Source organism: Pseudomonas cannabina, from assembly GCF_900100365.1.
GTDB lineage: Bacteria > Pseudomonadota > Gammaproteobacteria > Pseudomonadales > Pseudomonadaceae > Aquipseudomonas > Aquipseudomonas cannabina.
In genome coordinates, this window is record NZ_FNKU01000001.1 from 398,582 (window position 1) to 513,924 (window position 115,343).

General features: G+C 59.0%; 93 protein-coding genes and 4 pseudogenes (2 of these 97 running past the window's edge). 70 read left to right on the forward strand and 27 right to left on the reverse strand.

Translation table 11 applies throughout. The features are described 5' to 3' along the window. The 14 genes from iscX to BLT55_RS31450 form a co-directional block, all read left to right on the forward strand. Positions 1-148, forward strand: partial view of a Fe-S cluster assembly protein IscX gene (iscX, locus tag BLT55_RS01920; protein WP_055000640.1) — the 3' portion only. It extends 53 nt beyond the left edge of the window; 148 of the gene's 201 nt are visible here — the last part of the coding sequence; the start codon falls outside the window, past its left edge; it ends in the stop codon at positions 146-148. Between the two features lie 96 nt (positions 149-244). Continuing rightward, positions 245-670, forward strand: a complete 426-nt coding sequence (ndk, locus tag BLT55_RS01925; RefSeq protein ID WP_002552482.1) for a nucleoside-diphosphate kinase — start codon at positions 245-247, stop codon at positions 668-670. 32 nt (positions 671-702) lie between these two features. Next, a complete protein-coding gene (gene rlmN, locus BLT55_RS01930) occupies positions 703-1,851 on the forward strand; it encodes a dual-specificity RNA methyltransferase RlmN (protein WP_055000641.1) in 1,149 nt (382 codons plus the stop codon). Between the two features lie 14 nt (positions 1,852-1,865). Further along, the gene (gene pilW / locus BLT55_RS01935; RefSeq protein WP_055000642.1) at positions 1,866-2,624 is read left to right on the forward strand and encodes a type IV pilus biogenesis/stability protein PilW; all 759 of its coding nucleotides are present in this window, start codon (positions 1,866-1,868) and stop codon (positions 2,622-2,624) included. Continuing rightward, entirely contained in the window at positions 2,624-3,622 is a 999-nt protein-coding gene (locus BLT55_RS01940) for a RodZ domain-containing protein (protein ID WP_055000643.1), read from the forward strand. The genes pilW and BLT55_RS01940 overlap by 1 nt, the downstream gene beginning before the upstream one ends. A 3-nt stretch (positions 3,623-3,625) precedes the next feature. After that, entirely contained in the window at positions 3,626-4,735 is a 1,110-nt protein-coding gene (ispG, locus tag BLT55_RS01945; protein ID WP_007248523.1) for a flavodoxin-dependent (E)-4-hydroxy-3-methylbut-2-enyl-diphosphate synthase, read from the forward strand. Between the two features lie 22 nt (positions 4,736-4,757). Next, positions 4,758-6,047: a histidine--tRNA ligase gene (gene hisS / locus BLT55_RS01950; RefSeq protein ID WP_055000644.1), complete on the forward strand. Its 1,290-nt coding sequence runs from the start codon at positions 4,758-4,760 to the stop codon at positions 6,045-6,047. Between the two features lie 38 nt (positions 6,048-6,085). Continuing rightward, entirely contained in the window at positions 6,086-6,727 is a 642-nt protein-coding gene (locus BLT55_RS01955; protein WP_054079509.1) for a YfgM family protein, read from the forward strand. Beyond that, positions 6,720-7,874 carry an outer membrane protein assembly factor BamB gene (gene bamB, locus BLT55_RS01960; protein ID WP_055000645.1) on the forward strand — a complete coding sequence of 385 codons (1,155 nt, stop codon included), beginning with the start codon at positions 6,720-6,722 and terminating at the stop codon, positions 7,872-7,874. Before BLT55_RS01955 ends, bamB begins: the two co-directional genes overlap by 8 nt. Before the next feature lie 137 nt (positions 7,875-8,011). Next, on the forward strand, positions 8,012-9,481 hold the full coding sequence (der, locus tag BLT55_RS01965; protein WP_055000646.1) for a ribosome biogenesis GTPase Der: 1,470 nt from the start codon (positions 8,012-8,014) through the stop codon (positions 9,479-9,481). A gap of 106 nt (positions 9,482-9,587) precedes the next feature. Then, on the forward strand, positions 9,588-11,012 hold the full coding sequence (locus BLT55_RS01970; protein ID WP_055001182.1) for an IS1182-like element ISPsy6 family transposase: 1,425 nt from the start codon (positions 9,588-9,590) through the stop codon (positions 11,010-11,012). A gap of 187 nt (positions 11,013-11,199) precedes the next feature. Then, positions 11,200-12,348, forward strand: a complete 1,149-nt coding sequence (locus BLT55_RS01975; protein WP_055001805.1) for a pyridoxal phosphate-dependent aminotransferase — start codon at positions 11,200-11,202, stop codon at positions 12,346-12,348. Next, positions 12,336-13,127 carry an amidohydrolase gene (locus BLT55_RS01980; protein ID WP_055001804.1) on the forward strand — a complete coding sequence of 264 codons (792 nt, stop codon included), beginning with the start codon at positions 12,336-12,338 and terminating at the stop codon, positions 13,125-13,127. Before BLT55_RS01975 ends, BLT55_RS01980 begins: the two co-directional genes overlap by 13 nt. 58 nt (positions 13,128-13,185) lie before the next feature. Next, positions 13,186-13,629, forward strand: a complete 444-nt coding sequence (locus tag BLT55_RS31450) for a FlxA-like family protein (RefSeq protein WP_055001803.1) — start codon at positions 13,186-13,188, stop codon at positions 13,627-13,629. Between the two features lie 206 nt (positions 13,630-13,835). On the opposite strand, the gene BLT55_RS01990 is transcribed toward BLT55_RS31450, so the two are convergent. Then, positions 13,836-14,705 (reverse strand): isocitrate lyase/PEP mutase family protein, encoded by an 870-nt coding sequence (locus BLT55_RS01990; RefSeq protein ID WP_007248531.1) that lies wholly within the window; start codon positions 14,703-14,705, stop codon positions 13,836-13,838. A gap of 364 nt (positions 14,706-15,069) precedes the next feature. Continuing rightward, the gene (gene leuA / locus BLT55_RS01995) at positions 15,070-16,740 is read right to left on the reverse strand and encodes a 2-isopropylmalate synthase (protein WP_055001802.1); all 1,671 of its coding nucleotides are present in this window, start codon (positions 16,738-16,740) and stop codon (positions 15,070-15,072) included. Positions 16,741-17,106: 366 nt separating this feature from the next. Here leuA and BLT55_RS02000 point away from each other — a divergent pair, with 366 nt between their 5' ends. Continuing rightward, positions 17,107-17,433, forward strand: a complete 327-nt coding sequence (locus tag BLT55_RS02000) for a hypothetical protein (protein WP_139206370.1) — start codon at positions 17,107-17,109, stop codon at positions 17,431-17,433. Between the two features lie 107 nt (positions 17,434-17,540). Here the strand turns inward: BLT55_RS02000 and BLT55_RS02005 are convergent, their stop codons facing one another. Then, the gene (locus tag BLT55_RS02005) at positions 17,541-18,365 is read right to left on the reverse strand and encodes a peptidoglycan DD-metalloendopeptidase family protein (protein ID WP_055001800.1); all 825 of its coding nucleotides are present in this window, start codon (positions 18,363-18,365) and stop codon (positions 17,541-17,543) included. 7 nt (positions 18,366-18,372) lie between these two features. Then, complete coding sequence (gene xseA, locus BLT55_RS02010) at positions 18,373-19,752, reverse strand: exodeoxyribonuclease VII large subunit (RefSeq protein ID WP_007248535.1); 1,380 nt, start codon at positions 19,750-19,752, stop codon at positions 18,373-18,375. A gap of 129 nt (positions 19,753-19,881) precedes the next feature. On the opposite strand from xseA, the gene BLT55_RS02015 reads away from it, so the two are divergent. From BLT55_RS02015 to BLT55_RS02030, 4 genes are all read left to right on the forward strand, one after another. After that, positions 19,882-20,430: a hypothetical protein gene (locus BLT55_RS02015; protein WP_055001799.1), complete on the forward strand. Its 549-nt coding sequence runs from the start codon at positions 19,882-19,884 to the stop codon at positions 20,428-20,430. Between the two features lie 94 nt (positions 20,431-20,524). Next, positions 20,525-21,994, forward strand: a complete 1,470-nt coding sequence (gene guaB, locus BLT55_RS02020) for an IMP dehydrogenase (RefSeq protein WP_055001798.1) — start codon at positions 20,525-20,527, stop codon at positions 21,992-21,994. A gap of 122 nt (positions 21,995-22,116) precedes the next feature. Beyond that, positions 22,117-23,694, forward strand: a complete 1,578-nt coding sequence (gene guaA, locus BLT55_RS02025; RefSeq protein WP_074799899.1) for a glutamine-hydrolyzing GMP synthase — start codon at positions 22,117-22,119, stop codon at positions 23,692-23,694. Between the two features lie 308 nt (positions 23,695-24,002). Next, complete coding sequence (locus BLT55_RS02030) at positions 24,003-25,223, forward strand: tyrosine-type recombinase/integrase (RefSeq protein ID WP_031597370.1); 1,221 nt, start codon at positions 24,003-24,005, stop codon at positions 25,221-25,223. 18 nt (positions 25,224-25,241) lie between these two features. On the opposite strand, the gene BLT55_RS02035 is transcribed toward BLT55_RS02030, so the two are convergent. Next, positions 25,242-26,102, reverse strand: coding sequence for a helix-turn-helix domain-containing protein (locus tag BLT55_RS02035; protein WP_223862807.1), 861 nt, complete (start codon positions 26,100-26,102; stop codon positions 25,242-25,244). Positions 26,103-26,181: 79 nt separating this feature from the next. Between BLT55_RS02035 and BLT55_RS02040 the strand changes: the two genes are divergently transcribed. The 3 genes from BLT55_RS02040 to BLT55_RS02050 all read left to right on the forward strand — a co-directional run bounded on the left by BLT55_RS02040 (position 26,182) and on the right by BLT55_RS02050 (position 28,858). Then, positions 26,182-26,406, forward strand: a complete 225-nt coding sequence (locus BLT55_RS02040; RefSeq protein WP_031597374.1) for a helix-turn-helix transcriptional regulator — start codon at positions 26,182-26,184, stop codon at positions 26,404-26,406. Between the two features lie 30 nt (positions 26,407-26,436). After that, positions 26,437-27,813, forward strand: a complete 1,377-nt coding sequence (locus BLT55_RS02045; RefSeq protein WP_083379482.1) for a helix-turn-helix domain-containing protein — start codon at positions 26,437-26,439, stop codon at positions 27,811-27,813. A 67-nt stretch (positions 27,814-27,880) separates the two neighbouring features. Continuing rightward, positions 27,881-28,858, forward strand: a complete 978-nt coding sequence (locus BLT55_RS02050; protein ID WP_007247761.1) for an IS5 family transposase — start codon at positions 27,881-27,883, stop codon at positions 28,856-28,858. Positions 28,859-29,593: 735 nt separating this feature from the next. Here the strand turns inward: BLT55_RS02050 and BLT55_RS02055 are convergent. Next, a complete protein-coding gene (locus BLT55_RS02055) occupies positions 29,594-30,571 on the reverse strand; it encodes an IS5 family transposase (RefSeq protein ID WP_007247761.1) in 978 nt (325 codons plus the stop codon). 29 nt (positions 30,572-30,600) lie between these two features. On the opposite strand from BLT55_RS02055, the gene BLT55_RS02060 reads away from it, so the two are divergent. Continuing rightward, positions 30,601-32,106 (forward strand): 3'-5' exonuclease, encoded by a 1,506-nt coding sequence (locus tag BLT55_RS02060; RefSeq protein WP_223862786.1) that lies wholly within the window; start codon positions 30,601-30,603, stop codon positions 32,104-32,106. Between the two features lie 1,477 nt (positions 32,107-33,583). Here the strand turns inward: BLT55_RS02060 and BLT55_RS02075 are convergent. Then, on the reverse strand, positions 33,584-34,285 hold the full coding sequence (locus BLT55_RS02075) for a glutathione S-transferase (protein ID WP_055000980.1): 702 nt from the start codon (positions 34,283-34,285) through the stop codon (positions 33,584-33,586). A 146-nt stretch (positions 34,286-34,431) separates the two neighbouring features. On the opposite strand from BLT55_RS02075, the gene BLT55_RS02080 reads away from it, so the two are divergent. The 3 genes from BLT55_RS02080 (at position 34,432) to tadA (ending at position 37,046) form a co-directional block, all read left to right on the forward strand. Continuing rightward, positions 34,432-35,004: a TetR/AcrR family transcriptional regulator gene (locus BLT55_RS02080; protein WP_104442786.1), complete on the forward strand. Its 573-nt coding sequence runs from the start codon at positions 34,432-34,434 to the stop codon at positions 35,002-35,004. 159 nt (positions 35,005-35,163) lie between these two features. Next, positions 35,164-36,537, forward strand: a complete 1,374-nt coding sequence (locus tag BLT55_RS02085; RefSeq protein WP_055000978.1) for a multicopper oxidase family protein — start codon at positions 35,164-35,166, stop codon at positions 36,535-36,537. Further along, positions 36,537-37,046, forward strand: a complete 510-nt coding sequence (gene tadA / locus BLT55_RS02090) for a tRNA adenosine(34) deaminase TadA (RefSeq protein WP_055000977.1) — start codon at positions 36,537-36,539, stop codon at positions 37,044-37,046. Before BLT55_RS02085 ends, tadA begins: the two co-directional genes overlap by 1 nt. On the opposite strand, the gene mltF is transcribed toward tadA, so the two are convergent. Further along, entirely contained in the window at positions 37,043-38,533 is a 1,491-nt protein-coding gene (gene mltF, locus BLT55_RS02095) for a membrane-bound lytic murein transglycosylase MltF (RefSeq protein WP_074799908.1), read from the reverse strand. The two genes, tadA and mltF, sit on opposite strands and share 4 nt — an antisense overlap. 212 nt (positions 38,534-38,745) lie before the next feature. Here mltF and purL point away from each other — a divergent pair, with 212 nt between their 5' ends. Beyond that, complete coding sequence (gene purL / locus BLT55_RS02100; RefSeq protein ID WP_007250079.1) at positions 38,746-42,642, forward strand: phosphoribosylformylglycinamidine synthase; 3,897 nt, start codon at positions 38,746-38,748, stop codon at positions 42,640-42,642. A 5-nt stretch (positions 42,643-42,647) separates the two neighbouring features. Beyond that, complete coding sequence (cutA, locus tag BLT55_RS02105) at positions 42,648-42,959, forward strand: divalent cation tolerance protein CutA (protein ID WP_055000975.1); 312 nt, start codon at positions 42,648-42,650, stop codon at positions 42,957-42,959. A 157-nt stretch (positions 42,960-43,116) separates the two neighbouring features. On the opposite strand, the pseudogene BLT55_RS02110 reads toward cutA, so the two are convergent. After that, positions 43,117-43,539, reverse strand: a pseudogene (locus tag BLT55_RS02110) (L,D-transpeptidase family protein); the annotation flags it as partial. A 201-nt stretch (positions 43,540-43,740) separates the two neighbouring features. Further along, positions 43,741-44,292: an NUDIX hydrolase gene (locus BLT55_RS02115; protein WP_055000973.1), complete on the reverse strand. Its 552-nt coding sequence runs from the start codon at positions 44,290-44,292 to the stop codon at positions 43,741-43,743. A 152-nt stretch (positions 44,293-44,444) separates the two neighbouring features. Here BLT55_RS02115 and BLT55_RS02120 point away from each other — a divergent pair, with 152 nt between their 5' ends. From BLT55_RS02120 to purT, 5 genes are all read left to right on the forward strand, one after another. Further along, on the forward strand, positions 44,445-45,056 hold the full coding sequence (locus BLT55_RS02120; protein WP_007250083.1) for a CoA pyrophosphatase: 612 nt from the start codon (positions 44,445-44,447) through the stop codon (positions 45,054-45,056). 40 nt (positions 45,057-45,096) lie between these two features. Further along, positions 45,097-45,621: a gamma carbonic anhydrase family protein gene (locus BLT55_RS02125; RefSeq protein ID WP_055000972.1), complete on the forward strand. Its 525-nt coding sequence runs from the start codon at positions 45,097-45,099 to the stop codon at positions 45,619-45,621. Then, entirely contained in the window at positions 45,621-45,839 is a 219-nt protein-coding gene (locus BLT55_RS02130; protein ID WP_055000971.1) for a DUF1289 domain-containing protein, read from the forward strand. Before BLT55_RS02125 ends, BLT55_RS02130 begins: the two co-directional genes overlap by 1 nt. 283 nt (positions 45,840-46,122) lie before the next feature. Continuing rightward, positions 46,123-46,590, forward strand: coding sequence for a VUT family protein (locus BLT55_RS02140; protein ID WP_054080051.1), 468 nt, complete (start codon positions 46,123-46,125; stop codon positions 46,588-46,590). 102 nt (positions 46,591-46,692) lie between these two features. Further along, positions 46,693-47,874, forward strand: a complete 1,182-nt coding sequence (gene purT / locus BLT55_RS02145) for a formate-dependent phosphoribosylglycinamide formyltransferase (RefSeq protein ID WP_055001989.1) — start codon at positions 46,693-46,695, stop codon at positions 47,872-47,874. A gap of 95 nt (positions 47,875-47,969) precedes the next feature. On the opposite strand, the gene BLT55_RS02150 is transcribed toward purT, so the two are convergent. The 3 genes and pseudogenes from BLT55_RS02150 to BLT55_RS02160 form a co-directional block, all read right to left on the reverse strand. Continuing rightward, positions 47,970-49,280: an MFS transporter gene (locus BLT55_RS02150; protein ID WP_055001990.1), complete on the reverse strand. Its 1,311-nt coding sequence runs from the start codon at positions 49,278-49,280 to the stop codon at positions 47,970-47,972. Between the two features lie 135 nt (positions 49,281-49,415). Then, a pseudogene (locus BLT55_RS02155) lies at positions 49,416-50,663 on the reverse strand (transporter associated domain-containing protein). 12 nt (positions 50,664-50,675) lie between these two features. Then, positions 50,676-51,488 carry a cytochrome C assembly family protein gene (locus tag BLT55_RS02160; RefSeq protein WP_054087263.1) on the reverse strand — a complete coding sequence of 271 codons (813 nt, stop codon included), beginning with the start codon at positions 51,486-51,488 and terminating at the stop codon, positions 50,676-50,678. 213 nt (positions 51,489-51,701) lie between these two features. Here BLT55_RS02160 and ffh point away from each other — a divergent pair, with 213 nt between their 5' ends. The 5 genes from ffh (at position 51,702) to rplS (ending at position 55,281) form a co-directional block, all read left to right on the forward strand. Beyond that, the gene (gene ffh / locus BLT55_RS02165) at positions 51,702-53,078 is read left to right on the forward strand and encodes a signal recognition particle protein (protein ID WP_055001991.1); all 1,377 of its coding nucleotides are present in this window, start codon (positions 51,702-51,704) and stop codon (positions 53,076-53,078) included. 247 nt (positions 53,079-53,325) lie between these two features. Further along, the gene (gene rpsP / locus BLT55_RS02170) at positions 53,326-53,583 is read left to right on the forward strand and encodes a 30S ribosomal protein S16 (protein ID WP_002552521.1); all 258 of its coding nucleotides are present in this window, start codon (positions 53,326-53,328) and stop codon (positions 53,581-53,583) included. A 5-nt stretch (positions 53,584-53,588) separates the two neighbouring features. Then, entirely contained in the window at positions 53,589-54,128 is a 540-nt protein-coding gene (gene rimM / locus BLT55_RS02175) for a ribosome maturation factor RimM (RefSeq protein ID WP_055001992.1), read from the forward strand. Between the two features lie 5 nt (positions 54,129-54,133). Next, complete coding sequence (trmD, locus tag BLT55_RS02180) at positions 54,134-54,886, forward strand: tRNA (guanosine(37)-N1)-methyltransferase TrmD (protein ID WP_002552523.1); 753 nt, start codon at positions 54,134-54,136, stop codon at positions 54,884-54,886. Between the two features lie 44 nt (positions 54,887-54,930). Continuing rightward, on the forward strand, positions 54,931-55,281 hold the full coding sequence (gene rplS / locus BLT55_RS02185; RefSeq protein ID WP_002552524.1) for a 50S ribosomal protein L19: 351 nt from the start codon (positions 54,931-54,933) through the stop codon (positions 55,279-55,281). A 133-nt stretch (positions 55,282-55,414) separates the two neighbouring features. On the opposite strand, the gene BLT55_RS02190 is transcribed toward rplS, so the two are convergent. Then, on the reverse strand, positions 55,415-56,839 hold the full coding sequence (locus BLT55_RS02190) for an IS1182-like element ISPsy6 family transposase (protein WP_055001182.1): 1,425 nt from the start codon (positions 56,837-56,839) through the stop codon (positions 55,415-55,417). Between the two features lie 152 nt (positions 56,840-56,991). Here BLT55_RS02190 and xerD point away from each other — a divergent pair, with 152 nt between their 5' ends. From xerD to BLT55_RS02235, 8 genes are all read left to right on the forward strand, one after another. Continuing rightward, complete coding sequence (gene xerD / locus BLT55_RS02195) at positions 56,992-57,888, forward strand: site-specific tyrosine recombinase XerD (RefSeq protein WP_055000538.1); 897 nt, start codon at positions 56,992-56,994, stop codon at positions 57,886-57,888. Positions 57,889-58,036: 148 nt separating this feature from the next. Continuing rightward, on the forward strand, positions 58,037-58,777 hold the full coding sequence (locus BLT55_RS02200) for a hypothetical protein (RefSeq protein WP_104442758.1): 741 nt from the start codon (positions 58,037-58,039) through the stop codon (positions 58,775-58,777). Between the two features lie 260 nt (positions 58,778-59,037). Then, positions 59,038-59,778: a bifunctional protein-disulfide isomerase/oxidoreductase DsbC gene (gene dsbC / locus BLT55_RS02210; protein ID WP_007250094.1), complete on the forward strand. Its 741-nt coding sequence runs from the start codon at positions 59,038-59,040 to the stop codon at positions 59,776-59,778. Positions 59,779-59,914: 136 nt separating this feature from the next. Next, positions 59,915-61,219: a homoserine dehydrogenase gene (locus BLT55_RS02215; RefSeq protein WP_055000441.1), complete on the forward strand. Its 1,305-nt coding sequence runs from the start codon at positions 59,915-59,917 to the stop codon at positions 61,217-61,219. 119 nt (positions 61,220-61,338) lie between these two features. Then, on the forward strand, positions 61,339-62,748 hold the full coding sequence (thrC, locus tag BLT55_RS02220) for a threonine synthase (RefSeq protein WP_055000440.1): 1,410 nt from the start codon (positions 61,339-61,341) through the stop codon (positions 62,746-62,748). Positions 62,749-62,922: 174 nt separating this feature from the next. Next, complete coding sequence (locus BLT55_RS02225) at positions 62,923-66,498, forward strand: ATP-binding protein (protein ID WP_055000439.1); 3,576 nt, start codon at positions 62,923-62,925, stop codon at positions 66,496-66,498. 124 nt (positions 66,499-66,622) lie between these two features. Beyond that, positions 66,623-67,906, forward strand: coding sequence for an EAL domain-containing response regulator (locus BLT55_RS02230; RefSeq protein ID WP_074801261.1), 1,284 nt, complete (start codon positions 66,623-66,625; stop codon positions 67,904-67,906). A gap of 186 nt (positions 67,907-68,092) precedes the next feature. Beyond that, positions 68,093-68,389, forward strand: a complete 297-nt coding sequence (locus tag BLT55_RS02235) for a DUF3509 domain-containing protein (protein WP_055000437.1) — start codon at positions 68,093-68,095, stop codon at positions 68,387-68,389. 125 nt (positions 68,390-68,514) lie between these two features. Here BLT55_RS02235 and BLT55_RS02240 read toward each other — a convergent pair whose 3' ends face one another. Continuing rightward, positions 68,515-69,354 carry a TIGR02285 family protein gene (locus BLT55_RS02240; RefSeq protein WP_375233518.1) on the reverse strand — a complete coding sequence of 280 codons (840 nt, stop codon included), beginning with the start codon at positions 69,352-69,354 and terminating at the stop codon, positions 68,515-68,517. Between the two features lie 349 nt (positions 69,355-69,703). On the opposite strand from BLT55_RS02240, the gene BLT55_RS02245 reads away from it, so the two are divergent. The 3 genes from BLT55_RS02245 (at position 69,704) to BLT55_RS02255 (ending at position 73,241) form a co-directional block, all read left to right on the forward strand. Next, positions 69,704-70,246, forward strand: coding sequence for a YaeQ family protein (locus tag BLT55_RS02245; RefSeq protein ID WP_007250100.1), 543 nt, complete (start codon positions 69,704-69,706; stop codon positions 70,244-70,246). A 58-nt stretch (positions 70,247-70,304) separates the two neighbouring features. Continuing rightward, on the forward strand, positions 70,305-72,020 hold the full coding sequence (gene recJ / locus BLT55_RS02250; RefSeq protein WP_055000435.1) for a single-stranded-DNA-specific exonuclease RecJ: 1,716 nt from the start codon (positions 70,305-70,307) through the stop codon (positions 72,018-72,020). Positions 72,021-72,134: 114 nt separating this feature from the next. After that, complete coding sequence (locus BLT55_RS02255; protein WP_055000434.1) at positions 72,135-73,241, forward strand: NADH:flavin oxidoreductase/NADH oxidase; 1,107 nt, start codon at positions 72,135-72,137, stop codon at positions 73,239-73,241. Positions 73,242-73,301: 60 nt separating this feature from the next. Here the strand turns inward: BLT55_RS02255 and BLT55_RS02260 are convergent, their stop codons facing one another. Continuing rightward, the gene (locus BLT55_RS02260; protein WP_055000443.1) at positions 73,302-75,389 is read right to left on the reverse strand and encodes a hybrid sensor histidine kinase/response regulator; all 2,088 of its coding nucleotides are present in this window, start codon (positions 75,387-75,389) and stop codon (positions 73,302-73,304) included. Between the two features lie 296 nt (positions 75,390-75,685). Here BLT55_RS02260 and BLT55_RS02265 point away from each other — a divergent pair, with 296 nt between their 5' ends. Beyond that, positions 75,686-76,426: a tellurite resistance TerB family protein gene (locus tag BLT55_RS02265; RefSeq protein WP_055000433.1), complete on the forward strand. Its 741-nt coding sequence runs from the start codon at positions 75,686-75,688 to the stop codon at positions 76,424-76,426. 53 nt (positions 76,427-76,479) lie between these two features. On the opposite strand, the gene BLT55_RS02270 is transcribed toward BLT55_RS02265, so the two are convergent. Then, entirely contained in the window at positions 76,480-82,440 is a 5,961-nt protein-coding gene (locus tag BLT55_RS02270) for an NEL domain-containing protein (protein WP_055000432.1), read from the reverse strand. A gap of 284 nt (positions 82,441-82,724) precedes the next feature. On the opposite strand from BLT55_RS02270, the gene BLT55_RS02275 reads away from it, so the two are divergent. The 13 genes from BLT55_RS02275 to BLT55_RS02345 all read left to right on the forward strand — a co-directional run bounded on the left by BLT55_RS02275 (position 82,725) and on the right by BLT55_RS02345 (position 98,402). Then, positions 82,725-84,347: a methyl-accepting chemotaxis protein gene (locus BLT55_RS02275; protein ID WP_055000442.1), complete on the forward strand. Its 1,623-nt coding sequence runs from the start codon at positions 82,725-82,727 to the stop codon at positions 84,345-84,347. Positions 84,348-84,356: 9 nt separating this feature from the next. Continuing rightward, complete coding sequence (locus tag BLT55_RS02280) at positions 84,357-84,893, forward strand: chemotaxis protein CheW (RefSeq protein ID WP_055000431.1); 537 nt, start codon at positions 84,357-84,359, stop codon at positions 84,891-84,893. Continuing rightward, complete coding sequence (locus tag BLT55_RS02285) at positions 84,890-86,161, forward strand: CheR family methyltransferase (RefSeq protein ID WP_055000430.1); 1,272 nt, start codon at positions 84,890-84,892, stop codon at positions 86,159-86,161. The genes BLT55_RS02280 and BLT55_RS02285 overlap by 4 nt, the downstream gene beginning before the upstream one ends. Next, positions 86,161-86,850: a chemotaxis protein CheW gene (locus tag BLT55_RS02290; RefSeq protein WP_055000429.1), complete on the forward strand. Its 690-nt coding sequence runs from the start codon at positions 86,161-86,163 to the stop codon at positions 86,848-86,850. Before BLT55_RS02285 ends, BLT55_RS02290 begins: the two co-directional genes overlap by 1 nt. Beyond that, positions 86,847-89,195, forward strand: coding sequence for a hybrid sensor histidine kinase/response regulator (locus BLT55_RS02295; protein WP_055000428.1), 2,349 nt, complete (start codon positions 86,847-86,849; stop codon positions 89,193-89,195). Before BLT55_RS02290 ends, BLT55_RS02295 begins: the two co-directional genes overlap by 4 nt. Further along, a complete protein-coding gene (gene cheB, locus BLT55_RS02300) occupies positions 89,192-90,202 on the forward strand; it encodes a chemotaxis response regulator protein-glutamate methylesterase (RefSeq protein WP_007250112.1) in 1,011 nt (336 codons plus the stop codon). The genes BLT55_RS02295 and cheB overlap by 4 nt, the downstream gene beginning before the upstream one ends. Positions 90,203-90,247: 45 nt before the next feature. After that, positions 90,248-91,252: a response regulator gene (locus tag BLT55_RS02305; RefSeq protein ID WP_055000427.1), complete on the forward strand. Its 1,005-nt coding sequence runs from the start codon at positions 90,248-90,250 to the stop codon at positions 91,250-91,252. 117 nt (positions 91,253-91,369) lie between these two features. Further along, positions 91,370-92,465, forward strand: a protein-coding gene (gene prfB / locus BLT55_RS02310) for a peptide chain release factor 2 (protein WP_096059895.1) whose coding sequence is annotated in 2 segments (ribosomal slippage) — positions 91,370-91,441 and positions 91,443-92,465 — 1,095 coding nt in all. Because the reading frame shifts where the segments join, the coding sequence is not laid out codon by codon here. A gap of 69 nt (positions 92,466-92,534) precedes the next feature. After that, a complete protein-coding gene (lysS, locus tag BLT55_RS02315; protein ID WP_007250114.1) occupies positions 92,535-94,037 on the forward strand; it encodes a lysine--tRNA ligase in 1,503 nt (500 codons plus the stop codon). A gap of 77 nt (positions 94,038-94,114) precedes the next feature. Beyond that, entirely contained in the window at positions 94,115-94,840 is a 726-nt protein-coding gene (locus tag BLT55_RS02320) for a TetR/AcrR family transcriptional regulator (RefSeq protein WP_007250115.1), read from the forward strand. A 225-nt stretch (positions 94,841-95,065) separates the two neighbouring features. Then, positions 95,066-96,343 (forward strand): flavohemoglobin expression-modulating QEGLA motif protein, encoded by a 1,278-nt coding sequence (locus BLT55_RS02325; RefSeq protein WP_055000426.1) that lies wholly within the window; start codon positions 95,066-95,068, stop codon positions 96,341-96,343. 845 nt (positions 96,344-97,188) lie between these two features. After that, positions 97,189-98,085 carry an alpha/beta hydrolase gene (locus tag BLT55_RS02340; RefSeq protein ID WP_054998772.1) on the forward strand — a complete coding sequence of 299 codons (897 nt, stop codon included), beginning with the start codon at positions 97,189-97,191 and terminating at the stop codon, positions 98,083-98,085. Then, a complete protein-coding gene (locus BLT55_RS02345) occupies positions 98,082-98,402 on the forward strand; it encodes a PA3694 family proteiin (protein ID WP_054998771.1) in 321 nt (106 codons plus the stop codon). Before BLT55_RS02340 ends, BLT55_RS02345 begins: the two co-directional genes overlap by 4 nt. A gap of 78 nt (positions 98,403-98,480) precedes the next feature. Here BLT55_RS02345 and lptF read toward each other — a convergent pair whose 3' ends face one another. Then, positions 98,481-99,263 carry a lipotoxin F family OmpA-related lipoprotein LptF gene (lptF, locus tag BLT55_RS02350; protein WP_007250119.1) on the reverse strand — a complete coding sequence of 261 codons (783 nt, stop codon included), beginning with the start codon at positions 99,261-99,263 and terminating at the stop codon, positions 98,481-98,483. A 58-nt stretch (positions 99,264-99,321) separates the two neighbouring features. Next, the gene (locus BLT55_RS02355) at positions 99,322-99,735 is read right to left on the reverse strand and encodes a DUF4398 domain-containing protein (protein ID WP_007250120.1); all 414 of its coding nucleotides are present in this window, start codon (positions 99,733-99,735) and stop codon (positions 99,322-99,324) included. Between the two features lie 377 nt (positions 99,736-100,112). Between BLT55_RS02355 and ppc the strand changes: the two genes are divergently transcribed. The 6 genes from ppc (at position 100,113) to BLT55_RS02390 (ending at position 106,603) form a co-directional block, all read left to right on the forward strand. Beyond that, positions 100,113-102,749 (forward strand): phosphoenolpyruvate carboxylase, encoded by a 2,637-nt coding sequence (ppc, locus tag BLT55_RS02360; RefSeq protein WP_054998770.1) that lies wholly within the window; start codon positions 100,113-100,115, stop codon positions 102,747-102,749. Between the two features lie 281 nt (positions 102,750-103,030). Beyond that, a complete protein-coding gene (adk, locus tag BLT55_RS02370; RefSeq protein WP_007250122.1) occupies positions 103,031-103,678 on the forward strand; it encodes an adenylate kinase in 648 nt (215 codons plus the stop codon). 87 nt (positions 103,679-103,765) lie between these two features. Next, entirely contained in the window at positions 103,766-104,440 is a 675-nt protein-coding gene (gene tsaB / locus BLT55_RS02375; RefSeq protein WP_054998769.1) for a tRNA (adenosine(37)-N6)-threonylcarbamoyltransferase complex dimerization subunit type 1 TsaB, read from the forward strand. A gap of 247 nt (positions 104,441-104,687) precedes the next feature. Next, positions 104,688-104,999: a hypothetical protein gene (locus BLT55_RS02380; protein ID WP_054998768.1), complete on the forward strand. Its 312-nt coding sequence runs from the start codon at positions 104,688-104,690 to the stop codon at positions 104,997-104,999. A 2-nt stretch (positions 105,000-105,001) separates the two neighbouring features. Next, a complete protein-coding gene (locus BLT55_RS02385; protein WP_054998767.1) occupies positions 105,002-105,865 on the forward strand; it encodes a DUF72 domain-containing protein in 864 nt (287 codons plus the stop codon). A gap of 48 nt (positions 105,866-105,913) precedes the next feature. Beyond that, positions 105,914-106,603 carry an extensin-like domain-containing protein gene (locus tag BLT55_RS02390; protein ID WP_054998766.1) on the forward strand — a complete coding sequence of 230 codons (690 nt, stop codon included), beginning with the start codon at positions 105,914-105,916 and terminating at the stop codon, positions 106,601-106,603. Positions 106,604-106,662: 59 nt separating this feature from the next. Here the strand turns inward: BLT55_RS02390 and BLT55_RS02395 are convergent. Continuing rightward, positions 106,663-107,285: pseudogene (locus BLT55_RS02395) on the reverse strand (energy transducer TonB). Positions 107,286-107,423: 138 nt separating this feature from the next. Between BLT55_RS02395 and BLT55_RS02400 the strand changes: the two are divergent. After that, complete coding sequence (locus BLT55_RS02400; protein ID WP_375233504.1) at positions 107,424-108,191, forward strand: class I SAM-dependent methyltransferase; 768 nt, start codon at positions 107,424-107,426, stop codon at positions 108,189-108,191. Positions 108,192-108,556: 365 nt separating this feature from the next. On the opposite strand, the gene BLT55_RS02410 is transcribed toward BLT55_RS02400, so the two are convergent. The 7 genes and pseudogenes from BLT55_RS02410 to BLT55_RS02440 form a co-directional block, all read right to left on the reverse strand. After that, complete coding sequence (locus tag BLT55_RS02410; RefSeq protein ID WP_055001795.1) at positions 108,557-109,246, reverse strand: DUF4197 domain-containing protein; 690 nt, start codon at positions 109,244-109,246, stop codon at positions 108,557-108,559. A 203-nt stretch (positions 109,247-109,449) separates the two neighbouring features. Continuing rightward, a complete protein-coding gene (locus tag BLT55_RS02415; RefSeq protein WP_055001794.1) occupies positions 109,450-109,800 on the reverse strand; it encodes a YbaY family lipoprotein in 351 nt (116 codons plus the stop codon). Positions 109,801-109,911: 111 nt separating this feature from the next. Then, positions 109,912-112,413: a glycerol-3-phosphate 1-O-acyltransferase PlsB gene (gene plsB / locus BLT55_RS02420; protein ID WP_055001793.1), complete on the reverse strand. Its 2,502-nt coding sequence runs from the start codon at positions 112,411-112,413 to the stop codon at positions 109,912-109,914. A gap of 166 nt (positions 112,414-112,579) precedes the next feature. Next, positions 112,580-112,957, reverse strand: coding sequence for a hypothetical protein (locus tag BLT55_RS02425; protein ID WP_007250132.1), 378 nt, complete (start codon positions 112,955-112,957; stop codon positions 112,580-112,582). A gap of 19 nt (positions 112,958-112,976) precedes the next feature. Further along, positions 112,977-113,786, reverse strand: coding sequence for a putative RNA methyltransferase (locus BLT55_RS02430; protein WP_055001792.1), 810 nt, complete (start codon positions 113,784-113,786; stop codon positions 112,977-112,979). Next, entirely contained in the window at positions 113,786-114,937 is a 1,152-nt protein-coding gene (dapE, locus tag BLT55_RS02435) for a succinyl-diaminopimelate desuccinylase (protein ID WP_007250134.1), read from the reverse strand. The genes BLT55_RS02430 and dapE overlap by 1 nt, the downstream gene beginning before the upstream one ends. Before the next feature lie 99 nt (positions 114,938-115,036). After that, positions 115,037-115,343: pseudogene (locus BLT55_RS02440) on the reverse strand (glycosyltransferase); its annotated part runs 1,712 nt beyond the window's last position; the annotation flags it as partial.

Below are 115,343 nucleotides of genomic sequence, written 5' to 3' on the forward strand. Positions count from 1 at the left end.
CCATCCGGATGTCGATCCGCTCACGGTAAGTTTCCCCAGGCTGCGCAAGCTGGTGATGGACTTGCCGGAATTCGACGACGACCCGGCCCGTAGTGGCGAAAAGGTCCTCGAAGCGATCCAGGCCCTGTGGATCGAAGAGGCGGATTGACGTTCAGTAACGTACGCCGTTAGGCAATACACCAGAACCCGCGTATAATTCGCGGGTTTAATTTTTCGCTTAAATCACTGTTTCTGGAGTTTCACCATGGCTGTTCAACGTACTTTCTCCATCATCAAGCCTGACGCCGTTGCAAAGAACGTAATCGGCGAGATCACCACTCGTTTCGAAAAAGCCGGTCTGCGCGTTGTCGCTTCCAAGCTGAAGCAACTGTCCAAGGCCGAAGCTGAAGGTTTCTACGCTGAGCACAGCGCTCGTGGTTTCTTCGGTGACCTGGTTGCATTCATGATCTCCGGCCCGGTTGTCGTTCAGGTTCTGGAAGGCGAAAACGCTATCGCTCTGAACCGCGAACTGATGGGCGCTACCAACCCTAAAGAAGCCGCTGCCGGCACCATCCGTGCTGACTTCGCTGATTCCATCGACGCCAACGCGGTTCACGGTTCCGATTCCGAAGCAGCCGCTGCTCGCGAAATCTCGTACTTCTTCGCAGCTACCGAAGTAACCGCTCGCTAAGTCATTCTGACTGACGAGTGAAGGGTGAATTCATGATTGCATCGACTGGTAAAACCAACCTGCTGGGTCTGACTCAGCCGGAAATGGAGAAATTCTTCGACTCTATCGGGGAGAAGCGCTTCCGTGCCGGTCAGGTCATGAAGTGGATTCACCACTTTGGCGTCGATGATTTCGACGCCATGACGAATGTCAGCAAGGCCTTGCGTGAAAAGCTCAAGGCCTGTGCCGAAGTTCGTGGTCCTGAAGTGGTCAGCGAGGACATTTCCAGCGACGGCACCCGTAAGTGGGTGGTGCGCGTGGAGTCCGGCAGCTGCGTCGAGACCGTCTATATTCCGCAGGGCAAGCGCGGCACCTTGTGTGTTTCGTCCCAGGCGGGCTGTGCCCTGGATTGCAGTTTCTGCTCCACCGGCAAGCAAGGCTTCAACAGCAACCTCACCGCCGCCGAAGTCATTGGCCAGGTGTGGATTGCCAACAAATCCTTTGGCAGCGTCCCGGCGACCGTCGACCGTGCCATCACCAACGTGGTGATGATGGGAATGGGTGAGCCGCTGCTGAATTTCGACAATGTCATTGCTGCCATGCATCTGATGATGGATGACCTGGGGTATGGCATTTCCAAGCGTCGGGTGACGTTGTCCACCTCCGGCGTGGTGCCGATGATCGACGAGCTGTCCAAGCACATCGACGTGTCGCTGGCCTTGTCGCTGCACGCGCCGAATGACGCGCTGCGCAACCAGTTGGTGCCGATCAACAAGAAATACCCGTTGCAGATGCTTCTTGAGTCCTGCCGCCGCTACATGTCCAGTCTGGGCGAGAAGCGCGTGCTGACCATCGAGTACACGATGCTCAAGGACATCAATGACCAGGTCGAGCACGCCGTCGAAATGATCGAGCTTCTCAAGGACACGCCGTGCAAGATCAACCTGATCCCGTTCAACCCGTTCCCGCACTCCGGCTACGAGCGTCCCAGCAATAACGCAATTCGTCGTTTTCAGGACTTGTTGCACCAGGCTGGTTATAACGTCACTGTGCGTACCACGCGTGGCGAAGATATCGATGCTGCATGCGGCCAGCTGGTCGGGCAGGTGATGGATCGCACGCGTCGTAGTGAACGCTATATCGCTGTGCGTGAGCTGAGTTCCGAGGCTGATGCGGCTCCGGTTGCGGCGACCAGAACCTGACCGGGAAGGACTCCATGTCTGTGCGTGCCTTGTGTTTACTGTATGTGGTCATGCTGCTGACGGCCTGTGTGTCTACGGGCAATGTCAATCCGCTCACCACTAAGCAGGGGCGCGACGAGGCACGCAGGGCCTACGTGCAACTCGGCCTGGGTTACCTTCAGGAAGGGCAGACCGAGCGGGCCAAGATTCCCTTGAAACGAGCGCTTGAGCTCGACAGTTCCGATCCGCAGGCCAACGCCGCACTGGCGCTGGTGTTTCAAACCGAAATGGAACCTGAGCTCGCCGAGCAGTATTTTCACGAGGCGCTGTCCGCCAGCAACAATGAAACCCGCATCGTCAATAATTACGGCAGTTTTCTTTACGAACAGAAGCGTTACAAGGAAGCCTACGAGCGTTTCGAACAGGCCGCGGCCGATAATCTGTATCCTGAGCGGTCACGGGTCTTCGAAAGTCTGGGCATGACCTCATTGCAGTTGGGCAATCGCGAACAGGCCCGCGAGCAGTTTACCAAGGCACTGCGCCTTGACCGCCGACTGTCGCGATCCTTGCTGGAAATGGCTCTGATGTCCTATGAGGACAAGCAATATGTGCCAGCGCGAGATTATTACGACCGTTTTAGCCAGCTCAGCGAGCAAAATGCACGTAGTCTATTGCTCGGTGCGCGCCTGGCGAAGATCTATGATGATCGTAACAAGGCGGCCAGTCTTGGTCTGCTATTGAAAAGACTCTATCCCGGTACGCCGGAATATCAGCAATACCTGTCGGAGCAATGATGAAAGCGGCGCATCCCGAAGTTGTAGCAACCACCCGCGTGAATCCTGGAGAAACCCTGCGCCAGGTCCGCGAGAGCAGGAGCTGGTCGCTGCCAGATGTGGCTTTGAGGCTAAACCTTACCGTGTCCTCCCTGAGCAACCTGGAGAACGGCAATTTTGAAAAGCTGCCTGGGCATACATTTGCTCGGGGGTATGTGCGTGCCTATGCCAAACTGCTTGATCTGGATCAGGCGGTACTGGTCGAACAGTTCGACCAATACACCGGAACCGACGGCAAAGGCAGTCCGGTGCATGCGTTGGGGCGTATCGAAGAGCCCGTCAGGCTTTCCCACAATATTTTGCGCATTGTCAGCCTGTTGTTGCTGGTCGTGTTGGTCGGCGGCGGTTTCTTCTGGTGGCAGGATCAGGCGTCCTTGCGTGGCAAGGACCAGTCCGGGCTGAACATGGAACACGTCGAGGTCGAAAGCGCCGACGGCACTACCCAGATTCACCCGCTGGACGAACCGGAAGAAGCGCCGGTGGCCGAAGTGCCACCTGCCGGGCAGACCTCGTTGCCGTTGAACACCGGCGCACCTGCCAGTGAAGCGCCGAGCGTGGCACCTTCCACACCTGCTGCTACTCATTCCACTGCGCAGCCACAAACGCCTGCGGCTGCAACCCCGCCTGCAGCGAACATGGCACAAGCACCCGTTGCCTCGCCGAATGTGCCGTCCATGCCGACGACACCTGCCGAGCAGCCCGCAGCCGTTGTGGCCGGTGCGGGCCAGGTGACCGTGCAGTTCGTCGCCGATTGCTGGACTCAGGTGACTGACGGCAACGGCAAAGTGCTGGTCAGCGGTCTGAAGCGCAAGGGCGAGAACCTCGATGTCAGCGGCAAGCCGCCGTTAACCCTGCGTCTGGGCTACGCGCGCGGTGCGCAGGTCAGCTATAACGGTCAGGCGGTTGACGTCACACCTTTCACCAGTGGCGAAACTGCTCGCCTGAAACTGGGGCAATAATTCATGCACGGCGAATCTCCGATCAAGCGGCGTGTTTCCCGCAAAATATGGGTGGGTTCTGTACCGGTCGGCGGCGATGCGCCGATTGCCGTACAGAGCATGACCAACAGCGACACCAATGATGTTGCCGCTACCGTTGCACAGATTAATCGTCTAGAAGCGGCAGGCGTTGATATCGTGCGGGTTTCCGTCCCGGACATGGATGCTGCCGAAGCATTCGGCCGCATCAAGCAGTTGGTCAAAGTACCATTGGTCGCGGATATTCATTTCGACCACCGGATCGCTCTGCGTGTGGCCGAACTGGGCGTCGATTGCCTGCGTATCAACCCTGGCAACATCGGTCGTGAAGACCGTGTGCGCGCGGTCGTCGATGCAGCGCGTGATCGCGGCATTCCGATCCGCATCGGCGTCAATGCCGGATCGCTGGAAAAAGACCTGCAAAAAAAGTACGGCGAGCCTACGCCGGAAGCGTTGGTCGAATCGGCGTTGCGTCATGTCGAGCATCTGGAACGCCTGAATTTTCAGGACTTCAAGGTCAGCGTGAAAGCCTCCGACGTGTTCATGGCCGTCGCAGCATATCGCCTGCTGGCCAAAGAGATTGTCCAGCCGCTGCATTTGGGTATTACTGAAGCGGGCGGCCTGCGCTCGGGTACAGTAAAATCGGCTGTCGGCCTCGGTATGCTGCTTGCCGAGGGGATTGGCGATACTATCCGCATCTCGTTGGCCGCTGATCCGGTCGAAGAGGTGAAAGTCGGGTACGACATTCTCAAATCGTTGCGCCTTCGTTCCCGTGGGATCAACTTCATCGCCTGCCCGAGCTGCTCGCGGCAGAATTTCGATGTGGTCAAGACCATGAACGAGCTTGAAGGTCGTCTAGAAGATTTGTTGGTGCCGCTTGATGTTGCGGTCATCGGTTGTGTGGTCAACGGTCCCGGCGAAGCCAAGGAGGCGCATATCGGCCTCACGGGTGGTACGCCGAACCTGATCTACATCGATGGCAAGCCGGCACAGAAACTGACCAACGACAATCTCGTGGACGAGCTTGAACGCTTGATTCGCGAGAAAGCGGCCGAAAAGACCGCAGCCGACGCCTCGGTCATCGTGCGCGGCTAACCAGGATTGCTAAGGATTTTCTGTGAGTAAGTCTCTACAAGCCATTCGTGGCATGAACGACATCCTGCCCGAGCAGACGCCGCTGTGGCGCCACTTCGAGGGCACTGTCTCGCGTCTGCTGGATAACTACGGTTACCGGCAGATTCGTATGCCTATCGTCGAATTTACCGACCTGTTCAAACGCTCGATCGGCGAAGTGACCGATATCGTCGAGAAAGAGATGTACACCTTTGCCGACCGCAACGGTGATTCTCTGACCTTGCGCCCGGAAGGCACGGCTGCCTGCGTACGCGCGGTCCTTGAGCATGGCATTACCGGCGGCGGTCAGGTTCAGAAACTGTGGTACATCGGGCCGATGTTCCGCCATGAGCGTCCGCAAAAAGGTCGTTATCGCCAGTTTCACCAGATCGGCGTTGAAGTGTTCAATCTCGACGGCCCGGACATCGATGCCGAACTGATCGTCATGACCTGGCGCCTGTGGTGCCTATTGGGCATTCGTGACGCGGTCAAGCTCGAGCTGAACAGCCTGGGCACCAGCGAAGCGCGTGCCCGTTATCGCGATGCGCTGGTCGAGTTCCTCTCGGCGCACCTCGATCAACTGGACGAAGACAGCCAACGTCGCCTGAAGACCAACCCTTTGCGCGTGCTGGACACCAAACATCCAGAAACCCAGGCGGTGCTGGTTAATGCGCCGAAGCTGGCGGACTATCTGGACGACGAGTCACGTGTCCATTTCGAAGGCCTCAAGGCGCGTCTGGATGCGGTCGGCATTCCTTATGTCATCAACCCGAAGCTGGTCCGCGGGCTGGATTATTACAGCAAGACCGTGTTCGAGTGGGTCACCGATCAATTGGGCGCTCAGGGCACTGTCTGCGCGGGCGGTCGTTATGACGGGCTGGTCGAACAGATGGGCGGCAAGCCGACGGCTGGCGTAGGCTTCGCAATGGGCATCGAACGTCTGGTGCTGCTGCTTGAAACGCTGGAGCAGGTGCCGGAAGAAATCGCCCGCCAGGTCGACGTTTATCTGTGTGCCTTCGGCGACGCTGCCGAACTGGCCGGGCTGACGCTGGCCGAGAAGGTCCGCGATCAGTTGCCGAACCTGCGTTTGCAGGTCAACGCCGGCGCCGGCAGTTTCAAGAGTCAGTTCAAGAAAGCCGACAAGAGCGGCGCACTGTATGCCTTGATCCTCGGTGAAGAGGAATTGGCGGCAAAGGTCATCGGCGTCAAACCCCTGCGTGGTCAGGGTGAACAACAAAATATTGCCTGGGACGCTCTTTCAGAGCACCTGGCCTCCTGCGTCGTGCAGGGTTGAAGCTGATTAACAGCCGTTTAGCGAATAGGAGTATTGGGGTGTCGGGTACCGAAGATGAAGAGCTGGCGGTAATGAAGGACTGGTGGCAGCGCAACGGCAAGCCTTTGCTGACCGGTGGGTTGCTGGCGCTGGTCGTGGTCTTGGGCTGGCAGTTCTGGCACAGGCATCAGGCCAGCCAGTCGCAGGGCGCCTCGATGCTTTATCAGCAGTTGCTGGAAACCGCTCTGACGCCAAGTGGTCAGGCTGATACCGCACGCGTTGCCGAGTTGTCCGGCAAGCTGAAAAGCGAATTCGGTGGCACTACCTATGCTCAGTTCGGTAGCCTGTTCGTCGCCAAGGTGGCGGTCGACGCGGGCAAGCTGGATGACGCAGCGGCTGAACTGAAAACCGTGACTGACAAACCGGCCAACGACACGCTGGCCGAGATTGCCCGTCAGCGTCTGGCACGCGTGCTGGCTGCGCAGAACAAGACTGACGACGCGCTGAAGCTGCTCGACGGCGATGCCGACAAGGCATTCCTCGCCAGCCGTGAAGAACTCAAGGGTGACCTGCTGGTACAGCTGGGTCGTACCGACGAGGCACATGCTGCATACCAAAAGGCCAAATCTGCTCTGTCCGAAGAGGCAGCAGTCGGTGGCCTGCAAATGAAGCTCGACGATCTGGCGAAAGGGGATGCGTGACGTGATTCGTTGGAAACATGCAGCATTGCTGGCTCTGGCCATTCTGGCCGCGGGTTGCAGCAGCAACAGCAAGAAGGAATTGCCGCCGGCCGAGCTGACCGACTTCAAAGAAGAAGTGGTTCTGCACAAGCAGTGGAGTCGCTCGATCGGCGACGGTCAGGGCAAGATCTACAACATGCTGGTTCCGGCCATCGACGGTGATCGCATCTATGCGTCCGACGTCACTGGCGAAGTGTTCTCGCTGGATCGTCTGACCGGCGACGTGATCTGGAAGAAGGATCTCGATCTTCCGGTTTCCGGCGCTGTCGGCGTGGGTTACGGCCTGGTGATGATTGGCACCCTCAAAGGTGAAGTCGTGGCCATGGACGCGGCGACCGGTGAAGAAAAGTGGCGCGCTCGCGTGACCAGCGAAGTGCTGGCTCCGCCTGCTACCAATGGCAGCGTTGTGGTCGTTCAGACTCAGGATGACCGCATCGTCGGTTTCGACGCTTCCACCGGCTCGCAACTTTGGATCTACGAAAGCACGCCAGCGGTACTGACCCTGCGTGGTACGGGCGCTCCGCTCGCTACCAACCGTCTGGCCGTTGCCGGGCTGTCGACGGGTAAAGTCGTCGCGCTGGACATTTCCAACGGCGTGCCGGTCTGGGAACAGCGCGTTGCCGTACCGCAAGGTCGCTCGGAACTGGACCGTGTAGTTGATATCGACGGCGGGCTGCTGCTCTCCGGCGGTACACTGTACGTCGCGACCTATCAGGGCCGCGTTGCCGGTCTGGATCTGGAAAGCGGTCGTGTACTCTGGCAGCGTGATGCTTCCAGCTACTCGGGCGTTGCCCAGGGCTTCGGCAGCGTCTATGCCACCTTGGCCTCCGGCACCGTCGAAGGTATCGACGAGCGTTCGTCCTCCGCCCTGTGGAGCAACGAGTCGCTGGCTCGCCGCCAATTGGGCGCGCCGGAAGTGTATTCCAGTTACGTCGCGGTCGGTGACATGGAAGGCTACCTGCACCTGTTAAGCCAGGTGGATGGTCGTTTTGTCGGTCGCGAACGTATCGACAGCGACGGCCTGCGTGCCCGTCCGCTGGTGGTCGGCGACATGATTTACGTGTATGGCAACAGCGGCAAACTGGAAGCCCTGACCATCAAGCAATAAGTGTCCAGGCCCGGGGCTTCAAGCTCCGGGCAACCTTGCTTCGGCAAGGCTGCAGCGTCTTCGGGCGCTGCTCCGAACTCCGGCCGCTGCCTTGCAGCGGCTTTTGTATTTTCTGAAATAACGAAGTGGAGAGCCGCATGGTTCCCGTAATCGCCCTGGTGGGTCGACCGAACGTCGGCAAGTCCACCATGTTCAACCGCCTGACCAGGACTCGTGACGCCATCGTCGGCGATCTGTCCGGTCTTACCCGTGATCGCCAATACGGAGAGGCGAAGTGGCAAGGGCGCTCCTATATTCTGATCGACACCGGTGGTATCTCCGGTGACGAGCATGGCATGGACGAAAAAATGGCCGAGCAGTCGCTGCTGGCCATTGAAGAAGCCGATGTGGTGCTTTTCTTGGTGGATGCCCGTGCGGGTTATACCGCCGCTGATCAGATGATTGGCGAGCACCTGCGCAAGCGCAACAAGCGTTCCTATGTGGTTGCCAACAAAATCGACAACATCGACGAGAACCTGGCGCGTGCCGAGTTCAGCCCGATGGGTCTGGGTGACGCCATTCCGGTGGCCGGTGCCCACGGTCGCGGCATCTCGCAGATGCTCGAAATCGCCCTGAGCGAATTCCCCAAGGATGAGGACGAACTTGAAGAAGGTGAAGTCGAGGAAGTCGCCGAAGGTCAGGAAGCCAAGCGCATTCCCGGCCCGAGCGAAAAAGACGGCATCAAGATCGCGATCATCGGTCGTCCCAACGTTGGCAAGTCGACGCTGGTCAACCGCATGCTGGGTGAAGACCGGGTTATCGTATATGACGAGCCCGGCACCACCCGCGACAGCATCTACATTCCCTTCGAGCGTAACGAAGAGAAGTACACGCTGATCGACACCGCCGGTGTGCGCAAGCGCGGCAAGATCCACGAAGAAGTCGAAAAGTTCTCCGTGGTCAAGACGCTGCAGGCCATCAAGGACGCCAACGTGGTGATCTTTGTGATGGACGCTCGCGAAGGTGTGGTCGATCACGACCTGAACCTGCTGGGCTTCGCCCTTGAAGCCGGCCGTGCACTGGTCATCGCGCTGAACAAGTGGGATGGCATGACGCCGGGCGAACGTGACTTCGTGAAGATCGAACTGGAACGCCGCTTGTTCTTCGTCGACTTCGCCGACATTCATTTCATCTCGGCCTTGCATGGCACGGGCGTGGGTAACCTGTATCAGTCGGTGCAGAACTCGTTCAAGTCGGCGGTCACACGCTGGCCGACCAGCCGTCTGACCCAGATTCTGGAAGACGCAGTCAGCGAGCATGCGCCTCCGATGGTCGGCAGCCGCCGTATCAAGCTGCGCTACGCTCACCTGGGTGGTGCCAACCCGCCGTTGATCGTGATCCACGGCAACCAAGTCGAGAAAGTACCGAAATCCTACGTTCGTTACCTGGAAAACACTTATCGCCGCGTGCTCAAACTGGTCGGTACGCCGATCCGTATCGAGTTCAAGGGTGGCGAGAACCCGTATGAAGGCAACAAGAACACGCTGACTGACCGTCAGGTCAACAAGAAGCGTCGGATGATGTCGCACCACAAAAAAGCCGACAAGAAGCGCCGCGACAAGCGCTGATTCGGTACTTGGAAAAAGGCGCTTCGCAGACTGTGTGAAAACCTAGCAATCTGCGCAGCGCTCAAAGAAAATGCTCCGTATCGAAAGATACAGAGCATTTTTCGTTATGGCCTACATCCAAGGTGAGTCCCGCAGCCAGACCAGCCTATTCCCGGTCTCGCTGGAAGAGTTGATCCCCGAGGATCACCTCGTTCGTGTCATTGACCTGTACGTTGCCAGGCTCGATCTGGTGCAACTGGGCTTCGATAAAGCGATTCCAAAAAGCACGGGGCGCCCTGCTTATGATCCCGCCGATCAGCTAAAACTCTACCTCTACGGCTATTTTCAGCGGATTCGCTCATCGCGACGTCTTGAAGCCGAGTGTCAGCGCAACATCGAAGTGATGTGGCTGATCAACCGGCTCAAGCCCGACTTCAAGACCATCGCCGATTTTCGCAAGAACAATAAACCCGCCTTCATCGCGACCTGCCGTGCTTTCGTTCGGTTTTGTCGCACGGCAGGCTTGATCGCCGGTGAGTTGGTGGCCATCGACGGCAGCAAGTTTCAGGCGGTCGCATCCTCACGGCGTCATGTGAATTTGAAGCAGCTCAAGCGCCAGGAAGAAAAACTGGATAAGCGCATCGCTCAGTATCTGGCCGAGCTGGATGAGGCCGACAAGGCTGAAACCACAGATTCAATTGATCGCAGCGCAATCAAGGTAGCCCTGGCACAGCTTGAGGCTCGACAACAGGATAATCAGAGTTGCCAGGCACTGATGCGTTCGATGGGCATCGAGCAGTTCAACACCCATGAAAGCGATGCCCGAATGATGCGCACGGCCAAAGGGCCACGTGTGGCCTACAACGTGCAAACCGTCGTGGACGCCGAGCATTGCCTGATTTTGCATCATGAGGTCACCCAAGATGGCGATGACCGAAAGCAACTGGAGCCGATGGCCAAGGCCGCCAAAGCAGAGTTACAGCAAGATGATCTGACGGTCACTGCCGATGCCGGCTACTCCAATGGCAAGCAGTTTCAGGCCTGCGAGGATGCTTCGATTACGGCCTATGTACCGCCCAATCGTTCGAAAAACCCTGGCAGTCAGGAAGAGCAGCTCTTTGAGCGAAAAGACTTTATCTATGAGACCGGACACGATCGTTTCCAGTGTCCGGCAGGCAAATGGTTAACGCTAAAACAGCACAACAAAGGTGATCGGATCTATCAGGCTGAGGTCGATGACTGCGCCAACTGCGCGCTGAAAACGCAATGCACTCGAGCCCGGCGCCGTTATGTCTCACGACATGCCCATGAAGAGGCTTTCGAGCGGATGGAGCAAAGAATGCAGGCGCATCCTGAGATGATGGCCAACCGAAGATCCATCGTTGAGCACCCCTTCGGCAACCTCAAGCAATGGCTATTTGGTAATGGCCGTTTCTTGCTGCGACAACTGGAGGGTACAAAAGCTGAAATGGCCTTGGCGGTGAATGCCTATAACCTGAAACGAGCGATTAAAGTGCTCGGTGTGCGCCATCTGATGGCTTTGATGGGCTGAGCGGACATTTTTTTCGTCTGCTGCCAATACAAAAAAAACGCCCCGAACAAGTCGGGGCGTTTGCTTGGGCCTTCATCAGTGTGTTTTCACACAGTCTGTTCGGCGCCTTTTTTTGTATTTGTTTTATGCGCTATTCTGCGTGGCCCGGGCCGTTTCGGTTGCGGAGAGATTGCAGGGAAAGGGTTCCATGATCGACAGCAAGTTGCCCAGCGTGGGCACCACTATCTTCACCGTCATGTCGCAGCTGGCCGCCGAAACCGGCGCTATCAACCTGTCCCAGGGTTTTCCCGACTTCGACGGGCCGCAGGCACTGCGCGACGCGGTCTGCCGCCACGTCACTCAGGGCCATAACCAGTATTCACCGATGACCGGATTGCCAGCGCTTCGTCAGCAGGTCGCGGCCAAGATCGCCCGCAGCTATGGGCGTGCGGTCAACCCGGACAGCGAAATCACCATCACGCCTGGCGCGACTCAGGCGATTTTCTGTGCGATCCATTCGGTCATTCGCCCCGGCGACGAAGTGATCATTTTCGATCCGTGTTACGACAGTTACGAGCCTGCCGTCGAGCTGGCGGGTGGACGTTGTGTGCACGTGCAGTTGGGGCTGGATGATTTCTCTATCGACTGGCAACAGCTGACCGACGCGCTGAGCCCGCGCACACGCATGATCGTCATCAACAGCCCGCATAACCCGAGCGGTGCGCTGATCAGCCGCGCCGAGCTGGATCGCCTGGCTGCGCTGATTGCCGATCGCGATATCTACCTGCTCAGCGATGAGGTGTACGAGCATCTGGTGTTTGACGGCCTTAGTCATGTCAGCGTGCTTGATCACGAGGAGCTGTATCAGCGTGCGTTCGTGGTCAGTTCTTTCGGCAAGACGTATCACGTCACTGGCTGGAAAACTGGCTACGTGGTCGCGCCGCCAGCGCTGACTGCCGAACTGCGCAAGGTGCATCAGTACGTGAGCTTCTGTGGCGTAACGCCGTTGCAGTATGCACTGGCCGATTTCATGGCTGAACATCCTGAGCATGTCGGTGAGTTGCCCGGCTTTTATCAGGCCAAACGGGATTTCTTCTGTAGCCAGTTGGCCGCATCACGTTTCAGCTTCAAGCCTGTGGGCGGCACGTATTTCCAATTAGTGGATTATTCGCAGATCAGGCCCGATCTCAATGACGTCGACATGGCGCTGTGGATGACCCGTGAGCATGGTGTAGCGAGCATTCCGATCTCCGTGTTCTATCAGAGCCCGCCAGCAGGGCAGCGCCTGATTCGGCTCTGCTTCGCCAAGCAGGAAGAAACATTGCGTCAGGCAGCGGAGAAACTATGCGCGATATGAGCGAGTTGCCAGACCTGAAGGTTGCCTTGGTGCAGACCACGCAGGCCTGGCATGACCGCGAGGCCAATCTCGAGCATTTCGGGCAGCTGCTGGATCAGGCTCACGAGGCTGATCTGGTGATCCTGCCGGAAATGTTCACCACGGGATTTTCCATGGAGTCCGAGAAACTGGCCGAGCCGGAAGCCGGGCCTGCATCGGTCTGGCTGCTGGAGCAGGCCAGACGGCTCGACGCGGTGGTGACCGGCAGTGTCATTATTCGCGCCGCTGACGGCAGCCATCGTAATCGCCTGCTGTGGGCGCGCCCGGATGGCGAGTTGCTGCATTACGACAAGCGACATCTGTTCCGCATGGCGGGCGAGCATGAGCATTACACGCCGGGTGAACGTCAGGTGATGTTCGAGCTCAATGGCTGGCGTATTCGTCCGTTGATCTGCTACGACCTGCGATTTCCGGTCTGGAGCCGCGACGCTCAAGACACCGACCTGCTGCTGTACACCGCCAACTGGCCGGGCGCGCGGCGTATGCACTGGAACCGCTTGCTGCCTGCCCGGGCAATTGAAAACCTCTGTTACGTGGCGGCGGTCAATCGTGTCGGTTCGGACGGAAAGGGCCTGACGTATACCGGTGACAGTCAGGTGCTGGATTTTCAGGGCGAGAGCCTGTTGAGTCCCGGCGAAGCCGACGGTGTGTTCATGGCGACGCTGAGCGCGGCGGACCTACAGGCCTACCGCACACGGTTCCCGGCCGGGCTCGACGCGGATTCGTTCGATATTCAATAAATTACTTCAGAATTTTTCAAGTCGGCCGATAGCGTGTCCAGACTTCCAGGAGACCGCCATGACCACTATCAATACCTCTTCGCTGAACAGCAATCCGAGTCCGTTTACGTTTGTCGTCAAAAAGCCGGAGGCCGATGCAGTAAAGGCCAGCACCACCAGCGCTACGGATGCAGAGAAAGCCACGGATGAATCGACCACGGTATCGACCGAGGTCAAGACCGGTGCAGCGTCTGGTGGCGGCAGTGTTGGCGGATCCAGCCCGTCTGCATTCGATGAAACCATCGAGAAGATAAAACAGCAGATCAAGGACGCTCAAAAGCAACTGGCGCAACTGCAGGCGCAACTGGCCTCGGCTCAAAGCGGCAAAAGCACGCCGGAAGAAAAAGCTCAGAAAGCCATGGCGATCCAGGCGCAAATCTCGGCCACCAGCGCTAACTTGCAGACCTTGCAAGGTGTGTTGCTGCAATTGCAGACCGAAGGCGGCGTAAAAACCACCGCTTGATGCCCCAGCGCTGATGGCCGCTCCCACGAGGTATAGCGAGGACTGTGTGGGGGCGGACCTGCCCCATCGCGGACAACCGAAGCGTCGCCCGGTCCGCTTCCACAATTTGTAGCGCGGACTGTTGTGGGAGCGGACTTGTCCGCGAATAGGCAGAACGCTCTTCAGAATACTGCGCGGAGCATCCCGCGCACGAACGCCCCTACCTCTTACTCATTCACGTTCATGAACTTGCGGGCCCACTCTACGTAGTCTTCAGGCTGGGTATAGGTATGGGTCAGTCCGGTAGCGCTCATGTTCGACTCGCTGCCGAGTATCTGTCGCTGCTCGCGCAGGCAGTCATAAGTCGCCTTGATCGCGGCGAAGTAGGCGGCGTGTCCATGCACGCAGACTCGTACGCCCATCTCCGCCAGACGCGCGTTGTCGTGCAGCTCCGGGTTGCCGTAAGTCACCAGCATCAGTGGCACGGTCAGGCCTTCTGAAATCTGCGCCAAGTGATCGAAGTCCCGAATCCCGACGATGGTAATGCCGTCAGCCCCGGCAGCCTGATACTGCTGAACCCGGCTGATGGCTTCTTGAACAGGAATGATCGCCGCGTTGGTACGGGCGAAGATCGACATCTCCGGATCAACGCGTGCTTCCAGGGCTGCGCGGATTTTGCCGACGCCTTCAGCCGTGGAAATCAGGTCGGTGGATTTGCGCCCGAACTGCGCAGGCAGCAGGGTATCTTCGATGGTCAGCGCAGAGATGCCAGCGCGTTCCAGTTCGACAACGGTGCGCATGACGTTAAGGGCATTGCCATAACCATGGTCTGCGTCCGCGATCACCGGCAGTTGGGCAACGCGACCGATGCGCGTCGCCTGTTCGACGAATTCACTGAGGGTAATCAACGCGAAGTCAGGCGCTGCCAGCACTTGCAGGGAGGCAACGGAGCCGCCGAGGATGCCTACTTCAAAGCCCAGGTCCGCTGCGATGCGCGCTGACATAGGGTCGAACACCGAGGCCGTGTGATAGCAGGCGTTCGACGAGGTGAGGGCGCGAAAACTGCGGCGCAGATCTTGATGGGAAGCCTTGGGCATAATCGCTCCAAATATGATTGGATCAGCTCAGCATTACCGAGGCCGATAGTAATTTCAATGCACGAGGAGTCTGCCCGAGCATTCTTTTCGTCCGGAAATCAATGCAATAGTCGTCTTGGTTTTATTAGGAAAGATAAAGCGGGCAGGGCATTCCGGCCTGGCATCGTCAGCATATGATTTGCTGTTGGATTTCGACCAGTCTGGACTAAAGGCAGCATGCTACCACAGCATAAATGAAAAAGATTATGCCGAAACAGGCAGGGTCATGCACAGACTGCAAGAGGCCTGCGAGCGCGTGACGGGTAAGGGAATCGGGTTAACGAGGCAGGATGACGAACGTGCGTCCGCCATCCTGTTTGATGACTCAGGCCGCTTTGGCCTGGGCCTGGCTCAGCGAACGATTCAGTGCGCTGAACAGAGCACGGAAGCTTGCCGTCGTGATGTTTTCATCGATGCCCACACCGTGCACGGCACGTTCGCCGTTCACCCGCAGTTCGATGTACGCCGCAGCCTTGGCGGTGGTGCCGGAGCCGATGGCGTGCTCGTTGTAGTCCATGATCTCCACAGCCAACGGCAGGCCGGCGACCAGCGCTTCCAGAGCGCCTTTGCCCTTGCCACGCCAGTGCTGGGTTTCGCCATCCACGTGCACTTCGGCATCCACGGCGCTATTGCCGTTTTCTTCCTGCAACCGGTGGCTGATCAGCGCATAAGGCGTGTTGGCCTGCAAGTATTCGCGACGCAGCAACGAGTAGATCTGTTCAGCCGTCATCTCCAGGCCGAGGCGATCGGTTTCACCCTGAACCACCTGGCTGAACTCGATCTGCATGCGGCGCGGCAGGGAAATGCCGTATTCCTGTTCCAGCAAATAGGTAATGCCGCCTTTGCCCGACTGGCTGTTGACGCGAATCACTGCTTCGTAGCTGCGACCGATGTCGGCCGGATCGATTGGCAGGTAAGGCACTTCCCACAGCTCGCCCTCTTTTTGCTGCGTGAATCCCTTGCGAATGGCGTCCTGGTGCGAGCCGGAGAACGCAGTGTGAACCAGATCGCCAACATAGGGATGACGAGGGTGAACCGGAATCTGGTTGCACTCTTCTACGACTTTGCGCACACCGTCGATGTCCGAGAAATCCAGCCCCGGATTGATGCCCTGGGTATAGAGGTTCAGCGCAACAGTGACCAGGTCGACGTTGCCGGTGCGCTCGCCGTTGCCGAACAGGCAGCCTTCAACGCGATCCGCGCCGGCCATCAAGCCCAGCTCGGTGGCTGCGACGCCGGTGCCCCGGTCGTTGTGGGTGTGCAGGCTGATCAGCACGCTGTCGCGGCGCGTGATGTGGCGGCCGAACCATTCGATCTGATCGGCGTAGATATTGGGTGTAGCGACTTCAACGGTGGCCGGCAGGTTGAGGATCACCTTGTTGTCCGGGGTCGGGTTCCACACGTCGATCACCGCATCGCAGACTTCCTTGGCGAATTCCAGCTCGGTCGCACTGAAGGTTTCCGGCGAGTACTCGAACGTCCACTGGGTTTCAGGCTGCTGTGCTGCATATTTGACGAACAGCTTGGCCGCGTTGACCGCGATTTCCTTCACGCCTGCCTTGTCCTGATTGAAGACAATGCGCCGGAATGAAGGGCAGGTCGCGTTATACAGATGAACGATGGCCTTTTTGGCGCCACGCAGCGATTCGAACGTGCGAGCGATCAAGTCTTCGCGAGCCTGGGTCAGCACCTGAATGGTGGTGTCGTCCGGGATGTGGCCGTCTTCGATCAAGGTCCGAACGAAATCGAAGTCGGTTTGCGAAGCTGCCGGGAACGACGCTTCGATTTCCTTGACGCCGACGCTGACCAGGGTTTTCCAGAAGCGCAGTTTCTTGACCGAATCCATCGGCTCGATCAAAGACTGATTGCCGTCGCGCAGGTCGGAGCTGCACCAGATCGGCGCCGTATCGATGGTTTTCGAAGGCCAGGTGCGGTCAGCCAGGTCGATGGTCGGAAACGCGCGGTACTTTTTCGAGGGATCAGTGAGCATGGTCATCTGGAAATCCTTTTGGAGTGAACGGGCCGGGTTGGCCGCGGCCTGTCGTTCTGAAATAGGGGGGTAGCGAGCAAGCGTGAGGCACCGCAATCTAGCCAGGCAGTCGGGCACTGACCAGGCTAAGGCACCGATGTTGGCGCAACAGAATAAGGGTTTGAGCGTTTTTCATGAGGCCAACCGTACCCACTGGCATGAGCAATGGCAAGCACTTGGAAAAAATTGGGATAAATTCTCGTAATAGATGTTTTTGCAGGATTTTATAGCGAGTTTATTTGATTTGATTGGCGGTTGTTGTCGGGGGAGAGCGAAGCGCGCAAAAATAGCCCGAGTGCGAATTCCGAACGAGCCACTGTTGAGGATGAGGCTGTGAAAGAGCAAGACTGGAAGCATTTAAGTGCAGTGAGAGAAGTCGCAGTCGAGCGACTTTACGAGCGGGTTTTTCAAGACTTGCAGGTGGCGGTTGGTGCCGAGGGGAAGTCTCGCCGGGAGTTGGTGCACGGCGCCAAGGGTGTCATAGACCATGGCCTGAAAGAGGTCAGAGACGTTTTCGATTCAGTCAGGTTTTCTCGTTCCAACGCGAAAATCATTCTGATAGCCATGATCAACTCAGGCCTGCTCGACGAGCAGGACGTTGCTGGTTTCAGTGACGAGGTGCAGGCATACCTTGCAAGATGGCGCGACGTTTCACTTTAGAATCGAGGCGCCAAAGAGTGTTTTCAGCGCACAGGACATGCTGCTCCCGCCAGGTGCAATAATTGCGGGGGCGAGCCGGGCGACGCTTCGCATGCTCGCCCATGATCTCAGGGCTGAAACGCGCCAATGAAGATCGCCGGATCTACCCGCGCATCATTCAGGCTGACATTCCAGTGCATATGCGGGCCGGTGGCCCGTCCGGTCGCGCCGACTTTGCCGACTACGCCGCCGCGCGGGACCTGATCACCGACCTTCACGTCGATCTTCGACATATGGCAAAACATGCTGATAAAGCCTTGCCCATGGTCAACGAACACGGTGTTGCCGTTGAAGAAGTAGTTGCCGGTCAGAATGACCTTGCCGGCCGCCGGAGATTTGATTGGCGTCCCGGCCGGGACCGCGAAGTCCAGTCCTGAGTGCGGGTTGCGCTCTTCACCATTAAAGAAGCGGCGCACGCCGAACTTGCTCGACAGCGGGCCGTTGACCGGTTTGTCGAGAATCAGATTGCTCGGCGTGCCGGGGCTGAAGCTGCGATAGGCGCGCAGCTGTTCGGCCAGTTCGCCCTCGATGCGTTTGTTGTCTTCAGGGTTGGGATTGACCTGACGCTTGTTCTTGAGGGTGATGTGCTGTTCCGGGTATTTCTTGCTGCCGACCGTGAAGTTGAGTGTGCGCCCGCCAGACGTCACCTGCTGGATGCCCGGTTTGACGGTCAGCGGAATGCCGACAATCGCCAGCCAGCGCGTGCCTTGTTCCTTGACGACCAGCACCGGCTTGCCTTGATAGGTGGCAGTCGGTGCCTGGGCGCCGCTGCCCAGATCGATGACGGCCACGCCGCCGGGCACCGGCTTGTCGAGCGCGCGAGTGATAAAGCTGTCAGCGTGCGCGGGCAGGCAGAGCAGCAAGGCGAACAGCGGGGCGATAAAACGTAGCATCAGGCAGTCAGTCCAGAAGGGAGAGGGTCACAGGCGTGAGGTGATTGTCTTCGACGCGTACTTGCAGTTCGCCTTCACCCAGCCGGGCGGTCAGTCGCTGGCCTGTCCGGGTCTGTGCGGCGGTGCGTATGGCGTGTCCTCGTTCGTCGAGCAGGATGCTGTAGCCGCGCCCCAGTGTCGCGAGCGGGCTGACCACGTTAAGGGTCTGCATCTGGCTTTGCAGTTGCAGCTTGCGCGCCTTGATTTGCTCGCGCATCGCCCTCGGCAGGCGCTCTGCCAGCACGTCCAGCCGTTGACGCAGGAAGGCCAGCGTGCGGCCCGGGTGCTGCGCAGTCAGGCGGCTTTCCATGTGCGCAAGACGCACCTGCCTTTTATGCATGTTCTGCTCGAAAGCACGACGCAGGCGCATGTCCAGATCATCCAGACGCTGGGACTGCTGGCGTAATCGCTCGCCGGGATGGCGCAATCGTCGAGAAATACCTTCAAGACGCAGCCGCTCGCGCATCAGTCGGTCCTGCATGCGGCTGACCAGCCGACGGTGCAGGTTATCGACGCGGCGGTGCAGGTCGCTGGAATCCGGGGCCAGCAGCTCGGCGGCAGCGGAGGGCGTCGGGGCCCGAACGTCGGCCACGAAATCGCTGATGGAAACGTCGGTTTCATGGCCGACCGCGCTGACAATCGGCGTGACACACGCATCGATGGCACGGGCCACGGCTTCTTCGTTGAAGCACCAGAGGTCTTCCAGCGATCCGCCGCCACGAGCAAGAATCAAGGCGTCGAAGCCTCGGGCATCGGCCAGTTTCAGCGCGCGGACAATCTGATTGATCGCCTCGCGGCCCTGAACGGCGGTAGGGATCAGCGTCAGTTCGACTCGTGGTGCGCGACGGCGGAATACGCTGATGATGTCGCGAATCACCGCGCCGGTCGGCGAACTGATGATCCCGATGCGTTGCGGGTGCAGCGGCAACGCGACCTTGCGCTCGGCGCTGAACAGGCCTTCATCGCTGAGCTTGGCTTTCAAGGCGTCGAACGCCAGTCGCAATGCGCCGTCACCGGCCGGTTCGACGGTGTCGAGGATCAACTGATAGTCGCCACGGCCTTCGAACAGCGAAACCTTGCCACGCACCTTGACCTGCAAGCCGTCCTTGAGCGCCTGACGCACACGCGCCGCGCTTTGCCGGAACAGCGCGCAACGCACCTGCGCGCCGGAATCCTTCAGCGTGAAGTACACATGCCCCGAGGCCGGGCGCGACAGATTGGAAATCTCGCCTTCGACCCAGATGCTGCTGAACACGTCTTCCAGCAACACGCGCGCGCGGCCGTTGAGCTGGCTGACAGTAAGGACTTCCCGGTCGAGGCCGAGTCTTGCGAAAGGGTCTTTGATCATGTCGGGCATCATAATGGCAATGCCTGCGCAGCGCACGGGTCTGTAACGTTGCCTGTGGGGATTTGACCTTGACCTGAAACGCTAGCCTATTAAGCTGCGGCCTCGAACAGCTTCGAGCGACGCTTCACCATGAACACCCAAAGCATCATCGTCCCTCAAATTTCCACGTTTCCCGGTCACGAAACCCGTGCGCGGCTGATCCTGCGCTGGCTGGTGAAACTCAATGTGGTCGAGCCGGAACTCACCACTTGCGGGCGCGCCTACAACAAAATGGCCTACGCGGTGGCTCCCGGTGCCCGCGCCGTCGTGAAAAAGCCTGCGGCCTTGCCGTTCGGGCAGCCGGTCAACGGGCTGGAGATCGTCACCAAACGTTGCATTTTCACGCCGCTGAACAACTTCGCCGAAGAGGCCGGGTGCCCGGAATGTCGTCGCGAAGTGGGTGAGGCGCTGTTCGACAGCCTGGAAGACTGGATGCCCGGGCATACCGATAACTTCACCTGCCCGGAATGCCGTCATGAAGACGATATCAACGGCTTTCTGTTTCTGGACGCCTGCGGGTTTTCCAACCTCGGTTTCATCTTCAATAACTGGCTGGATGCCGGGTTTACCCAGAGCTTTCTGGATGACTTCGCCGAACGTCTGGATCGCCCGGTGTCCTGTGTGCAAGTGCGCTTATAAACAGCTTCGATAATAGGCTGAGGTTTACATTGAGCCGGGCAGGGTGTGTGGGTATAATGGCGCGCTTCCAATTTCCCGCCCGGGAGCCCCCGCGATGCTGCGTATCAGTCAAGAAGCCCTTACATTCGACGACATTCTCCTTGTGCCCGGTTATTCCGAGGTACTTCCTAACGAAGTCAGTCTGAAAACCCGTTTGACCCGTGGCATCGAGCTGAATATTCCTTTGGTCTCTGCTGCAATGGATACAGTCACCGAGGCCCGTCTGGCAATTGCCATGGCCCAGGAAGGCGGTATCGGTATCATCCACAAGAACATGACCATCGAGCAACAGGCCGCCGAAGTGCGCAAGGTCAAGAAGTTCGAGGCCGGTGTCGTCAAGGACCCGATCACGATCGAAGCCGACGCCACTGTTCGCGATCTGTTCGAACTCACCCGCATGCACAATATTTCCGGTGTACCGGTGCTGCACAATGGCGACTTGGTCGGCATCGTGACGTCCCGCGACGTTCGCTTCGAAAACCGTCTTGATGTGCCTGTCCGCGAAGTGATGACGCCTAAAGAGCGCCTGGTCACCGTGCGCGAAGGCGCTGACAAGAACGAAGTGCGCGAATTGCTGCACAAGCACCGTCTTGAAAAAGTCCTGATCGTCGACGCCAACTTCGCGCTCAAAGGCATGATGACCGTCAAGGACATCGAAAAAGCCAAGGCATACCCGCTGGCCAGCAAGGACGATCAGGCTCGCTTGCGCGTCGGCGCGGCAGTCGGCACCGGCAAGGACACGGGCGATCGTGTTACCGCGCTGGTTGCCGCCGGGGTTGACGTGGTGGTGGTCGATACCGCTCACGGCCATTCCAAAGGCGTGATCGACCGCGTTCGCTGGGTCAAGGAGCACTTCCCGCAAGTGCAGGTCATCGGCGGCAACATTGCCACTGGCGAAGCTGCCCTGGCGCTGGTCGCTGCGGGCGCCGACGCAGTGAAGGTCGGTATCGGCCCAGGCTCGATCTGCACCACGCGTATCGTAGCCGGCGTCGGTGTGCCGCAGATCAGCGCCATCGCCAACGTTTCCGCTGCCCTTGAAGGCACAGGCGTGCCGATGATCGCCGACGGCGGTATCCGTTTCTCCGGTGACCTGTCCAAAGCCATCGTGGCCGGTGCGTCCTGCGTGATGATGGGCTCGATGTTCGCCGGTACTGAAGAAGCGCCAGGCGAGATCGAACTGTTCCAGGGCCGTTCCTACAAGGCCTATCGCGGCATGGGTTCGCTGGGTGCAATGTCCCAGGCGCAAGGTTCGTCGGATCGCTACTTCCAGGATTCGTCCGCCGGTGCCGAGAAGCTGGTGCCGGAAGGCATTGAAGGCCGTGTTGCCTATAAAGGTCCGTTGTCGGCCATCATCCATCAGTTGATGGGCGGCCTGCGTTCCTCCATGGGTTACACCGGCAGTGCCGACATCGAGCAGATGCGCACCAAGCCCGAGTTTGTTCGCATTACCGGCGCAGGCATGGCTGAGTCTCACGTCCATGACGTGCAGATCACCAAGGAAGCGCCGAACTATCGCGTCGGCTAAAGCCTCCCGCTTCAAGCCCCAAGCAATCAGCTACAAGCGGTGGTTACGCAAATGTAACTACCGCATTATTCCGACAACTTGCCGCTTGCAGCTTATAGCTTGCAGCTGCTCAGAGAGTTTCCATGGCCCTCGACATTCACGCCCACCGTATCCTGATCCTCGACTTCGGTTCCCAGTACACCCAGCTGATCGCCCGCCGCGTGCGTGAAATCGGCGTGTACTGCGAACTGCATCCGTTCGACATGGACGACGAAGCGATTCGCGAATTCGCCCCGCGCGGGGTCATCCTCGCCGGTGGCCCGGAGTCCGTGCACGAAGCCAACAGCCCGCGCTGCCCGCAGGCGGTATTTGACCTGGGTGTGCCGGTTTTCGGTATCTGCTACGGCATGCAGACCATGGCCGAGCAGTTGGGCGGCAAGGTTGCGGGTTCCGAGCTGCGCGAGTTCGGCTACGCTCGGGTTGACGTAGTCGGCAAAAGCCGTCTGCTCGATGGTATCGAAGACCATATCGACGCCGACGGCCTGTTTGGCCTCGACGTATGGATGAGTCACGGTGACAAGGTCACCAAACTGCCGGAAGACTTCCACATTCTGGCCAGCACCCCGAGCTGCCCGATTGCCGGTATGGCTGACGACGCTCGCGGTTACTACGGCGTGCAATTCCACCCGGAAGTGACCCACACCAAGCAGGGCGGGCGCATCCTGTCGCGCTTCATCCTCGATATCTGCGGCTGCGAAGCACTGTGGACCCCTTCGAAGATTGCTGAAGACGCTATCGCTCAGGTTCGCGCTCAGGTGGGTACTGATAACGTGTTGCTGGGCCTGTCCGGCGGCGTTGACTCTTCCGTGGTCGCAGCGCTGCTGCACAAAGCAATCGGCGACCAACTGACCTGCGTGTTCGTCGATAACGGCCTGCTGCGCCTGCACGAAGGCGAGCAAGTGATGGCCATGTTCGCCGAGAACATGGGCGTCAAAGTCATTCGCGCCAACGCCGAAGAACAATTCCTGAACAACCTGGAAGGCGAAAGCGATCCAGAGAAAAAGCGCAAGATCATCGGCCGCACTTTCATCGACGTGTTCGATGCCGAATCCTGCAAGCTGGACAACATCAAGTACCTGGCGCAAGGCACCATCTACCCGGACGTGATCGAGTCGGCTGGCGCAAAAAGCGGCAAGGCACACGTCATCAAGTCGCACCACAACGTGGGCGGCCTGCCGGAAGAAATGAACCTCAAGCTGGTCGAACCCCTGCGCGAGCTGTTCAAGGACGAAGTCCGCCGCCTCGGCCTCGAACTCGGCCTGCCTTACGACATGGTCTACCGCCACCCATTCCCCGGCCCAGGCCTGGGCGTGCGCATCCTCGGTGAAGTGAAGAAGGAATACGCGGACATCCTGCGTCGCGCCGACCACATCTTTATCGAAGAACTGCGCAAGGCCGACTGGTATCACAAAGTCAGCCAGGCGTTCGTCGTGTTCCAGCCAGTCAAATCGGTTGGCGTGGTTGGCGACGGCCGCCGCTACGCGTGGGTCGTGGCACTGCGTGCAGTGGAAACCATCGACTTCATGACCGCTCGCTGGGCGCACCTGCCTTATGAGTTGCTGGAGACGGTGAGTGGCCGGATCATCAACGAAATCGAAGGGATTTCGCGGGTGACTTATGACGTGTCGAGCAAGCCGCCGGCGACGATTGAGTGGGAATGATTGGACGTCCGGCATTGTCCGGCACCAACTAGCAAGAAATGCTCTGGAGCCCGCGTAATTGCGGGCTTTTGGCTTTTTGGGTCTGGCAAATTCTGGCAGCTTTGTGCATCGCCAAGCACCGTGTTTGTATGGCATGGTACGGGGCATTGACTGAGCCAAATGCCATGTTCGGTGCTCGATACCATGTCGCCCTAGTAGGGCAGGGCATGGTATCAAATCTCATCATCAGCCCGGTTTCATTGGGTTTTATCGTGGTGCATGAGTGCTTTTCTGAGCATGGTATTTTTTCAATGGAATCTGTAACTGCCATGCTGACCGATACCAAGCTGCGTAACCTCAAACCGCAAGAAAAACTCTACAAGGTGAACGACCGTGACGGGCTGTACGTGGCCGTCACTGCTGCCGGTTCCATCTCCTTTCGTTACAACTACTCAATCAATGGCCGTCAGGAGACCATCACGTTCGGTCGTTATGGCGTGGGTGGCATCACACTTGCGGAAGCCAGAGAGCGCTTGGGCGAGGCTAAAAAGATGGTTTCGGCGGGTAAGTCACCTGCCAAAGAGAAAGCCCGTGCCAAGGCACGCATCAAAGGGGCAGAGACGTTTGATGCCTGGGCGGAGAAATGGCTGCGTGGGTATCAGATGGCTGACTCGACGCGTGACATGCGCCGATCGGTTTACGAGCGCGAGCTAAAGCCGCACTTCGGTAATCAGAAACTGGTGGAAATCAATCATGAGGATCTGCGTACCCTGACAGATGCAATTGTGGAGCGTGGAGCTCCAGCCACGGCCGTGCACTCCCGCGAGATTGTGATGCAGGTGTTCCGATGGGCGATAGAGCGTGGCCAGAAGGTTGAGAATCCGGCCGATCTGGTGCGTCCTGCAAGCATCGCTAAATTCGAGCCACGCGATCGCGCTCTAGGGCCTGACGAAATCGCGTTGATGTATCAGTACCTGGACCGCATAGGCACTGCCTCATCCGTGAGAGTCGCCGCTAAGCTGCTGTTGCTGACCATGGTTCGCAAAAGTGAATTGACCAACGCTACCTGGAACGAAATCAATTTCAGCGAAGCCCTGTGGACTATTCCGAAAGAGCGGATGAAGCGGCGCAATCCCCATTTGGTGTTCTTATCTCAGCAGGCGCTGGATTTCTTCATTGCTCTGAAGACGTTTGCCGGTGGTTCGGATTATGTCTTTCCCTCTCGGTACGATTCTGATTTGCCGATGAGTACCGCGACGATCAATCAGGTGCTGACGCTGACCTACCGGCTTGCGCAGAAAGAAGGGCAGCCGTTGAGCAAGTTCGGACCGCATGATTTGAGGCGCACAGCGAGCACGCTGCTGCATGAGGCGGGTTACAACTCAGATTGGATTGAGAAGTGCCTTGCGCACGAGCAGAAGGGCGTACGGGCCGTTTACAACAAGGCTGAATACCGCGATCAGCGTCGGGCGATGTTGCAGGATTGGGCGGATATGATTGACGAGTGGACGCTCAAACGACCACGTCCAAGCAATGGCGGAAAAAAATGAAACTAGAGCTTTGAGCTTTCATGGTGATGTCTGCTTTCCAGACCGTCGCTTGATGGCCGCAGAAACAGCTTGGCGTGATACGCCAAGCTGCCGGGCGATTTCAGCCTGACTTGTAATTCCTTGCATCAACAGATCATCTATCGTGCTAGTTGGTGACTTCAGTGCTTGGAGAAGGCGGTATGCCTCTTTTCTGACCTCGGCATGGGTCTCGATATCCCAGCTTGGAAGGAAAGCAGCTTCTTGAGACCAGATTTTTGCAATCAAATCCTCATAATCCAGCACGAACCTCCTATCGCGTTGGTAAGCGCGGCGTGCCTCATCGCTACGTCGCGGATTGTGGGCCTCACAATAGAGTTTGCTCGGTTTAGCTGACCGCTCTGGTTGGCCGGGTAGGGCCGCAGGCCTTAGTAATTCACCGTGTTGCGCCCAAGTAGAAACGAGCATTCGGCGCTCCACGTGCTCACGAAATGCTGCTATCGAAAAGTCCCCGCGCAATTCCTGAATGTCACAGTACTTCGACAACATTCGAGGGGGCTCATACCTGCCGAACTCCCCATTCAATGCCCGTTCGTATCGATCCACCAAGGCATCGGCTTTTTTCTGAGCTTCGGTGCGAACAGACTCCGTTAATGGAACTGCTTTGATGTTCCCGCGCTTTAGGCGCTTGAAGACTTTCGGCGCCGCGATGCTGATCACATATTCGGTGGAGCGCCAACATAGCTCGCAGAAGCACCACTCGTATTGGTTACTCAACTTGGCCCGGATGCGACCCGACGATGTGTCGCTCTCTCTAACCAGCATTTGCAAAAGCGGGTCGTAGGTGCTCGACGTTTTTAAGTGTTTTCCCATTTTCCGATGATAGCTCTGATTGACAACCAAATTCTAACTTTTTTGCGCCCTGGTTCTGGCGCTCGAAGGCATTGTCAAGCATCTGACAACTTCGAAGGAAAGCGACCCCATGGAGACCAAACCAAAGAGCAAGACACTCATCAACCGTAAGAAATTGCATGCGATGATCCCGCTAGCAGAGCGCACGATCTACAACATGGAGCAGCGGGGCGAATTCCCGCGCCGTATTGCGTTAACCAGTCGAAATGTCGCTTGGGATTTGGCTGAAGTCGAAGAATGGATTGATGCGTGCAAGGCTTCTGGCCCAGCTCCCAGACCCGGAATTGGAGCCTGAATAGTGTGGGTCGGGCCCGACTCAGGGCCCATGCCGCAGCCGCATGTGCGAACTTCCCGCGCTCAACTTCAACGTTCACAGCTTGCGCTGTTCAGCTCTCAGGACGAGGCGCAGATGTACCATGACAGCAACAGGAGCGGGTTCTTCTCGCTACTGGTTGACGTTCGTGGCGAAAAGCGTCAATCGTCCCACCGGCTAGCGGCTATGCCCACCATACTCAATCTGGTTGACAAAACTCGCGACACTTGGATGGCTCAGGCCGAGTTCATCCGACCTAACCGGCGCGTCGTGAACCTGTCCCGGATTGGCCTGTTGTTCGCAGACCTCGACACCTACCGTATCCCCGCATTAGCTGGCCGCGACCCTGAAAAATTGGCTGCGTCCGTCTTGTATTTCTGCAACGAGGCAGGCGTGCCTGCGCCGTCTCTGCTGATCTACAGCGGTCGAGGCATACAGGCCAAGTGGCTACTAGAGGGCACGATTCCGCGCCAAGCGCTTCCCCGCTGGAATGCGTGCCAGCGTTACCTAGTGGATCGCCTCGCGCACATCGGAGCCGATCCGATGGCGAAGGACGCAAGCCGGGTTTTGCGTACAGTGGAGACGGTCAATAGCAAGAGTGGCGAAGTCTGCCGCGTGGTGCATGTCCAGAGCGACAAAAACGGCCAGCCGGTCCGGTACAACTTCGAGCATATGGCCGAGGCCCTGCTACCGACTGCCCGCTGGACTATCGAGCAGCAGCGGCAGGAGCAGAGCCAGCGGCGCGCCACGAAAAAGCTTTTCCTTTTGGTGCCCGGCGGCAAAGCCGACAATTTGCGCGGTTTCTCAGGTCGCCAGCTTGCTTGGGATCGCCTCGAAGACCTGCGCAGGCTCGCCGAGCTGCGCGGCGATGTCGTGGAAGGCCAGCGGATGCAGCATCTGTTTTGGCGGTTGAATTTCCTGTTACTTTCCGGGGCAACCAATAGCAAGCAGATGTACCACGAAGCTGCTGCGCTTGCCCGCGAATTAGATCCGCAGTGGAATAGCTGCTCCAAAGAGCTGATGACGCTGTTCAGCAAGGCAAAAGCCTACGAGGCCGGGGAGAAAGTCACCTTTGGCGGCAAGGAACACCCGCCGCTTTACACGCCCAGGAACGATACCCTTATCAACCTGTTTAGGATCACCCCCGAGGAACAGCAGCAGCTCAAGACTATCGTTAGCCACGCCGAGGCCGCAGGGCGCCACAGGAGGCGCGAGGAAGGTCGCAGACGCGCTGCTGGTGCCGTGGACCGGGAAACTTACCTCGAAACGGCTAACGGCAAGCTAGCAAAGGCTCAAGCGCTTCGGGCGGAAGGCTTAAGCGTGCGAGCCATAGCAAAGCGTATGGGCGTATCAGTTATGGCTGTGTCTAGGGAGGCGCTGCAAAAATAGCCAACTGTCCCCACCCTTGGCACACTAAGTTCCTTCAACAGCCTCCCTCTCCGTGAGCGTTACGCGCGTGCAGAAGACCTTCTCCGAACTCGAATATACCGGCAAGAAAAAGCAGACTCGCCGAGATCGCTTCCTGGCTGACCTTGAACAGTTGGTGCCTTGGGCCCTGCTGGAGGCGCAAGTGGCGCCGTTTTATAGCAACACCGCAGGCAAGCGCGGACGCCCTGCGATAGGGGTGTCGCGCATGTTGCGCATGTACGTCGTGCAGCAGTGTTTCGGTTTCTCCGATGAAGGTTGCGAAGATGCCGTCTACGACAGCCAGGCCATCCGCGGTTTTATGGGTATCGACCTGGGTCGCGAGTCTGCACCGGATGCCACCACCTTGCTGCGTTTTCGCCGCTTGCTGGAAGTCCATCAGCTAACCCGGCTGCTGTTTGAAACGATTAACCAGCATCTGGCCAGCCGGGGGCTGCTGCTCAAGGAAGGCACTATCGTCGACGCTACTCTGATCGCCGCGCCGCCCTCGGTCAAGAACCGAGAAGGCAAGCGTGATCCTGAGATGCATCAGGCCAGGAAAGGCAATCAATGGCACTTTGGGATGAAGGCCCACATTGGTGTAGACGCCACGTCGGGGCTGGTGCACAGCGTAGTAGGGACGGCCGCTAACGTGGCGGATGTCACCCAGGTTGGCCAGTTGCTTCACGGTGACGAAACCTATGTTTCGGGTGACGCTGGATACACCGGTGCGGCCAAGCGACCGGAGCATGCTGAACGGGACGTTATCTGGTCGATTGCAGAACGGCCAAGCAGTTACAAGCAGCACGGCGAAGGCAGCGTGCTGTATCGGGTCAAGCGCAAAATTGAATATGCCAAGGCGCAACTGCGTGCCAAGGTCGAGCACCCCTTCCAGGTAATCAAGGTGCGCTTCAATCATCGCAAGGTTCGCTACCGTGGGCTGGAAAAGAATACAGCGCAGTTGTTCAGTTTGTTTGGGTTGGCCAATCTGATGCTGGCCAAGCGGTATTTACAACAGACGGCAGGATAAATCCGTCTGAAAGGCGGGACTGGCCCGCCTTTCAGCAAAATGAGGGCAGAAATCTGCTCGAGAAACGTAAAATAAGGCCGGCAGGTTGAAAAAAACCGGCTTGGAAATGGGGACGGTGCGAACGGGTTAATTGTTCAGCGTCTCCCTAAAGCTATACCCATACCATAATCTTCGACAATGGTTGCAAGGATCTGCCCCCCCCCCCCATTCGTCCACGTTTAGGCCGCAAAGCGATTGGCTATGGTCGTAGGGGTCCTAGAGGAAAGCGGTAACAAGCGTAACTCGGGCCGCGTTTCTGCTTGAGTGGCTGAGTCCAAAGGTTAGCGCGAACAGGTAAAAAGAGGATTTTTTGTAGGGCAGACTGTCCGCTTCTGGCCGGTTCCTATCGCTCGACTCCATCCAGCTTGCCGGTCAGATTCGATGCAAGCGACAGAACAGTAGCAATGCGTAAAGAAGGTCGGGAGGGAAGCAATGACCCAACCTCATATGGGGCTGCGAAAAACAGACCGCCATCCAATTGCCCGGAGGCTTCGCCATTAGTAATACGCACGGACTTGGTACACTGATTTATGGAGCGTTTATGTACCTAGGGAGACGCTGAACAATTAACCCGTTCGCACCGTCCCCATTTCCAAGCCGGTTTTTTTCAACCTGCCGGCCTTATTTTACGTTTCTCGAGCAGATTTCTGCCCTCATTTTGCTGAAAGGCGGGCCAGTCCCGCCTTTCAGACGGATTTATCCTGCCGTCTGTTGTAAATACCGCTTGGCCAGCATCAGATTGGCCAACCCAAACAAACTGAACAACTGCGCTGTATTCTTTTCCAGCCCACGGTAGCGAACCTTGCGATGATTGAAGCGCACCTTGATTACCTGGAAGGGGTGCTCGACCTTGGCACGCAGTTGCGCCTTGGCATATTCAATTTTGCGCTTGACCCGATACAGCACGCTGCCTTCGCCGTGCTGCTTGTAACTGCTTGGCCGTTCTGCAATCGACCAGATAACGTCCCGTTCAGCATGCTCCGGTCGCTTGGCCGCACCGGTGTATCCAGCGTCACCCGAAACATAGGTTTCGTCACCGTGAAGCAACTGGCCAACCTGGGTGACATCCGCCACGTTAGCGGCCGTCCCTACTACGCTGTGCACCAGCCCCGACGTGGCGTCTACACCAATGTGGGCCTTCATCCCAAAGTGCCATTGATTGCCTTTCCTGGCCTGATGCATCTCAGGATCACGCTTGCCTTCTCGGTTCTTGACCGAGGGCGGCGCGGCGATCAGAGTAGCGTCGACGATAGTGCCTTCCTTGAGCAGCAGCCCCCGGCTGGCCAGATGCTGGTTAATCGTTTCAAACAGCAGCCGGGTTAGCTGATGGACTTCCAGCAAGCGGCGAAAACGCAGCAAGGTGGTGGCATCCGGTGCAGACTCGCGACCCAGGTCGATACCCATAAAACCGCGGATGGCCTGGCTGTCGTAGACGGCATCTTCGCAACCTTCATCGGAGAAACCGAAACACTGCTGCACGACGTACATGCGCAACATGCGCGACACCCCTATCGCAGGGCGTCCGCGCTTGCCTGCGGTGTTGCTATAAAACGGCGCCACTTGCGCCTCCAGCAGGGCCCAAGGCACCAACTGTTCAAGGTCAGCCAGGAAGCGATCTCGGCGAGTCTGCTTTTTCTTGCCGGTATATTCGAGTTCGGAGAAGGTCTTCTGCACGCGCGTAACGCTCACGGAGAGGGAGGCTGTTGAAGGAACTTAGTGTGCCAAGGGTGGGGACAGTTGGCTATTTTTGCAGCGCCTCCTTAGGTCTTCCCGATCCAATTACTATTTCGACAACCGATCATTGTCAACAGGTGTTCGCGAGGGTCAGGAACCGTCTATTCGGTGAAACCAGCACCTACAAAAAAATGGACATGGATAAATACCGACGCGTACATTTTGATCGGACAGCACCAGCCTGGCGAGAGTTTGCTGAGCTTGCTGCCTTGGCCGAGGCCTACGAAGAGGCGTTGCACCATGAAGGTTTCGTCGACTTTGAGGATCTAGTCATCTACGGGGAACGGCTAGTAGCTGAGCATGACTGGGTCTTGCCGCTCGTAAGCGCGCGGTTCCCAATGCTAGCTGTTGATGAGTATCAGGATCTGGGTATAGGCCTGCACCGCATCGTAAAGCGACTCGTGTTTGACGGAGGAGTTCGTTTGTTTGCAGTGGGGGATGCTGACCAGTCAGTGTATGGCTTCAATGGTGCTGACTCTAGCCTGCTACATGAGCTGGCTGAGCGACCGGATGTCGAATGTGTGAAATTGGAAGTTAACTACCGTTGCGCTGAAACCATTGTACGGGTATCTGAACGAGCCTTGGGCGAGTTGAGAGGCTATCGGTCTTTCGATCCGGATAGGCAAGCGCATATTGATATAGTCGAGTGCCCTGATGGGCTGACACAACAGGCAAGGCGTGCGATCGAGGAAATTATTCCTGTTGCCTTGGCGGGCAAGCCGGGGCGACAAGTTGGTGACATAGCTATTCTCTACAGGAATGCGAGCATTGGGGATGTAGTCGCAAGTGCCGCTGCCGAAGCAGGATTGAGTTTTATCCGAATCGACACTTCAGCACCTTACCGAAAATGCGCTATTACGAGCTGGATTGAGGATTGTTCAGCGTGGTGTGCAGGAGGGTGGCGTGAGACGACGCCCCTATTACAAGGGTTGATAGATCGGTGGTTGGCATTTCATCGCCTGCGCTTGTCAGACAACAACGCTCGAGTCGAACGGAAGAAGCTAACTCAATTCCTGTGGGCTCATAGACGAAACCAATCTGCTATCTACTTTGTGAGAACCATACGTGAAGAGCTTCTTGATAACTTAATTGCGACTGATGCCAGTTTGCTTGACCAGGCTGCTCAGTTGGAAGCTATGACCCAAGCGCTACAGGAGGGCGGCACCCTGCAAGAGCTAGACATGGCACGCCTCGGCGGGCGTGACGGATCTCCCGACCAGCTGAATTTGTTGACACTCCATTCCGCAAAGGGGTGTGAATACGACGTGGTAATCATGCTTGGCCTAGACGAAGGTTCCTTTCACTGGACGAATGTTCAAGGTAATGATCTTCGTGAAAGCCGTCGACTTTTCTATGTTGGGTTTACACGAGCTCGTGATGAGGTGCATATGCTGTATTCAGGCTGGAACGAGAATCGTGGCCGTCGTTACTACTCAGGTCGTTTGCGCTTTCTTGAGGAGCTTATTGCAGATTAGGCGAGGTAGCCTGAGTGACCACTGGTGGAAAACGTTCCGCAGTTTTCCATCCTATACGAGCTGGAAAGCTGTGCCGGATGGAAAAAATTTACTTGTTCACCAGAGTCTGCGATTGGCGGTAATGGGTCGATTTCTGCCGGTTGCATTGCTGAGACAGGTCCGTGCGTATTAATGATGGCAAAGCCCTCCGCACCGTTGATGCCCTTCGTCCGCATTCATGTTGGAGGTGGTGAGCGATCCGTTCAGAATTGAGCGTAAGATAAGAGGGTTATGTTCGAAAAACAAACCCCGCGCTCGGGCGGGGTTGCTATTGGCAACTCACTACTTGTAACGACCTGCAATCGAAATGGCCCGGACCTGCAATCATCGCGTTTTTCGACCGGGATTAATTGCGTCTATCCGGCACCGCGAACCAGCATTGACTGCAAACGAACCTGCATCCACCCACTTCGACCTGCAATCGAGAGCGGCCGACCAGGATTAAATGCGACTGAAAACCGATGATTTTAGCGGGGTTTACGCGGATGCACTCGGCTTAGTGCACTTTCTGTTTCATTGCTCCGCACCCTGTACTGCGATCACACGATTCAGTCCGGTAGCCCGGTAGCGCTGCTGTTGGAAGCTCCAACCTCTTACCTCCGTAAGGTGCCATCGTCAAGTTTGTCTCTTTAGACTCTAGAATTTGTGAACGTACTGTATCAAAAATTAAAAACCGCCCTATTGAGACGCAAAAAGCGTCTCGGTCATACGTCTCACAAGGGTGTACTTAAATGAGACAGAAACGGCGGGTGGTCACTCGCAAATAATTCCGGTTCATGACGGTCGATTGCAGGTCTAATCAGATGAATGCAGGTTCATTCGCAAATAATACCGGTTTGCTGGCTCGAATAGACGCAATCAATCCCGGTCGAAAAACTCGATGATTGCAGGTCGAGGCCATTTCGATTGCAGGTCGTTACATTTATGGGTCGACGTCTCAGTTTCAATCACGATCAGCTTGCATGGAAAACGTCAGCAGACTCGACGGAAGATGTGTGCAAGGGGCCTGTCTTTCACAAGCTTCCGGCGATGAGTGAAGCTGAACTGGAGCCACAGCTCCGTAAGCTTGGCATGGAAAGGGCCGAACGCTATGGCGTTGAATGCAAATCTGGAAGATGGGGACCTTTTGATAAGGAAACGCCGGCATTTTTTCTAGCAAAGAATGGGTCGTTAGCTCTTTCATGGTATGACGGCGGACTGCTGAAGCTCGTGCGAGACTGATTACGGCAAATTGTTGTAAAAGTTATGGAATGTTGTGATGGCGATCAGGGGAAGAGCGCCTTTGTCATGCTTAGTCAGATGAGTTGCAACATGGCATTGTCTGCAGACCTGACTGGAGTTCGCCGGGTTGGCTGGCATCAGCGCGATGACTGATGCCAGATGGCAACTGCTACCCGAAACACGAGTTCGGACTTTTATGGCCCGGATAGCTGTCCGTTCAATGTTGAGGCGCACCCAGCTCCACCATCGCCCGCCATTTCTGCACGCTCGGCCTTTCCTGCATCCTCTTATGCCATTCCCGAAGGGCTTCACATTCATCGGGCACAGGGAGTTCCACCAGCGAGGCGAATATCATGCCGCCGAAAAGCGCGATATCAGCCATGGAGAAAGCATCCCCCACAACGAAAGGGCTGCTCTTCAGAACGCCGTTAAAGTAGTGCATTCCCCGAACGGCTTTGTCGCGCATGCGGCTGCCCCATTCGGGGTTCTGATACAGCTCTACCTGCGGCCCTAGCCCGGGCGTGGCATGGTGGAAGTACACACTGACCGCATCGAGCACTTCGATTTCGGCTCGCTTGGTCATCATGTGGATAAGACCCTTCTCCAGGGGCGTTCTCCCCGTAAGTACCGGGTTGTCATCCAGAGCATCAAGGTACTGAGTAATTGCGGTGCACTCGGCAATGAGCGTGCCGTCATCCAGCTCTAGAACGGGTAGCGTCCCGGAGTAATTAATGGCCAGAAACTCAGGTTTCTTGTGCTCGCCTGTCCAGAGGTTCACCGATACAAATTCGATTCGCGATAACAGACCCTTTTCTGCTAACGCGATTCTCACCCGTGCGGGGTAGGGGCCATTGAACCAGTCGTAGATTTTCATCGTGGGGGCGTTGGCCGTATGGATCTGCTGATTTGAAGGGGTCATGGAATTTGTCTGCCTGTCAGTTGGTAGGTAGTTAAAGATTCTACCCGGATGATGCGGATGTCAAGACCTGTCTACCAGTTGGCAGGTTGTTGCGGTTGCGGGTAGAATCTTCTTCGTTGATTTCGCAGGCAGCAGTCAGAGGCAATGTGATGGGGAACGCTCGAGAGGCCATTTTGCAAGCAGCAAAAGTGGCAGCGCAAAGGCACGGCTACAGCGGCATCAACTTTCGAACCATCGGGGAAGAGGTCGGGGTAAAAAACGCGAGTATCTATTATCACTTCCCGAGCAAGGCCGACTTGGGTGCTGCGGTTGCGGAGCGATACTGGCAAGACACCTCCAGAGTATTACTGGAAATAAGTGACTCGAACGCTGATCCTGTTCGTCGCCTGGAAATTTACCCATCCATCTTTCGAGTATCGCTCGAAGACGGCTACAGGCTTTGTCTTTCCAGTTTCATGGCTGCGGAATATGAAGACCTGCCAGAAGAGGTCAAGCGAGAGGTTAGGGCGTTCGCCGACATTAATGTGAAGTGGCTGACGCAAGTGCTGGAAGACGTAGGGCTGGGCAGCCTGGAAAATTGCGAGCGACGTGCCCGTGCGATTTACACCGCCATCGCGGGTGCTCAATTGATTGCGCGAACTCGACTGGACATTGCGCAGTTTGACGATTTGATACTGACTTACAGGGAATCCGGGTTGATTCCTGCCGCGCGGGTGTGAACCGCATCGGCGGTGCGCTGGCAGGTGCTCGATAGCCGTTGACGAAGCGTCGGTCCTTCGATTCCACTCTTATCTTTCCCCAAACGCACGTGTATCGTATTCGCCTTCGCATCTGCCAGCAGATGCCTCCTGTTTTTCGCATCAGAGGTCCCGCCGTTCATGTCCTTCACCCGTCGTCAAATCCTCACAGGCATCGCCGGTCTTGCCGTTGTCGGCCTTGGCGCGGGCGGCGCTTCGCGTTACTGGATGGGGCGGCGCGAGTCGGAGGCGGGGTCGGACTTCGTGTTGATCGCTGCGCCGCTCGACATTGAGCTGGTGCCTGGCCACCAGACCCCTGCCTGGGCCTTCGGCGGTTCTGCGCCGGGCACTGAATTGCGGGTGCGGCAAGGTGAGTGGCTGCGGTTGCGCTTTATCAATCAGTTGCCGGTAGAGACGACCATTCACTGGCATGGCATCCGCTTGCCGCTTGAGATGGACGGCGTGCCGTACGTGTCGCAGTTGCCGGTCAAGCCGGGCGAGTATTTCGACTACAAATTCCGCGTGCCGGACGCCGGTAGCTATTGGTATCACCCGCACGTCAGCAGCAGCGAGGAATTGGGGCGCGGGCTGGTTGGGCCGCTGATTGTCGAAGAGCGCGAGCCGACCGGTTTTGCTCATGAGCGCACGGTCAGCCTGAAAAGCTGGCATGTGGACGAAGAGGGCGCTTTTACCGAGTTCAGCGTGCTGCGCGAGGCGGCGCGGGAGGGCACGGCGGGGCGGCTGTCGACGTTGAACGGTATTGCGCAGGCTGTGATTGAGTTGCCGGCCGGGCAGATTACCCGGGTGCGCTTGCTCAATCTCGACAACACTGTGACGTATCGGCTCAATCTGCCGGACGCCGAGGCGCAGATTTATGCGCTTGACGGCAATCCGGTCAAGCCGCGGCCGTTCGGTGATGAGTACTGGCTGGGGCCGGGCATGCGTATTTGTCTGGCGATCAAGGCGCCGCCTGCGGGTGAGGAAATTTCGTTGCGTAACGGCCCGGTACGTCTGGGGACCTTCCGTTCGGTCGCCAATAATGATGCGCCGGGGCAGTGGCCGCCCGAGTTACCTGCCAACCCGGTCGCCGAGCCGGACCTGGAGAACGCCGAGAAGATCAATTTCAACGTCGAGTGGGTTGGCTCGGTGTCGGCCAATATCGACAACGGCAAGCCGCCGAGTCTGTGGCAGATCAACGGTGTGGCCTGGGACATTACCGATAAGACGTGTGCAGATCGCCCGATCGCCAAGCTGACGCTGGGCAAGAGCTATATCTTCGAATTGAAGAACATGACGCAGTATCAGCACCCGATCCATTTGCACGGCATGAGTTTCAAGGTGATCGGCTCTAATCGGCGCAAGATCATCCCGTACTTTACCGACACCTTTTTGCTGGGGCGCAATGAGCGCGCTCGTGTGGCGCTGGTTGCGGATAATCCGGGTGTATGGATGTTTCACTGCCATGTCATCGATCACATGGAAACCGGCCTCATGGCGGCCATCGAGGTGTCGTGATGAGGCAGCCGCAGATCATCGACCGCAGCAAGGATCAACACTTCATGCGTGAAGCGCTGGCGCTCGCGGCCCAAGGCGCGTTGCTGGGTGAGGTTCCGGTCGGCGCGGTGCTGGTGCAGCACGGCGAGATCATCGGTCGTGGCTACAATTGCCCGATCAGCGGCAGCGACCCCAGCGCGCATGCCGAGATGATGGCGATTCGTGATGCCGCCAAGGCGCTGGACAACTACCGCCTGCCGGGCAGTACGTTGTATGTGACGCTGGAACCTTGCAGCATGTGCGCCGGTTTGATCGTGCATTCGCGTGTTGCTCGCGTGGTGTACGGCGCACTGGAGCCCAAGGCCGGGATCGTTGAAAGCCAGGGGCAGTTTTTCAGCCAGGGCTTTCTCAACCATCGAGTGTTGTTTGAAGGCGGCGTATTGGGCGAGGAGTGCGGGGCGATGCTGAGTGAGTTTTTCAGAATGCGCCGGGCGGCCAAAGACGCAAACAAAGCCAAAGCCGACGACTAGAGCGCTGGTTTTTCCGGGCTGCTGGCAGGTTCGGGAGTCGGCGCGGGGGTGGGCTGGGTTTTGTCGACGCCCGGCACGTGCAGAGTGCCATCGGCGACCTGGCTGCCTTCAAGCTGCGGCTGTGTAACCCAGGTCAGAATGTCGTAGTAGCGGCGGATGTTGGCGACGAAATGCACCGGTTCGCCGCCTCGGGCATAGCCATAGCGTGTTTTGCTGTACCACTTCTTCTGCGCCAGACGCGGCAGCATTTTTTTCACGTCGAGCCATTTATTGGGGTTCAGACCCTCGTTTTCAGCCAGTTTGCGCGCATCTTCAAGATGACCGCCACCAATGTTGTAGGATGCGAGAGCGAGCCATGTACGATCCGGCTCTTGAATCTTGTCGTCTAGCTGATCCTTCACGTAGGCAAAATACTTGGCCCCACCCTGAATGCTCTGTCGGGCATCCAGGCGGTTAGTGACGCCCATTGCCTGAGCGGTGTTTTGGGTCAGCATCATCAAGCCGCGCACACCGGTTTTCGACGTCACGGCCGGTTGCCACATCGATTCCTGATAACCGATAGCGGCCAGTAGTCTCCAGTCGACTTTTTCGGTCTTGGCCGATGTCTGGAAATGCTTCTCGTATTTAGGCAGGCGCTCCTGCAAATGCTGGGCGAAGGTGTAGGCGCCGACGTAGCCGAGCACGTCGACATGGCCGTAGTAGCGGTCTTTCAACCGTTGCAGCGTGCCGTTTTTCTCGACCTTGTCGAGATAGGCATTGATTTCGTTTAGCAGGCTGTTGTCTTCGCCCGGTGCGACCGCCCAGCGCTGCTCACGCGCTTCGCCCAGGTCGAAGGCCACGCGCACGTTGGGGAAATACACCTGATTCATCGCCAGTTCGTTGGAGTCGACCAGGGTCAGATCGATCTGGCCTTCATCGACCATGCGCAGGAGATCGACGACCTCGACCGCGTCAGACTCTTCGTACTCGGTACGCGGGTTCTGTAGTTTGAGCGCTGCGAGCTGTTCGGCATGGCTACTGCCCTTGAGCACCACGATGCGTTTGCCCACCAGATCGCCCGGGTCGGTAGGGCGCGACTGGCCATTGCGGTACACGACCTGCGGCGTAACTTGCAGATAAGAATGCGAAAAACGCGCCTGTTGCCTGCGGTTTGGCGTGTCGATCAGGCCTGCGGCGCCGAGTACCGGGCCTCCCGGCTTGTTCATCTGATCGAAAAGGTCATCCAGGTTGTCGGCGGTTTCGATCTTCAGTTCGACGCCCAGATCGTCGGCAAAACGCTTGACCAGTTCGTATTCGAAGCCGGTTTCACCGTTGCGATCCTGAAAATACGTCGCCGGGCTGTTACGGGTGATCACGCGCAGAACGCCGTCCTCCTTGACTCGCTCCAATGTGTTGGGTTTCTCAACACAGGCACCGAGCATCAGGAAGAGTCCGGTTGCGATGAGCCACTTGGCGCAACGTGGGCGGAAGTCTAGTCTGAAGAACATCGGTGCAGTATACGCAAAGCGCACCGGGCGCCATATCTCGACAGTGACGCTTGCGTCTGATAAGCGAAGGCTTTTTGGTGACATTTGTCGCATTTTTTGACGTGGAGCGACATTCGGGCGCACGAGAGGCTGCCGTTTTGGGTGATCCAGGTCACGCTTTAGGCTAGAATACGCGGCCTCAAAGCACACCCCTTCTCGAGGCTGTCCCGAAGATGTTGATCCTGCGCGGTGCTCCTGCCCTTTCTGCCTTCCGCCACAGCAAATTACTAGAACAACTGAAACAAAAAGTTTCAGCTGTCAGTGGCTTGTACGCCGAATTCGCCCACTTCGCGGACGTTACCGACGTTCTGACCCGCGAAGAACAGCAGGTTCTCGACCGCCTCTTGAAATACGGCCCGAGCGTGCCGGTTCAAGAGCCGAGCGGCCGGCTGTTTCTGGTGTTGCCGCGGTTTGGCACTATTTCGCCATGGTCGAGCAAGGCCAGCGATATCGCTCGCAACTGCGGCCTGAGCAAAGTCCAGCGCATCGAGCGCGGGATTGCCTTCTATGTAGAAGGGCAGTTCAGCGACGTCGAGGCGCAGGCCATTGCCGACAGCCTGCATGACCGGATGACCCAGCTAGTATTGGGTGACCACGAGCAGGCCGCTGGTCTGTTCAGTCACGCTCAGCCAAAGCCGCTGACGGCGGTCGACATTCTGGGCGGTGGACGCGCAGCGCTGGAAAAAGCCAACGTCGAGCTGGGCCTGGCCCTCGCTGAAGACGAAATCGATTACCTGATCACCAGCTTCAATGGCCTGGGGCGCAACCCGCATGACATCGAGCTGATGATGTTCGCTCAGGCGAACTCCGAGCACTGCCGTCACAAGATCTTCAACGCCAGTTGGGACATCGACGGTCAGAGCCAGGAAAAAAGCCTGTTCGGCATGATCAAGAACACCTATCAGATGCACAGCGAAGGCGTGCTGTCCGCTTACAAGGACAATGCTTCGGTGATCGTCGGCAGCGTTGCCGGCCGCTTCTTCCCGGACCCTGAAACCCGCCGGTACGGTGCGGTGCAGGAGCCGGTGCACATTCTGATGAAGGTCGAGACCCACAACCACCCGACCGCCATTGCGCCGTTTCCTGGCGCGGCAACCGGTTCCGGTGGCGAGATTCGTGACGAAGGTGCAACCGGTCGTGGCGCCAAACCGAAAGCGGGCCTGACCGGTTTCACCGTGTCCAACCTGCAGATTCCCGGTTTCGTGCAACCCTGGGAAGTGCCGTACGGCAAGCCCGAGCGCATCGTGACCGCGTTGGACATCATGATCGAAGGCCCGCTGGGTGGCGCGGCGTTCAACAACGAGTTCGGCCGTCCGGCGCTGACCGGTTACTTCCGCACCTTCGAGCAGTCCATTACCACCCGGCACGGCGATGAGGTACGGGGTTACCACAAACCGATCATGCTGGCAGGCGGTATGGGCAACATTCGCGAAGATCACGTCCAGAAGGGCGAGATCACTGTGGGTTCCAAGCTGATCGTGCTGGGCGGCCCGGCCATGCTGATCGGTCTGGGCGGCGGCGCGGCGTCTTCGATGGCGACCGGCACCAGCTCGGCAGACCTTGATTTCGCTTCGGTTCAGCGTGAAAACCCTGAAATGGAGCGTCGCTGTCAGGAAGTGATCGACCGCTGCTGGCAGCTGGGCGACCGTAACCCGATCAGCTTCATCCATGACGTTGGCGCCGGTGGTTTGTCCAACGCCTTCCCCGAGCTGGTCAACGATGGCAACCGGGGTGGTCGTTTCGAACTGCGGAACGTGCCGAATGACGAGCCGGGCATGGCCCCGCTGGAAATCTGGAGCAACGAATCCCAGGAGCGTTACGTGCTGGCCGTAGGCGTCGAAGACTACGAGCGCTTCAAGGCCATCTGCGAGCGCGAGCGCTGTCCGTTTGCGGTGGTCGGCGAAGCCACTGCCGAACCGCAACTGACCGTGACCGACAGCCACTTCGGCAACAGCCCGGTGGACATGCCGCTGGAAGTGCTGCTTGGCAAGGCGCCGCGCATGCACCGTTCGGTCGAGCGCGAAGAAGAAATCGGTGATGATTTCGATCCGAGCACCCTGGATATAGAGGAAAGCGTACAGCGTGTATTGCGTCACCCGGCGGTCGCCAGCAAGAGCTTCCTGATCACCATTGGTGACCGCAGCATTACTGGTCTGGTCGCCCGCGACCAGATGGTCGGTCCGTGGCAGGTGCCGGTTGCAGACTGCGCCGTGACCGCGACCAGCTTCGACGTCAATACCGGCGAAGCCATGGCGATGGGCGAGCGTACCCCGCTGGCGCTGCTGGATGCTCCGGCGTCGGGCCGCATGGCAATCGGCGAGACCCTGACCAACATCGCGGCCTCGCGCATCGGCAAGCTGTCCGATATCAAACTGTCGGCCAACTGGATGTCGGCGGCTGGCCATCCCGGCGAAGATGCACGCTTGTATGACACCGTGAAAGCGGTGGGCATGGAACTGTGTCCAGAGCTGGGCATCACGATTCCGGTGGGCAAGGACTCGATGTCCATGAAGACCCGCTGGAGCGATGAAGGCACCGAAAAAAGCGTGACTTCGCCACTGTCGCTGATCGTGACCGGCTTCGCGCCCGTGCTCGACATTCGTCAGACCCTGACCCCAGAGCTGCGCATGGACAAGGGCATCACGGACCTGATCCTGATCGATCTGGGTCGTGGTCAGAACCGTATGGGTGCCTCCATCCTGGCTCAGACCCACGGCAAGCTGGGCCGCGTGGCGCCGGATGTCGACGACGCTGAAGACCTCAAGGCTTTCTTCGCCGTGATTCAGGGCCTCAACGCCGACGGGCATATTCTGTCCTATCACGACCGTTCCGACGGCGGTTTGCTGGTCAGCGCGCTGGAAATGGCCTTCGCCGGTCATTGCGGCCTGAACCTGCACCTCGACGGTCTGGCTGATAATGCCTCCGAGCTGAGCGCGATTCTGTTCAACGAAGAGCTGGGTGCCGTTATCCAGGTTCGTCAGGACGCCACGCCGCTGGTGCTGTCGCAGTTCAGCGCCGCCGGTCTGGCAGATTGCGTCGCGGTCATCGGTCAACCGATCAACAACGACGAAGTCTCGATCAGCTTCCTGGGCGAACCCGTGTTCAGCGGCCAGCGCCGTCTGCTGCAGCGTCAGTGGGCCGAGACCAGTTACCAGATCCAGCGTTTGCGTGATAACGCCGAGTGCGCCGATCAGGAATTCGATGCCTTGCTGGAGGAGGACAATCCAGGTCTGACCGTCAAGCTGGGCTTCGACGTCAACGACGATATCGCTGCGCCGTACATCAAGACCGGTGTTCGTCCTCAGGTGGCTGTGCTGCGCGAGCAGGGCGTCAATGGTCAGGTCGAGATGGCTGCTGCCTTTGATCGCGCCGGTTTCAACGCAATTGACGTGCACATGAGCGACATACTGGCCGGTCGTGTCGACCTGAACGACTTCAAGGGCATGGTTGCCTGTGGCGGCTTCTCTTATGGCGACGTGCTGGGTGCCGGTGAAGGCTGGGCCAAGTCGGCCTTGTTCAACAGCCGCGCCCGCGATGCGTTCCAGGGTTTCTTCGAGCGTTCCGACAGCTTTACGCTGGGCGTGTGCAACGGTTGCCAGATGTTGTCCAACCTGCACGAGCTGATTCCGGGCAGCGAGTTCTGGCCGCACTTCGTGCGTAACCGTTCCGAGCAGTTCGAAGCCCGCGTGGCGATGGTTCAGGTTCAGGAGTCGGCATCGATCTTCCTGCAAGGCATGGCCGGTTCGCGCATGCCGATCGCCATCGCGCACGGCGAAGGCCATGCAGAGTTCCGTAACGAGGATGCGCTGCTTGAGGCGGACGTGTCCGGGACTGTGGCGCTGCGTTTCGTCGACAACCACGGCAAGGTCACTGAAAGCTACCCGGCCAACCCGAACGGCTCGCCGCGCGGTATCGGCGGCATGACCACCCTCGACGGTCGCGTGACCATCATGATGCCGCACCCGGAGCGCGTATTCCGCGCCGTGCAGAACTCGTGGCGTCCTGAGGACTGGAACGAAGACGGTGCCTGGATGCGCATGTTCCGCAACGCTCGGGCCTGGGTTAATTAAGGCACATGTACAAGCTCGCGTTCTTTGTTCCGCCGAGCCATGTGGACGAGGTCAATAGCGCCGTATTCGCCGCTGGGGCAGGGCGAATCGGTGCTTACGATCAGTGCGCATGGCAAGTGCTCGGCCACGGCCAGTTCCGCCCGTTGGATGGCAGTCAGCCATTTATCGGGCAGAGTGGCGAGGTTGAGCGGGTAGAGGAATGGAAAGTCGAGCTGGTCGTGGCCGATGATCTGATTCAGCAGGTGGTGGCGGCTCTCAAACAGAGCCATCCCTACGAAACGCCCGCTTATGAAGTGTGGCGGCTGGAAGATTTCTGAGGCCTGCCCCTGCGCAACACCGCAACTCAGAGCGGACTCAGAGCGTCGCTCGATAGTTAAGACTATCGTTCCCTACGCTCCAGCGTGGGAATGCCTTTCTGGACGCTCCGCGTCCGATCTTGCCCTTGCGCCGCCGCGCGCCAATTCCCTGCCATGCTCAAGGCCGAATCTCGATCATCGTCCCGTCTTTCACCAGATCCCAAACCTCGCGCATGTCGTTGTTCTTCAGCGCGATGCAGCCGTTCGTCCAGTCCAGCGTATGGAAATACCATTCCGGGTATTCCTCGTCCACCGGCGTGCCATGGATCATGATCATGCTGCCCGGTTTGACGCCTTCGCTGCGCGCACGCGCCGCGTCGGTGATGTTCGGGTAGGAAATGTGCATCGACAGGTTGTAGTTGTTACTGGGCTTGCGCCAGTCGAGCCAGTAAAAACCTTCCGGTGTGCGCTGGTCGCCTTCCTGCAGTTTGGTGCCTTTGGGGTTTTTGCCCAGCGAGATGCGATAAGTCTTCAGCGCTTCGCCGCCACTGATCAATTGCAACTGACGGGCTGACTTGAGCACCAGCACCTTGTCGATCTTCTTGCTGGCAATGCTCTCGGTATTGATAACTCTGTTATTGATGATTTTCTGTTCGCTGCCTTTGGGCACGATGGTCTGCGTGAACGCAGCCTGCGACAGCGGTACATATGACAGGCAGAAGAGGGCGAGCAACCAGCGCATTACGATTTTCCTGACGGCCCTTGTTATAAAAAGCGCCGATGTTGTGTGCGTCTCTGAAATTCAGGTATCCAGCAGCGGCCTTGACGGGGGCAGGGCGCTGGTGTGAACCGGGTAGGTCTGCCGACGCCGGTCGGCAAAAAAGCACTCCAGCGTACGCCTGACCGTCATGAATGCCAGGTCGGACCACGGAATGTCGGCTTCGTCGAACAGTTGCACTTCCAGACTCTCGACACCTGCGGCGAACTCGCCTGAAGCCATTTCTGCCCTGTAGAACACATGCACCTGATTGATGTGCGGCACGTCGATTATTGTATACAAGTGCAGGCCGCTGAGCATCGCGCAGGCCTCTTCAACGGTTTCGCGGCGCGCGGCCTGTTCGATGGTCTCGCCGTTCTCCATGAAACCGGCCGGCAGTGTCCAGAAGCCCAGGCGCGGCTCGATGGCCCGCCGACACAGCAGAATTTTGTCGCCAAGTGTCACCAGGCAGCCCGCAACAATGTTCGGGTTCTGGTAATGAATGGTGTGGCAATGCTCGCAGGCGTACCGCAGGCGACTGTCGCCTTCGGGAATGCGCTGGATAACCGGGTTGCCGCACTGGCTGCAAAATTTCATGGTTTCAGTCAATTGTGAACGCAGGCGCTATCTTGGCCTGTCGCGCGGCGGCTCGGCAACCCTTCGGATGGTATGAGTTGTCCTCGCAAGGGGTTGGGCGCGACGTTGCTTTTAGTGCATGATGCCAGACAGGCAACAGATCGAGATTTCCCATGCTGGATGAGCTACTTCGCCGTGTAGTCAGTCATACGCCAGAGCCCTTCGACTCGGATCGACAATTCCCCGAGGCCGCCGTGCTGGTGCCTGTCACGCGCAGCGAGCAACCCGAGCTGATCCTCACCCTGCGTGCCAGCGGGTTGTCCACGCATGGCGGTGAAGTGGCGTTCCCTGGTGGTCGCCGCGACCCTGGCGATCCTGATCTGATTTTCACCGCCTTGCGCGAAGCCGAAGAGGAAATCGGCCTGCCGCCGGGGCTGGTCGAAATCATCGGTCCACTGAGCCCGTTGATTTCCAAACACGGCATCAAGGTCACGCCTTATGTAGGGGTTATTCCGGATTTCGTCGAATATCGGCCCAATGATGGCGAGATTGCAGCCGTGTTCAGCGTTCCGTTGGAGTTCTTTCGTCAGGACACCCGAGAACACACCCACCGCATCGATTACGAAGGGCGCAGCTGGTACGTACCCAGCTACCGTTATGGCGAATACAAAATCTGGGGGTTGACCGCGATCATGATCGTCGAGCTGGTCAACGTGCTGTACGACACCCGCATCAGCTTGCATCACCCGCCGGAGCGTTCGACGATCCGAGCGGTCCGTCCATGACTTTTCGCATCAACGAGCACGACCAGCCTGAGGAATCTGCATGAAATACCGCCTGGGGGACTCCCGCGTCCACACCGACCCGCAGAGCTGGGTCGCGCCCAATGCGCTGCTGATCGGCAAGGTCAGGCTGGAGGCGGGTGCCAGTGTCTGGTTCAACGCCGTGCTGCGTGGCGATAACGAATTGATCCATATCGGTGAAAACAGCAACGTGCAGGACGGCACGGTGATGCATACCGACATGGGCTCACCGCTGGAAATCGGCCGGGGCGTAACCATTGGGCACAACGCCATGTTGCACGGTTGCAGCGTCGATGATTACAGCCTGATCGGTATCAACGCGGTCATTCTCAATGGCGCGAAGGTCGGAAAATACTGCATCATCGGCGCCAATTCGCTGATTGGAGAGGGCAAGGTCATTCCCGACGGCTCGCTGGTGATGGGCTCGCCCGGCAAAGTGGTTCGCGAACTGACTGACGTGCAGAAGAAAATGCTCGAAGCCAGCGCTGCCCATTACGTACACAACGCCCAGCGCTATGCCCGCGAGCTGGCCGTACAGGAAGATTGATGAGCACCGATTCCGTTGTTGAAAAGCCGGTTCGTTCGCCATGCGTCAGCATTTGCGCGCTGGATGAGCAGGACGTCTGCACCGGGTGCCAGCGCACCGTGAGCGAAATCACCCGGTGGGGCCGGATGAGCAATGACGAGCGCCGTGCCGTTCTGGTGCTGTGCGACGAGCGCGCAAGGACCAGTGGCCTGATGTGGACGGTGGGCGGGTCACGCTGATGTCCGCGAACTGCGTTAATGTGGGAGCGGACCGGGCGTCACTTCGCTTGTCCGCGAACTGCCGGGAACCGGCAGCAAAGCCTGCCACCTCGGTTCACCAGGCACAACCGAGGCAGCAGGTTTCAGGCCTGCTTCGCAGCCCATCGCAGCCGTCGTAACCTCCTGAAGCTCCCACGCCCTCCGGGCAGAAGCGCACTTTACGGGGTCACTTCAGAGCGCCGGCACGATAGTTGAGACTCGTTGAGCTATCATTGCCACCCTTTTCCCAAACGCGTAACCCGTCATGCTTTTTCTGATCGCCTACATCGGCAGCGTCGTGCTGATCAATTTCGCGTTTTCCAGCGCGCCGCATCTGGACGTCATCTGGTCGGCGTGGGGCGGGTTGGTGTTCGTGTTGCGCGATATGGTGCAGATCCGTTTCGGGCATGGCGCGATTCTCGCCATGCTGATGGCGCTGGTCCTGTCCTACGTCACCAGCGACCCCACCATTGCATTGGCCAGCGCCACGGCGTTCGCGGTGTCCGAGTGCATAGACTGGCTGGTCTTCAGCATCACCAGGCGCCCGCTGCGCGACCGGTTGTGGATCAGCTCGGCGCTGAGCATTCCGCTGGACACCTTTATCTTTTTCGGCATGATCGATGCTCTGACGCCACCGGTCGTGCTGACCGCGCTGGCCTCCAAGTTCGCCGGAGTCACCATGGTCTGGATGATCATGGCCTGGCGTGCCCGCAACAGTGCCTGCCCCGGGTGAGCCCCGTTTGCCCGGTCTTCGTGGTAAATTGCGCGCCTTTCTCCACAGTGGTTGCTCGCACGACGCGAGCGGCGCTTGATATCTGCCTCACGAGGACCTGAGATGACTCAAATCGGAACTCCACTGTCGCCTACCGCGACGCGCGTACTGTTCTGCGGCAGCGGCGAATTGGGCAAGGAAGTCGTGATCGAGCTGCAGCGCCTCGGCGTTGAAGTGATCGCTGTTGACCGTTACGAGAATGCGCCCGCCATGCAGGTCGCGCATCGTAGCCATGTCGTCAACATGCTCGACGGTGCCGCACTGCGCGCCGTGATCGAGGCCGAAAAGCCGCATTTCATCGTCCCGGAAATCGAAGCCATCGCCACCGCGACGCTGGTTGAACTCGAGGCCGAAGGCTTCACGGTGATCCCGACCGCGCGCGCCGCGCAGTTGACCATGAACCGCGAAGGCATCCGCCGTCTGGCGGCCGAAGAGCTGAAGCTGCCGACCTCGCCGTACCACTTTGCCGACACCTTCGAGGCCTACAGCAAAGCAGTCGAAGACCTCGGTTTTCCGTGCGTGGTGAAACCGGTCATGAGTTCTTCGGGTAAAGGCCAGAGCCTGCTCAAGAGCAACGACGACGTCCAGAAAGCCTGGGATTACGCTCAAGAAGGCGGACGTGCCGGCAAGGGGCGTGTGATCGTCGAGGGTTTCATCGACTTCGATTACGAAATTACCCTGCTGACCGTGCGACATATCGGCGGCACTACCTTTTGCGCGCCGGTCGGCCATCGTCAGGAGAAGGGCGATTATCAGGAATCCTGGCAGCCACAAGCCATGAGTCCGGCGGCCCTGGCCGAGTCCGAGCGTGTCGCCAAGGCGGTAACCGAGGCGCTGGGTGGTCGTGGAATGTTTGGTGTCGAGCTGTTCATCAAGGGTGATCAGGTGTGGTTCAGCGAAGTTTCACCACGCCCGCATGACACGGGTCTGGTCACTCTGATTTCTCAGGATTTGTCGCAGTTCGCCCTGCACGCGCGTGCGATTCTGGGCTTGCCGATCCCGTTGATTCGCCAGTTCGGCCCGTCTGCATCGGCTGTGGTTCTGGTCGAAGGCCAGTCTAAACAGACCGCGTTTGCCAACCTCGGCGCTGCATTGGCCGAGCCTGACACCGCACTGCGCCTGTTCGGCAAGCCGGAAGTCAACGGCCAGCGCCGCATGGGCGTTGCGCTGGCCCGCGACGAATCCATCGACGCTGCGCGGGCCAAGGCGACTAGGGCATCGCAGGCCGTCAACGTCAAGCTGTAGGCTTGAGTAACAAGTCTCAAGCTGCAAGCTTCAAGAAAGAGCGCCACGCTTCTTCTTGCAGCTTGCAGCTTGCAGCTTGCAGCTTGCAGCTCAGTTCATAGCTCCTTGCCTTTCGTTTCCTTCAAGCTCAACACCGCCAGCACGCTGATCAGCGCCGCTGCTGATACATACCCGCCGACCCAGCTCAAGCCGCCCATCGCCACCAGTTTCTGGGCGAAGAAGGGTGCCACCGAAGCGCCAACGATTCCGCCCAGATTGTAGGCTGCTGAAGCGCCGGTATAGCGTACCTGCGTTGGGAACAGTTCTGGCAGCAGTGCGCCCATCGGTGCGAAAGTAATGCCCATCAGAAACAGCTCGATGCACAAGAACAGCGCCACCGCCCATGTGCTGCCATGGGTCAGCAACGGTTCCATGGTGAAACCCGAGAGAATCGCCAGCACGCCGCCGACAATCAACACCGGCTTGCGCCCGAAGCGGTCGCTTGCCAAGGCCGCGAACGGCGTGGCGGCGGCCATGAACAGCACCGCGAAGCACAGCAGCCCCAGGAAGGTCTCACGAGTGTAACCCAGTGTGGACACGCCATAGCTCAGTGAAAAGACTGTCGAGATATAGAACAGCGCGTAGCAGACCACCATCGACGCCGCACCGAGCAGCATGGGCTTCCAGTGCTGGCTGAAGGTTTCAACGATGGGCAGGCTGACACGCTCGTGGCGCGCCATGGGCTTGGCGAACACTGGGGTTTCTTCCAGTTTCAGGCGTACGTACAGGCCAACCATGACCAGCGCCGCGCTGAGCAGAAACGGGATTCGCCAGCCCCAGGCGCGGAATTGTTCGTCATCGAGGGTCATTGCCAAGGCCAGAAACAGCCCGTTGGCCGCCAGAAAGCCGATAGAGGGGCCCAGTTGCGGAAACATGCCGTACCAGGCACGCTTGCCCTTGGGCGCATTCTCGGTCGCCAGCAAAGCCGCGCCGCCCCATTCGCCGCCCAGACCAAGGCCCTGACCGAAACGCAGGACACACAGCAGAATCGGTGCCCACGCGCCAATCGTGGCGTAACCGGGCAACACGCCGATCAGCGTGGTGCAGACACCCATCAGCAGTAACGAAGCCACAAGCGTCGACTTGCGTCCGATCCGGTCGCCGAAGTGGCCGAACAGCGCCGACCCCAGCGGGCGGGCGAGAAAGGCGATGCCGAAGGTCAGAAACGACGACAGCATCTGTGCCGTGCCTGAGGTCTGCGGGAAAAACACCGGGCCGATCACCAGTGCTGCGGCGGTGGCGTAAACGTAGAAATCGTAGAACTCGATGGCAGTGCCGATGAAGCTGGCGGTGGCCACGCGGGTGGCCGAGTTCACCGGTTTTTCGGGCGCCTCGTTATCTACAGCAGAGAGAGGGGTGCTGGTCATGCGGATTCCCTGACAGTCATTTCGCCGGTCAGCGTTATACGCGCCCGGCGAGCGATCATTATTGTGATTGTGGGTGCTGCGCCGAGAAGAGTAACTCGAATGGGCGGACAGGCAATGGTAACGACGGGATCGGATCTATTTGAAGGTCTGGACCAGTGTGTGATGCCACATGGCTACACGGGTGACGCGGTTTTCCTCCGTCTCCAGAATCTCCAGCCGGTAAGGCCCGATCTTCAGACAGACCGCAGCTTCCGGGATGGTTTCCAGGGCTTCGGTGACCAGGCCATTGAGGGTCTTCGGCCCGTCGCAGGGCAAGTGCCAGCCCAGGCTCTTGTTCAGTTCGCGGATAGAGGCAGCCCCTTCCACCTCAAGACGGCCGTCTTCCTGGCGTTTGACGTGAGGATTGTCCAGTTTCTGCTCGTGTTCGAACTCGCCGACGATTTCTTCGAGGATGTCTTCCAGGGTCACGATCCCCAGCACTTCGCCATATTCATCGACCACCACCCCCAAACGCCGCTGCTGCTTGTGAAAGTTCAGCAGTTGCAATTGCAGCGGAGTGCTTTCCGGGACGAAATAAGGCTCGTAGCAAACCGCCAGTAATTGCTCTTTGGTCAGGGTTGCCTTGGGCAGCAGATGGCTGATATCGCGAGTGTTGATGATGCCTTGCACCTGATTGATATCGTTGTGATAGACCGGCAGGCGCGTGTGACGGGAAATGATCAGGCGCTCGATGATCAGCTCGATGGAGTCGTCGAGGTTGACGCCATCCACTTCATTGCGCGGGATCAGGATGTCATTGACGGTGATGCTGTCCAGCGCGCGTATGCCCGACAGCACGTTGGTGCGCGGGTTGTGTTCCTGAACGATTTAATTTCTGGCGGGCTTCTGCGTGTCGTCTTCGAAGTCCTGATCCTGCTGCGGCACGTGACGCGACAGGAAAGGCCGCAGCAGGGTCTTGGCGATCAGGTTGAAGATATAGGCCAATGGCCAGACGATCTTCATCGGGATACGCAAAACCCCGTTACCCAGCATCAGCGTCGAGACAGGATGGCGGCTTGCCAGGCGACGCGGGACGTATTCGGCAAACACCAGCATGACGCTGACAGTGCCCAGCCAGGCCACGGTCGGGCCGTTATAGAACCAGTAACTTGCGGCGCTCAGGGTGGTGATGACTGTGATCAGCACCCTGATCAGCGTATTGACGAGGATCAGGCTGTTCAGGTTGAACGCCAGATCAGGCAGTGCCGCGGCATTTTCAGGACGGCTGGCGGCGCGCATCGTTTTCAGCTGATGGTGCGCGGCCTCGACGGCGGTCAGCAGGCTGGCCCAGAGAATCAGCAGGGTCAGGACACCAAGCAGCGGGCCAATGGGCAGATTATCCATGATCAGAGCCCGTCAGATGTGCAGAATGAATTCACGGACCAGCTTGCTGCCGAAGTAGGCCAGCATCAGCAGGCAGAAACCGCCCAGCGTCCAGCGAATGGCCTTGTGCCCGCGCCAGCCGAGACGGTTGCGTCCCCACAGCAACACACTGAATACCACCCACGCCAGACAGGCCAGCAAGGTCTTGTGCGCCAGATGCTGAGCGAACAGGTTTTCAACGAACAACCAGCCCGAAATCAGCGACAGCGACAGCAGTATCCAGCCCGCCCAGAGGAAGCCGAACAGCAGGCTCTCCATGGTTTGCAGCGGCGGGAAGTTCTTGATCAGCCCGGAAGGGTGCTTGTGCTTGAGCCGGTAGTCCTGCAACAGCAGCAGCAAGGCCTGAAACGCGGCGATGGTGAACATGCCGTAAGCCAGCAGTGACAGCAGTATGTGGCTGAGGATGCCCGGCTCTTCCTGAATCGGCTGCACCGTGCCGCTGGGCGCGAACTGCGCCAGCAGCACGGTGACCATGCCGAGCGGGAACAACAGCACCAGCAGGTTTTCCACCGGAATGCGTGAGATGGCGATCAGGGTCACGGCAATCACCGACGCGGCGATCAGGCTGGCCGAGTTGAAAAAGTCCAGGCCAAGGCCGGCAGGGCGCGCCAGTTGAGAGTAAAGACCGATGGCGTGCGCGATGACAGCCAGCGCGCCGAGCAGGCAAAGCAGCCGTTTGTCGGGCCTGGCGGTCTGGCTCAGGCGCAAGCCCTGATAGACGGTCGCAGCGGCATAAATGATGGCGGCGGCGAGGCTGGGAAGCAGGCTGGGTGGCAAAGGGGACATAGATCCTGATGGACGGGCCTGAAAAGACGCCGAGTTTCGCATAGAACAGGCGAATCACGAAAGACCACAGAAGCAGTATGCGTGGTGTCCGTGCGGCAGAGTCTTCGCTATAATCCGCGACCTGCTCACGCCGCAGGCTCGCCGAGCACTATTTCTGCATTACGGGCCGGGCCGCATCAACCGGGGTTCGACGAGAGCCTGAAAGGATCGCGCATGTTTGAAAATCTGACTGACCGCCTCTCGCAGACGCTGCGCCATGTTACCGGCAAGGCCAAGCTGAACGAGGACAACATCAAGGATACCCTGCGCGAAGTGCGTATGGCGCTGCTTGAAGCCGACGTCGCCTTGCCGGTGGTTAAGGACTTCGTCAACAGCGTCAAGGAGCGTGCGGTCGGCACCGAGGTGTCGCGCAGTCTGACGCCGGGCCAGGCGTTCGTGAAGATCGTCCAGGCCGAACTCGAAAGCCTGATGGGCGCCGCCAACGAAGATCTGGTGCTCAACGTCACGCCGCCGGCCGTCATCCTCATGGCGGGTCTGCAGGGTGCGGGCAAGACCACCACGGCAGGCAAGCTGGCGTGCTTCCTCAAAGAGCGCAAGAAGAAAACCGTGATGGTGGTGTCGGTCGACGTATACCGTCCCGCCGCTATCAAGCAGCTCGAAACGCTGGCCAACGACATCGGTGTCACCTTCTTTGCCTCCGATATCAGCCAGAAGCCGGTCGAGATCGCTCAGGCTGCTATTAAAGAAGCGAAACTCAAGTTCATTGACGTCGTCATCGTCGATACCGCCGGTCGCCTGCACGTCGACGTCGAGATGATGGGCGAGATCCAGGCGCTGCACGCCGCGGTCAAACCGGCTGAAACGCTGTTCGTGGTCGATGCCATGACCGGCCAGGATGCCGCCAACACCGCCAAGGCCTTTGGTGACGCGTTGCCACTGACCGGCGTGATTCTTACCAAGGTCGACGGTGATGCACGAGGGGGGGGCGCCCTGTCGGTGCGCGCAATCACCGGCAAGCCGATCAAGTTCATCGGTATGGGCGAGAAGAGCGAGGCGCTGGAGCCGTTCCACCCCGACCGTATCGCTTCGCGAATTCTCGGCATGGGCGACGTGCTCAGCCTGATCGAGCAGGCCGAACAGACCCTCGACAAGGACAAGGCCGACAAGCTCGCGAAAAAGCTCAAGAAGGGCAAGGGCTTCGACCTCGAAGACTTCCGCGATCAATTGCAGCAGATGAAGAACATGGGCGGCCTTGGCGGCCTGATGGACAAACTGCCGAGCATCGGTGGCGTCAATCTGTCGCAAATGGGCAATGCCCAAGGCGCCGCTGAAAAGCAGTTCAAGCAGATGGAAGCCATCATCAACTCGATGACGCCGGCCGAGCGTCGCGATCCGGATCTGGTCAGTGGCTCGCGCAAGCGCCGTATCGCCATGGGCTCGGGTACGCAGGTTCAGGATATCGGGCGTCTGATCAAGCAGCACAAACAGATGCAGAAGATGATGAAGAAGTTCTCCGCCAAGGGCGGAATGGCGAAAATGATGCGTGGCATGGGTGGAATGTTCCCCGGCGGCGGCATGCCGAAAATGTAATTGAGTCGCGTGCAAAGCACTTTGCACGCGTTCATATCGGGGGGTGACCCCCGGCCAGCCCGCGTTATGCGGGCTTTTACCTGCTGTCACACCGACAGCTTCTTGGCAAATCTGGAAGGCATGCCGATAGGCGCCGGAAAAAGACATTTGCAAAAGTCGGGATATTCCTTAGAATATGCGGCCTTTCGGGCACCTATGCCCGCTGTGCATCTTAGATTTGCAGCACCGACTACAGGAACGATGTTCAATGCTAACCATCCGTCTTGCCCTTGGCGGCTCCAAAAAGCGCCCGTTTTACCACCTGACTGTAACCGACAGCCGTAATGCTCGTGACGGTTCCCACAAGGAACAGGTTGGTTTCTTCAACCCGGTTGCCCGTGGTCAGGAAATCCGTTTGTCCGTTAACGAAGAACGCGTCAACTACTGGTTGAGCGTTGGTGCACAAACTTCCGAGCGCGTTGCCCAGCTGCTCAAAGAGCACAACAAGACCAAGGCCGCGGCCTGAGTCTTATGAACGCGACGCCTGCATCTGCCGACGATCTGATCGTCATTGGCAAGATTTACTCGGTTCATGGCGTTCGCGGCGAAGTGAAGGTTTATTCCTTTACTGATCCGATTGGAAATCTGTTGGACTACAAAACCTGGACGCTTCGGCGCGAAGGCAGCGTTGAGAAACAGGTGGAGCTGGTCAGTGGACGCTTGCAGAGCAAGTTCCTGGTCACGAAGCTCAAAGGTCTCGACGATCGTGAGGAAGCCCGTCTTCTCTCCGGCTACGACATCTGTGTGCCGCGTAACCTGTTCCCTGATCTGGACGATGGCGAGTACTACTGGTACCAGCTTGAAGGCCTCAAGGTCATTGATCAACTCGGGCAACTGCTCGGGAAAATCGATCACCTGCTCGGAACCGGTTCGAACGATGTAATGGTTGTAAAGCCCTGCGCGGGCAGCCTTGATGATCGCGAACGCCTGTTGCCCTATACGGAGCAATGCGTGTTGGCAGTCGACATGGGTGCTGGCGAGATGAAGGTGGATTGGGACGCGGATTTCTGAATGCCATGGCCAGCCTGCGCATAGAAGTCATCAGTCTGTTTCCCGAGATGTTTTCCGCCATCAGCGAATACGGCATAACCAGCCGTGCGGTGAAACAAGGGCTGTTACAGCTGACTTGTTGGAATCCGCGGGATTACACCACTGATCGCCATCACACTGTGGATGATCGCCCATTTGGCGGTGGTCCGGGCATGGTGATGAAGATCAAGCCCCTCGAAGATGCTCTGGTTCAGGCCAGGCAAGCGGCAGGGGATGCGGCGAAGGTGATTTACCTGTCGCCACAAGGCCGCCAGCTGAATCAGTCTGCGGTACGCGAACTGGCGCAGGAGGAAGCGATTATCCTCATCGCCGGTCGTTATGAAGGCATTGACGAGCGTTTTATTGATGCTCATGTCGATGAAGAGTGGTCGATTGGTGACTATGTTCTTTCCGGTGGCGAGCTGCCGGCGATGGTCCTGATTGACGCGGTTACGCGGCTGCTGCCTGGAGCTTTAGGGCATGTGGACTCCGCGGAGGAAGATTCCTTCACGGACGGTCTGCTGGATTGCCCGCATTACACCCGACCTGAGGTGTATGCGGATCAGCGTGTTCCCGACGTGTTGCTTAGTGGCAATCACGCGCACATCCGGCGTTGGCGTTTACAGCAGTCCCTTGGGCGGACCTATGAACGACGCGCTGATCTTCTGGAAAGCCGCTCGCTTTCTGGAGAAGAGAAGAAGCTGCTGGCGGAATACATCCGCGAGCGGGACGATAGTTAACGTATCGATGGTCGATCCAGACGGATTACCTTAGGAGCACCAGCATGACTAACAAAATCATTCTTGCCCTCGAAGCAGAGCAGATGACCAAAGAGATCCCTACCTTTGCACCGGGCGACACCATTGTCGTTCAGGTAAAAGTGAAGGAAGGCGACCGCGCTCGTCTGCAAGCATTCGAAGGCGTTGTCATTGCCAAGCGTAACCGTGGCGTGAACAGTGCGTTCACTGTTCGTAAAATCTCCAACGGTGTTGGCGTTGAGCGTACCTTCCAGACTTACAGCCCGCAAATCGACAGCATGGCTGTGAAACGTCGCGGTGACGTTCGCAAGGCCAAACTGTACTACCTGCGTGACCTGTCCGGTAAAGCAGCTCGCATCAAGGAAAAACTGTCCTGATACAGTTTTTCGATGCATAAAAAAGGCAGCCTAAGCAGACTGTGTGAAAACACACTGATGAAGGCCCAAGCAAACGCCCCGACTTGTTCGGGGCGTTTTTTTTGTATTGGCAGCAGACGAAAAAAATGTCCGCTCAGCCCATCAAAGCCATCAGATGGCGCACACCGAGCACTTTAATCGCTCGTTTCAGGTTATAGGCATTCACCGCCAAGGCCATTTCAGCTTTTGTACCCTCCAGTTGTCGCAGCAAGAAACGGCCATTACCAAATAGCCATTGCTTGAGGTTGCCGAAGGGGTGCTCAACGATGGATCTTCGGTTGGCCATCATCTCAGGATGCGCCTGCATTCTTTGCTCCATCCGCTCGAAAGCCTCTTCATGGGCATGTCGTGAGACATAACGGCGCCGGGCTCGAGTGCATTGCGTTTTCAGCGCGCAGTTGGCGCAGTCATCGACCTCAGCCTGATAGATCCGATCACCTTTGTTGTGCTGTTTTAGCGTTAACCATTTGCCTGCCGGACACTGGAAACGATCGTGTCCGGTCTCATAGATAAAGTCTTTTCGCTCAAAGAGCTGCTCTTCCTGACTGCCAGGGTTTTTCGAACGATTGGGCGGTACATAGGCCGTAATCGAAGCATCCTCGCAGGCCTGAAACTGCTTGCCATTGGAGTAGCCGGCATCGGCAGTGACCGTCAGATCATCTTGCTGTAACTCTGCTTTGGCGGCCTTGGCCATCGGCTCCAGTTGCTTTCGGTCATCGCCATCTTGGGTGACCTCATGATGCAAAATCAGGCAATGCTCGGCGTCCACGACGGTTTGCACGTTGTAGGCCACACGTGGCCCTTTGGCCGTGCGCATCATTCGGGCATCGCTTTCATGGGTGTTGAACTGCTCGATGCCCATCGAACGCATCAGTGCCTGGCAACTCTGATTATCCTGTTGTCGAGCCTCAAGCTGTGCCAGGGCTACCTTGATTGCGCTGCGATCAATTGAATCTGTGGTTTCAGCCTTGTCGGCCTCATCCAGCTCGGCCAGATACTGAGCGATGCGCTTATCCAGTTTTTCTTCCTGGCGCTTGAGCTGCTTCAAATTCACATGACGCCGTGAGGATGCGACCGCCTGAAACTTGCTGCCGTCGATGGCCACCAACTCACCGGCGATCAAGCCTGCCGTGCGACAAAACCGAACGAAAGCACGGCAGGTCGCGATGAAGGCGGGTTTATTGTTCTTGCGAAAATCGGCGATGGTCTTGAAGTCGGGCTTGAGCCGGTTGATCAGCCACATCACTTCGATGTTGCGCTGACACTCGGCTTCAAGACGTCGCGATGAGCGAATCCGCTGAAAATAGCCGTAGAGGTAGAGTTTTAGCTGATCGGCGGGATCATAAGCAGGGCGCCCCGTGCTTTTTGGAATCGCTTTATCGAAGCCCAGTTGCACCAGATCGAGCCTGGCAACGTACAGGTCAATGACACGAACGAGGTGATCCTCGGGGATCAACTCTTCCAGCGAGACCGGGAATAGGCTGGTCTGGCTGCGGGACTCACCTTGGATGTAGGCCATAACGAAAAATGCTCTGTATCTTTCGATACGGAGCATTTTCTTTGAGCGCTGCGCAGATTGCTAGGTTTTCACACAGTCTGTCAGGGCTGCCTTTTTGCTGTCTGCTGTTTGATGATTCGCTCCTGTCGTATCTCCACACGTAAAGAGTAAAAATGGCTGCCATCGACCACCCGCTGATTGACCAGTTTCTCGACGCGCTCTGGCTCGAAAAGGGCCTATCCGACAACACCCGCGATTCCTACCGCAGCGACCTGGCGCTGTTCAACGGCTGGCTACAGGAGCGCAACGTCGATCTGCCCAGCGCCGTGCGCGAAGTGATCCTCGATCACCTTGCGTGGCGCGTTGAAAATGGCTACAAACCTCGTTCTACCGCGCGTTTTCTGTCCGGCGCCCGTGGCTTCTATCGCTACCTGCTGCGTGAAAAGCTGATTGCCGTCGATCCCACCCTGCAGATCGATATGCCTCAGCTGGGCAAGCCGTTGCCCAAGTCACTCTCCGAAGCCGACGTCGAAGCGCTGCTGGCAGCACCCGACCTGAGTGAGCCCATCGGCGAGCGTGACCGTGCCATGCTTGAAGTGCTGTATGCGTGCGGCCTGCGCGTGACCGAACTGATCAGCCTGACACTGGAACAGGTCAACCTGCGCCAGGGCGTACTTCGGGTGATGGGCAAAGGCAGCAAGGAACGGCTGGTGCCCATGGGCGAAGAGGCCATCGTCTGGGTCGAACGCTACCTGCGTGGTGCCCGCGACGAGTTGTTGGGCGGCAAGCCCAGCGACGTGCTGTTCCCCAGCACCCGCGGCGATCAGATGACCCGCCAGACCTTCTGGCACCGTATCAAGCACCAGGCGACCGTTGCCGGCATCGGCAAATCCCTGTCACCGCATACCCTGCGTCACGCCTTCGCCACCCATCTGCTCAATCATGGCGCCGATTTACGTGTGGTGCAGATGTTGCTGGGGCATAGCGATCTTTCCACGACCCAGATCTACACCCATGTGGCGCGTGCGCGGTTGCAGGAGATGCATGCGAAGCATCACCCGCGGGGCTAGTTACTTTGCGGTATCAGACTATAGGTCAGATGATGCGCTTTTCATCGGCGATTATTGCCAATAATTCTTGCGGTAAATAGATAGTTTTTATTTGTTTGGCTATCCTTGGTATGAGGTTTTTTAAAATTAACTATCAAGGATGATTGATATGTCTTACGATCAGAAAGAGCGTTCGTTTTTGGCGACACTTGATTTAGATGATGGTACCGTGCTGGCCTTTTCCAAAATTGTTAACAAAGGGGCCAGCGTTGAGGCGCACGATGAGCTTTGTGCAAATACAATGGAGAAAGATTCGTTAAAGGTCTTTTTTTTCGCAGGAGATAACGGTGATTATCTTTTGCTATTTAAAGGTGCTTTTCATCATCAGGATCCCGGTTCGGAGGGGCGCCTCGGCAGTGATGATGACGTGTTTAGTCTTGAAAACGGCGATGATTGGCTTTATTTCGAAGATGGTTATTCGAACAGCGAGGAAGATAAGTCGGCTCCTAAGTCCTCAGAAAAAGTTGTGCCTGCGCCTGATTTTCTTGAGAAACCTGCGCCTGTTTACATAGGCGTAAATGCTCAGGGTTGGGTTACAAGAACAACAAATCCAGGTATTGCCTATATTGCTCAGATATCTGGCAGGCAAGGTGAAGCCTTTTCTATCGATAAGGATGAGCAGCGTGTCTATTTAAGATCTTGCAGAAGTAAGAATTTTATGCAGACTTATAAGCGCGAGGATTTTTCCGGTGGTAAGTGGTTTGCATATATGACCGATTGTGATGGCAAGGATGCGCTGTTAAAGTTGACGATTATTGAGCGCTATAAGGAGGCGCTGATTTATTCGATTTTTCGTCCCTGCAACGCTCTGGAGGCCTTGATTTATCTGGGGGCAACAGCTGGGTTTTAGAATAAATCAGCGTCTCCATAACGCAGACGGTTCGGTCAAAATGTAGAGCGTAAGTGAAGCGTTCGCTGTCAATGGGGGCTGCAAAGGCCCCCATTCCGATCTGCGCAGGAAAAATCTGCAATCCATCCGGGAAACATCCCTATTGACGACGGCCTGTCGGCCCCGCGAGCCTTCTGTGATAGGCTTTGCCGGTTTCGCAGATCAAGGCTGGACCCCTGTTTTTCGCAGTCGTCCGTCTGTCCGCCGTCATAGGAGTTTTCATGCGTTTGTCTCAGATTTTCGCTGCCGCCGCTGTCATGCTGGCCGGCACCTTCAGTATGTTTGCCGTGGCGGATGCCGCTCCCGATCAAGCCATTCGCAAGACGCTGGATTCGCTCCAGCTGGAACTGCCGGTCGAGAGCATTTCGCCGAGCCCGATGAATGGCCTTTACGAGGTCAAGCTCAAGGGTGGCCGTGTGCTGTATGCCAGCGCTGACGGCCAGTTCGTGGTGCAGGGTTACCTGTTTCAGGTGCAGAACGGCAAGCCGGTCAACCTGACCGAGAAGACCGAGCGTCTGGCCATTTCCAAGACCATCAATGCCATTCCGCTGACCGATATGGTGGTGTACCCGGCCGTCGGTGAAACCAAGTCGCACATCACGGTGTTCACCGACACCACCTGCCCGTACTGCCATAAGCTGCATGAAGAAGTCGCTCAATTGAACAAGATGGGGGTCGAGGTTCGTTACATGGCCTTCCCGCGTCAGGGGCTCGGTTCTCCGGGTGACGAGCAGTTACAGGCCGTCTGGTGTTCCAAGGACCGCAAAAGTGCCATGGATCGCATGGTCGATGGCAAGGACATCAAGGCTGCCAAATGCGACAATCCGGTCAGCAAGCAATATGAAATCGGCCAGTCGATCGGCGTGAACGGTACGCCGGCGATCGTTCTGGCTGATGGTCAGGTGATTCCGGGCTACCAGCCTGCTGCTCAGGTTGCCAAGCTGGCAATGGGCGCCAAATAACCCTGCGTCGTCAAAGCTGCCTCATGAGCATGGGGCGCACGCTTTTCGGCGCTTCGTCAGATTTGTAGTCGTGTGGCAACATGCGGCGGTTTTTCACAGCCGGCTCAGGTTCGGCTGTTTTTCGGGGAGTTCATCAGTGAAACCGGTCAAAGTAGGCATATGTGGGCTGGGTACTGTCGGTGGCGGTACTTTCAACGTACTTCAACGTAACGCCGAGGAGATTGCCCGCCGTGCCGGGCGTGGAATCGAAGTGGCGCAAATTGCAGTTCGTACACCAAACCCCAACTGCCAGATTGGCAGTACGCCTACCACCAGCGATGTGTTCGCCGTTGCGACCAACCCTGAAATCGATATTGTGGCCGAATTGATCGGCGGCTACACCCTTGCCCGTGAACTGGTCCTCAAGGCCATTGAAAACGGCAAGCACGTGGTCACCGCCAACAAGGCGCTGATCGCTGTGCATGGCAACGAGATTTTCGCCAAAGCGCGCGAGAAGGGCGTCATCGTGGCGTTCGAAGCCGCGGTTGCGGGCGGTATTCCGGTCATCAAGGCCATTCGCGAAGGTCTGTCGGCAAACCGCATCAATTGGGTCGCCGGCATCATCAACGGTACTGGCAACTTCATCCTCACCGAAATGCGCGAGAAGGGCCGCACGTTCCCGGATGTACTGGCTGAAGCCCAGGCGCTGGGTTACGCCGAGGCCGACCCGACGTTCGACGTTGAAGGTATCGACGCGGCGCACAAGCTGACCATTCTGGCTTCCATCGCGTTCGGCATTCCGTTGCAGTTCGACAAGGCCTACACCGAAGGCATCACCAAACTGACCACAGCAGACGTGAACTACGCCGAAGCGTTGGGTTACCGCATCAAGCACCTGGGTGTGGCGCGTAGCACCGCTCAAGGCATTGAATTGCGTGTGCACCCGACGCTGATCCCGGCTGATCGTCTGATTGCCAACGTCAATGGCGTGATGAACGCGGTCATGGTCAACGGCGATGCCTCCGGTTCGACACTGTTCTACGGTGCCGGCGCAGGTATGGAGCCGACCGCGTCGTCGGTCGTGGCCGATCTGGTGGATGTGGTGCGTGCGATGACCTCCGACCCGGAAAATCGCGTGCCTCATCTGGCCTTCCAGCCTGATTTGTTGTCCGCTCACCCGATCCTGCCAATCGAAGCCTGTGAAAGCGCCTACTATCTGCGTATTCAGGCCAAGGATCATCCGGGCGTGCTGGCTCAGGTGGCGAGCATTCTGTCCGAGCGCGGCATAAACATCGAATCGATCATGCAAAAGGAAGTCGAAGAACACGATGGTCTGGTGCCAATGATCCTGCTGACGCATCGCGTTCTGGAACAACGCATCAATGATGCCATCCAGGCGCTGGAAGCGTTGCAGGATGTGGTGGGCCCGGTAGTCCGTATTCGCGTCGAACATCTTAATTAAGAAGGCAGCGGCAAGCGGTCAGCTACAAGCTACAAGCTACAAGCCACACGTCAGTCGTGCAGCTTTCATCTTGCAGCTTGCAGCTTGTAACTTGCAGCTCAAACCGAAGGTTTGATCCCATGCGCTATATCAGTACTCGCGGGCAAGCGCCTGCATTGAATTTCGAAGACGTGCTGTTGACTGGTCTTGCCAGCGATGGTGGCCTCTATGTGCCGGAAAACCTGCCGCGTTTCACTCAGGAAGAAATTGCCTCCTGGGCCGGCTTGCCGTATCACGAACTGGCTTTCCGGGTGATGCGCCCGTTCGTGACCGGCAGCATCACGGATGCCGATTTCAAGAAGATTCTCGAAGAAACCTACGGCGTGTTTGCTCACAGCGCTGTTGCGCCACTGCGTCAGCTCAACGGCAACGAGTGGGTGCTTGAACTGTTCCACGGCCCGACCCTGGCATTCAAGGATTTCGCCCTGCAATTGCTCGGTCGCCTGCTGGACTACGTGCTGGCCAAGCGTGGCGAGCGCGTGGTGATAATCGGCGCCACCTCGGGCGACACTGGTTCTGCGGCGATCGAAGGCTGCCGCCGTTGCGACAATGTCGACATCTTCATTCTGCACCCGAACAATCGCGTGTCGGATGTTCAGCGTCGGCAGATGACCACCATCTTCGGCGATAACATCCACAACATCGCAGTAGAAGGCAACTTCGACGATTGCCAGGAGATGGTCAAAGCCAGCTTCGCCGACCAGAGCTTTCTCAAGGGCACGCGTCTGGTCGCCGTCAACTCGATCAACTGGGCGCGAATCATGGCCCAGATCGTTTACTACTTCCATGCGGCGCTGCAACTGGGCGGTCCGGCGCGTTCGGTGTCGTTCTCGGTGCCCACCGGTAACTTCGGCGATATCTTCGCCGGTTACCTGGCGCGCAACATGGGCTTGCCGATCAATCAGTTGATCGTCGCCACCAACCGCAACGACATCCTGCACCGCTTCATGAGCGGCAATCAGTACGTCAAGGAAACCCTGCACGCCACGCTGTCGCCGTCCATGGACATCATGGTGTCGTCTAATTTCGAGCGTCTGTTATTCGATATGCACGGGCGCAATGGCGCGGCAATCGCCGGGCTGATGAGCAACTTCAGGCAGGGTGGCGGGTTCAGTGTCGAGGAAGAGCGCTGGACCGAAGTCCGCAAGCTGTTCGACTCGCTGGCGGTCAGCGATGAGCAGACCTGCGAAACCATCACTGATGTGTTCACCGGGACCGGGGAGTTGCTGGACCCGCACACCGCGATCGGCGTCAAGGCTGCGCGTGAGTGCCGTCGCAGCCTGGATACGCCCATGGTGATTCTGGGAACGGCGCACCCGGTCAAGTTTCCCGAGGCAGTGGAGAAGGCCGGTGTAGGAAAAGCGCTAGAGCTACCTGCACATTTGTCTGATTTGTTCGAGCGCGACGAACGCTGCACCGTACTGCCAAATGACCTGAAAGCCATACAGGCCTTTGTCAGCCAGCATGGAAACCGCGGCAAACCGCTCTGATAGAAGCGTTGTGTAACAACTTAAGGCCCGCCATCTGGCGGGTCTTCCTGTTTCTACGTGCCAAACTTCTCGGGTTTTTCGGCCCATAGAGAAGAGTCAGTCGTTGTGAAGCAAGCACGTATACAGAGCGTCGTCAGGAAGACTGGCAAAACAGCAAGGGACCGCGCCTGTCGCATGGTATGGGGGCTGCTGGCTCTGTTTTTCGCTCCCTCCGTCAATGCCGCGCAAAGTTTACCGTTTACCCTGACCGCGCCTTTCGTGGCGTCTGACGACCTCGTCATCGAGCCGCAGGACCGGCAATGGCTCGATCAGCACAAGGTCATTCGGGTCGGTATTGCCATCGCTGATTACGAACCGATCGACATCACCAGCGACCGCAACCGTTATCAAGGTATCAGCGCCGATTACCTGGGGCTGGTCAGTGACCAGCTGAATATCCCGATGCAGGTCACCGGGTTTGCCAAACGTGAAGAGGCCATCGAGGCGTTGCGTGCGGGCAAGCTTGATCTGCTGACCAGTGCCAACGGCTTTGAGCGAGGCGTGAAGGGGCTGGCGTTCTCCTCGGAGTACATGCCTGACCGTTCGGTGGTGGTCGGCCGTGGCAACGATCTCAGTCCGTCGGCAAGCCTGGCCGGCAAGAAAGTGGTCCTGCTGGACGGTTATGCCGATTCGGAGGTTGTTCACCGCACGTACCCGGACAGCGAGATCGTCATTGCGCCGAACCTTTACAGCGCCCTTGAGGCCTTGAACCATGGCGAAGTGGACGTCTTTATCGGTAACGAAGTGATCGTTCGGTCGTACACGGCCCTGCGGCCTTATCTGGGGTTGCAGATCAAGTTCGAAAGCCGTTTGCCGCCCGTAGGATTTGCGTTTGCAGTACGCCAGGACGAGCAGCGCCTGCTTGCGTTGATCGACCGTGCGCTGGACGGCATCGCGCCATCGGTCGGCCGTGAAGTGCTGGGCCGCTGGACGCTGGGGCTGGGTGCAGATGTCGAGGGGCAACGGATTCGCCTGACCGGCGTGGAGCGGCTCTGGTTGCTCAAACATCCCAGCGTGATCGTTTCCACCACGCAGCATCCGCCGTACATCTACAAGGACCAGAACGGTCATTGGGTGGGCCTCAATGTTGATGTGCTGGCGCGTATCTCGCGCATGACCGGCTTGCAGTTCATCCATCGGGAAGTGCCTTCCACGCAGCAGAGCATCGAAGTGCTTCGCGCGGGTCAGGCGGACATGAATACCACGCTGGCGGAAAATGCAGAGCGTCGACGGTTTCTGGACTTTACCTATTCGTTCGGCGGCAACAGTTGGGTGTTCGTGGTGCGCTCTGACGACTCGGCGCAGCTCTCCCTCGACAGCCTGGCCGGTAAGGTCCTGGCGCTGCCCGCCCGGCATGCGCTCGAAGACCTGATCAGGCTCGAGCACCCATTGATTCAACTGCGCTCGGTGGACACCTATGATCAAGGGCGTGCATTGGTCGAAAGCGGCGTTGCCGATGCGACCATTCAGAATGAGGCAGGCGCCTACCTGTATCCGTCGGGACAGTTGAAAGTGGCGCGCAGTGTCGATGGCAAGTGGTCACCGGACCGTTTTTCGGTGATCAAGACCCAGCCCGAGCTGCTGGGTATTCTCAACAAGGCGCTGGAAGAGTTTCCGGTCGCCGAGTTGCGCTCGATCCGCTTGAAATGGCTGGGCTCGACGCTGCCCCAACCCTCGCTCTGGGGGCGAATTCCGCAGTGGGTGTTCTGGGTCGTGGCGCTGGCGTTGCTGACCGGGCTGGTGTCGCTGGCCTGGAGTAGCCGCCTCAAGGTGCAGATTCTTCAGCGGCGCAAGGCAGAACGGCTGCTCAACGATCAACTGGCTTTCAAACGCGCGCTGCTCGATGGCATCCCCAACCCTATCTACGTGCGAGATCTCAAGGGCCGAATGATTTCCTGCAACAGTGCCTACGAGCAGAGTCTGGGCATCAGTTTCGAACAGATGAACGGCCGACGCCTGACGGATGTCGATCTCATCCCGCGTCAACTGGCCGAGCAGATGCATGCCGATTACCTCACGTTGCTGGAACGTCACCAGCCGGCCTTTAGCGATCGCACGATTCAATTGTCCGGCAAGCGCATGGAGGTCTGGCAGTGGACGGTTCCGTTCTTCGGTGCCGATGGGCAATTGCAGGGCTTGCTGGGCGGCTGGGTCGACATCACCGAGCGCAAGCTGCTGGAACAGCAACTCGTGGCCGCCCGGCATCAGGCCGATCAGGCCAGTCAGGCAAAAAGCGCTTTTCTGGCCAGCATGAGCCACGAAATCCGCACGCCGATGGGGGCGATCATCGGGCTGCTGGAACTGGAATGCGCGCAGGCGGCGCGCCAGGGCCATACGCCTTCCGAAGGCTTGCAGGTGGCGCACCGCTCGGCCCGCGAGCTGGTTGCGCTGATCGGTGAAAGCCTTGATCTGGCCAGAATCGAAGCGGGCGGCTTGCAATTGTCACTGGCTGCGACGTCACTTCGCGAGCTTGCCGAGGAGGTTATTCAGCTGTTCTCGGCTCAGGCGCAGGAAAAGGGCCTGGAGCTGCGTCTGGATGTTAGCGAACAGGTGGAAGGCGACTACTGGCTGGACCCGCTGAGGTTGCGTCAGGTTCTGCATAACCTGCTCGGCAACGCCTTGAAGTTCACCCGCCAGGGAGGGGTCGTCCTCAGAGTGGAGGGCGCTGATGAGCCCATCGATGCATCGCGTGTGCGGATCAGCGTCGAAGACAGCGGGGCAGGCATCGAGCCGGAGCGTCAGCAACAGATATTTCAACCCTTCACCCAGGCCAGCGACGACACGGCCGCGCGCTATGGCGGCAGCGGGCTTGGGCTCAGTATCACGCGGCAACTGGTCGAACTGATGCAGGGAGACATCAGACTGCACAGCGAGCCGGGCAAGGGCACGCGGATCACCCTCGACCTGCCGTTGGCCAGGGTCAGCGAGCCGCTGTTGGCTGTCGATGAACCCCCGCAGCCGGCACTCGACACGCGCAGTCTGCACCTGCTGGTGGTCGATGACATGTCGGCCAATCGGTTGGTATTGAGCCGGCAACTCGAGTTTCTGGGCCATCGGGTCGTGTCTGCGGACGGTGGTGAGGAAGCACTGGCGATCTGGCGCGAGGCGAAGTTCGATGCGGTCATTACCGATTGCAACATGCCTGGCATCAGCGGCTATGCGTTGACCGAGGCGATACGCCAGATCGAGGCGAAAGAGCTGCGTCAGCGTTGCCCGGTGATTGGCTGTACCGCCAACGCCATGACTGACGAGGCTGCGCGCTGCGAGCAGTCAGGCATGGACGGACTGCTGATCAAGCCGCTGTCGCTGGCGCGTCTGGCACAGGAACTGGCGGACGTGGTGCGCGAGCAGACGTTCGACATGGGCGCGCTGCACCGTATGACCCGTGCCAGCCCCGAGCAGATGCAGCGATTGCTGAGCGAACTGTGGAAAAACCTGTTGCATGAGCATTCACTGCTTGAGCCCGCGGTGGCGGCGCTGGACTGGAGCACCCTGAGCGCGTCGCTGCATCGTCTCAAGGGCGCGGCCAGTCTGGTTGACGCCATGCCACTGGCCAGTGCCTGTGCTGCGCTTGACCGGCATGTCAGGCAAAAATACGAGGCAGGCGTGCCGGAGTGCTGGTCAGCGCTTGAAAAAACGATCACCTGCCTGCGCGCTGACATCGAGGCGCAGTTGCTTGAAGTGCCCGATGTCGCGGTAACAAAGAGTTGAGCGGTAGGCCACAAGTCCTGCAATCGCCGGCGTGTTCTCGACGTGTCCTGTGGGGCGCGGCCGCCGGATTGACTAGACTAAGGGTTCCTCCGGGCAAGACGGCCGGATTTCGGCAGGCATGACAGTGCATTCACTCAAGGTTCTGATTCTCGAAGACCATCCCTTTCAGTTGATGGCGCTGCACCAGATGCTCAATGCCAATCAGGTGTTCGACGTGCTGGCGGCAGAAAGCGTGGCGGTGGCGAAACAGCCGTTGGAAAGCCGGGGGCCGGTCGATATTGCCATCTGCGATTTGCAGATGGACGGCCCGGATGGCCTCGAAATGATTCGTTTCCTGGCTGAAAACGCGCAGGCGAAAGCGCTGATCATTCTCAGCAGTTCCGCCACCTGTGTGCTGGAGGGCGTCGCGCAATTGGCGCTTGCTCGGGGGCTGCACGTGTTGGGGTATTTGCAGAAACCTGCGTCGGCCGCGGCGTTGTGCGAGCTGCTTGAGACTTACAGCCCCGGTGAATCCGATACGGCGCTGCAGTCCTCGGGGCATCATCTGTTCAGCGCGCTGTCGGCCTCGGAGCTTTTTCAGCCGACAGGCAGCAGGCCTGCCGATATCGCGTCAGTGGCCGAGCAGTGGGTGGCGCACTTTCAGCCCAAGGTCAGCCTGCGTGGCGAGGTGCTGGGAGTCGAGGCGCTGGTTCGCTGGCAACACCCGTTGCATGGTCTCCTGGCCCCCGGTCGCTTCATCGCGACCATTGAAGCGCAAGGCTTGACGGTCCCGCTGACCTGGCGTGTGCTTGACCAGGCATTGCAGTTATCTGCGCAGGTCCTGCGCGAGCAAGGCGAGGCGCTTTCGGTCGCGGTCAATATCGACCCGCAGGTGCTTCAACAGGCAGATTTTTTCGAACAGATCACGCAAGCGCTGGCGCGTTATGGCGTACCGGCACATGCGCTGACGCTGGAAGTGCTCGAGCAGGATGCCGCCCGGCCTGAAACCTGGCAACTGGAGGGGCTTCTGCGGCTGTGCATGCAGGGCTGCAAGTTGTCGATCGATGACTTCGGCATGGGCGCATCGAATGTCGACCGACTGCTGCAGCTCCCTTTCAGCGAACTGAAAATACCCACCGAGTTTGTGCGTGGCATGGCCGAGGATGCGCGCAAGTCGGCGGTGGTGGCCGGCGCGATGCTGATGGCACAACGGTTGTCCATGTCGGTGGTGGTTGAAGGTGTGGAAACCGCCGACGACTTTCGTTGCCTGCTGGCGTTGGGTGATCCTGCCATTCAGGGCTATTTCATTGCCCGGCCAATGGCCGCAGCAGACCTGTTGCACTGGATTGCAGAGCGGGACGACAGCTGCTTGCAAGACGTGTTGGCCGAGGCGAGGGCTCAGGACCGCTTGTTTCCTGAAAACCAATAAACAACGCGGTGTTGTCTGCCGGCGACTGACCTCGACAGGCGGCGGTTTTTTCCCTGTCACATTCAGCAGGCATGCTCGAATTCACAGACCGGTGCTGCGACCCGGCAGGAATAGAAAGAACTTTCTGCTCGTGCCGACGGTCACTGGTAAGCACCTTTGCATTCAAACTGTTGAGTGGTGATCCGGATGGAAAATGTCAGCTTACTGCTAAGCGAAGCGCTGGCTCCTTATCAGGCCAGTATTGGCCCGGCGGGGTCCCGAGGCGAGCGTCTGGTTACCCTGAAAGACACTACCGGTGCCCGTGTGATCGAGCGTACGTTCTGCGCCGATCAATTGAACGACAAGCGTCAGCTCACAGACGTTGTCGATGGCCTGCGACGTGATTTGATGGTGGCAGAAGGGCGAATAGAGCCTTGTGTCATTGCTGCGATGCGTAACGCCGCGATCAGTCGCGCGTTCGTGAGTGCTCCTGCTTTTTCCTGATGCTGCCTGACAGCTGCGCCACGCTCGATCATTGCGGTTTGGTGATCGTGGGCTGGCGCAGCGACCACAACGGTCATGCCGTACCCAGAGCAGGCAGCTCTGCGCGGGGTTTCCATTCCGCGTTCTCAGTCCTTCTGGAACAACGCCCTGACTTCTTCCAGATAGCCCGCTCGCTGTGACGGGTCAAGCCATTGCGCGTAAAAGCCCATCAGACTGTCGACCCGCAGCACACGCATTTCCTGATCGATCTTCGCGATGGCCTGCTCGCCTGCCGGGGATTTGCTGCAACTGATGTAGATGAATTGGTACGTAGGGTTGCCTTTGATGGGCAGAAAGCTCAATTCTTCGGGGGCAATACCTTGCTGCATCGCCTGATAACGAGCTTCGGGCCAGAAGCCAATGAAGGCTTGCAAGCGTCCCAGACGCTCCATCTGCAGCAGGCTGCCAACGGCGTCGTTGCCGTAATGCTCTACGAGCGAACCTTCGTCCACAGTTTTCAGAATCTCATCGATCAGCACGCCGTAGCTGCGTTCGGCAACCACACCGAGTTTGATGGTGTGGCTGGCCATCAGCGCCGCGAAGTCGATTTTTCCATCGTCGATAAAGGCGGAAAATTTGGCCAGATCTTCCTTGCGCACGACCAGACCGCTGCTCAGTATGGCAACGATAGGGATGGAGAACAGGATGGTTTTGGCGCGTTCTGCAGTCCACAACATGGTCGGGTCACAACTGAGTTCCGTGCTGTCGTTGAGCATTTGCAGCCCTCTGGCACGATTGACCCGCACCAGCACGTGATTGTATTCAGGCATGCGCGCCGTCAGCAGCGGCATCAACTGATCGATTGCGCCTTGCCCGCGCAGGTTTCCCGAGAAGATCGTCGAAGGCGGTATGTCGCGCAGCAGCCAGGTCAGCGTTTCTCTGGCTTCGCTGAAACAGGACATGGCGACCAGCGACGAGGCGAGCAGCAGCCGAATCGTCACGCAGTACGAGGCAGGAAAGGACATTCGCTGGTGTCATCCTCGATAAGGGGTTGCACAATCAGGAGTGATGGGTGGCAGGTCTTTGAGTGAGGCAGCATCTGCCGCGTCACATACAGACTGCCCACGGCGATCGGAAACCGACATCCTGCGGCGCTGCGTAGCAGTCTTGAAAAATCAATCTGTATCAGGGTTTTGTTTCAGACTATCGATTTTTTCGTCTCCCGCAAATCACCGCAAGCCTGTACCGTGCAGATCACATTCGCGAGCAAGTTAGTTCGCAGCCCCGGCATCGGTTAGACTTGCCGTCTTCCCTCCAGACTCTAGAAGCCCGTTCATGGCCCAGCCGTCCACGACCTACAAATTCGAACTCAACCTCACCGACCTCGATCGCGGGGTTTACGAGAGCGTCAAGCAGACCATCGCCCGGCATCCGTCCGAAACCGAAGAGCGCATGACCGTGCGTCTGCTGGCCTATGCCTTCTGGTACAACGAGCAGCTGGCGTTCGGCCGCGGTCTGTCTGATGTAGACGAGCCGGCGCTGTGGGAAAAAAGTCTGGATGATCGTGTGCTGCACTGGATCGAAGTCGGTCAGCCGGACGCGGATCGTCTGACCTGGTGCTCGCGGCGTACCGAGCGCACCAGTCTGCTCGCCTACGGCAGCTTGCGCGTCTGGGAAGGCAAAGTCATCCCGGCGATCAAGAATCTGAAAAACGTCAATATTGCTGCGGTGCCGCAGGAAATACTGGAAGTGCTGGCCAAAGACATGCCGCGCGTCATCAAATGGGACGTGATGATCAGCGAAGGCACAATCTTCGTCACCGACGACCGCGGCCAGCACGAAGTGCAGTTGCAGTGGCTGGCGGGTGAACGTGGCTGACACCAGCCTGCATTGAGCATTCTTCTGAAAAACACGCCAAAGAGATCAGCTGACCCGCATGCGCATTGAACCCCGTCCGTTGCCTGACACCCTGCCTTTCCTCGGCGACCTGCCGCCCTTGCTCACTCGCCTGTACGCAGCCAGGGGCGTGGCCAGTGAGGCTGAACTGGACAAGAGTCTGGCGCGCCTGATCCCGTATCAGCAGCTCAAGGGTATCGATGCTGCTGTGGAGCTGCTGGTAACGGCTTTGCGTGAAGATCAGCGCATGCTGATCGTCGGTGACTTCGATGCCGACGGCGCGACCGCCAGCACGGTCGGCGTCCTGGGCCTTCGCCTGATGGGCGCGTCGCATGTCGATTATCTGGTGCCCAATCGCTTCGAGTACGGCTACGGTCTGACCCCGGAAATCGTCGAAGTGGCGTTGCAACGCGAACCGCAGTTGCTGATCACCGTGGACAACGGCATTTCCAGCGTCGAGGGCGTGGCAGCGGCCAAGGCGGCGGGCCTGCAAGTGCTGGTGACCGACCACCACTTGCCCGGTTCAGAGCTTCCAGCGGCGGATGCCATCGTCAACCCCAACCAGCCCGGTTGCAGCTTTCCGAGCAAATCGCTGGCCGGTGTCGGGGTGATCTTTTACGTGCTGATGGCCTTGCGTGCCCGGCTGCGCGAAGTCGGCTGGTTCGACAATAATCAGCGCGTTCAGCCCAATCTGGGCGAGCTGCTGGATCTGGTTGCGCTGGGCAGCGTGGCGGATGTTGTGCCGCTGGACGCCAACAATCGCATTCTGGTGCATCAGGGCCTGATGCGTATTCGCGCCAGTCGGGCCCGGCCGGGCTTGCGTGCGATTCTGGAAGTCGCCCGGCGCGAACCGGCGCGCATCACCTCCACTGATTTGGGGTTCATTCTTGGCCCGCGCCTGAATGCGGCGGGGCGTCTGGATGACATGAGCCTGGGCATCGAATGCCTGCTTTGCGACGATCCTGTGCTGGCACGAGAAATGGCCGTGCAGCTCGACGAGCTGAATCAGGACCGCAAGTCCATCGAGCAAGGCATGCAGCGTGAGGCGCTGGCCCAGCTCAAGGATCTGCCGCTGGAGTCCATGCCATTCGGCTTGTGCCTGTTCGATGCCGAGTGGCATCAGGGCGTGATCGGCATTCTGGCGTCGCGTCTCAAGGAACGTTACCACCGCCCGACCATCGCTTTCGCCAGCGCCGGGGAGGGCGTGCTCAAAGGCTCGGCCCGTTCGGTGCCGGGGTTTCATATCCGAGATGCTCTGGACGCTGTGGCGGCACGCCATCCGCAGATGATCAGCAAGTTCGGCGGCCACGCCATGGCTGCCGGCCTGTCGCTGCCGGAAGAAAACTACCCGGCCTTTGCCGACGCGTTCGATCTGGAAGTACGCCGGCAGCTCGACGAGCAGGATTTGACCGGGCGTCTGCTGTCGGATGGCTCGCTGGCCGTCGAAGAATTTCATCTTGAACTGGCCCGCGCGTTGCGCAACGCCGGTCCGTGGGGCCAGCATTTTCCTGAGCCGCTGTTTCATGGCGTGTTCCAGCTGGTCGAGCAACGTGTGGTGGGCGAGCGCCATTTGAAGATGGTACTCAAGACCGAATGCGGCAGCGTCAAACTGGATGGCATCGCCTTCAGCGTCGACCGCGACGTCTGGCCCAACCCCAACATCCGTTGGGTCGAGCTAGCGTACAAGCTTGATCTGAACGAGTTTCGCGGCAACGAAACCGTGCAGTTGATGGTGGTCCACCTCGCGCCACGCTGAAAATCAGCAGGAACCCCTCTCGCCGCCGGGTTGTCGACACTTTACGGTCCACTGGAATCGGTTCTGTGAATGAACCGGGTCCGGACAACTGAATTGTCACTACGAGAGGTTGCCATGAGTCTGCTGCTTGAACCCTACACACTGCGCCAATTGACCCTTCGCAATCGCATCGCCGTTTCGCCGATGTGCCAGTATTCCAGCGTCGACGGACTGGCCAACGACTGGCACCTTGTACACTTGGGCAGCCGCGCCGTCGGCGGTGCCGGGCTGGTCATCAGCGAAGCGATGGCGGTCACCCCGGACGGCCGCATCACGCCCGAAGACCTCGGCCTTTGGAACGACGAACAGATCGAGCCGCTGCAACGCATCACGCGCTTCATCAATACGCAAGGTGCAGTGGCGGGCATTCAACTGGCCCACGCCGGTCGCAAGGCCAGCACCTGGCGACCATGGCTGGGCAAGCATGGCAGTGTGCCTTTGACTGAAGGCGGCTGGACCCCGGTCGGGCCTTCGGCGATTGCTTTCGATCCGCAGCACACCGCACCGCTGCAACTCAGCGAAACGCAGATTCAGGAACTGATCAAGGCCTTCGTCGACTCCGCACGACGCGCATTGACCGCAGGTTTCAAAGTGGTCGAAATCCACGCTGCGCATGGTTACCTGCTGCATCAATTTCTGTCGCCATTGAGCAATCAGCGCACCGACCAGTACGGCGGATCGTTCGAAAACCGGATTCGCCTGACCCTGCAAGTGACCGAAGCGGTCCGTGCTGTATGGCCGCAAGAGCTGCCGCTGTTCGTTCGCGTATCGGCCACCGACTGGGTGGAAGACGGCTGGAATGCCGAGGAAACGGTCGAGTTGGCCCGGCGCCTGAAAGCATTAGGCACCGACCTGATCGATGTGTCCTCCGGTGGCACGTCAGCGAACGCGGAAATCCCGGTCGGCCCTGGCTATCAGACGCGTTTCGCCGAACAAGTGCGCAAAGAGGCGGATATTGCCACCGGTACGGTGGGCATGATCACCGATCCGGCGCAGGCAGAGCACATTCTGCGTACCGGTCAGGCCGATATCATTCTGCTCGCCCGCGAGCTGCTGCGTGATCCGTACTGGCCACTGCGTGCTGATGAAGATCTGGGCGGCCGCCAGGCGACCTGGCCTGCACAGTATCAACGAGCTACGCATCGGGACCAACCGATCCACGAGTCGGATTTGCGCGACTGACCACTGGTTTCGGGGCGGGTCGAAGCATCCTGAACCGGGCGCCGCCAAGCGCTCGGTTTTTTATTCGTCCTCCAGCAGCTCTGTCACGCGGCTGATCAGCTCGGCAATGGCAAACGGCTTTGGCAGTACATGCATGCCTGGTTCCAGCGTGTCGTGAGCCAGCACCGCGTTTTCAGCGTAGCCGGTCACAAACAGGACTTTCAAGTCCGGGCGCACATCCCGTGCCGCGTCGGCCACCTGTCGCCCGTTCATGCCACCGGGCAAGCCGACATCGGTAATCAGCAGATCGATAGCGGCCTTGGATTGCAGGATGGCCAGTGCATCACTGCCTTTTTCCGCCTGCAACACGACATGGCCCAGGTCTTCGAGCAATTCGGCAATCAGCAGCCGCACAGCAGGTTCGTCATCGACGACCAGGATGGTTTCATCGCCGGTGCCTGGCGCCGGCACCTGGAGTTCGCCGCTGTCCAGCACCAAGGCTTCAGCCTCACCCTCATGCATCGGTAAAAGAATGCAGATTTTTGCGCCTTCTCCGACGTCCGAGACGATGTTTACGGCGCCGCCCGACTGGCGTGCAAAGCCGTAGATCATCGACAGGCCAAGGCCGGTGCCCATGCCGGTGGGTTTGGTGGTGAAGAACGGGTCGAAGACGCGGCCGATGATGTCCTTGCCCATACCGGTGCCGGTGTCGCTGACAGACAGTTCGACGTAGCGCCCGGCAGGCAAGCCGAATCGGGCCGCCGCTGTGGCAGTCAGCGTGCGATTGGCCGTCTGAATCAACAAGCGCCCTCCATCGGGCATGGCGTCCTTGGCATTGAGACACAGGTTGAGCAGCGAGTTTTCCAGTTGATGCGGGTCAACCAGCGTCGACCACAGGCCGTGCGACGCTATCACCTGCATGTCGATGGCGGGGCCAACGGTGCGCCTGATCAGCTCGTCCATGCCCGCCACCAGATGATCGATGTCGGTCGCTTTGGGGGCCAGCGTCTGGCGTCGCGAGAAGGCCAGCAGGCGGTGCGTCAACGAAGCCGCGCGCCGCGAGCCTTCCAGTGCTGCGTTGATGTAACGTTCCAGTTCGGTAAAGCGCTCCTGCCTGATTCGTGACAGCAGCAGCTCCATGTTGCCGGTGATGCCCATCAGCAGGTTATTGAAGTCATGTGCCAGGCCACCGGTCAGTTGCCCGACCGCTTCCATTTTCTGTGACTGAATCAATGTCTCCTCGGCAACGCGCAAGGCTTCGATGCGCTGCTTTTCATGGTTCAGGTGCTTGCCCAGCGCGAAGATGATTCCGTTGCCGGGCGCTGCGGTCCAGCCGTACCAGTGATACGTCCCGTCGACATGCTGATAGCGGTTTTCAAACAGTGGCAAGACGTGACTGACCGCGTGTTTCAACGCGTTCTGCGTGTTACCGACGTCATCCGGATGCAGCAGGGTCATGATCGAACTACCTAGCAACTCCTGCTGTGTGCGGCCGAGAATGGCCGTCCAGGCCGGGTTGACCCGCAGGAACATACCGTTGAAATCAAGTATTGCCAGCGGGTCGGGCGACAGCTCCCAGAAGGTGTCCAGTTCGAGGGTGCGTTGCTCCAGCGTGGCCGTCTGGCGTTTTTCCAGACTGACCAGCCTGTCGATCAGTTCCAGACGTTGCCGCTCATTGTCCAGCAGCGCTTGCTGGTTGAGGACGTGCTGGGTGGTTTCGTTGGTGATGCAAAACATGCCGACGGTCGCGCCATGTTCATCGATCACTGGCGAGAACGAGAAAGACCACCAGGTCTGCTCGGTTTCGCCGTAACGCGCCATGCGCAGCGGCATGTTCTGGTGGTGACAGGCTTTGCCCGCCAAGGCATCGATGACCAGCGGGGCGACCTGGTCCCAGACGTCCGCCCACAGGTCGGTTACCCGTGCACCGATCGCCTCATTCTTGCGCGGACCGAGAATGGGGGTGTAGGCGTCGTTGTGAAAAAATATCAGGTCCGGCCCCCAGAGCAGGTACATCGACTCTGGTGAGTTCAGGATCAGATTGAGAGTGTTTTTCAGCGACGCTGGCCAACGCTCGATCGATCCGAGCGATGTTCGATTCCAGTCCTTTGATCGAATAGTTTCTGCCGCCTTGCTGTCGCCTGCCGGAAAACCATTAGGGGATATCACTTCGGCACGCTCCTCGCGGGCTGTATCTTGATGCAAGGCATTCAAATGAAGATGCTTACGTTTAAAATCGATCCGAATGCGTGTCAGTGCGCATTTTCGTTATGCCGGTCTTCTTTCATTGACCGTCCATGACCGGCAGGGGTTGCACGCGTTTCAATCGATATCAGGCACGAGGGGATGAATGGCGGTCCGTTGCATCCGTAACATCCCGAAGCACACCGCTGACCAGCGGCAGGTGATTTCTCTGCAAACTGCGGGTCAATGAATCATCTGACAACCGCAATCGGAGGTTTCCTGTGAATACGCGTGGTTTACTCGATCAACTGCTCAAGTCCGGGCAAAGCCTGTTACAGGACAAGGCCTACAATAAATCCGGCAAGTCCTCGAGCGGCGATTCGCTGATGAACGGCTTGGGCAGCCTGCTGGGCGGTAAGGGTAATGGCGCCAGTCAGAGCGGCCTGGGCAGCCTGATATCCGGCGCGGGCGGCGGTGCATTGGCCGCCGGAGCCATGGGGCTGCTCAAGGGCAAACGCTCCCGGGGTATGGGCGGCAAGGTTCTGACCTACGGCGGTCTTGCGGCGCTGGGTGTGCTGGCTTACAAGGCTTACAACAATTGGCAGGCCAGTCAGGGCGTGACCGGCCAGCGTGAACCGCAGACCATCGACCGTTTGCCCGAGGCCGAAGCCGAGCAGCACAGTCAGGCCATCTTGCGGGCACTGGTTGCCGCAGCGAAAGCGGATGGTCATGTCGATGAGCGCGAGCGTGAATTGATCGAGGGCGAGTTCAGCAAGTTGAGTTCCGATCAGGAACTGCAGCACTGGCTGCAGGCCGAGCTGAACAAACCGCTGGACCCCGCCGAAGTGGCCCGGACGGCGACCACCCCGGAAATGGCTGCAGAAATGTATATCGCCAGCGTGATGCTGGTGGATCAGGAGCACTTCATGGAGCGCGCGTACCTGGATGAACTGGCCCGTCAGTTGAAACTCGACCCTGGCCTCAAGGCCGAGCTGGAAGGGCAGGTCAGGGACGCTCAGTAAGCCGCCACTGCGGGTCGCCTGATGCCGACACAGGTGTCAGACGACCCGTTTTATCAACGTTGTTCCAGCCCTTCGGCGTTGGTCAGCTCTCTGATCAGCGTTGCTTGCTGATCCTTGAAGCGTGCTTCGAACTCCCGGATCCGTGCTTCGTATTCCGGGCTGTCCAGATTGATATTGCGTTGCTCGAACTCATCGGTCAGTTGTGTCAGATCGGTTCGGTACACACGTTCGAGTGCGTCAAACCGGCCAGAATGGGCTTCCCGCAGATAACTGACCCAATAATCCTGCTGTGCAGCAAAACTCAGGAACGGTTCACCTTGTTCGCCTGTTTGCACGCGCAGAAGGGCGGTGTCCAGCTCTCCTGGCCGAAGGGCCGCGTGGGCTTCGAAAAGCATTCCCCCTGGAGGTACTGGCAATTCCAGTGCGCTTGCCCAATGCGTACGGTACGCCAGGCGGACTTCGGCTTCGTCTCGGTTTCCGGCCTGTTCGCGGGCTGCAGCGTCCAGTTCGGACAAGCGATAAAGTTGCGTCGTCAGCCGATAAAGCGCAGCACCGCGTCGCTCGGGCACCACGTCCTGCACGGTCTGACGAGTGAACACCAGTATTTCTATCTGGTTGAACTCCAGCAGAACACCATCCAGACAGGTAATGTTATCGCGGAGCAGCCTGACCGGTTCTTCGGCAATCGCGTTCAGTGTCATGCGTAACTGCGGATCCTGATTCACCGCTGCCAGTACGCGCCAGACGCGCTCCTGAAACGCTGCTCGATTGGCGGTATGGCGATAATCAGCGCTGTGGCGCAGCGAACTGATCAGCTCCAACAGGTCGTCGGCATGCTCTCCGGCTTCCAGTTGCTCCCATAACTGTCGGCGCTCGCCGCTAAACGGGTTGGCATCGTCCAGCCATGGCTCGACAGTGACCGAATCCGGCGTGGAGGCGCGACTTCCGTCGGATAAGTAGTCTGAAATCGAGTCATCAGCGTCGGCGTTTTCTCTCCATTCCTGCGCAAGCTCAGGCGACACATCCATGTCAAAGGTGTAGGCATGCCCGTAACGTTCTGACATCCGTGCACGGCGCATGGTCTCTTCGGAGAGCGGATTGTCCATTAGGCTGATTTCCGTGTGTGACTGACTGTCCGGATTGGCAAGAACGTTTTCCGGCAGTTCGTGGATCAGATTACTTTCAAGCAGCAGCGTCGTGAGTTGCCCTGGAACAAGGTCATCCAGCAAGGCGGGCCATTCGCTCATCTCGACATTGTTCAGCGATAACCAGGTCAGTCCAGTATTCCGCAGGCCTGACAGGCTGTTGATGGCGCCCAGCCGGTTGTTTTCCAGTTCCAGTCGTTCCAGCCTCGGCAGGCGACTGAGGAAATCAATGTGCTGCTGATCGAGCAACAGCCCTTGGTCGTTGAGGCTAAGCGATCGCAATGCTCTGAGCTCCAGCAGGGCTGGTGGCAGTGGGTCTAATGGTGTGACATGGCCATTCATTTCCAGCGAGCTGAGTTCAGTCATGGGGCGCAGTAGCTGATCGAGATCCGCTGCCGTTCCTGTCATTCGGTTCAGTTGCAAGTGACGCACCTGGCGATAGAAAAACTCCGGCAGGTTACGAGGGAAGTCGACCAGTGCGATGTCGGCAAAACGCAGCGGGTTGTGAATCTGCCCCAGGCTGAAGGTTCGCCAGTGATTGATCAGCACCGCGCCGATCTGACGGCGTGCCGCGATGGTCTGCTCACTCTGAATGGACGACGAACTGGAGGCATTGCTCCATTCATCGAGCGCTGTTATCAGTTCGGCGCCCTGTCGCAATTGCAGGTTCACGGCGGCCTGCACAGCAAGCGGAGTGTCCATGACAAAACGGAAGCAGCTGCCGGATACGGACTCATTGATGCGTGCATGAATCGCGGAGTGCCGGGAAAGGCTGTTGCCGCGTAAATCGATCAGGGTCTGATTGCCTGTGCTGGGCGGGTTGTCGAGAATCCAGCCCGGCAGCTCCGTCAGATTGTTGTGTGCCACCGAGAGTTCGCGGATGTTGTTCGGGATCATGTCGGTCAGCCAGTTAGGCCAGCGATGCATGCCCACCCGCTCCAGCACCAGTCGGTCCAGATGCAGCCATTCCAGATTCATGGGCATCATGCTGACCACTCGATTGCCGCTGAGGTCCAGCGTCCGGAGGTTGGGCATGCTGCGCAAGTGGTTCATCTGCATCTGGTCCAGAAAGATGCCCTGGTTGATCAGCCCCAGTTCGTAGAGCTGGGGCAGCATGTTGGACACCCACTGCGGCAGGTTGAGAAAGACCGACGATTGCGGATCGAGTCCGGCGCTGGTCTCGCTGATCAGGTGCAGTGATCGTGCATTAGGGAAACGTTGCAGGAAGTGCCCCAGCTCGAACGTGTTGGTTAACTGACGAGGCAGATTCACGTCAACCGGCTGTGCAACCGCAGCGCCTGGGTACAGCCGGGGTTCGATCGAGATGTTTTCCAGATGCAGTCCGGTGACCCGTGCATAAACAAAGTCTGGCAGGTAGCGAGGGAAATCGGTCAGGGACACGTACTGCAGGCGCAGCGGTTCGAAGGTGCGTCCGATCTCAGGCAGATTGTTGAGACGCCAGTGGCTCCAGATCGCCTCGCTGATGCGCTCTCGGCTGTCGATGTGCGTCTGACTCATGGGCGACATTGCGATGACTTCATCGGTCCAGGCAGTCAGGCTCGCCCGCAGATCCAGCTGTTCTCCCAATAGTGTGTTGAGTCGCTGGTCGATTTCCCGGTTGTTCCAGCCGGTCTGCCGCAGGCGGCTGAGAATGTCCTCCGGAAACGCGTCCTCCAGCTCCAGTATGCGGATCTTGTCCAGCAGGCTTTCGTCGGTCACGTGCCAGTCGACCTCGCCGCGACCGCTCAGCGGGTAACCCAGGCGGCCGTCGGCCAGACGCATGGGCGATCGGGAGCCGGGCTTGATGGCCTGCATGTTCAGCAAGGGCGCAAGATCCTGGCGCGGCAGGGGATTGTTCTGGACCAGCGCCGCCAGCGCTTGGCCCTGACCGGTATGAGGGAAGCCCAACTGGTTGCGCTCGGCATCCGGCAACGCGTGGAGTACGGACGAATACAGATCATCCAGGCCATGCAGATGGTGGTCGTCGGCGTCACGGGCCTCGTAACGGTTGCCGTCTTTGATGAGCACCTTGCGAATCGGCGCATCCTGCGGCCCGATGCTGTCGATCAGCGGGCCACCGAAAAAGCGATTGTGCACTTCGAGCCTGACCTGCGACGGCCACTGCGGCAACGCTTCAAGGCTGTGCAGCGCCAGGCAATCGGTGTCGGCGCTGGCTACCGATGTCAGATAAAGCCCTTCATAGGCCCGCGCCAATCGTATGTGCTGCAGATACACGCTGGCTTCTTCGGCGATGCGTAACGGTACGCGGCGCTCCGTGATCAATTGCGCCCGCTCCACTGGCGTTGCGTGGCCGACCAGTTCCTGCACAACTGCGGGTGGCAGCCCGGGAAATGCGTTCTGAAGGGTTTGGGCGCCGTCTGCATCGGCAACGTTCAAGGCGCGGTAACGTGACTCGAACAGCCAGGCCCGGGTCGCCTTGGCACGCGCCGTCAATGTCGCCCGCAGCGTGGTCAGCCGCGCCGAAACACTTGGCTGGCCTGCGCCGAACTCTTCGTCGAGCAGGGTGCGGATCTCGAGATTGCTCAGTTTCTCCAGCGCCTGGCGCAGGGCATCAGGCTGGTCGACACGAATCGTGATGAGGCTGTCACGGGTTACGGTTTCGTGCGCCGGGGGGAAGGTCTGAAGTGTGTTGCCTTCTGCATCTACCAGCGTCAGCGCCCGGTTGCCCGGCCAGCGATGATCCTGGCTCAACAGTTCGAGTTGCACTGCGGCTGAGGCATTCGGGTCGTTGGCTGCCATCTGCCCGATAAACCGGTCGATTTCCTGGTCCAGCCGGAACCGCTGGGCGCTGTCCTCGAGCAGGGCGGGCGGGCGCACCTGATCTGCCAGCGCCTGGCGCATCGCGGCTTCAGAGGTGTTGCTGACGTTCAGCAGGTGCCGGGCTGTGGTGTCGGAAAACGCCTCGCTGGAGTAACCCAGGCGGCGGAACAGCGTCAGGCCCTCCATATCCAGCGGCTGATCCAGCTCGTGCAGCCACGCACCGGCGCCATTGTGCCGCAAGGCGGGCTGGTAGCTGTCCGCTCGGGTCGGGTGTTCCATCCGGTAGCCATCGCCGGTCTTGCCGGGTTTGACGGAATAGAGTCGGCCCTCAATAGGCAGCCATTGCTTGCCTTGCCATGTGTACAGGCCTGCGGCGTCGGGCTGCAGACTGGCTGGCAGTACGATGTCATGTGCGAAAGGCGTCAGGTCGGGTTTCCACAAACGTGTCGTGCCGTCCTGCAACTCGACGAGTTTGAGATCGCGGGCGAACTCGGGCACGTGCAGGGCAGGAATGCCTGCGCCGCCGGCCGTCGCAGCGCCGAGGGCCGACATCAGGGCAATGTTTTCCACCACATCGAACAGATAGGTGAGCGCTTGCTGTTTCTCGTCTTTCGCCCAGCATTCCACGCCTTCGTAGACTTCATGAATCAGCTGGACGGCAGTCACCGCCAGCATCAGTTCACCCAATACCGGGACGACGAAGCTCGCAATGTTCAAGACGTCGAGGGCCTTGCTCTTGAAATATTGCACGCGTTCGTCGAAGGTCTTTTGATCCTCATCCGCTGTCGGCACCCCCTGAAACAAGGCGTCGTCACGCAGTACTGCCTGTTTGCGATCGTACAGCTCGTCCAGCAACGGGCCGTTCAGCGGGGTTTCTCGCAGGTGCATACGGGCGTTGCGGTCTTCTTCGCGCTCCAGCCACTGACGCTCGAAAATACCGCCTTTCATGACTTTGGGATGCAGGCGTTCGAACAGTTGCGCCAGCACTGCATTTCGGTGCCGCGCCGGGATGAAGCGCTTGAAGAAGTTCAGATACCCTTTGACGAACATGCGGTCGCGCAGCGAGTTTATGAAGACCGCGACCGAGGCGTATTCCTTCAGCGGTGCGATAGGGTCTTCGGGTATATAGACAACAATTTTTTCCAGCCCGGTTGCCGTGTCCCGATCCTTGCCGATCACAAACAGCCCATTCAGCTCGACATCCCCCAGACACAGTACGCTGCAATTGACCGGCCTGTTATCGAGTCGCACGTCTTTTCGGCCATCGAGAACCTGCAGCAGCGCAGTCTGTAAGGGTTCGCTGACCAGCCCTTGAAGCGTGGCGATCTGCAATTGCAGCCTGATGGCGGAGGACTCCAGTTGCATGAAGTCGTTGCGCAGTCTCGATGCCGCCGCGCCGGGCGTTTCTTCGGGCGTTGAAGGTGTACTGAACACGGATTTGAGATGCGCCTGATACCTGCCGCCCAGGTCCAGTTCGCGGCACAGCGCTGCGAACGCCGTGGGGACAATCGGTACGGATTTGCCGCCAATGTAATTGCCAATGACTTCGAAAGACGAAAACACTTCGGCCTTGATGCCCGCGTCCGAGTCCATGGCGCCTGAGGCGGTTTCCCAGGCCTCGAAGTTCTGCAGGGCTGCGGCGAGCAAGGTCTGGTTGGCGGCTTTCAGCGCTGTATTCGCTTGCGCTATCGGGTCTCTTGAGGCTGTCTCGAACGACGGGTCGACCGTGGCGTGACTGGCATGAAACAGCCAGGTATTGCCTACGTCGATGTCCAGCTTGAAGCGCTCTTTGATGGCCGCTGTCAGCAAGGGTTTTGCGAAGTCTTCCAGCGTCGACAGGCGATCCAGTGTCGGGCCGACTGCTTGCTCGTTGCGGCGGTGCTCGGCGTACAGCCGTTGCAGCTCGTCTAGCTGCGCGGGGCTGGACGTGCGGGCGTCCTTCAGCCATTGCGGCGCATGCCCGGAGAATTTGCGCAGGCTCGCATGAACGGCCGGTCCGGCTTGAAGCAGCCAATCGGGAGTCTTGTTTTTTATGTGGTGCACATGAGAGTTTGTCGGAGCGCTGTCCGGCAGTAATGAGTCGAGCATAGAAGTGCCTGATTGTGAATGAAGAGGCGACGAAGCTTACGTTCGAGATTCCTCTGGCAAGCGCTAACTATGTATGTGCCCGTTTATTCGTTACACATGGCGCTCAAGTAGTACGGGCTTTGGCCGAAAATAATTGAAGGGCGCGATTAACAGGCCTGACGAGCTGATTTTCGTCTTGCCCGCCCGGCCTTTGCAGGCTGGGCTATACTCACGCCGCATGGACCGTTCGTCGGTCTGCATCTTGAACACGGCTGACGCCGTCGTTGAATTCTTGAGGGATGACTGTGAAGAACTGGACCTTGCGCCAACGGATTCTGGCGAGCTTTGCCGTCATCATTGCCATCATGCTGTTGATGGTGGTTGTGTCTTATTCGCGGCTGCTGTCAATCGAGTCCAGTGAAGAGCAAGTCCGCCTCGATGCGCTGCCCGGCGTTTACTACAGCACGCTGGTGCGCAGTGCATGGGGCGAAAGCTATATCCGCACGCTGGAATTGATCGCTGAAGGCGCGGCCCGTCCGCTGACCAAGCAGGAAAAAGACCAGTACCAGGGGTTTGACGAGAACCTTCAAGCGCAGATGGATGGCTACAAGAAATCCATTTTCGACAAGCAAGACGCGGACAGCTTTGCAGTCTTCGAAAAGCGCCGCGAAGCTTATTCCCGCATGCTCAGTGAAGTGCTCGCCAAATATGATCGCGGCGAGTACGCGGACGCACGGGCCGAGTTCTTTGGCGACGTCAATCCGGTATGGCTCACAGGCCGCAAGCAGCTCAACGACGTTATCGTCATGAATAAAAAGCTGGCCGATGAGGCGACCAACAATATCGTCAATGCGGTACTGGCCGCCAAAATCAGCATGATCGTGTCCTTGCTGGTCGCGATCATGGCCGCCGCCGCCTGCGGTCTGCTGCTGATGCGCTCGATCATGTCGCCGATGCAGCTCATCGTGCGCATTCTCGACACCATGCGCACCGGCGATCTGAGCACGCGCCTCAACCTCGCGCGCAAGGATGAGTTCAACACGGTTGAAACCGGCTTCAACGACATGATGACCGAACTGGTCGCGCTGGTGGCACAGGCCCAGCGTTCTTCGGTGCAGGTCACCACCTCGGTCACGGAAATCGCGGCCACCTCGCGCCAACAACAGGCCACCGCCACCGAAACCGCCGCGACCACCACCGAAATCGGTGCGACGTCACGGGAAATTGCCGCGACCTCGCGTGATCTGGTGCGCACCATGACCGAGGTTACGTCGGCGGCCGATCAGGCGTCGATTCTCGCGGGCTCTGGTCAACAAGGGCTGGCGCGCATGGAAGACACCATGCACCAGGTCATGGGCGCGGCCAATCTGGTCAACGCCAAACTGGCGATCCTCAATGAGAAGGCCGGCAACATCAATCAGGTGGTGGTGACCATCGTGAAGGTGGCCGACCAGACCAATCTGCTGTCGTTGAACGCTGCCATCGAGGCGGAAAAGGCCGGCGAGTACGGTCGCGGGTTCGCGGTGGTGGCGACCGAGGTGCGGCGCCTTGCCGACCAGACGGCGGTTGCCACGTACGACATTGAACAGATGGTGCGCGAGATCCAGTCGGCGGTTTCGGCGGGCGTCATGGGCATGGACAAGTTTTCCGAAGAAGTGCGCCGAGGCATGTTCGAAGTCACTCAGGTCGGTGAGCAACTGTCGCAGATCATTCATCAGGTTCAGGCCCTGGCACCGCGCGTGCTGATGGTCAACGAAGGCATGCAGGCGCAGGCCACCGGTGCCGAGCAAATCAATCAGGCGCTGGTGCAACTGGCCGATGCCAGCAGCCAGACCGTCGACTCACTGCGTCAAGCCAGTTTCGCCATCGACGAGTTGAGTCAGGTAGCGGTCGGCTTGCGCAGTGGCGTATCGCGCTTCAAAGTCTGAGTCCGGACCATGAAGGAGCCATCGCCAAGGCGCGTCGATTCGTCGGTCATCGCCAACAAGCTCTTCCTGCTGTTTTGCATCGGTGAAGATCGCTATGCCCTGGAGGCGACCGAGATTGCCGAGATCCTGCCACGGGTGAAGCTCAAGACCATCGCCCGGGCGCCGCATTGGGTGGCGGGTATTTTTGCGCACCGTGGCGAAATCGTGCCGGTGATCGATATCAGTGCCTTGAATTCCGGCCAGCCAGCGCGAGCACGAACCAGCACGCGGATGGTGCTGGTGCATTATCGGCACGACGATCTGCATCCGGCGCCGCTGTTGGGGCTGATTCTGGAGCAGGCAACCGAAACCCTGCGTTGCCCGGCGTCCGAGTTCAAGGAATATGGTCTGGACAATAGCCTGGCCCCTTACCTCGGTCCTGTGCGCGAGGATGAGCAGGGGCTGCTGCAATGGATTCATGTTCGCGAACTGCTGAGCGAGCCGGTCCGCGAACTGCTGTTTCCAGCGACGCCGATCAGCCTTGAGCTGTTCGAGGACGCGCCATGAGTGATGACGCGCGTTTTTTCAGCTTTCTCAAGGACCGTATCGGGCTCGACGTGACCTCTGTCGGCGAAGCGATCATCGAGCGCGCCCTGCGTCAGCGTGCTGCCACGGTCGGTTGTGTGAACAGTGATGCCTATTGGCAACTGCTGGTGACGTCACCTCAGGAGCAGCAGGCGCTGATCGAGGCGGTGATTGTTCCGGAAACCTCTTTTTTCCGTTATCCGGAGTCGTTCGCGACGCTGGGCAAGCTGGCCCGTGAGCGCGTGGCCAATCTTGCCGGTGTGCGCCCGCTGCGGATTCTCAGCCTGCCGTGCTCGACCGGCGAAGAACCCTACTCGATGGTCATGGCATTGTTCGATGCTGGCGTCGATGCCCGGCAGTTCAAGGTCGATGCCATCGATATCAGCCCGGTGTCGATTGCCAAAGCCGAGCGTGGCATCTATGGCAAGAACTCGTTCAGAGGCAGCGAACTGGGGTTTCGCGAGCGCTATTTCAGCCCCGTGCCGGAAGGTTTTGAAGTGTCCGAGCGGGTACGCGCCTGCGTGAACTTTCAGTCAGGCAACCTGCTTGATCCAAATCTGGCCACTCAGGTGGCCTACGACATCGTGTTTTGCCGCAACCTGGTGATCTATTTTGATCAGCAGACCCAGCAGCGGGTGTTTCAGGTTCTCAAGCAACTGACCCGGCAAGACGGCCTGCTGTTCATCGGTCCGGCCGAGGGCAATCTGCTGGCGGGCATCGGCATGCGCTCGATTGGTATCGCACAGTCGTTCGCCTTCAGCCACGCACCGCAGGACCCGACCGTCCCGGCACCGGCTCGCGCGCCCGAGGCCGCCAAGGCTATACGTCCGACGCTCGACGTCCCGGCACGAGACCCCGCGCCGCGCGCCGCCGGACGAGCCTCCGCCGCGTTCGCGCCCAGCGTCAAACCGGCTGTGGTCGGCAACGATGCAGCAGCGGCGCTGCTCGACAGCATCGCGAACCTTGCCAACGAGGGCAACAGCGCTGCAGCGCGGGCTGCGTGCGAGCGCTATCTGCAACAGCATGAACCCGTCGCCCAAGTGTTCTACTGGCTGGGCCTGCTCAGTGAGGTGGCGGGCAGTGTCGCTCAGGCCCAGGGTTTTTATCGCAAAGCGTTGTACCTGCAACCGCAGCACCGCGAATCGCTGGCGCAACTGGCGGCGTTGCTGGCCGCGCAGGGCGACAGTGCCGGGGCCCGGCGTTTGCAGGACCGGGCCGCGCGCGGCGCGAATAAACAAGGAAACCATTGATGACGGGCCCGTCCGGTTTTTCCAGCCTTACCCATGATCAAGCCCAGGACATCGACGACTGCTGGAACCGTATCGGCATTCACGGCGACCGTTCCTGTCCCTTGCTGGCAGACCACATTCATTGCCGCAACTGTGCGGTGTATTCCGCTGCGGCCACGCGCCTGCTGGATCGCTACGCGCTGGCTCAGGAACATCACGAGCAGTTTCAGGGCTCGGTGTTGCAACGCGACATCAAGACCCGTTCGATTCTGGTGTTTCGTCTCTGTGATGAGTGGCTGGGGCTGGTTTCTCGCTGCCTGTCGGAAGTCGCACTGCACCAGACTATCCACTCGCTGCCCCATCAGCGCTCGCGTGCCATGCTCGGTGTCGCTAACGTGCGTGGCGCGCTGGTGGCGTGCATTTCGCTGGTCGAATTGCTGGGCCTCGACAGCCATGCTGCGCCTGCCCCGTCTGCGCGGGTTGTACCGCGCATGCTGATCGTCGCGGCCGAAGGCGGGCCGGTGGTGGTGCCGGTCGATGAAGTCGATGGCATTCATGCCATCGACAAGCGTGAGTTGGAGGCCGCGTCGGCTTCCGGTACGCACGCCAATGCGCGCTTCACCCGCGGCGTTCTGCAATGGCAGGGTCGCAGCCTGCGCTGGCTGGACGAAGATCAGTTGTTGTCGGCGGTTCACCGGAGCCTTACATGACACCCGATCAGATGCGTGACGCCTCGCTGTTCGAACTGTTCACGCTGGAAGCCGACGCACAGACTCAAGTGCTGAGTGCCGGCCTGCTGGCGCTCGAGCGCAACCCGACTCAGGCGGATCAACTGGAAGCCTGCATGCGTGCGGCGCACTCGCTCAAGGGCGCGGCGCGGATTGTCGGCGTCGATTTCGGCGTCAGCGTGGCGCATGTCATGGAAGATTGCCTGGTCAGCGCTCAGGAAGGGCGTCTGCTGTTGCAGCCCGAGCACATCGATGCGCTGCTGTCCGGCACAGACCTGTTGATGCGCATTGCCACGCCGGGCGGTGCCAGCGTGACTCAGGCCGATATCGATGCCTACGTTGAACGGCTCAATGTGTTGCTGGCCTCCGGTGCCGGTGCTGCGCGCACGGTGGGTACGCCGTTGGTGGAGCCACCGATGGACCCGTTACTGGCCATCGCGATGCAGCAGCTTGGCGCGTTGCCCGTTGCGCCGACGCCCGCCGATCCCGTTCCGACGCTCGCCGCTCCGGCAACCGCCGCTGCACCCGAGCCGGAAGCACCGTTCTCGCCGCTGCGTGAACGGCGGGTCACCGAAGGCGGTGAACGCGTGCTGCGGGTCACCGCTGAGCGTTTGAACGGTCTGCTCGACATGTCCAGCAAATCACTGGTCGAGACGCAGCGACTCAAGCCGCTGCTGGCCGGCATGCAGCGGCTCAAGCGTTTGCAAAGTAGCAGCGACCGCGCGCTGGAAGTGCTGGGTGCGAGTTTCGGCGAGGCAGGTCCGCCGACCGATGTGCAGAAAGCCCTGGAAGACGCGCGCAATCTGTTGTCCCAGGCGCAGCAGGTGCTGGTGCAGCAGACTGCCGAGCTGGATGAATTCGGCTGGCAGTCGGCGCAACGCGCGCAATTGCTGTACGACACGGCGCTGGCTTGCCGCATGCGGCCTTTTGCCGACGTGCTGAACGGTCAGGCGCGGATGGTGCGCGATCTGGGACGCGAACTGGGCAAGCAGGTTCGGTTGCAGATCGAAGGCGAGAAGACCCAGGTCGATCGCGATGTGCTGGAGAAGCTCGAAGCGCCATTGACCCATCTGCTGCGCAATGCCGTCGATCACGGTATCGAATCGCCAGAGCGGCGAATCGCGGCGGGCAAGGCCCCCGAAGGGCTGATCCGCTTGCAGGCCTCGCATCAGGCCGGCTTGCTGGTGGTCGAGCTGAGCGATGACGGCGGCGGCGTGGACCTGGATCGTCTGCGGCAAAACATTGTGGAGCGCAAGCTCTCTCCGGTGGAAACGGCCGAGCAGTTGAGCGAAGAAGAGCTGCTGAGCTTTTTGTTCCTGCCGGGCTTCAGCATGCGTGACAAGGTCACGCAGATTTCCGGGCGTGGCGTCGGTCTGGACGCCGTGCAGCATATGGTTCGCCAGATGCACGGCGGCGTCGAATTGCAGCAATGGGCGGGCGAGGGCAGTCGTTTCAGGATTGAAATGCCCTTGACGCTTTCCGTAGTGCGCAGCCTGGTCATCGAGGTCGGCGGCGAAGCCTACGCTTTCCCGTTGGCCCACATAGAACGCATGCGCGACTTGCAGCCCGATGAAATCGTGCAGCTTGAAGGGCGTCAGCATTTCTGGGACGAAGAACGCCATGTCGGCCTGGTTTCGGCCAGCCAGTTGTTGAATCGCCCGCCTGCGCAGAACGCCGGAGAAGCGCTCAAGGTGGTGGTAATACGCGAGCGTGATGCCGTTTACGGGGTTGCCGTCGAGCGCTTTATCGGTGAGCGCACGCTGGTGGTCATGCCGCTGGATGCGCGTCTGGGCAAGGTTCAGGATGTTTCTGCGGGCGCGCTGCTCGATGATGGGTCGGTGGTGCTGATCATCGACGTCGAAGACATGCTGCGCTCGGTGGAAAAACTGCTCAACACCGGGCGTCTGGAACGCATCGACCGGCGTAACCGTCAGGTCGATCAAGTGACACGCAAACGCGTCCTGGTGGTCGATGACTCGCTGACCGTGCGCGAGCTCGAACGCAAGTTGCTGGTGGGACGTGGCTATGAAGTGGCGGTGGCCGTGGACGGTATGGACGGCTGGAATGCCTTGCGTGCCGAAGACTTCGACCTGCTGATCACCGACATCGACATGCCGCGCATGGACGGTATCGAACTGGTGACGCTGTTACGCCGCGATACACGTTTGCAGTCGTTGCCGGTGATGGTCGTTTCCTACAAGGATCGCGAAGAAGACCGACGTCGTGGCCTGGATGCCGGAGCCGACTATTATCTGGCCAAGGCCAGTTTTCATGATGATGCCTTGCTCGACGCGGTCGTCGAACTCATTGGAGACGCGCAAGGATGAAGATTGCCATCGTCAACGATATGCCCATGGCGATCGAGGCCTTGCGTCGGGCGCTGGCCTTCGAGCCTGCACACAAGATCATCTGGGTGGCCGCCAACGGTGCCGAAGCGGTGCAGCGCTGCATGGAACAGACGCCGGACCTGATCCTCATGGACCTGATCATGCCGGTGATGGACGGCGTGGAAGCCACGCGCCGGATCATGGCCGAAACGCCCTGCGCTATCGTCATCGTCACGGTTGACCGCGAACAGAACATGCGCCGCGTTTTCGAGGCCATGGGCCACGGCGCCCTGGACGTGGTGGACACGCCAGCCATTGGCGGTCCCAACCCGAAAGAGGCCGCCATGCCGCTGCTGCGCAAGGTGCTCAATATCGAATGGCTGATGGGCCAGCGCGGCAATCGCGAGCAGGTTGTGGCGGCGCCCATGCGCCAGACCGCCAGACGCGACAGTCTGGTGGCCATCGGTTCTTCTGCGGGCGGTCCGGCGGCGCTGGAGATCCTGCTCAAAGGCTTGCCGGCGAGTTTTTCGCCAGCCATCGTGCTGGTCCAGCATGTCGATCAGGTGTTCGCCGCGGGTATGGCCGATTGGCTGTGCTCGGTTTCCGGCGTGCCGGTCCGGCTGGCCCGCGAGGGCGAAACGCCGCAGCCTGGGGTCGTGCTGCTGGCGGGCACCAATCACCATATTCGCTTGTTGAAAGACGGTACGCTGGCCTACACGGCGGAACCGGTGAACGAAATATACAGGCCCTCGATTGACGTGTTTTTCGAGAGCGTGACCCGTTATTGGAGCGGCGACGCCGTGGGTGTGTTATTGACCGGCATGGGCCGCGACGGTGCGCAGGGGCTCAAGGCCATGCGCGAGCGGGGGTTTCTGACCATCGCTCAGGATCAGGCCAGCTCTGCGGTGTACGGCATGCCCAAGGCCGCCGCCGCCATCGATGCCGCGGTTGAAATTCGCACGCTGTCCGCCATTGCACCTCGCTTGATCGAGGTATTTATTCAATGACTGCCGGGATGATCCAGCGGGCAGTCGGAGACCAGGAGAAATTTCATGCATGATGTGCCAATGGACGACATCAAAGCCCCGGATGAAAACAATGCGATGGTGCTGCTGGTTGACGATCAGGCGATGATTGGCGAGGCAGTCCGGCGCGGTCTGGCCGGGCACGAGTCGATCGACTTCCACTTCTGCGCCGATCCGTATCAGGCGATTGCCCAGGCGGTGCAGATCAAGCCGACGGTGATTCTGCAGGATCTGGTGATGCCGGGTCTGGACGGTTTGACCCTGGTGCGTGAATACCGCAGCAACCCGCTGACCCGAGACATCCCGATCATCGTGCTCTCCACCAAGGAAGATCCGCTGATCAAAAGTGCGGCGTTCACGGCCGGTGCCAATGACTATCTGGTCAAGCTGCCGGACAACATCGAACTGGTCGCGCGCATTCGCTACCACTCGCGCTCTTACATGACGCTGTTGCAGCGTGATGAGGCCTACCGCGCGTTACGGGTCAGTCAGCAACAGTTGCTCGACACCAATCTGGTCTTGCAGCGCCTGATGAACTCCGACGGCCTGACCGGGCTGTCGAACCGCCGTCATTTCGATGAGTATCTGGAACTGGAATGGCGCAGGGCGGTGCGGGATCAGACTCAGCTGTCGATGCTGATGATCGACGTGGACTACTTCAAGGCCTACAACGATAACTTCGGCCATCTGGAAGGCGATGAAGCATTGCGCCAGGTGGCCAAGGCGATTCGCAACAGTTGCAGTCGTCCGTCTGATCTGCCGGCGCGCTACGGGGGGGAAGAGTTCGCCATGGTGCTGCCCAATACCTCGCCGGGCGGCGCACGCCTGCTGGCGGAAAAGCTGCGCCAGAGTGTGGCGGGCATGAAGATTCCGCATATTGCTCCGGCTGACGGGTCAAGCCTGACCGTCAGCATCGGCGTTGCTACCGTGACACCGCAGCTGGAAATGTCCAGTCGCGAGTTGATCCTGGACGCCGACAAAGGGCTCTATCTGGCCAAGAACAACGGGCGTAATCAGGTCGCCGTCGGCTGATGCAATGCGCTGCCGATAAAATAGGCTGTACAAGGCCCGCTCGACGGGCTGCTTTCGCTGTCACGCCTGGGGTATACTCGTCGGCTTTGAAAATTTCGCCTGCGAGTGCTGCCTACCATGGAAATCAACCCGATCCTAAACAGCATCAAGGATTTGTCCGAACGCTCCGAAACCATTCGGGGGTATCTTTGACTACGATCACAAACATGATCGTCTGACCGAAGTAAACCGCGAGCTCGAAGACCCGAACGTCTGGAACAACCCGGCCTACGCCCAGGAGCTGGGGCGCGAGCGTTCCCTGCTGGCGCAGATCGTCGAAACCCTGGACGAAATGTCCTCCGGGCTGGTCGATGCCAAAGACCTGCTGCTGATGTCCGCCGAAGAAGAAGACCAGGCTGCCGTCGATGACGTCGCCGCCGAAGTCGAGCGCCTGCGTGCATCGCTGGAAAAACTCGAATTCCGCCGGATGTTCAGTGGCGAGATGGACCCCAACAACGCTTATCTGGACATCCAGGCCGGTTCCGGCGGCACCGAAGCGCAGGACTGGGCCAACATCCTGCTGCGCATGTACCTGCGCTGGGCTGACAAGCGCGGTTTCGATGCCACCATCATGGAACTGTCTGCCGGTGAAGTCGCTGGTATCAAAGGCGCGACCGTGCACATCAAGGGCGAATACGCCTTTGGCTGGTTGCGTACCGAGATCGGCGTGCACCGTCTGGTGCGCAAGAGCCCGTTTGACTCCGGCAACCGTCGCCATACGTCGTTCTCGGCCGTGTTCGTGTCGCCGGAAATCGATGACAACATCGAAATCGACATCAACCCGTCGGATCTGCGCATCGACACCTACCGTTCCTCCGGGGCGGGTGGTCAGCACGTAAACACCACCGACTCGGCGGTACGTATCACCCACGTTCCGACCAACACCGTGGTCAGCTGCCAGAACGAGCGTTCCCAGCATGCGAACAAGGACACCGCCATGAAAATGCTGCGGGCCCGTTTGTATGAGCAGGAAGTGCAGAAGCGCAACGCAGCGTCCCAGGCGCTTGAAGACACGAAGTCCGACATTGGCTGGGGTCACCAGATTCGCTCTTACGTACTGGACGCCTCGCGTATCAAGGACCTGCGGACCAACATCGAACGCAGCGACTGCGACAAGGTGCTGGATGGCGATATCGACGAATACCTGATCGCGAGTCTCAAGCAAGGGCTGTAAACCGTCAGCCGACCCCTCAAGCCCCTCGCCGCGAAGCGAGGGCGAACCTGTGATGGAATATCTAAAGACATGAGCGACCAACAACTCGACCCGCAAGCCCTGCAACAGGAAGAAAACACCCTGATCGCCCTGCGCAAGGAAAAGCTTGCTGCCGGCCGTGCCAAGGGTCAGGCCTTCCCCAACGACTTCCGCCGCGACAGCTACTGCAACGACTTGCAGAAACAGTACGTCGACAAGACCAAGGAAGAACTGGCAGAGGCAGCGATTCCGGTCAAGGTCGCCGGTCGTATCATGCTCAACCGCGGCTCGTTCATGGTCATTCAGGACATGACCGGGCGCATTCAGGTGTACGTCAATCGCAAGACCCTGCCTGAAGAAACCCTGGCCGAAGTGAAAACCTGGGACCTGGGTGACATCATTGCTGCCGAAGGTACGCTGGCGCGTTCCGGCAAGGGCGACCTGTACGTCGAAATGACCAGCGTGCGCCTGCTGACCAAATCGCTGCGCCCGCTGCCGGACAAACATCACGGCCTGACCGACACCGAACAGCGCTACCGTCAGCGTTATGTCGACCTGATCGTCAACGAAGACGTGCGTGAAACCTTCCGCGTGCGCTCGCAGGTCATTGCCCACATCCGCAGCTTCCTGATGAAGCGCGACTTCCTTGAAGTCGAAACGCCGATGTTGCAGACCATTCCCGGCGGCGCAGCGGCCAAACCGTTCGAAACCCACCACAACGCGCTGGATATGGAAATGTTCCTGCGTATTGCGCCGGAGCTGTACCTCAAGCGCCTTGTGGTCGGCGGCTTCGAAAAGGTTTTCGAGATCAACCGCAACTTTCGTAACGAAGGCGTTTCGACCCGGCACAACCCCGAGTTCACCATGCTCGAGTTTTACCAGGCTTACGCAGATTATGAAGACAACATGGACCTTACCGAGGAACTGTTCCGTGAGCTGGCGCAGCTGGTTCTGGGCAGCACCGACGTGCCTTACGGCGACAAGGTGTTCCACTTCGGCGAGCCGTTCGTGCGCCTCTCGGTGTTCGATTCGATCCTCAAGTACAACCCCGAGCTGACCGCCGCCGATCTGCAGGATGTCGACAAGGCACGCGCCATCGCCAAAAAAGCCGGCGCGAAAGTGCTGGGCTTCGAAGGTCTCGGCAAATTGCAGGTGATGATTTTCGAAGAGCTGGTCGAGCACAAGCTGGAGCAGCCGCACTTCATCACTCAGTACCCGTTCGAAGTGTCGCCGCTGGCACGTCGCAACGATGAAAACCCGAGTGTTACCGACCGTTTCGAGCTGTTCATCGGCGGTCGCGAAATTGCCAACGCCTATTCCGAGCTCAATGATGCCGAAGATCAGGCCGAACGCTTCCAGGCACAAGTGGCCGACAAGGATGCCGGTGATGACGAAGCCATGCACTACGACGCCGATTTCGTGCGTGCGCTGGAATACGGCATGCCGCCAACGGCGGGTGAGGGGATTGGTATCGATCGCCTGGTGATGCTGCTCACCAACTCACCGTCGATCCGGGATGTGATTCTTTTCCCGCACATGCGCCCACAAGCGTAATCAGTACCAAAAACAGCCGCCTTCGATGGGCGGCTTTTTTTTAAGGTTTTTTCAAGACGACTCAAAAGGAAGCTGTTTTGACGATCGCCAGAGAAGGCGCTGCCAGCGTAGCAAGCGCCGTAGCCAAAAGTATCAAGTATCAAGGGCGCAAGACCGCCCGCCAGGGCAGTGAGCAGCGCAGGCAAGTGATTTTGGATGCCGCCATGCGCATCGTGGTGCGTGACGGGGTACGGGCTGTGCGCCACCGTGCAGTGGCCACCGAAGCGGGCGTGCCGCTGTCGGCGACCACCTACTATTTCAAGGACATCAATGACCTGCTGACCGATGCCTTCGCTCAGTATGTGCAGCGCAGTGCCGATTACCTGTCCACGCTCTGGCAGAACACCGAAGTCATTCTGCGCGACATGATGAGCCGCAGTTCCGGCAGCCCCACTGACCGCTTTCGACTGGCCGACGACATCGCGCGTATGGTGATGGAGTATCTTCGGCACCAGTTGCTGACCCGCCGTGACTACCTGATTGCCGAACAGGCGTTCTACCACGAAGCGTTGATCAACCCGCGTCTGACGCCATTGGTGATGGCCCATCAGGAAATTCTCTTGCAGGGCAGTTGTCAGTTTTTCCAGGTGATCGGCTCGCTGCAGCCGCATCAGGATGCTCAAGTGTTGACCGGGCTCATCCGCCGCATGGAGTACCAGGGCCTGCTGCGTGGGCCTGAGCGTCAGGCAGACGAGGACATGCTCTGTATTCTCATGCGTCAGTTACGCCTGGTGCTGGGTACTCCTCAGCCGTTACGAGAGTAGGATGCAGCTTTCGCGATTGTAGGAGATAAGGCGCTGATTACCTTGACGATCCGGCCGATTCCGATATTTTCATAGGGTCTGTTCCCGTTTCATCGCGGCTGCGTCGGAGTCTGCTTTGCCGTGAGGCAACGCGGCTCGCTATGAAACGGGAACAGACCCTAGTGGTGGCGCATTTTCTGCGCGACCCGCATCAGGGGCGACAGCCCGTCAGCCAAGGAGTAACCGGTGGACGAGTATCAACAGACTATTCGTGCTTTATCGGATCGGATCGTCGTTGCACAGACACCGATTCGCATTCTGGATGCAGTGAAGTGGGATGACACGATTCGCCAGGAGTTTCTTGCCGCCAAAGGCAAAGCATTGCCTGCCGTGGACCGCGCGTATTACGAGAATCGTCCGCTGGGGTTCGATTCGGCGGCCTTGAAGCAGGAATTTCAGGACATCGAGCGCGACGTCACGCGTCAACTGGGTCAGTTCAACCCGGTCGGGCAGATCATGCGTCGCATGTGCCGCGAATACCGCATGGTGGTGCGCATGCTTGAAGCGCGTGGCACGTCGGATTTCGGCCTGATCTCTCAGGAACTCTACGGCGCGGCGTCCGATGCTTTTCACGCCGGAGACCCGACCCTCGCCGACCTGGGGCTGATGCTGTCGGATTACCTGAACAACATCGCCGGGCGCGGAGACCTGAAAGACGAACCGAAAATCCTCACCGCCAAAGACGCTGTCGGGCTGTTGCAGTCACGCCTGAACCGGGTGTTCGGTGAAGCCGAAGAGACCATCCGCGTATTTGAGTCCGACGGTATCGTTGCCGATGCGGCAGCGGGCGCCGATTACATCAAGATCCGCAGTGACGCCATGTTCAACGAGCGTGACGTGCGGGCGCTGGAGGTGCATGAAGGGCTGGTGCATGTCGGCACCACGCTCAACGGGCAGAATCAACCGATCTGCACCTTCCTGTCCAAAGGACCACCGTCGTCGACCGTCACTCAGGAAGGCCTGGCGATTCTCATGGAAGTCATCGCCTTCGCCTCCTACCCAAGCCGCCTGCGCAAACTGACTAACCGCACGCGGGCCATTCACATGGCCGAGCAGGGCGCTGATTTTCTCGATGTGTTCGGGTTCTACCGAGAGCAGGGTTTCAGCATGTCGGAAAGCTACGGCAACGCCAGTCGGGTATTCCGCGGCTCGGTGCCGAACGGACTGCCATTCACCAAAGACCTTTCGTACCTGAAAGGCTTCATCATGGTCTACAACTACATCCAGCTGGCCGTACGCAAAGGCAAGCTCGAACAGGTGCCCCTGCTGTTCTGCGGCAAAACCACACTGGAAGACATGCGTACCCTGCGGCAACTGGTGGACGAAGGGTTGGTAGTGGCACCCAAATACCTGCCCGAACAATTCCGCGACATGAACGCATTGTCGGCCTGGATGTGCTTCTCCAACTTCCTCAACCACCTGAGCCTGGATCGCATCGAAGCTGATTACTCGAATATCTTGTAGGTGTTGAGTGGTGTTTTACACGAATACAGTAACGGCGAAACGCCGTGCCTTACCCCGCAGCCAGTGCTACATAAATGCTGTAGATGTGCTTTTCAACCACAATGGCACTGACATCGCAGAACCGCTGTGCGACACAGAGCGCCACAAACACAAAGAGGACGCAGAGCGTCCAGAACGGCATGCCGACGCGGAGCGTCGCACGATAGTTGATAATCAAAGCGCTTTTTGATCACGATGGCACTGACTACGCCGATTGCGACGTAAGTGACGGCTGAGTCCTGACACTGATCCGGGGGATGCGAGGCAGGACGCCGAGCAAGCCGCATTCGGGCCATGGATGGCCCGTTGCGGCGGCCCCCGGATCAGTGTCAGGGCGAAGGAACCCGACGAAGTCGGGCCGGAAACGGAGCCGGGATTTTGGTTACTTTGATCCTTCAAAGTCACTCGCCGAGGGGCGAAAAGGTGCCTTGAGCCGTAAGCAGACATCACTGAAATCGCAGAGCCGCTGAGAGACGCGGAACGTCACCGATCTGCACAGCACACTCAAGATCGGACGCAGAGCGTCCAGAACGGCATGCGACGCGGAGCGTCGCACGATAGTTGATAATCAAAGCGCTTTTTTATCGCGATGGCACTGACGACGCCGATTGCGACGTAAGTGACGAAGGAACCCGACGAAGTCGGGCCGGAAACGGAGCTGGGACTTTGCCTGCTTTGGTCCCTCAAAGGAGGGCGCCGTAGGGGCGCAAAGGTGACCTGAGTCAGAAACAAACATCACTGACATCGCAGAACCGCCGTGTGACGCGGAGCGTCGGCACGAGACCCAATTGTAAGGAACCCCACATTTGAAACTGATCGGCATCCTCGCTTTAATCCTGAGCCTCACCGGTTGCAGCTCCATGCTGTTCTATCCCGAGCGGGACCTGCCGTTCACGCCGGACAAGGCACGGCTGCAATACCAGGACGTGAACCTCACGGCTGCCGATGGCACGCGCCTGCACGGCTGGTGGCTGCCTGCAAAAGAAGGGGGGGCGGTCAAAGGCACAGTCCTGCACCTGCACGGCAATGGCGGCAACCTGGCGTGGCATCTTGGCGGCGTCTGGTGGCTGCCCGAGCAGGGTTACCAAGTGCTGATGGTCGATTACCGTGGCTATGGCGAATCGCAGGGAGAACCGAGCCTTCCGGCAATTTATCAAGACGTTCAGGCCGCGTTCGACTGGCTGAAAACCACGCCGCAGGTCCAGGGCAAGCCACTCGTGGTTCTGGGGCAAAGCATCGGCGGAGCATTGGCAGTGCATTACCTGTCAGAGCACCCTCAGGAGCGCTCGCGGGTCAAAGCATTGGTACTGGACAGCGTGCCCGCCAGCTACCGAAGCGTCGCGCAACACGCGTTAAGCAAATCCTGGCTGACCTGGCCGTTGAAAACCCCGCTGTCATGGCTGATCCCGGATGCCGACAGCGCCGTCAACGGCTTGCCGCAGCTGGCCGGTACGCCGATGCTGATCTTCCACAGCATGGACGACACCCTGGTGCCGCTCGCCAACGGCATCGAACTGTACAAGGCCGCGCCACCGCCACGCGTCTTGCAACTGACCCGAGGCGAACACGTGCAGACCTTCGCTGACCCCCTGTGGCGTCAGGTCATGCTGCGCTATCTGGACGACCCGAGCCACTTCAACGGATTGCGTCGTCTGGCAGAAGTGCCCAATTACCCAGCCCCTGAAAAACAGCCTGCGCAATGAGTGATGTTCGTAATGTGAACGGCATGATCCTGACCGGCGTCGGCGCAATCATCGGCACAGTCGGCTGCCTGTGGTTTTACGGCTACCTGCACTTCGCCAAGCCAGAAGACGCACTGCTGCTGAGCGAGTTCACGCTGCTCAAGACCGTTCCGGGCGAGGAGTACAAGATTGCCGCAACGCCCGCTGCCGAGGTCGCGCAATGCATCGATGGCGTACTGGTGCTGTTCGACACCTCGCAAAAAGGACTGTCAGGTGTGCTGATCAACGATCACCGCCAGGCCGTGCGCTGTATCGGCCAGCAGACACCCCGGCAATAAGCCTTTTATAAAACCGTCACCCACAAAAAAGCCCCGCCTGTATGCGCAGGCGGGGCTTCGGTGCAGCAGCTCGATCGCTTATTTCATCGAAGAGCGTGGTGCAACGGGCTGGTTGTCGTTGGAAATGGTCACTTCCACGCGACGGTTCATGGCGCGACCCGAATTACTGGTGTTGTCAGCAACAGGGTATTCCTTGCCGTAACCCATGGTCACAACGCGCGCCGGGTCTACACCCATGCGCACCAGTGCCATGCGAACCGAATTGGCGCGGCGCTCGGACAGCGACTGGTTGTAAGAAGCCGAACCGGTGCTGTCGGTGTAGCCTTCGACGATCACTTTACGGTCCGGATTTTCCTGCAGGAAAGCGGCCAGCTTGCCGATGTCGCCCTGAGCGGTAGGCTTCAGATCAGCTTTGTTGTAATCGAACAGCACGTCACCGAAGGTCACCAGCGTACCGCGTTCGGTCTGCTTGGCGTTCAGGCTGTTTTTCAGCGCAGCGATCTGAGCGTCGCGAGCTTCCAGACGGGCTTTTGCACGATCGGCAGAAGCGTTCTGCAAAGCGGCTTCGGAAGTGCGCAGCGCGATGGTCTGTTTGGCCAGTTCAACGCGCTGATTGGTCAGGTAAGCCAGTTGGTCGACTTTCTTGACGTCTTCATCATCGCGGAAGGCTTTTTCAGCCTTGTCCAGCCACTCGCTGGCGTCTTTGGTTTCAAGCGCCGCGACTTTGGTGGCTTCCGGGTTGGTCTGCAGCGCTGTGTAATTGCTGCGCGCTTGCTCCAGATTAGGGTTCGGCTTGGTTGCACAGGCTGCCAAGGCAACGCTCATGGCCAGCAGAGCAGGGATCATCAATTGTTTACGCATAATATGGTCGTCCTTTAATCAGTTACGAATTCATGAAAACAGAAGGTTGGCGGGGCAATCACTGCACCTGGCGCAGGCCTTCTTCACGGAGTTCGTTGACGCCCTGACGAGCATCCTGCACAGCCTTGGCAGCTTTGGCGGCCTGAGATTTACGCTCGGCTACGCGAGCATCCCACTCAGCCTGTTCAGCCAGTTTGCGGGCTTCGTCGTATTTGTGGTCTTGCATCGCCAGATCAGCTGCCTTGAGCTTGTCCTGAGCCGATTTCATTTCAACGGCTGCGAACTCGGTACCGCCAGCGCTGACGGCGCTGTTGACGGCCGATTGGGAAACCGCGTACTGCTCGGACGGCGGGTTGCCAGCGCAACCAGCCAGAATGAAGGTGCTACCGATTGCCAGTGCGGCCAGTTTCAAGCCGCGCAGGCCTGTGGATTTTTTGTTGGCAGTGAGGGTGTTCATGGTGATCAACTCCATTGTCTGACTCCGAACGTGGTTATCCATGACAGTTTGTGTATCAAGTCCGGGCATGAGGTCATACAACTTCCTGCTGCCATTCGGGCTTTCCTGTAATGGTTAATGGCTCCGACCTGCGCAGTTTTTGAATAGTTCAGTTAAATATTTTTTGATTGGTAAGGAATTGTCAGCGCATTTGCGAGGCTGAAAGGATGCTTGTCGACATATGAAGAGGCATTCGTGCCAGGTTGCCGTACTCCAGTGAAGCAGCTTTATGCAGCAGGCAATTGTCGCCGCACCGGCTTTTGGTGCACTGTTGGCAATCAGGATTCGAATACCGTGGCCGCCTGCAAATGGGGCACGCCACTGAGCCCAAACAAAAACCGGGAGAGGGAACGATGGCCGATATCGATGCGCGTCTGCGCGAAGACGTTCACCTGCTGGGTGAACTGCTGGGCAACACCATCCGCGAGCAGCGCGGAGCTGATTTTCTCGACAAGATCGAACGCATCCGCAAGGGCGCCAAGGCCGGCAGGCGTGGCTCTGCCGAGGGCGCCGAACAACTCAGTTCGAGCGTAGACAGCCTTGGCGATGACGAGCTGTTGCCTGTGGCGCGGGCCTTCAACCAGTTTCTCAACCTGGCCAATATTGCCGAGCAGTATCAGCTCATGCACCGTCGTGACGACAGCCAGCCGCTGCCGTTCGAGTCCCGCGTGCTGCCCGAGCTGCTCGATCGTCTCAAGGCCGAAGGGCACGCGCCTGATGCACTGGCGCGACAGCTGAGCGAGCTGCAGATCGAACTGGTGCTCACGGCCCACCCCACCGAGGTCGCGCGCCGTACGCTGATTCAGAAGTACGACGCTATCGCAGCGCAACTCGCGGCACTGGATCATCGTGACCTGAACAGCGCCGAGCGCGAGCAGATCACGGCGCGTCTGCAACGCCTGATTGCCGAAGCCTGGCACACCGAAGAGATTCGACGCATCCGGCCCACGCCGGTCGACGAGGCCAAATGGGGCTTCGCGGTCATCGAGCATTCGCTCTGGCACGCTATCCCGAACTACCTGCGCAAGGCCGACCATGCGCTTCACGCCGCCACTGGCCTGCATCTGCCGCTGGAGGCTGCGCCAATCCGCTTCGCGTCCTGGATGGGCGGTGACCGCGACGGCAATCCGAACGTGACGGCCGCGGTCACCCGCGAAGTTCTGCTGCTGGCACGCTGGATGGCGGCTGACCTGTATCTGCGCGACGTTGACAACCTGGCCGCCGAGCTGTCGATGCAGCAGGCCAGCCCGGCACTGCGCGCCAGTGTCGGTGACAGCGCCGAACCCTATCGCACCGAGCTCAAACGCCTGCGCGAGCGCCTGCGTGCGACCCGTAACTGGGCCAATGCCTCGTTGACTGTCACGCAGCCAGCGCCCGACGAGGTGCTCAGCGACAACCAAGAGTTGCTCGACCCGTTGCTGTTGTGTTTCCAGTCATTGCACGACTGCGGCATGGGCGTGATTGCCGACGGGCCGCTGCTGGATTGCCTGCGTCGCGCTGTCACCTTCGGCCTGTTTCTGGTGCGGCTGGATGTGCGTCAGGATTCCAGCCGGCACTGTGCGGCCATGACGGAAATCACGGATTACCTGGGGCTGGGTCGTTATGAAGAGTGGGACGAGCAAACCCGCATCGACTTCCTGTTACGTGAACTGAATAGCCGCCGGCCGTTGTTGCCTGCCTGTTTCAAACCGGCTGCCGACACCGCCGAAGTCCTGGCGACCTGTCGGGAAGTGGCGGCGGCTCCGGCGGCGTCGTTGGGTTCTTACGTCATCTCGATGGCCGGCTCGGCGTCGGATGTACTGGCTGTGCAGCTGCTGCTCAAGGAATCCGGGCTGCAACGGCCGATGCGCGTGGTTCCGCTGTTCGAGACCCTGGCCGACCTGGATAACGCCGGGCCGGTGATCGAGACGTTATTGGGTCTGCCGGGCTATCGCTCACGTCTGCATGGCCCGCAGGAAGTCATGATCGGATATTCCGACTCGGCCAAAGACGCTGGCACGACAGCGGCTGCCTGGGCGCAATACCGGGCGCAGGAAAAACTGGTGGAGATCTGTCACGAGCAGCACGTCGAGCTGCTGCTGTTCCACGGCCGCGGCGGTACAGTCGGGCGTGGCGGCGGTCCGGCGCATGCGGCGATTCTGTCGCAGCCACCCGGTTCGGTGGCGGGACGCTTCCGCACCACCGAACAGGGCGAAATGATCCGCTTCAAGTTCGGCCTGCCGGACATCGCCGAACAGAACCTCAACCTTTATCTGGCGGCGGTACTGGAAGCCACTTTGCTGCCGCCACCGCCACCACAACTTGCCTGGCGGACGATGATGGACCAACTGGCCAGCGACGGGGTCAGCGCCTACCGCGCTGTGGTGCGCGAGCATCCCGAGTTCGTCGAGTACTTCCGTCAGGCAACGCCCGAACAGGAGCTGGGCCGTCTGCCGCTGGGCAGTCGACCTGCCAAGCGTCGTGAAGGCGGCGTCGAGAGTCTGCGTGCCATTCCGTGGATCTTCGCCTGGACCCAGACGCGTCTGATGCTGCCCGCCTGGCTCGGCTGGGAAGCCGCGCTGGGCAAGGCGCTGGAGCGCGGTGAGGGTGAAGTGCTGGCGCAGATGCGCGAGCAGTGGCCGTTCTTCCGCACCCGCATCGACATGCTGGAAATGGTGCTCGCCAAGGCCGATACGGACATTGCCAGGCTCTACGACGAACGTCTGGTTCCCGCCGAGCTGCAACATTTAGGAGCACATTTACGCGACCTATTGTCGCAGGCGTGCACCGTGGTTCTGGGGCTCACCGGGCAGACGCAACTGCTGGCTCACAGCCCTGAAACGCTGGAGTTCATCAGTCTGCGCAACACCTACCTCGACCCGCTGCACCTGCTTCAGGCCGAACTGCTGTCCCGGTCGCGCAGCCGCGAAGCAAGTCTTGACAGCCCTCTGGAACTGGCGCTGCTGGTGTCTGTGGCGGGTATCGCCGCCGGCCTGCGCAACACCGGCTGATCCGTCCTGCCAATGCCGTAGCCCGGTCTTTTCGATCTGGCTGCGGCAAGGTCGGGGTTTGCAGGTCAGCCTGCCGGAAACGTTGATACAGATCATGCAGCTCGACAATCAAGGCCTGCAAGCCGGTACGCCTGCGGTTACTGCGACTTTCGGCGGCTTGTGCGGCCTCGGTCGGCTGTGTATCTTGATCAGCCTTTCGGCCTGTTGGCCTGATGATTTTTTAGATTGGCCCCCGAGGCGAATCCGTTGATTTCACTATAAAAATTTTGAGGAGCATGACGATGCGCGTGATTCTGCTGGGAGCTCCCGGGGCCGGTAAAGGTACTCAGGCAAAATTCATCACTGAAAAATTCGGCATCCCGCAAGTTTCAACAGGCGACATGCTGCGCGCTGCGGTCAAGGCGGGCACCGAGCTGGGCTTGAAAGCCAAGAGCGTCATGGACGCAGGCGGTCTTGTTTCCGATGACCTGATCATTGGTCTGATCAAGGACCGTCTGGCCGAACCGGATTGCGCGAACGGCGTGCTGTTCGACGGCTTTCCGCGCACCATTCCTCAAGCCGAAGCGCTGTTGAACGCCGGTCTGGAAATCGACCATGTGCTGGAAATCGCTGTCGACGACGAAGAAATCGTCAAGCGCATGTCCGGTCGCCGTGTCCATGAAGGCTCCGGCCGCATCTACCACACGATCTTCAATCCGCCGAAGGTCGAAGGTATTGACGATGTGACCGGTGAGCCATTGCTGCAGCGTAAAGACGACGTCGAAGAAACCGTTCGCCACCGTCTGGCGGTCTATCACGCGCAGACCAAGCCATTGGTCGAGTTTTACAGCAAGCTGCAAGCGAAGAACGGCAAGCCTAAATGTAGCCACATTCCTGGCGTCGGTTCGGTTGAAGACATCACTGCCAAAGTGCTGAAAGCCCTGAGCTGAAGTACGCAGGCTGATCGATAAAATGGCCCGCTAGCGGGCCATTTGTCATTTATACTGCGCCACTTTTTCACCAAGACGGAAACATCGATGAGCACCTTGCTGGCCTTGGACACCGCCACTGAAGCCTGCTCGGTCGCTTTGCTGCATGACGGCAAGGTGCTGAGCCACTACGAGGTGATTCCGCGCCTGCACGCCCAGCGCCTGTTGCCGATGATCAAGGACCTGCTGGCCGAGGCGGGCATTGCGATGTCGGCGCTGGATGCCATCGCCTTCGGGCGTGGTCCGGGGGCTTTTACCGGCGTGCGCATTGCCATCGGGGTGGTTCAGGGGCTGTCGTTCGCACTGGAGCGTCCGGTTCTGCCGGTGTCCAACCTCGCGGTGCTGGCCCAGCGTGCCTTTCGTGAGCATGGCGCAACGCAGGTTGCCGCGGCCATCGACGCACGCATGGATGAGGTGTATTGGGGCTGCTATCGCGAGACGGCGGGCGAGATGCGCCTGATTGGCGACGAAGCGGTCATGGCGCCCGAGCGGGCGACGCTGCCGACCGACGCCAACGGTCACTGGTTCGGCTCGGGCACTGGCTGGGGTTACGCCGAACGCATTCCGGTGAGTCTGGCAGCGCATGATGCAAGCATGCTGCCCCATGCCCAGGACTTGCTGACCTTGGCCACATTCGCCTGGAATCGTGGTGAGTCCTTGTCGGCAGACGACGCTCAACCGGTGTACCTGCGCGACAAGGTGGCCACGCCGAAAGCACGCTGAGCTTGCATTCGGCGCGATGCGGGAATGACGGTGCAGATGCTCTGGACAGACGGCCTGAGGGCTCATGAAATCCCGCGTCGAGCCGAAAGAGTATCAACGGGCCATCTACCGTTTATCGTCTGGATGCGTCGTAATCTCATATGGCGTAAACAATTTTCAATATATGTGGTCTAGTTATCGTTCGGCAATTTGCGAACTACAAGGCAGTAACGCTAAATTGCCACTATCGACGCCGAGTACATAATCGATGCGCATAGACGGAACCTCATCACGCTCTTACCCGATCAAGCGAAAGCCGCAGAAGACGCCTTCCACTGTTGAAGGTTCTTTCGAGGAAGTCGCCGCTGATGCCGAGCTGCCACCGCTTTCCGCGCAGGCACGCCGCGAGCCGGGTGACGCACCTATTGGCAGTACGGCCAATCTACCTGCGCGTCCGCAAGACATTATCTTCCCGCGCTCCATGAGCTCTCGTGTTGCCCACGCCTTGGCCAGTTACCTGACCACTGCCAGCTTTGTGGATTGGGACCTTGAAGTATCGGGGCTCGATCTTCACGTCTGATTGTGTCTGACCTGCCTTACTACCTCGGCTGCCCATCATGGAGTGAAAACGCCTGGCGCGAGTTTCTGTACCCCGAAAATGCCCGTCCGAGTGATTTTCTGAGTCTCTACACTCAAGTATTCAATGTCGTTGAAGGCAACACCACTTTTTACGCGCGTCCAGCCGCCACGACCGTGCAGCGCTGGGCCGAAATAATGCCTGACGATTTTCGCTTCACCGCCAAATTCCATAAAGACATCAGCCACAGCGGCGACCTTCGTGAGCAGATCGGCGCCGCCGAGGATTTCATTCGCTTGCTTGCCCCGTTGGGTCAGCGGATATCGCCGTTCTGGCTGCAACTGCCCGCCAGTTTCACGCCGCAGCGTCTTGCCGAGCTGGTTGGCTTTGTCGATGAATTGAAGGTGCCGCTGGCAGTAGAAGTGCGCAACATGGCGTTCTTCATGAAAGGCGACGAGGAGCGCATGCTCAACCGTCTGTTGCTGGAACGCGGCATCGAGCGCATCTGTCTCGACTCGCGCGCCTTGTTCAGCTGCATCTCGAGCGATCCTGCCGTGCTGCATGCGCAATCCAAGAAACCCAAGGTGCCACCACGCCCGGCGGCACTGACTCTGTTCCCCCAGGTCCGCTTCATTGGCCGCCCCGAGCTGGAAGCCAACGATCCCTTTCTGGTCCAGTGGGTGGAGAAGGTCGCGCTGTGGATCGAAGAAGGGCGAACGCCTTACGTATTCCTGCACACCCCGGACAACCTCAGGGCTCCGGAACTGGCCAGGCGTTTTCACGAACAACTGATGGTGCGCCTGCCCGGGCTGCCATCGCTGCCGGAACTGGATCGCGGGCCGCAGGTGGAACAGTTGGGCCTGCTCTGAGGTCTTCAGGCAGGGGGCGATAGCGCCTGAATTTTTCAAAGGCTGAATATGCGGGCATTGCTGTTTTTTCTGATGGTCTGCACAGGTGTTGCGCTTGCCGTCTGGCGCGGCTGGATTGATGTGCCCGTGCAGTGGAATCCCTGGGCGCCGCTCGATGTGCACGCCGAGCCGAACGTCCTGACGTCTTACAAATTGTCACGACTGCAGAACGATCCTGCTCTGTGCGATCAAGTGCTGGCGACCTCGGGTTTGCGTTTCAGTCGGCAGGCGGACAGCGCTCCCGACGCCCGCTGTCCGCTGATGAACACGTTGCGCGTGCAGGGTGGCGAGGTGGCGCTGAGCAGCAGTTTTCTGGCCAGTTGCCCGCTGGCAGTGGCTTATGCGCTGTTTGATGTCCATACCTTGCAGCCTGCTGCTCAGGCGGTCTTTGGCCAGCGCGTGGCACGTATCGATCACCTCGGCAGCTTCGCCTGTCGCAACATCTACAACCGCGCCAACAGCCGGCTGAGTCAGCACGCTAGCGCCAATGCCCTGGACATAGCCGGTTTTCGCCTGGCTGACGGTCAGCGAATCAACCTGCTCAAGGACTGGAGTGACAGCGGCGACAAGGGGCGTTTTCTAAGGCTGATTCGCGACGGCGCCTGCAAGAACTTCAGCACCGTGCTGGGGCCGGACTACAACGCCGCGCATCGCGATCACTTTCATATGGACATGGGGCGGTGGGCGGTATGCAAGTGAGCGGCACGCTGCAAGCTCTCTCAGATCCGGGTGGCAGCTTGAAACTTGAAGCTTACCGCTTACGCCGCCATCCTGAGGTTTTGCAAAATCAGTGGGCGAGCCCAGCCGTTTTCGTAGTCGAACTGGCGCTGTTGGGTGGCGATGGTTTGCGGGTGGGGGGCAGCGCAGGCTTGTCGGCCAGTTCCCATTCAAGTTCGGCAATCGGCAAATGCAGCGGGCGCGGCTGCGGACCGGGGGCTGGGGTGCCTTTGTCGTCGTAGGGGTTCAGAACAAGTGGGCGCACCCAGTTGCTTTCGAATTCCAGATGCCGCTGCTGTGCGATCATTTCAGCCAGGCTGAAAGGTTCGGCGGGGGGTGGCAGCAGGTCGAGATCAAATTCGGCGATCGGCAGGAACAACGGTTCTGGTGGCTTGACCTCGGTGTCAGTCACCGGGCAGGCGCGTTGCTCGACGATTTTGCTCAGCGTCCTGGCGCCTGCAACCGGCTCGCCGGTTTCAACATCAACTTCGGCGGCTGTCGGATGTACCGGAACGCTATCGCTGTCACTGACCTGTTCTGCCATCGCGCGGGCAAAAGCATCCGACCACAGCTGCGTTACACCACCCAGTGTGCGGGTGTTGCGAACGCTAAAGTCGCCTGAGTGCGACAAATAGCCAATGGCGGGTTGAACAATGTCTGACATAGCGATCAGTACTGACGTTGGTTCTGGCAAAATGCCTGATACTTGGTTATCGGCAGAGATTGCCGATCATTAACAATTTTTGAGTGTGTAAGCGCAATGAGTGAGCAGCAAACAGGCAGCCGTATCCGGGTCGAGGCAATGGCCGTCGACGGACAGGAGCGGGCGAAGGAATGGGCGCAGCGTCTTGGCTTGCCACTGCACAACCAAGAGGCCGATTTTGCGTTGCAGCTCACCGACGTTGGCTTGCAATTGCAGCAGTTGGACGACGATGCGCCAGGTGCCGTGCGCGTGGACTTTGTCGAAGGGGCGGTTGCGCACCGACGTTTGTTCGGTGGAGGCACCGGGCAAATGATCGCCAAGGCAGTCGGCATTCAGCCCGGCATACGCCCCAGTGTCCTGGATGCGACGGCGGGCTTGGGCAAGGATGCGTTCGTGCTGGCGAGTCTGGGCTGTGACATGAGCCTGATCGAGCGCCAACCGATTATCGCGGCGCTGCTGGAAGATGGTCTGGCGCGTGGTCGTGCTGATCGTGACGTCGGTTCGATCGTTGCCCGGATGCGCCTGCTGACCGGCAATTCCATTGACCTCATAAACACGTGGGCAGACGAGCCGCCGCAGGTCATTTACCTCGACCCGATGTTCCCGCACCGGGAAAAGACCGCACTGGTCAAAAAAGAAATGCGCCTGTTCCGGCCGCTGGTCGGCGACGACATGGACGCCCCTGCCTTGCTGCAAGCCGCCCTGGCGCTGGCAACCCACCGCGTAGTCGTCAAACGCCCCCGCAAAGCCCCCTGCATCGAAGGGCCCAAGCCTGGCTACGCGCTGGATGGCAAATCCAGCCGCTACGACATCTACCCGAAAAAAGCCCTGAAACCCAAAGTGGTCGAGAAAGAAGTGGGTGAGTAGAGCATTTGCCCAGCTGCTTCTCCGTGCGTGTGTTGAGAACGCCTGAACCCCGGTTATTGCTTACGCTCCAGCGCTGTGGGAACGGACCGCGCGTGTGGGAGCGGACCGGGCGACGCTTCGCTTGTCCGCGATATACCAGTTTCTGTAGGAGCGGACTTGTCCGCGAACTGCCGGGAACCGGCAGCAAAACCGGTGCATACGGTCTATCAGACACGGCCGAGGTGGCCTGTTTCAGGGCCGCTTCGCAGCCCATCGCAGCCGTCGTAACCTTCTGAATCTCTCACGCCCTCCGGACAGAACCGGTTTTCAGGCACTTCAAGACCTGTATATGACGCTGTGTGCTCCAGCGCGGGAACGTATTTGCGTCACAGCGCCCCAAACACCTTCTTCGCCAGCCCGGTGGCCGCTGCCTGCGGGTTAGAGCGGATGCTCTCTTCCTGCTTAGCAATCATCTCGAACAGACCGTTAAGCGCCTGCTCGGTCACATAGCTTTCGAGATTGGCACTCTTGCTGTCCAGCGCACCAAGCGCTGCAGCCTTACCGGCGAAGGCATTGTATTTCTGTGCCAGACCCACCTGGTCAGTAGACTTCTTGACAATAGGCAGGAATTTGGCGCGGATCTGTTCACGGCTGGTGCTGCTCAGGTACTGGGTCGCCGAGTCCTTGCCACCGCTGAGAATGGCCTTGGCATCGGTCACCGTCATCTTTTTCACCGCATCCACCAGTAACGCCTGAGCCTGAGGTACTGCTGCCTCAGCTGCCTGATTCATACTGGTTTCCAGTTGATCGACCTGGCTGCCCATGCCCAGCATTTTCATCTTCTTCGCGACCTGGCCCAGCTTGCCCGGCAGCTCGATACGCACCTGTTCATTCTTGCTGAAACCGCCGGGCACCCCCAGTTGTTTGACCGCAACCTGCGCGCCTTGGGTCAGGGCATCCTTGAGCCCGCCCGTGGCGTCCGATTGTGAAAGGTCGCTCAGCGACAAGGCGAACACGTTGGCCGACATCAGCAGACCTGCACACACACCGGCAACGGTAAACGAAAAACGAGGCATAAGGCGTCCTTGTAGAAATGAGTTCTGACCTGCGCTTGGGTCAACAGCAGCGCAGTACGCGATCAAGCGTATCAGGAAGTCATGGCGGGCACGTAAAACCTGAGGATGAGTGTTGATGATTTCTGAAGAGGAGGCGTACGGGTGAAACGACAGCGGCGCGTTGAGAACGCGCCGCTGAAGAGAGCTTTTTATTTCGAGGTCAATCAACCGTTTACTTGAATAACCTTGATCATCAGACCGGTCTGATCTTCGCCGGTCAGTGTCACTTCATGCACGGTGTCGCTGATCCAGATCAGACGATTTTCATGTTCAATCTGTGCCGACAAGCCGTAAGTGTGGCCTGGCACCGGGTATCGATCGGTTGCATAGCGCAGTTCAAACGGAATCGGCACCTGGTGGTTGATTGGCTTCTCGCAGACGTCAATCACTTCCGAAAAATCGTCAGCACCGCTGATGTCGCTCAGTTCGACAGTCAGCTTGCAGTTGCCTGGCAGAGCGATGCGTGGCAGGTAATAAACTTCACCCTGAAGGCGTACTAGGGTTTTATTGGTCATTTCAATTTCCTTATTGAGTAGGCGCCAGTCGTTGGTGCAAACCACACGTTAGCAGACGCCAGCACGTAGAAAACACCTGTCTAAAAGTCCTTATCAATTTGCGGAAAAATCTTACGTCGCCCCAGTCTCGTTTCTTACATTTTGCTCTTCTTCGTTGCTGTGCAGGGTAACCTGGCGGATCGACAGGCGGATTTCAGCCGGCAAGACGCGCTTGGCTGCACCTTCCGCCAGTTCGCCCAGCAACGGGTGATAACTCAGCTTGCCTGCGGCGTCCTTGCGCAGTACACCGAGGTCCAGCAGGGTCTGGATAAAGTGCCGGAACAGGCTCTTGTCGAAAAACTCCGGCGCGTTCAGGCCATGCAGGATCGACAGGCGCTGGGCCATGACCGTGCACAGGTCTTCCAGCTCTTCGGGGCTCAAGGTGTTCTGGCCATTGTTGAGCAACAAGGCAATTGCCATGTAGAAACGCTGCAATGTCTGCGCGATGGCGCGCGACAACAGGGTCAGCAACACGAACTCTCGGGAGCTGGGTTCCGGGCGCACGTAGGCGTCATTCTTGAAGCGCAACAGACCTTGTTCGACGAACGCGGCGAGCCATTGATCGATCACCTCATCCAGCTTGTTCAGCGGCCAGCGAATGAACAGTTCCGATTGCAGGTAAGGATAAAGCGCGTGGGTGTAGCGCAGAATCTGCTCGCGGGTCATGCGCGACGAACTCTGGAAAAAGCTCGCCAGCAACGAGGGCAGGGCGAAGATGTGCAGGACGTTGTTGCGGTAGTAGGTCATCAGGACCGCGTTCTGCTCGTTCAGGTACAGAATCTTGCCCAGCGCGTCTTTCTGCTCGGCCAGCAGGTCCATGCCTTTGACATGCTCGATCAGCGAACGGCCGTCGCCGTCCGGCAAGGTGGTGTGCGGCGAATACGGCACGCTGCGCAACAGCGTCAGGTACAGGTCGAGGACACGCTCCATGGCCTGATCGTCCAGCGCGAGTTTTTGCGTCGACAGCAGTGCCACCGCCACCAGGTTCATCGGGTTGACCGCTGCCGCTTCGTTGAGTTGCTGGGCCACACGCTCGCCCAGTCGATGCGTGGTTGCACTCAGCCATTCAGGGCGATACTGCGGCGCGAGCTCCTGGGCGCGCCAGTCCGGCTGCTCGCTGTCGAGGAATTCAGCGAGCTTGATCGGCTCGCCGAAGTTCACCGAAACCTCACCAAAGCGCTGTTTCAATGCGCCGATGACTTTGAAAATATCGAAGATCGATTCTTTTTTCTTGGTCGCACCGCGCAGCTCGCCCAGATAGGTACGACCTTCCAGCACTCGCTCGTAGCCGATATACACCGGGACAAAGACAATCGGCATCCGCGAGTTGCGCAAAAAGCTGCGCAGTGTAATGGCCAGCATGCCGGTCTTGGGTTGCAGCATGCGCCCGGTACGCGAGCGACCGCCCTCGACGAAGTATTCGACGGGGAACCCTTTGGTGAACAAGGTGTGCAGGTATTCGTTGAACACTGCGGTATACAGCGGATTGCCCTTGAAGGTACGGCGCATGAAAAACGCGCCGCCACGCCGCAGCAGACTGCCGACCACTGGCATATTGAGGTTGATGCCGGCGGCAATGTGCGGCGGGGTCAGGCCGTTGCGAAACAGCAGATAAGACAGCAACAGGTAATCGATGTGGCTGCGATGACACGGCACATAGATCACCTCATGCCCCGGCGCGACTTCCTGCACACCTTCGATGTGGTTGACTTTGATGCCGTCGTAGATCTTGTTCCAGAACCAGCTGAGCACCACTTCCAGAAAGCGGATGGCGGAATAGGTGTAGTCGGACGCGATTTCGTTGCCGTAACTCAGTGCGCGTTCGCGCGCCTTGTCCTGCGAAATCTTTTCCCGTTGGGCTTCGTCGATGATCGCCTGCTTGACAAGCGGCTCGTCCAGCAAGCCCTTGACCAAGGTGCGCCGGTGCGACACGTCCGGGCCGATCACAGCACTTTTCAGGTTGCGGAAATGCACCCGGAGCAGACGCTGGCTCATGCGCAGGGTCAGGGCGTAGCCTTTGTTCTGGTCAACCAGTTCACGCATATGAATCGGCGCGGAAAACTGCACGCGGGTCTTGCGGCCCAGAATCAGGATGCTGACCAGACGCCGCAAGCGCCCGGTGACTGCCCAGCTGTCGGCGAATAACAGCTTCCAGGCGCTGGACTCGCGATCAGGCGACTGACCCCAGAACACACTGACCGGAATGATCTGCGCATCTTCGGCAGGGTTCTGGCTGACCGCTGCCACCAGGGGCTCAAGCGTCGGTGGCGCACCGCGCTTGTCATGGCGGCCCAGCCAGTCAGGCGAGGGCGTCAGGTAGAAATACGCCATCGGTTCGATCAGATCGCCAACTGCAACCGACAACACGGGACGCGGCAGGCCGGCCTTGCGGCATTCGGTGTCAACGACCGCGAGATCGCTGACCGACGGCGACTGCAACGCATAAAACACCGGCCGACTGCGGTCGAGGTTGAGCGTGAAAGATGACTGATTGATGGTTTCCGAGCGAACCCAGAGGTACAGCAATCGGCGCAGGGTGCCGAACACAAGACGACGGAACGGAGAGCGGGTCATACGGCTTCTGCTGAGTAGGAGTCGGGCGGCTGCCCGAGATGGGCGTCAGTGTGACGCATCCCGAGAAGATCGGCAAAAAGGCTGGTGTGTCTTCCGGCAAGTCGGGAGGTTGACCTGTAAAGCACAGTCACGACGGCACACGGTTGTACCGTCGGGGAAAGAAGTCTCAGGCGGTGCGCCAGGTGATCTCTTCTTCACCGTCGGCACTGACGCGTATCCAGCGATCGGCGGTTTCGTCGCTTTCTTCTTCAATCCACGTGCCTGGGGCGCAGCGCACTTCGACGTTCAGCGCGGCGAATGCGGCGCGCGCGCAGGCGATGTCGTCTTCCCACGGCGTCTGATCGCTGTCCAGGTGCAGGCTGTTCCATTTGCCCACGGCTTTGGGCAGCCAGGTTACGCGCACGCCACCGGCTTGGCATTTCCAGGTCTGGCCGCGTTGTGTCCAGTCAGTGCATGGGCCAATGGCGGCTTCCAGCCATGCAGCAATGGCCTTGTGATCGACGTCTGCGTCTTTCAGGTAAATCTCGATATCGGGTTGGCGCATGGGTGCCTCTGTTGAATGCTTATTGCAGCACGAAATAATCGTAGCGCATGGAAACGGTGACCTTGAAAGGTCCGGATTGCTCGATGACTGCCGCGCGGCGTTCGGCGCTGGCTCGCCAGCCGTGTGGCGTCATGGCCAGCAAATCGGCGCGGGACTGGCCGTCGATCAGCGTCAAGGTATAGCGCAGTGTTTCACTGTGTTGCAATTGCATGCCTTCCGGCACCAGCGCCAGGTGCTTATCGTCAGCGTAATCACGCACTTCATCGTACAGCCGTTGACGCAGCTCCATCAGGTGCTCGCTGGTCGGGCCGACGCGCATCAGCCCGCCGCCAGGCGTCAGCAGGCGTTTGGCTTCTTGCCAGTCCAGCGGGCTGAACACGCTGGCCAGAAACTGACAACTCGCTTCCGCCAGCGGCACCCGGGCCATGCTGGCGACCATCCAGGTCAGCGCCGGATCACGACGGCAAGCCCGCTTGACGGCTTCGCGGGAGATGTCCAGCGCGTAACCGTCGGCGCGCGGCAGGGCTTCGGCAATCTGCGCGGTGTAATAACCTTCGCCGCAGCCAATGTCCAGCCAGTGCGCCGGGTTGCGCTCGGCAGCCAGCTCGGCCAGTCGGCGGGCGACCGGTGCGTAGTGTCCGGCGTTGAGAAAGTTGCGCCGTGCTTCGACCATGGCCTGATTGTCACCAGGGTCGCGGCTGTTCTTGTGCTGCACCGGCAGCAGGTTCAGATAACCCTGTCGAGCACGGTCGAAACGGTGGTTGGCCGGGCAGACCACACCGTTATCAGCCGCACTGAGCAGCGCAGAGCAGATCGGGCAGGTCAGCATCAGGCGAGCAACTTGACCAGAGTCCGGTAGTAAATCTCGGTCAGTACATCGAGATCGCTGGCCAGAATACGTTCGTTGACTTGATGGATCGTCGCGTTGACCGGTCCCAGTTCGACCACCTGGGTGCCCAGTGTGGCAATGAACCGGCCATCGGAGGTTCCGCCACTGGTCGAGGCCTTGGTGTCGCGGCCGGTGACGCTCTTGATGCTGGACGACACCGCGTCCAGCAGCGCGCCCGGCTCGGTCAGAAACGGCAGGCCGGACAAGGCCCAGTCCACATGCCAGTCCAGCTCATGTTTGTCGAGAATGGTCGCCACGCGCTGTTGCAGGGCCTCGACAGTCGACTCGGTCGAAAAGCGGAAATTGAACACCGCGACCAGATCGCCGGGGATCACATTGGTCGCGCCGGTGCCGGAATTGAGGTTGGATATCTGGAAGCTGGTCGGCGGGAAGAAATCGTTGCCGTTGTCCCAGTGCTCGGCAGCCAGTTCGGCCAGCGCCGGAGCAGCGAGGTGAATCGGGTTCTTCGCCAGATGCGGATAAGCCACATGGCCCTGCTTGCCACGCACGGTGAGTTTGGCACCGAGTGAGCCGCGACGACCGTTTTTGACCACATCGCCCACCAGCGTGGTACTCGACGGCTCGCCGACGATGCACCAGTCGAGTCGCTCTTTGCGCGCTGCCAGGCGCTCGACGACAGCCTTGGTGCCATGGTGCGCCGGGCCTTCTTCGTCACTGGTGATCAGAAACGCCACCGAGCCCTTGTGATCGGGATGATCGGCGACAAAACGCTCGGCCGCGACCAGCATCGCCGCCAGACTGCCTTTCATGTCCGCTGCGCCACGTCCGCAGAGCATGCCCTGGTCGTCGATCAAGGCGTCGAACGGATCGTTCTGCCATTGCTCCAGCGGACCGGTCGGCACCACGTCGGTATGCCCGGCGAAACACAGCACCGGGCCGTCCTGTGTGCCGTGGGTGGCCCAGAAGTTATCGACGTCTTCGATACGCATCGGCTCGAGCGTGAAGCCGGCATCGCCCAGGCGCTGCATCATCACGGTCTGGCAATCGGCATCAACCGGGGTCACCGAAGGCCGACGGATCAGGTCGCAGGCCAGTTGGAGCGTGGGCGAGAGGTCGGCGGGGGCAATCATGTACTGAACTCCATAGCAAGGCTGTGGGCGCGAAAAGGCTGTTATCTTATAGCAAAACGACGACCCGGGGCCGTCGTTTTCGCACGCGATCCGGAGATCTCAGGTGGCCGGCTGCGCAGTGCGGTTTTCGCGGGCAGACAGGACCGCCATGACCACCGCCGCCAGATAGGGCAGCGATTGTGCGAACAGCATGGCAATCCAGAATCCTATGTCTGCATCGATGACCTTGCGATCAATGCACAACAACACAATCGTGGTCCATCCTGTTGCAACCATGCACAGTTCCTCACGCGCCTCATGTATTGCCTGCCCGTGATGGCTTGCGCAGGTAAGTTTTGGGGTACGAAAAAACGGCATTCCCGAGGTCACGAGCCCCGACAACACGGCTTTGCCTATCGTCGGATAC

Bases quoted from the DNA above. Each gene is read 5' to 3' on its own strand.
- BLT55_RS02005 (WP_055001800.1), bottom strand. From the start codon at position 18,365: ATGCTACGTTTTATCGCCCCGCTGTTCGCCTTGCTGCTCTGCCTGCCC.
- BLT55_RS02270 (WP_055000432.1), bottom strand. From the start codon at position 82,440: ATGCTCGACTCATTACTGCCGGACAGCGCTCCGACAAACTCTCATGTG.
- rimM (WP_055001992.1), top strand. From the start codon at position 53,589: ATGAACGCGACGCCTGCATCTGCCGACGATCTGATCGTCATTGGCAAG.
- ndk (WP_002552482.1), top strand. From the start codon at position 245: ATGGCTGTTCAACGTACTTTCTCCATCATCAAGCCTGACGCCGTTGCA.
- leuA (WP_055001802.1), bottom strand. From the start codon at position 16,740: ATGACCATGCTCACTGATCCCTCGAAAAAGTACCGCGCGTTTCCGACC.
- BLT55_RS02235 (WP_055000437.1), top strand. From the start codon at position 68,093: ATGGAAAATGTCAGCTTACTGCTAAGCGAAGCGCTGGCTCCTTATCAG.
- tadA (WP_055000977.1), top strand. From the start codon at position 36,537: ATGAGGCAGCCGCAGATCATCGACCGCAGCAAGGATCAACACTTCATG.
- BLT55_RS02125 (WP_055000972.1), top strand. From the start codon at position 45,097: ATGAAATACCGCCTGGGGGACTCCCGCGTCCACACCGACCCGCAGAGC.
- BLT55_RS02120 (WP_007250083.1), top strand. From the start codon at position 44,445: ATGCTGGATGAGCTACTTCGCCGTGTAGTCAGTCATACGCCAGAGCCC.
- BLT55_RS02150 (WP_055001990.1), bottom strand. From the start codon at position 49,280: ATGACCAGCACCCCTCTCTCTGCTGTAGATAACGAGGCGCCCGAAAAA.
- rplS (WP_002552524.1), top strand. From the start codon at position 54,931: ATGACTAACAAAATCATTCTTGCCCTCGAAGCAGAGCAGATGACCAAA.
- BLT55_RS02015 (WP_055001799.1), top strand. From the start codon at position 19,882: ATGAACACCCAAAGCATCATCGTCCCTCAAATTTCCACGTTTCCCGGT.
- xseA (WP_007248535.1), bottom strand. From the start codon at position 19,752: ATGATCAAAGACCCTTTCGCAAGACTCGGCCTCGACCGGGAAGTCCTT.
- cheB (WP_007250112.1), top strand. From the start codon at position 89,192: ATGAAGATTGCCATCGTCAACGATATGCCCATGGCGATCGAGGCCTTG.
- BLT55_RS02200 (WP_104442758.1), top strand. From the start codon at position 58,037: ATGTCTTACGATCAGAAAGAGCGTTCGTTTTTGGCGACACTTGATTTA.
- der (WP_055000646.1), top strand. From the start codon at position 8,012: ATGGTTCCCGTAATCGCCCTGGTGGGTCGACCGAACGTCGGCAAGTCC.
- adk (WP_007250122.1), top strand. From the start codon at position 103,031: ATGCGCGTGATTCTGCTGGGAGCTCCCGGGGCCGGTAAAGGTACTCAG.
- BLT55_RS02390 (WP_054998766.1), top strand. From the start codon at position 105,914: ATGCGGGCATTGCTGTTTTTTCTGATGGTCTGCACAGGTGTTGCGCTT.
- BLT55_RS02130 (WP_055000971.1), top strand. From the start codon at position 45,621: ATGAGCACCGATTCCGTTGTTGAAAAGCCGGTTCGTTCGCCATGCGTC.
- BLT55_RS02415 (WP_055001794.1), bottom strand. From the start codon at position 109,800: ATGACCAATAAAACCCTAGTACGCCTTCAGGGTGAAGTTTATTACCTG.
- BLT55_RS01975 (WP_055001805.1), top strand. From the start codon at position 11,200: ATGATCGACAGCAAGTTGCCCAGCGTGGGCACCACTATCTTCACCGTC.
- BLT55_RS02380 (WP_054998768.1), top strand. From the start codon at position 104,688: ATGCGCATAGACGGAACCTCATCACGCTCTTACCCGATCAAGCGAAAG.
- BLT55_RS02160 (WP_054087263.1), bottom strand. From the start codon at position 51,488: ATGTCCCCTTTGCCACCCAGCCTGCTTCCCAGCCTCGCCGCCGCCATC.
- rpsP (WP_002552521.1), top strand. From the start codon at position 53,326: ATGCTAACCATCCGTCTTGCCCTTGGCGGCTCCAAAAAGCGCCCGTTT.
- BLT55_RS02140 (WP_054080051.1), top strand. From the start codon at position 46,123: ATGCTTTTTCTGATCGCCTACATCGGCAGCGTCGTGCTGATCAATTTC.
- BLT55_RS02410 (WP_055001795.1), bottom strand. From the start codon at position 109,246: ATGCCTCGTTTTTCGTTTACCGTTGCCGGTGTGTGTGCAGGTCTGCTG.
- BLT55_RS01980 (WP_055001804.1), top strand. From the start codon at position 12,336: ATGCGCGATATGAGCGAGTTGCCAGACCTGAAGGTTGCCTTGGTGCAG.
- trmD (WP_002552523.1), top strand. From the start codon at position 54,134: ATGGCCAGCCTGCGCATAGAAGTCATCAGTCTGTTTCCCGAGATGTTT.
- BLT55_RS01970 (WP_055001182.1), top strand. From the start codon at position 9,588: ATGGCCTACATCCAAGGTGAGTCCCGCAGCCAGACCAGCCTATTCCCG.
- ispG (WP_007248523.1), top strand. From the start codon at position 3,626: ATGCACGGCGAATCTCCGATCAAGCGGCGTGTTTCCCGCAAAATATGG.
- BLT55_RS02115 (WP_055000973.1), bottom strand. From the start codon at position 44,292: ATGAAATTTTGCAGCCAGTGCGGCAACCCGGTTATCCAGCGCATTCCC.
- BLT55_RS02425 (WP_007250132.1), bottom strand. From the start codon at position 112,957: ATGCGCCAACCCGATATCGAGATTTACCTGAAAGACGCAGACGTCGAT.
- lptF (WP_007250119.1), bottom strand. From the start codon at position 99,263: ATGCGTAAACAATTGATGATCCCTGCTCTGCTGGCCATGAGCGTTGCC.
- BLT55_RS02030 (WP_031597370.1), top strand. From the start codon at position 24,003: ATGCTGACCGATACCAAGCTGCGTAACCTCAAACCGCAAGAAAAACTC.
- BLT55_RS02290 (WP_055000429.1), top strand. From the start codon at position 86,161: ATGACGGGCCCGTCCGGTTTTTCCAGCCTTACCCATGATCAAGCCCAG.
- BLT55_RS02045 (WP_083379482.1), top strand. From the start codon at position 26,437: ATGCCGCAGCCGCATGTGCGAACTTCCCGCGCTCAACTTCAACGTTCA.
- purT (WP_055001989.1), top strand. From the start codon at position 46,693: ATGACTCAAATCGGAACTCCACTGTCGCCTACCGCGACGCGCGTACTG.
- guaA (WP_074799899.1), top strand. From the start codon at position 22,117: ATGGCCCTCGACATTCACGCCCACCGTATCCTGATCCTCGACTTCGGT.
- BLT55_RS02295 (WP_055000428.1), top strand. From the start codon at position 86,847: ATGACACCCGATCAGATGCGTGACGCCTCGCTGTTCGAACTGTTCACG.
- BLT55_RS02075 (WP_055000980.1), bottom strand. From the start codon at position 34,285: ATGACCCCTTCAAATCAGCAGATCCATACGGCCAACGCCCCCACGATG.
- BLT55_RS02280 (WP_055000431.1), top strand. From the start codon at position 84,357: ATGAAGGAGCCATCGCCAAGGCGCGTCGATTCGTCGGTCATCGCCAAC.
- mltF (WP_074799908.1), bottom strand. From the start codon at position 38,533: ATGTTCTTCAGACTAGACTTCCGCCCACGTTGCGCCAAGTGGCTCATC.
- purL (WP_007250079.1), top strand. From the start codon at position 38,746: ATGTTGATCCTGCGCGGTGCTCCTGCCCTTTCTGCCTTCCGCCACAGC.
- BLT55_RS02305 (WP_055000427.1), top strand. From the start codon at position 90,248: ATGCATGATGTGCCAATGGACGACATCAAAGCCCCGGATGAAAACAAT.
- BLT55_RS02190 (WP_055001182.1), bottom strand. From the start codon at position 56,839: ATGGCCTACATCCAAGGTGAGTCCCGCAGCCAGACCAGCCTATTCCCG.
- BLT55_RS02430 (WP_055001792.1), bottom strand. From the start codon at position 113,786: ATGCTGACCTGCCCGATCTGCTCTGCGCTGCTCAGTGCGGCTGATAAC.
- BLT55_RS02255 (WP_055000434.1), top strand. From the start codon at position 72,135: ATGAGTCTGCTGCTTGAACCCTACACACTGCGCCAATTGACCCTTCGC.
- BLT55_RS02085 (WP_055000978.1), top strand. From the start codon at position 35,164: ATGTCCTTCACCCGTCGTCAAATCCTCACAGGCATCGCCGGTCTTGCC.
- ffh (WP_055001991.1), top strand. From the start codon at position 51,702: ATGTTTGAAAATCTGACTGACCGCCTCTCGCAGACGCTGCGCCATGTT.
- pilW (WP_055000642.1), top strand. From the start codon at position 1,866: ATGTCTGTGCGTGCCTTGTGTTTACTGTATGTGGTCATGCTGCTGACG.
- BLT55_RS02285 (WP_055000430.1), top strand. From the start codon at position 84,890: ATGAGTGATGACGCGCGTTTTTTCAGCTTTCTCAAGGACCGTATCGGG.
- rlmN (WP_055000641.1), top strand. From the start codon at position 703: ATGATTGCATCGACTGGTAAAACCAACCTGCTGGGTCTGACTCAGCCG.
- BLT55_RS02040 (WP_031597374.1), top strand. From the start codon at position 26,182: ATGGAGACCAAACCAAAGAGCAAGACACTCATCAACCGTAAGAAATTG.
- dsbC (WP_007250094.1), top strand. From the start codon at position 59,038: ATGCGTTTGTCTCAGATTTTCGCTGCCGCCGCTGTCATGCTGGCCGGC.
- ppc (WP_054998770.1), top strand. From the start codon at position 100,113: ATGGCCGATATCGATGCGCGTCTGCGCGAAGACGTTCACCTGCTGGGT.
- xerD (WP_055000538.1), top strand. From the start codon at position 56,992: ATGGCTGCCATCGACCACCCGCTGATTGACCAGTTTCTCGACGCGCTC.
- BLT55_RS02400 (WP_375233504.1), top strand. From the start codon at position 107,424: ATGGCCGTCGACGGACAGGAGCGGGCGAAGGAATGGGCGCAGCGTCTT.
- BLT55_RS02245 (WP_007250100.1), top strand. From the start codon at position 69,704: ATGGCCCAGCCGTCCACGACCTACAAATTCGAACTCAACCTCACCGAC.
- plsB (WP_055001793.1), bottom strand. From the start codon at position 112,413: ATGACCCGCTCTCCGTTCCGTCGTCTTGTGTTCGGCACCCTGCGCCGA.
- BLT55_RS01990 (WP_007248531.1), bottom strand. From the start codon at position 14,705: ATGCCCAAGGCTTCCCATCAAGATCTGCGCCGCAGTTTTCGCGCCCTC.
- BLT55_RS02355 (WP_007250120.1), bottom strand. From the start codon at position 99,735: ATGGAGTTGATCACCATGAACACCCTCACTGCCAACAAAAAATCCACA.
- guaB (WP_055001798.1), top strand. From the start codon at position 20,525: ATGCTGCGTATCAGTCAAGAAGCCCTTACATTCGACGACATTCTCCTT.
- BLT55_RS02345 (WP_054998771.1), top strand. From the start codon at position 98,082: ATGAGTGATGTTCGTAATGTGAACGGCATGATCCTGACCGGCGTCGGC.
- recJ (WP_055000435.1), top strand. From the start codon at position 70,305: ATGCGCATTGAACCCCGTCCGTTGCCTGACACCCTGCCTTTCCTCGGC.
- bamB (WP_055000645.1), top strand. From the start codon at position 6,720: ATGCGTGACGTGATTCGTTGGAAACATGCAGCATTGCTGGCTCTGGCC.
- tsaB (WP_054998769.1), top strand. From the start codon at position 103,766: ATGAGCACCTTGCTGGCCTTGGACACCGCCACTGAAGCCTGCTCGGTC.
- cutA (WP_055000975.1), top strand. From the start codon at position 42,648: ATGTACAAGCTCGCGTTCTTTGTTCCGCCGAGCCATGTGGACGAGGTC.
- BLT55_RS01940 (WP_055000643.1), top strand. From the start codon at position 2,624: ATGAAAGCGGCGCATCCCGAAGTTGTAGCAACCACCCGCGTGAATCCT.
- thrC (WP_055000440.1), top strand. From the start codon at position 61,339: ATGCGCTATATCAGTACTCGCGGGCAAGCGCCTGCATTGAATTTCGAA.
- BLT55_RS02225 (WP_055000439.1), top strand. From the start codon at position 62,923: ATGGTATGGGGGCTGCTGGCTCTGTTTTTCGCTCCCTCCGTCAATGCC.
- lysS (WP_007250114.1), top strand. From the start codon at position 92,535: ATGAGCGACCAACAACTCGACCCGCAAGCCCTGCAACAGGAAGAAAAC.
- dapE (WP_007250134.1), bottom strand. From the start codon at position 114,937: ATGATTGCCCCCGCCGACCTCTCGCCCACGCTCCAACTGGCCTGCGAC.
- BLT55_RS31450 (WP_055001803.1), top strand. From the start codon at position 13,186: ATGACCACTATCAATACCTCTTCGCTGAACAGCAATCCGAGTCCGTTT.